Genomic DNA, 90196 nt, shown 5'->3' with positions numbered 1-90196 from the left:
GGTTTTTAGGGATACTTACAAACCTTATCCACTTATTACTATACTTCTATAATTGGGCATTTTAAGATACAATTTAAAAAGATAAATAAAGGTTATCTTGATTATTATAGACTATATAGCTATAATGGCCGTATCAATAAATCTAATATATTATTTGCTTCTTTAATTCCTAAAAATCTTGTTACAGAGGGGAAAAAACAGCAAGGAATATTGGATATTTGGCAGGGAATTAACATTATGAATACTTTACGATTTGAAAAGTATATTATTATATACTCAATCCAGATTTATAATAAGTATTTTCTTATTGAAGTTGGGACAAACCTGACACACAGACTAAAATATCTTATTTTTATAATACAATATCCATTTATCCTTTAAGTAGTTCATATTCAATATAAACAATATTTTAATTACAGCTTTTTTCCTTTTGATTTAACTGAGGTTTGACTATTGTTTTGTTGCTTTTGTTTATTAGGATTTTTAAACGAGAACTCGAACTTTCCAGTACTCTTATCATAGCTGATATAGCCTTGGTATTGATTTCCTTTTTTATTGATAAGACCATTGATATAGACTGTTTCTCCTGTTTTTAGTTTTTCGTATTGCCAGTTTTCAAGAAGCTTTCCTCTAAAGGTTTTGGGGACATCGAAGGGTGGTTTTAATGTTGTATTCTTTTGAAATAAATTGTTGAGTTTGGATTCTTTAAGTTCCTTATTGAACAGAAACTCAACATAACCTTTTTCAGCATTGAACTGAAGACTGGCGTTGAAAAGATTGCCTCTTCTGGAGAGTATATTTTCCAGAAATAAAACCCTTCCGGATTTTAGTATCTCTTCCTGCTCTTTGGAAAGCTGAATTCCACCTATAGTTTGGGGTATTCGGATATTCTCTGTTCCGTAAGAGAAGAATTCACGGGTTAACCTGTCTATACTGATAAGAGAAGGGATGACTTCATTTGTTACAGGATAGGATGGATTAGATCCACTACCCTTCCCATATTCCCAGTGGTGGTGAGATGACGCTGATCCTCTTTTGTGAAATAATGGCCAAAGAAACTTTCTTTGAAATTAGGCGCTTTTCTGACAGGATAAATAATAGGCTCCAGTAATCCGGAAGTATTAGCCCGAAGAGCTATTCTGGCATCAGTTCTGATATGGGTATCTCCCATTCTTATACTGATGGGAATTAATACAGAGGTTTTAAGACCTTTTAGTAAAGGGACTAAAACACCTCTATTCTCTAGTAATTGTTGATTAAGCCCAAGCTTTTCCATCGTATACCAGTCAATGTCTTTAATATTATATAGATAACGTTCCTTTGTTGATTTTTTATGGGTATCAGTGCTAATCAGGTTCTTTATATTCTGTACTGTATTGATATTAATCTCATACTGCAATAAATCTTTATAACCTTCAGGCCTAGCATGATCGATATACTGTTGTAAATCCTTTCCTGTTTGAACAGCTTCATATTCACTAACCTTGAAAAATGAGAATTCTTCCGGATGTTTTAACTGGGAATAAAAATCACAGTAGAAGTTGACAAAATCGTGATTTTCCTCATCTATAAGAATAGGCACTTCACTAGGGTTGTGATTAAGTGGAATATCTTTAAGATTTCCATTGTGATCAATTCCTTGAACAAGTTTAATCGTATCAGTATCATGGTGTAATACGAGTAAAGTATCACCAGTTTTATTTATACTGGTTTGTTTGCGTAATTCTTTTTCTTCTGTAACCTTTTTATTCTCCATAGCATATCATAATAGCTACAGTAAAGTAATACAGAGATCGGAGTTAAAGAATGCTTTGGAAGTTTTATAGTATATTTTGGCATGAATTGTCTATAATAGAAAAGACCCCGGAGTTCGGGGTCTGATAGGTAGTTTTTAATAGTTTATATTTGATAATATCAATGTTCGTTTCAAATTAAAAAAAAAAATAAAACCCCGGAATAATTCCGGGGCAAATACTATAAATAATTAAACATTGGACTTAAACTAATTGACAAATGAGCTACAAAATAAACATAAAAACTATGACCTTAAACAACCTGAATGTTAATTATTTATAGTACAATGAAGTAATGATTTTAATTGGTTGGAACAAAAATAAAAAGGCAGAAAAAAAATTGCAAGATTCGATATGTTAAAAAATGTGAAATTTATTTTAATAATATATTAAAAGTAAAATTTAGATGATAAGCGATATATGATATCGCAAATAAGGTATAGTGAAAATACATCTTAATTTTAAGTTTTTCCAGAAACTATAAGCTAACTTTGAACAGCACAATTGAAGTTAAGCCAAAATAAAGTTAAATATTCACCCTCCTGAAATGTCAGAAGTAAATCGATCTGTAAGCGCTACAAAAAAAATATTACCGGTTATTCTTGCAACTGCAATCTTTATGCAAATGCTGGACTCCACCATACTAAACACATCACTTCCCTCTATAGCAAAAGATCTGCAGGAATCTCCCCTTAACATGCAGAATGCCATTATCAGCTATGTTCTAACACTAGCTGTTTTTATGCCAGTCAGTGGTTTTCTTGCAGATAAGTTCGGAACTAAAAAAGTATTTATCTCTTCACTTATACTCTTTAGTATAGGATCTTTGTTTTGTGCCTTATCTCAAAATCTTACTCAATTAGTCATCTCTCGGGTAATTCAGGGGATTGGTGGAAGCTTAATGACTCCTGTAGGAAAATTAGCATTAATTAAAACATTTGATAAAAATGAATTATTAAAAGCAATGAATTTTGCTATTATACCAGCTCTAATAGGTCCGGTTTTAGGGCCTTTGGTGGGTGGATATCTGGTAGATTACTTTTCCTGGCATTGGATATTCTTAATTAATATTCCTATCGGAATCATCGGTATTATTCTGGGGTCAAAGTTTATGCCCGATTATAAAGCAGAGAGTCTGGATTTTGATTTAAAGGGATTTTTGATTTTTGCTTCTGCATCTCTTTTGCTTTCTGTTTCACTGGAACTTTTTGGAGATCTTCAGAACATCACTCCGGTTTTATTTATTTTTATTTTAGGCTTTCTTTTTCTGTATTATTACTATTGGCATGCAAAACGGGATGAAAATCCTATATTTCCTTTAAACCTCTTCAAGGTAAGAACATTCCGTGTTGGAATCATAGGTAATATGGCCACAAGACTAGGAATAAGCTCTGTTCCCTTGTTACTTCCCTTAATGATTCAGATCGCCTATAAACAATCGGCAGTTACTTCAGGATGGATTATTACCCCAATGGCTATTACGGCAATTTTTGCTAAATCTTATGTGATAAAGATCTTAGATACCTTTGGTTACCGTAAAACATTAATGGCCAATACATTTATTATAGGAACCTTGATATGCGTTTTGGCAATTCCCGGTATCCATACTTCCATATACTGGTTTATTCCTATTATCGCAGTTTTAGGATTCTTCAATTCCATACAGTTTACCTCCATGAACACCATTTCGATTGCTGATCTCAGAAACTTTCAGACCAGTAGCGGAAATTCTTTACTATCTGTAAACCAGCAGCTGGCAATAGGATTCGGAATTACATTTGGTTTGATTGTATTAAAACTATTTGAAAACTCTGCTTTAATTAAAGGAGATGTACATAATGCATTTAGGTATACATTTTTAACGATTGGTATCCTTACTATTATTTCGGGATTTGTTTTCCGCAGGCTTCATATCACAGACGGAAAAAACATGAAATCTAAACAAAATTAATAAAAGTAAAGCCTTAGAATTCTAAGGCTTTACTTTGTTATCAGAATGAGTTCTGACTAAATTAAAATAATCTACTTCGATTTAATTTACTTTCTTATAGCTCTATAGATGACTAAACATAATAGTGCTCCTCCGATTGCCACTAAAAAACTTGAAATATTAAAACCGGTAACATCTACGCCAAAAATCATAGAACCCAGCCAGCCTCCTACGACTGCACCAATAATACCGATAATAATTGTTGCAATCCAGCCTCCCGGATCAGATCCTGGATGAATAGCTTTTGCAATTGCTCCTGCAATTAGTCCGAATATAATCCATGTTAAAATACCCATAATTGTAATTTTTAAGTGTTAATAAATTGGTGTTTGTTATAACTAAAATTACAAACATGATGCCATTGCACCTAATTTCTTGACTTATTTACAAACAATAAACTTATTTTAATAATTTATTAACGTAAAATTCAGATTATTTTTAGACCAATATCTTTTTAAATTCTAATTTATTATTATAGATTAGTTCTGTAGGCTTGTTCATATTTGCATCTAAGAACTTCTATCATCATCTTTTTTAATCCTCCTGATAATAATTTACATATTTATGGTATGAATTAACGAAACTCACTCGCATAGAATACTTGATTTTAATATTTATTATTTATTAACTTACATTAAGTCTCTTCCTGGTGAATTTGTATTATATTTACACTTCAACCAAATAAATATTAGTACAATGAAAAAATTAACAAGAAAGGAGCTTAAAGAGATGGTAGGCGGACTTATTAAACTAACCAATTATGACGATGCAGCTGGTGGCGGTAGTCAAGGTTATATGTGTTGTAATAAAGCCGGTTGCAGCGCTTGTGTAACACCTGCTGAACCAAGATGTGTTGCAGGTGCATGGGCAGTTCCTTGCTAATTAAAACTACAGGAGATAGGGTTTCTATCTCCTTTTTTATTTATTCCCAATAATAGATTCTCAATGTATTTAAGTTAGTGACTTTTTGATATTAAATTCCGGGTGTCGTTATTAATCATCACTTCTTTTTCAATTATTCAATTTCAATATTTTGCTTGAGAGGAAGATTTTTCGATGAATTTCCAACCATAATTCTGTAGGTTCCTTTTTCTACTACCCAGTTCATATTTTCATCTAAGAATTTGAGCTCTTTTATAGGAACTTCTATCATAATCTTTTTTGATTCTCCAGGTTCTAAGTTTACCTTTTGAAATCCTTTTAACTCAATAATTGGTCTTGATACCGAGGCTAATAAATCTTTGATATACAGCTGAACGACTTCACTTCCTGCTTTAGCTCCGATATTCTTAATACTCAGCTCAGCTTTTATAATATCATTTTCAGAATATTTACGCTTATCCAGATGCAAATCTGATATTTCAAAAGAAGTATAACTGAGTCCATAACCAAATGGATATAAAGGTTCACCACTTAAATCATGGTAGTCATTTCCCCTACCAGTGGGATGATGATTATAACTTAACGGAAGCTGTCCTTCTTCAATTGGAAATGTAATAGGTAATTTTCCGGATGGATTCTCTTTTCCAAACAAAACCTTAGCTACAGCACTTCCGCCTTCTTCTCCCGGATACCATATATCCATAATAGCACCGACTTTGTCTTTCCAGTCTGTAGTTTTTATAGCGGAACCTCCGATTAAGATGACACTAATAGGCTTGTTTAGCTTTGCTGCTTCGTGAATAAATGCTTGCTGATTTCCCGGAAGGCTTAAGGAAGATCTGTCCTGAAATTCACCTTCATGAATTCCGGCAGTTACAATAATATAATCAGAATTCTGCGACAGTTTTAAAGCCTCATTAAAATCCTTCTCATAATTATTGAGTCCATAATTCCAGATCAGTTCAATATTGGCCTCCCCTCTATTTTCACGGAATTCTACTGCAATATCATATTTCTGTCCTTTTACAAAATCTATATCTGTTGTTTTGGTTGAATAACTTAGCTTTTCCCATTGGTCAACAACTAGTTTTCCATTTAAATAGAGCCTGAATCCATTATTTCCTCTTAAGCCCAATTTATACTTTCCGGAAGCTGGGGCTTCTAATTTACCTTCCCATTTTACACTGTAATTATCCGGTTGTAATTTTTCCGGATCAGGAGAGTATAATGTCCATTTAAAGTCTAATTCTTTATCCTGTTTTTCAATAACAGGCTTCCCGGTTAAGCTACTGTTTGGAAAATATAAACCTCTTAATCCTTTCTCACCATTAAAGGATAAATACTCAGAAGGAACTTTGTTGAATGTTTTCAGATTCCAGTCAATCCCTTTTGCATAGGATATTTCTACGTTTTTATCTTTAACAAAATTCTTGATACCATCCAAAATACTAATCTTTTTATTACCTGGACCTGAATAGCCGCCTAATCTGGCATCTGCAGCATCTGTACCTACAATCAGAATCTTTTTATAATGCTCCGCAACGGGAAGTGTATTATTTCTGTTCTGAAGTAAAACAAATGATTCTATAGCCGCTTTTTCCGCTAGTAGTTTATGATTGATTTTCCGGAGTTCCTGAATCTCTTTTTCGGAAGTATAAGGTTTTTCGAAAAGTCCCAATTCAAATTTTGCTCTTAAAACTCTTGACACCGCATCATCAATTCTCTGTTTGGATATTCGTCCATCTAAAAATGGAGGGATAAATAATTTATAGTGATTATACTCGGTTTGGAAAATCACATCTAATCCTGCATTAATGGCCTGTACAGATGCATCACTGTAGTCTGTTGCGGTAAAATGCAAAACATTTGCCCCACCAACTGCACTCGCATCACTAATTACAAAACCTTTGAAATCCCATTCTTTTTTTAACTTATCTGTTAATAACCAGTGGTTGGAAGTAGAAGGTCTTCCGTCTAATAAGTTATAGGAAGTCATTACAGATCTGCTTTTCCCCTTAGTAAATGCTTTATAAAAAGGAATTAAATGCGTTTCTTCCAAATATCGTTTACTCCAATGAATCGGATAAGAATCTCTGCCACCTTCTCCAACATTGGCTAAAAAATGTTTTGGAGTCGTAATAATTCCCTCATTTTCGAATGAGCTCACAAAACTAACTCCCATAACAGACGTTAAAAACGGATCTTCTCCATAGGTTTCTTCGGTTCTTCCCCATCTGACATCACTGGCTAAATTGACCACTGGTGTCAGAATCTGACGAATTCCTCTGAGTTTAGCTTCTTTGGCAATAGCAGATGAGACTTCCTTCATCAAATCAGGATTAAAAGTGGCTGATAATCCAATAGACTGTGAAAAAGCCGTTGCTCCTTCCCGCATTAATCCATGTAATGCCTCATCAAAAGGAATTATCGGAATGCCAAGTCTGGATTCCTGAATAAAATATTTTTGGATTGCATTGATTTTTCTGGCCAGTTTTTCTGCATCTTCATTGGCATTGTATTTTAGCATTTGTCCAGCGGCGGCTCCGTCCTGGCTCCCTGCACTCACCTGTAAACCAAAAATACCGTGGTGGTATTGATTTTTAGAAGCATTATCCAAATCTCCGGGGATCATAAAACACTGCCAGAATTTTTCTTCAGGAGTCATTCTTCTCAATAAATCCTGAACCCTTACCTCAACAGGCTGTTTCGGATCTTTATAGAGTGGATTCTGGGCTTTTACAAGAGGAAATGAAAAGGTAGCCAATAAGCCTAACCTAAAACAACTTGTTTTTATTAGTCTTTTAACAAGAGTATTAGTTTCTATGATTACATTCGGAAAAATAAAAAATGTATGTAAGGATTGGGATTTAGTTTTTAGTTTAGTAATCATGGTATAGTTTTATGCTAATTTAACCATGATTTCGTAATATTTAACTATTAAATTTTATATTATAAAAAAGAACTAAAGACTTTCTCTTCACAAAAGAAAAAGTATTATTTTCGATGGAATGATATTTTATGTAGTGAGGCTGTTTAGAAAAATCCTGATACAAATAAGAGAAGACTATACTATTGAATGAAAATCAATCCAATCTTTATTTTTAACATTTTAATTACCTTATTCCTTGTAATTGGAGTATCAGTTACTGTTCTTGTGATAAGAAACGGAATGAATCTCTATTATATCACAGCATCTCTATTCTCAAATCTTCTGTTACTTTTCATCTTATATTCTATCAATAAAGGCATCCCATCTTCCCATAAAGTGATGACTAACATAGAGAAAAATAAAGACAGACTAGAATTTAATGAGAGTGCGCTCATTATAAACTCACCAATAATGCAACATAGGCAGGTAATAGAATGGCATATGATAGAAGCTATTTATTGTCTGAATACAATACCTTTAGACGGCATCTACCATAATTTTGAATATTCCATATTTTTAAATCAGCCTGCAAAAACTGTGAAATACTCCCATTTATCATGGTACAATAAGCTATTTGCAACGGGGAGTAATTCTTTAGAAATAAAGATTAATGATTATCGTAATATTGATTTTAATAAGTTACATCCGGCAATAGAAAAATATCTCCTTAAAGAAAAAATAGCACCGGAGTACTTGCAAAAGAAGTTTGGAAATGATTCTTTACCAAAAGGTTTGGAAAAGAAATCTGTAAAGACATTCGGACTTTATAAAGTTTATGATAGAGGCAAGAATACGAATAATGAAAAGTTGAAAGAATACAGAGTTAATACAACAAAAGCATAAACGATGGAATCACAATTTATTTGTATCCATGGATATAAGTAAATTGATATAAGCTTTTTTCCTTAAGCTCATATTCTTACATATTTTTCATTTGTGATATTTAGCTTGCTTAATCAAATTTATTAGAGAGCTAAATAAAGATGACTAATCATTTTCTTTCTTTTTCTCTTCTAAAGATCTGCCGAATGCACTGTCTGAAGAAGTAAGATGTTTTATAGGAGCCTTTAATGCTTTTGCTTTTTCCAGGACTATTTTAGCTCTTTCTAAATCAGTTTTCTTACTGTTGTTACCTAAATTATCTGGAATATCACCTGTTTTGCTTTTTCTCTTAGACATATTTTATATTTGTCTACAAGTTAATCATTTAATAATTAAGATACTATAATTTAAGATTATATTTATGCTCCCTTGATGTCCTCCCATTGAGTTAGACATTTTTAATTAGAGTTTTGGGAAGAGGTCACTATTGAAAATTCCTCAGAAGAAAACCGTGATATAGAGAGTTTTGAGAATAGAGACAGTCGGAAACAGCTGTTAGCAAGAAGCAGATATTTACTTTATAAAAGTAGTGAGAAATGGACGTTTTCCCAAAAACATAGAGCTCATATCCTGTTTACAGAATATTCTGATTTGAAAAACGCTTATCAGTTAACAGATGACCTTAGAAAGATATATAATCAAAACCTGGTGAGGCCTGGCTATCATCGGATTATTGAGCGTGTTCTACCATTTCCTGGTGTGCTCTATACATATTCCAGCTTCGCACTGAATGAAGATATGCCTATGCCCAAAATAAAATGCAATCTGCGTATTACCTGGACGTATGCCAGGTCCTATTGAAAAGACAGCTTATTTAGCCGGAGCATTCTGACAAACATATATGCTTGTTCCAGCACAGCTAAGATGAATGGCAGCCGGCCAACAGCCCTTTAATTTCGAGAATACCCAATTACAAAAAAGAGAAAGAAGGGCAACAGAATTTCCTTCAATGATAGAATACTTTATATCTCGAATTTGATATTGAATAAAACACGAAAATTAGTGCCCTAAATCTTTTGATAAATCAGGTAATTTTAAAGGGCTATGTGTAAATTCTGAATAGAAATTGGCAATTTCATAAGGAATGAAGACTGCATTATCCCAATTTGGGTGCAAGGATTTGAACTTTTGAGTCAGTGTGCGAATAATACTATCTTGTTTCAATCCCTTTTTTACCAAATCCAATACATCACTTTGAACGGTGACAAGGTAGGTTTTTACAGCTTGTATGAGACGATCATCTCCGATTTCTCCATGTCCTGGCACAACTACTTTTGGTTTCATGTTAAGCATTTGCTCCATTACAGTTATCCAATCCGAACCTTTCGTGTCGGCATCAGGCATAATTGGGAAAAAACGATTTTCGACCAAATCTCCAGTAAAAAGAACTTTTGAATTCTCTGTAAATACTATCTGATCACCACGCGTATGAGCGGGCGTTTCCTTTAATATAACAATATTATCACCCAAGTCTAACGTCAAAGAGTCGCTATAGATAATACCCGGCATAATTAACTTTACTCCCTCAAGCGCTTTTCTTTCTATTACTCCAAAACTTCTAAACAGTTGAATATAATCGGAGCCTTTCTCGGCCAGCTCTTCTGCTTGTGCTTTGTTCATTATAACAGAAGCAGTGCCAAAAACGGATGCACCGAAGTTATGTTCAGGATGGAAATGAGTGCTTGTAAAATAGATGCGACGGTTGCCTGCTATCTTTTGAACATATTGTAACAGGAGTTCACCATTGTGCGGTCCCATACCTGAATCTACCACCAGTACTGCATACTTGCCTTCAATCACCCCGATATTGGGAATATAATTGATACGCGGGTCAGGAATAACCCAAACGTCATTAGCAACTTTTATAGCCGTTTCCGGCCTTATGTTTGGAGCTGCGATTAGATTCGTCGGTTCGGGCGTATTAATATTTTGGGACTGCCCTGAGAGGGGGAATAAAAGTCCCCCAAAGAGTAATAAGTTAAAAAGAAATTTACTCATGATTAAATTATTTTAAAAAAAACTGTTATTGTTCTTTGATTTTAATTGACACAGCAACCAGAAGCCACAAAAAATTAATTCAATTCCGTCTTCACTATCGAATGAAAAATCTTATAGTTTCAATATTTCCTTCCATCTGACTTTTTAACGCACCAACGTTATGATCTAATAAGCCGTTTATATTATTGCCCGCAATATCTTCTATCCTGGCATTGATATATAGGATATACTCCCCCTTTTTCCACTTCTTTGTTGGTACAAAGACAACAGATGTTTCTCCTCTTTGTAAATACATTTTCCCTTTTATCCGAGTTTGTGCAGCATCCGTGATGGCTATATACTGTTCGATACCTGTATGGTCCATCTTATCATTAAATAGTATTTGCAAAAAGTCCTTTCTGTCCTTAGGGAATTTAATATTCCAACTGTTAATGTCAGGATGGACTATGTCTTCCTGAACAACTGAGAATGTTTTGATATAAGATGACTGAAGCTCAAACCCCTCGATATCTTTCCAGCCTTTGTCAATAACCAAGCGATATACTTGTTTCGGTTTGAAAACCCTCCCCATTATACGGTTAACCTCCAGCCCGGACTTAATTCTGCCAGGATCAAGCAAAATAGTCAGGCGCGTGAAGTCTTTATTCCATAACTCTCTTTGATCATCAAAAAAAGCATGTCGTAAATCGTCATTTGCTTCATTATATAAATGAATATGCCTTGGAAAATTACCCTGCTGCATAGGAGCATTAAAATAAACATAAAAACGGAGTAAATTTTCTGGGATGCTGTCTGTAAGCGGATAAATTCTGGTAACAAACGAAGTTTTATTCTTTTTTTCCGGTAAACGCATCAATGTATCTCTACCACCGGTTTTAACACAATACCAAACACGTTCTTCAAATGGATAATCGGGCACAAAAATAATCTTTTTCTTTCTTTTGATCCATTTTCCACTTATGCTGATGTCTGAATTTTGTACAGAAATTTTAGTGGTACGAACCTCTATACTCAAATCCTCAAACTCCAGCCCGTAAATATCAGAGGCTTTCTGTTTTACAAACGATATTTGTTGTGCCAAGACACCAAGTGTTGGCCAAAATAAAAAAAGAATAACAAAGCCCCTATGGATCATCAATTATATTTTTTCGCCATCTGCAACAGGCAGTCATAGCATCTTTGTGAACTCAATATATTTATTCTAAAACATGAGTAGTAAGGAATAAGCGCAGAACACTTGAAATTAAAGCTGCGCTGATCTAAGCTAAAAGATTTCTGAAAAGATTACTTGATTACTTCACAGTTCTGTTTGGGTATCCTTCTTCCTTCAAAAGCATATTTTGTAATTCTTTGAACATTTGCTGGTTGGAGCCAGATCTGTAATCAGGAAATGCATACTCACCTTCTGCATCGGTTAAACGCAGGTATAAATTTTTTCTGATGGATACCAGTTCCAGTCGCCCGGTCTCTACATTGCGACGGGCACACACCAGCCGTTGATCATCCTGTTCAGCGATCTGTAATACTCCGGTAATAGGTATTTCCATAGCGGGTACTCCTTTCTTCTGGTAGTTGGCAAAACTGTTCAACCCGTCTTTTGCATTGCCTTGCTCAATGTCTGATAACCGTAATATTTGTGCACTTTGACTATTATTAGCCAGAAATACCACTGGAAAAGTGTCTGTAGGTGAACTACCTTGGGCCATGTAGCTTATAAAATCGATTGGCGTATTCCCATAACCTAATTCAGCGATTGTTTTGCCGCTTACATGTGCTCCGTCCCTAATACTGTCGAGCGGAATAGTTACCAAGGGAGTGCATGTATAAGCAGCCAGAATATACTCTCGCCCACCAAGTGTTACAATTTCCATTGTGCGTATTGGCGCACGGGTTTCTTTTTGATCATGTGTAGTGTGATAAATTTCTATACTTGCACTATTCTGAACACCGTTAAACGGGAAATCTACTACCTTGAGTGTGGAGGCAAAATCAGTATTAGAGATACCGCTGATATATAATTTCCCCTTATGAAAATCGATGTCAGTAAAAGTGCGTTCAATTGCAGAAACATTATCGAAAAATAGAAAATCCTTTGAGGGTGTATTGTCTATTTTTATAAAAGACGACCTTGCTTTTGCGTCGTCAAACCTTCGTACAGCACCGGTATGGTTCATAATAACGATAGCCGGGGTATAGGTTTTTCCAGAAACACGGTCCACTCCAATATAGACCTCTCGGCTAACAGGGTTCACGGCGATGTCTTTTACCAATATCTTATCTGGTGTTGTTGCTAGTAAAGCAGCAATTTTAGTATCAGCATCTTTGACATTATAGATTACTTCTGCAGAGGTATTGTGAGTTTTGTCTATAGAGAAAGCAAAAATTTTCCCTGCTCTGGAATCTCCGACAAATAAGGTATTTTCAGGTCCAAATTTCAATACCGAAACAGATTGCAATTTACTTTGGGCCTTAACCTCAGCAAAAAATATGAGCAATACAAAAAGAGAGATTGTTAATTGGTTTGTATTCATACAGTTGATTTTTTAATGAGTAGTTTCTTTTGGAAGAGGGTTAGCATTTTTAGCCAGTTCAAAAAGCCCCGGTTCGATATGACAGTAACCACTAGGATTTTTATCCAGGTAATCCTGATGGTAATCTTCGGCTTTATAGAAATTTTTCAAAGGAAGTATTTCTACAAGTACTGCCCTATTATATCCTTTGGCTAATTCCTGAACTTTATATTTTACAAAAGATTCATCAGCGTCATCTGTATAATATATCCCGGTTCTGTACTGATCGCCTCTGTCATTTCCTTGTTTGTTCAAACTTGTAGGATCAATAGTTTTAAAATACAAATCAATTAACAATTTAAGATCAATCTGATTTGAATCATATTTCACTTTCACAGTTTCTGCAAACCCAGTTGTATGGCTTACGACTTCTTTATAGGTCGGATTTTCTGTATTTCCGTTAGCATATCCTACTTCAGTTTCTATAACACCGCGAATCTGTTGAAAAAAATGCTCTGTTCCCCAAAAACAGCCACCTGCAAAATAAATTTCTCTTATATTTTCATTATCCATAATTTCTCATTTTTATATATTTATTTCAATAGGATTCATTTAAACCCGTTTATTATTATAAAACACTTATAAAGAGTATATCAATAACCATAATTAATAGGTGATTCCTATCTAAATTTTTATTGCATGAAAGAATGACACCCGGCAATATCTTTTACTAATCAGATAGTCTTTTGTTAGAGATAACCATAAATCCAAATCCTAAAAACATCAAATCTTTTAAAATAAAAAAGTCTGTAACCGGAATTCCATCAACTATTTTCCACGTTCCAGGAGTAGTGAATAAATAACTTAATGTTACCATAAAAGTAACAATTACCCCTATTCCTGCATACTTTCTTAGTACAGTAAATTTTATGCTAAATATCAATGATAAGGCAATAATAATTTCTACCGTTCCAAAAAAGTTTGAAACTGCCTGCACACTCATTATCTTGTAAATGAAGAAGGTCAGAAAATGATTTTCCACTAAGGGTTTTATTGCTGCAGCTTCAGTTGGAGTAAACTTAAATATTCCAATCCAAAGTAAAATAAGGGCAGTTCCAAAAAGGGAAATATAATAGCCCAAACTATATATAGATTGACTTTGATTAGGTGTATGTAATGTTTCTTTCATTTTTAGAAATTTTAAATTAATATTTTATTGTGATTGTTTCTATAATCTTGAGAACCATTTCAGTTCAAGGCTTTCTCTCAATTGCATCCGACTGCGTTGAAGGATTTTCCAGAGATTAGTCGTAGAAATATTCAATTCCTGACATACCTCTGTTGCTTTTTGCTCTTCAAAATAATACATTTTGAATAAGACCCTCCATCTGTAAGGCAATTCCTCAATACATTCTTCAAGAGCTTTCTTAAAATCAGGATTATCCAAAAGATCTGGTTCTGTTGAAACATTCCAACTGTTCCAAACATCATTATTTTTCCACGATTCTACCTCATCAAAAAAATGATTCGGCATTGCATTAATTATTAATTTATATTTTTTCCGATAAAAATCTGCAATTTTTGTTCGGAGAATAGTCATTAACCAAGTCAATGGTTGACTTTTTCCTTCAAAAGACTCATAATTGGAAAAAGCTGCTGTAAATACATCCTGAACAATATCCTGAGCATCTTCTTTATTAGAAAGCATATAAAGAGCTTTCTTTAAAAGCAATCCGAAATATTGATCTATCCAGCTTTCAAAAACTTCATTTTTCATTATTTGAGATATGCTTTTTTCTTGTTTCGGCTCATAAGGAGAGTAGTAAGTTAAATTAAAAATCATATGAAATATTATAAGTTTAAGTCGCCCTTAGCTTTTTAAAATCGGATGATTTTTTATACACTCTTTCCTTTTGTAATTTTCCAATTTTAAATTATTAGAATCTATAAATTGCTTCTCAAATATTATATTTTTGTATGTTTAAGTTATAAATGAGATTTCATATTGTTCAGAAATTCGCCACTAAAGGAAGGCTATTCTCTTCTATAGCAATAACAGTAATTATCTTTTGAGCATCCATTAATTCTCCGGTAAAAAGCAAAATAAAACAAAGGATATGTTTTTCATGATAGTATTATTATATAATTAATTTAATAGTTATAGTTACTGCTGACGTTAGCCATAATGAGTTTTTATTAAATGAATAAAAAAATAATATGCTCGAAGTCTCCGGGTATATTTTCTTTTTAACAATCTGTTAGGAAAATTATAAATAAATCTTATTATTAAGGCAAATAGCTCGATAATAGATATGTTACATGTATCCTACATTAATATTTCATAATGTTCTTGAGGGTTATTAATTACTTACAAGGAAATAAAAGTGTTTTGAGAAATCAATACTGTATGATATATGTAGGGTATAATTCTTGGCGTTACCTAAATATTACATGCTATTATTTTCTTCGGATAAAGATATTAAGGGAGGAGAGTGAAATAAATATATTTTTGAGCTTTTAGAATTTTAATAAATCCGTTTTTTTTATTTTACTGTAAATAACCACATTATTTCACTAAGAGCATTTAGAATTACCAAACAGAGAATCATTTATTCTTTATGTGGAGACAGTACTATTGACAATAATCATATGCCTTTATCTCCCAGTAACTATTTAATAAGTTTTTAAAGGTATCCCAAAAAGAAAATAGTATTATTACATATAATATTTATTTTATGCATAAGTTTATAATTTACTATTTGCACTTAAAAGCTTTTCAAGATTATTGATACTGAGCTGAGCTTGATTCACCAAACTTTTAAGAGTATTATAATCCTGATAATCGGGTTTATAATCCTGGGGTAAAATACCTCTGACATAACGCCATACCTGAACAAGGTCTTTTAAAGGAATATCATAAGGATCATAAAAATTATTATCAGCAGCGACAGTGAGTGTGCTGGTATTTAACTTAATAAATGTTTTAAAGGTATAGCCTTCACGGGTAATGAATATATACTCCTTACCTGCTTTAAGATCTTTTAATTCTTCAATATATTCCCCGATAACACAGGTACCATCAGCAAAAGGAGGCATAGAATCTCCCTCTGCCATAAATCCTCTGAACACACCGTGGCCTAAGAAAGGAAGCTGTATTCTGGGGAGACTTTCTATATACTCCGGATCGCTGAAACCTTTTAGATATCCCATGGAAGCTTTCTGAGGAACGATTTCTATATACTTATTGCCCTCGGGATCAACGACAACAGGAAGTAAAATTTTATTATCAGGGAGATTGACCATCTGATCCAAAGGATATTTTCTGATATCTACAGTTACAAGAAGATCAATACTGATATGATAATACTTGGAGATTCTGATTAAAACCTCGATAGGAGGCTCTGATCTTCCATATTCATATGAAATATACCTGGAGCGGGTAAGAATCAAAAGGTCAGCAAGCTCCTGCTGCGTCATATTATTCTTTCTTCTTAGAAACACGATATTATCTGAAAAAACTGACATTGTTACAATTTGTAACAACAAAAATAAATAATTTGTTTTAAAACGTAACTAATTTTGCAAAATGGAACGTGCAATTGTACATATGGATCTGGATACTTTTTTTGTATCCTGTGAGCGTCTGAAAAATGCAGAGCTTATAGGAAAGCCTGTGATTATCGGAGGTGGAGACCGCGGTGTTGTGGCATCATGCTCTTATGAAACCAGGTATTTCGGGGTGAGGAGCGCCATGCCTATTAAAATGGCATTAAGATTATGCCCCGAAGCGCGCGTTATTAAAGGTGACATGGAGCATTATTCCAATATGTCACATACAGTAACACAGATTATTCAGGAAAAGGTACCTGTTTTGGAAAAGGTCAGCATTGATGAATTTTATCTGGACCTTTCAGGAATGGATAAATTTTTTGGATGTTTTAAATGGACGAATGAGATTGCACAGTCTGTTACAGATCATACAGGACTTCCCATTAGCTTTGCCTTATCCACAAATAAAACAGTTTCTAAAATAGGAACCGGAGAATCCAAGCCTACCGGAAGATTTGAGATTCAACAGCAAAATATACAGCCTTTTTTAAACCCCTTATCGGTTAAAAAGATTCCGATGATTGGACCTGAAACCTTTCAGTTGTTTTCCAGATTGGGTATAAGAACAATAGAAACTTTATCTAAAATGCCTGTTGATGTTTTGCAGCAGCTTGTCGGAAAAAACGGTTCAGTACTCTGGAATAAAGCCCATGGAATTGATGAGACACCTGTTGTTCCTTATTCTGAAAGAAAATCAATATCAACTGAGAATACTTTTAATGCTGATACTATCGATATTCAGGGAATTCAGAATATTCTTACAGCCATGGTGGAAAAACTATGTTACCAGCTTAGAACTGAAAAATGGCTGGTATCTGTAGTAGTCGTAAAAATACGCTATTCTAACTTTGATACGGAAACCAAACAGTGCAGGGTTCCCTACACCTCTGTAGACCATAGTCTGATGAAATATGTTCTGGAGTTATTTAAAAAAGTCTATACCCGAAGAATGAGAATTCGTCTCATTGGTATTAAGTTCACCGGACTGGTACACGGATCACATCAAATGAATCTTTTTGAAGATACAGAAGAGCTTATATCACTTTACCAAACCATGGATAAAATTAAAAACAGATTCGGCGCTTTAAGCATTGGAAGAGCTTCAGGTTTACTGCACTAATAGTTTAATGGAAGAATAAAATACTTATGTTTTTGAATTGCCATTCTTATCACAGTCTTAGATACGGAACCATCTCTATTGAGGATTTGGTACAACAGGCTGCTCATATGAAATTAAAAACACTGGCCTTAACCGATATTAATACAGTGACAGGCATCTATGATTTTTACAGGTTATGTCAGGAAAATTCTATTAAACCTATAATAGGGATGGACATCAGGGTTAATAATGATCTCAGGTATATTTGTCTGGCAAAGAATTTCAAAGGCTTAGGAGAAGTCAACAGGCTTTTAACCGCATATAATTGTGAGGGAAAGGAAATACCACAGGTAAATCCTGATCTGAAATATAATTTTGTAATCTATCCTTTAAGCAATATACCTGAGTATTTACAAGATCATGAATTTATCGGGATCAGAGCAGATGAATTAAACTTTCTGATAAAACCTGAACTGAGGAAAAGGATTGATAAAATGATCATCCTGCATCCTGTTACCTTTACAACAGCAAAAGAATATGAACTTCATAAGCTTTTAAGGGCCATAGATGCCAATATACTGATCAGTAAATTAACAACTGAGAATTACTGCCAGCCAAATGAAACCTTTATGGATAAAAAAATGCTTTTAGAAAAGTATAAACCTTATCCCCGGATTATTGAAAACACTAAATATATTGTTGACAGCTGTGATTTTAAGTTTGACTTTAAAACCCCGAAAAACAAGAAATATTTTACCCGGAGTAATGAAGAAGATTTTGAGCTTTTAAAACAGCTTTCCTATAAAGGATTTGAGAGAAGATATTCACCTGATAATACTCATGCTAAAGTCAGGGTTGAGAAAGAACTCTCTGTTATCCTTCAGCTTGATTTCTGTGCTTATTTTCTTATTACATGGGATATAGTACAGTACAGTAAAAAGATGGGATTTATGCATGTGGGAAGAGGAAGCGGTGCCAATAGTATTATTGCTTACTGTCTGGGAATTACCGATATCTGTCCACTAGAGCTGGATTTATATTTTGAGCGCTTTTTAAACCTCAACAGAAAAACGCCACCGGATTTTGATCTGGATTGGAGTTGGAAAAACAGAGATACTATTCTGGAGTATATTTTTGAAAAATATGGTAAAGATCATGTTGCTTTCTGCGGCACTAATGTCGCATTTAAAAGCCGCTCAAGATTCAGAGAACTCGGAAAGGCATTCGGACTTCCCAAAGAGGAATTGGATGAACTTTCCAAAAAGCCAAGAGAAGAACATGATCAGAACTCTCTCGTTCGCAGAATTTATAGCTATGAAGAACTTATGAGAAACTTTCCTAATCAAAGAAGTATGCATGCCTGCGGAATTTTGATTTCTGAAGAGCCTATTACAGTCTATTCGGCTCTGGAAATGCCTCCTAAGGGATTTCCCATTGTACAGTTTGATATGCATACTGCAGAAGAGATTGGTCTGGAAAAGTTTGATATACTCTCACAAAGAGGACTTGGAACGATAAAAGATACCATTAAACTGATAGAGGAAAAAAGAGGAATCTTTGTTGATATTGAAAATACAGCGCTTTCAAAAAATGAAACCAAATGCAATGAATTTTTAAGTATCGGAAAAACAATAGGCTGCTTTTATATTGAATCACCTGCCATGCGGGGGCTTCTCAGAAGACTTAAATGTGATAATTATAAAGTTCTGGTAGCAGCTTCTTCTATTATACGGCCGGGAGTAGCAAAAAGCGGAATGATGCGCGAGTATATATTCAGGCATAACAATCCTGATAAGTTTGAATATTTTCATCAGGTCTTTGAAAAAGAACTTGGAGAAACCTATGGCATTATGGTATATCAGGAAGATGTAATTAAAATAGCTCTTCATTTTGGTGGCCTTTCAGCCTCTGATGGAGATATCCTCAGAAGAGCTATGAGTGGAAAAGGAAGATCACTTTCAGCGCTTCAGAAAGTAAAACAGCATTTTTTTGAGTCTTGTAAACAGTTGGGGCATTCTGAGCAGCTTTCTAAAGAAGTCTACAGACAGATTGAATCTTTTGCCGGATATTCTTTCTGTAAGGCACACTCAGCCTCTTATGCAGTAGAAAGCTATCAGAGTCTTTATCTTAAAGTCTACTACCCTGTTGAATTTATGGTCTCCGCAATTAATAACGGCGGTGGATTTTACCGTACGGAAGTATATATCCATGAAGCTAAAATGTCAGGAGCCCATATTCATAACCCCTGTGTAAACAGAAGTAAGTTTAATACAACACTTTATGGAAATGATGTTTATTTAGGACTAATGCATATTGAAAAACTGGAAACTTCAGTTAAAACTTTTATTCCTGAGGAGAGAGAGCAAAATGGCGATTACACATCATTGGAAGATTTTGTTAAGAGAGTTCCCACAGGTATTGAAACATTACAGATTCTTATTTTTATTGGGGCATTCCGATTTACCGGTAAACAAAAACATGAACTCCTGATAGAAGCCCGGTTTTTATTTTCTAAAAATCAGTACAAAACCAAAGCTTTAACCTTATTTCAGGAGCCTCAAAAGGATTATGATTTACCTCCTATTCAAAGAAATCCTTATGAGGATGCTTTTGATGAAATAGAAATACTGGGATTTACAGTCTCATGCTCCATATTTGACTTGCTTCAAACGAAATACAGAGGACATGTTTTAGTGAAAGATCTTTTTAAATACCATAAGAAGACTGTCAAAATGCTCGCCTATCTTATTTCCAGAAAACATGTACCGATAGAAAACGGTAGCATGTATTTTGGAACCTGGATTGATGTCGAAGGGCAATATTTTGACACAGCACATTTTCCGGACAGCCTTCTAAGGTTTCCGTTTAAAGAAGGTGGTATTTATCTTCTTTTGGGTACGGTTGAAATAGATTATCATTTTCCGACGATCACCATATCAAAGATGGCAAAAATGCCTCTGATTCCTGATCCCAGGTATTCTATGGACCCTCAGAAATCATTTGAAGTCTATAAAAACATACAGGAGGATATCAGTATGACATCCCGTAAACCTTACCCAAGGGAACATGAAATAGGACTGCCCAGACTAAAAATGAACTGACAAAGTTATCATGCTTAATTTGACAGCTAATAACCTGTAAACTATTATGTACTAACCGGTAAGAGGTTACCTGACTGTAATTCGTTCCTTATCTTGACAAAAACTAGTTTCTAATACTTTAAGCTTAAGCGAGTATAATACACAGCATAGAAATAATAATAGCCAGGAAAGTTGCCAGCATATTCTTTTTCCATTTAGGATATCCCTGCTTTTTAAGTTCCCATGAAACACCTAAAAACAGTACTGAATAGAATAATGATATTATGCCTGTAGTCATAAAAAGGGAATCTTTCGAAGAAATAAATATCCAGATATCGATAGTCAGAATCACGATCAGAATCAAATAAATACTCCATTCCCTGATTACATACCTCTGTTTAATGAGAGTGAAAATATTTATGACGGCATATACACTGAATATAGTTTTTAAAATATTTGCCCCCTTTTCATTATTCCAGGCAGTAATAGCAAAAATATTTACCAGTAATATAAACAATAAAAGAAGGGTCGATATAAAAAGAAAACGTCCTTTTGTATCAATTATGTATTTAGTCTCTATCATATACAAATGATTATTCTTATGAATAAAAAAACGGGCAGCTTACTATAACTGCCCGATAAACTATTGGCTACAAAATATGATGATGATTAAATAATCCAACAGCTTTTTACAAACAAAATGATTTTATTTTTTGAGTAAGAAATAAATAAGCAAATAGAAGCTATTCATCTCTCACTTTTTATCCGGCTCTTTTTATTCTGATTTTATTAGTCTTTTATACAACGAATAGCCAGACCAAGAGCGTTATCATTGGTACCGGAATAAGTATTGAGACTTTGAGTTGATTGTGAAAACTGTAAAATATCAATGCCTCCGGTAACCGAACGATATCTTCCACTAAAACCACGCTCGGATAACGAACTGGGACTAGTACTCCAGCGGAAGCCCATAGCAGGCAAAAACAAACTTGTTCCAAACTTAATACCAGATGCATAATTAGTAGAAGAATTTGCCCAACTCATCCCCGGATAATCGGTAGCATCTGTACGGGGGTTATTAGATAAAACGCCTTGCCATTCCGCACGGGTGGGTACACGCCAACCAGTACCTAACTCTTTAAAACAAGGATCGTTAGTACCGCTCCATGAATTAGCAGGTTTTCCACTAAGAGACCATGGGGTATAATTTACTATAGTCTGATCATCAGCCATAGAAATATAACGCCCTGCTTCTCCTTTAGCTGCTCCCCACTGATATTTATCACCATGTAAGCCTGCGGCAGGAGTAAATGGATCTAATGTGGTATCAGCTCCCAGATTGTGGCAGGCAAACTGCTTCCATACGCCTGGTGCAGTATATGCACCACATTTTTGGATGTTAATAGTCAGCTTGTGCTTATATTCCGGGCGAAGTCTGAACTTGGCCGTGATAGGTCTTGTTGATGTAAGACCTGTTATTGCATCCGCTATACCAATATCCATGCTGAGCATTTGTACCTTACCATTGGCATCACCTGCAGGAAAACCGTTAGTAGTGTCAGTGTTTACCAACAAGTTATCGACATCAAAAACCATATCATGATCAGTTTTGCTTTTTATCCCTGAAAGCATCATGTTATTATCATAAGGGAGTATATCCACTCTGTTGGTTCTTCCTGCAATATTACCGGCACCGCTAAAAGCTATGCTTCCATCGGTATAATGCGGGATACTCAAAAATGTTTCAGAAACACTATAACCTTTTATAGTCAATGGATTAAAAGCATTGAGTTTTACGCTTTCTATCAATGCCGTCTTATGACGCAGTGTAAAATTGAAAGGATTATTACCTTTAATGGTGAATTTCTGACCTGTCACCTTCGTATACATCATATCACTGTTATTGATGTAAGCTGCACTTGCACTGCTGATATTATTGGTTTCACCAGGCGTAATTGCAGGGAGCGCTGTACCTCCGTAGGAATATACCACCATATCATAGGTTTTCGTCTGATCCAGATACAACGCGCCACCACTCATAGGCGTAGCAGTACCGCTCGCAATCTGATAATCCTTATGAGCTGCATAGGCACCTCCTGCGCTTTCATAAGCAATCACACGAAATTGCATGCCATTACTAAGAGGATTTCCTGCTATAGCTGCCTGAGCCCCCTTCAGTGAGGCCTGTTTGGTTAAAACAGATGCTACAGGAGTTGCCTCCGTAGAGATAAAAGTGCCGGGATCCAGCATGATAATCTGTGGTCTGTCGACAGAAGTTCGTGTGGCAGTAATACCTTCCAGAGAAGCTGTAAGCTCTGGCTTGTCGGGATCAGCGAAATCAGTACCCATGAAGTTTACCTCAATAGCGGCAGAACGGCTTTCAGGGTTTAGTGTATTGTCTGTATCATTACTGCGGCATGAAGAGAACAATAGAAATGCTGTTGCTATATTTAAAATTGTAAAGTATATTTTTTTCATCTTGCTTTATGCTATATTTTTTGTTAAACCTAATTCTAACGGTAATTAAAATTCAATATTCATTTCAATTTAATCCCAAATAATAGTTTCCGTTTGATCATCCTGTCCTGCCCAGTCTGTTGCAGGAGGAGATGATGGGCTTACCAATGCTGATGAAGCAGAAATTCCGTTTTCCATTTCTACCATAGTAATTTCCAATCTTGGAGGAATGTAATTTTTCCCTCTTTTTTCTTTGTGTCCTTTTTCTTTCATTATTTTAATATGTGTATTTTTTTAGCAAAATCTTAAGCATGTGTTTTAAGAATCTTAAAGCTTGCACAATTTTACACAAAGAACAGGAAGGTTTATAGCATTATATTTAATGATGGAGGAATAAATGAATAATCTTCTGTTTTTATTTTTTTCACCTGAACTTGAAATAGCAAAATTTGCGATTTACAAATAAACAATACTGACAATCAGTTATTTATTTTTTTAAATAGTTAATTTTATAAGAATACATGAATGAAATTTGAATGAATACATGAATGCTTTTAACAAGGAAAGTTATCTTTGCCCAACAAATACAACAAACACAAACTAATCAATGAGAATAATATTATCCTTTTTTCTGTTATTACTATATAATACAGGTAAATCTCAATCTATTAATTTATCAGAAACTGAAGTTGCCAACAGATTTGATGAGATTGCCCTGTATACTCCAAATGACAAATATCTTAATGAAGTAAAAACACTTTACCAATATTCAGAAAGGAAGAATTATACTTTGGGAATATTGAAAGGCCTTGTCTTTATGGAGCGTTATTATTCAACTGTAAGTAATTATAAACAATGTTTAGATTATGCTAAAAAAGCGGAAGTGCTGGCAGAGAAGTTAAAAGATTATAAATCATTGTGTTTAATTAATGTATATAGAGCACAGGTTTTAATGAGGTTAGGAATATTTAAAGATTCTAAAAAATCATTAGATATAGCCATGGATTATGGTAATAAAATTGAAAATATCATAGACCGAAACATACAGTTATATCATGCATATGCCAGTCTTGCCGGACTATGTGAATGGAAAAAGCTCAATGACTCTGTTAACTATTATTCCAAAAAGGGATTTGACCTCATTGAAGCTACTCCTACAACATTTAAAAGCAAATTGCAAAAGGCGCAATATATCCGTGTACGTCTATTTGCAATTCAAAATATGGGTGTCATGTATACGTATATGCCTCATCCACAATTTGATAAAGCAGAAAGTTATTATTTTAAATCATTGAATATGGTTGAAAATAATCCTAAAGAATCTGAATCTGTTATTTTATATGCTTATGAAAATGTATCCCGTTTCTATTTTGTTAAAAAAGATTATGATAAGTCTATAAAATATGGTGAGAAAACATTAGAAATAGAAAAAAGATTTAAAGAGCCTGAATATAGGTTGCGTACTTATGAAATAATTAGAAATTCTTATGATTCTCTTGGAAATACAGTTCAACAAAATAAATATCTAAAATTATACAGTCATCTTTCAGATAGCATTAATAAAGCTAAGAATAATACTATAGTTCTGAAATTAGATGAAGAAAGACTAGAGGCTAAACAGGAGATTAGTAACCTTAGGAAGTATTGGGTTTGGTCTGGTCTAATAGGATTACTACTATTATTGGTAGCAGGTGGCTACTGGTACAGGAGAAGCAAACTATTGAAAAAAAATTATAACCAGCTTATTACTAAATTAGAGCATAATGTTACTAATGACGAAGCTCCTTTACCGATGAATGCTGGACAGAATTCTGATTCTATAAAAAATACAATATCCCCAGAAAAAGAAACGGAACTGATAAAAAAATTAAAAGCTTTTGAAACTTCGGGGAAATTCTTGAGAAAAGGGATAAGCCTTTCTTATCTTGCACATTCCTTTAGTACCAATCCCAGACAGCTGTCACTGGTGATTAATAAAAATAAGAACAAAACCTTTAATGATTATATTAATGAACTACGAATTAAATACATAACAGATCAACTCTATAATAATCCTGTATATAGAGGTTATAAAATCAGTTACCTTGCCGAGGAGTGTGGCTATGCTTCTCATCAGGTATTTATCAACGCATTCCGGAAAGAAACCGGAATGACCCCCTCCTACTTTATTGCGCAGCTTTCAAAGCAATAATACAATTGATAAATACGAGCAATCAATGAAATTATAAAATATTTATAAATAAACTTGTTTAAACTTTTTTAGCAGGACATTAAAAGTATAAATAATTCTGCTTAAAACTCATTTTAAGCCTAGCCACAAAAGAAACAAAAGCTACATGCACAGATTTTAGATATGATAAAAGTTCTCAAAAAGAATAAAAATCAAAGATTTTTAAAGGTTTATATGAACTTCTATGCGCAAAGTATTTAAATTTAAAAAAATCACTAAAGTATTTAAAATAAAGCTTTTATGACTTTTGTGGTTTAATAAAAAAGGTTAAACAGCTTTAATGATAGAAAAACCGTATTTTGATGATCACTAAAACTAAATTTATTATAAACTGCTAAATATTCATATCCAATTAGGGACAAGGAACAACCTTCCTCCCCTCTCCATAACCAACTAGCTGAGTTAATCTGGTTACTTTCATTGTTGCTACAACATCATTGGTTGTATCGGATTTCCAGGTAATTCTATTGAACTGCGCTCCGCCAAATAATTCTAATAACTCTAGCGGGCTGGACAGATTTCTTCTCCCCATCATAGAGACAGATCCATCTGGTCCTATTTTTATTCTGACAACTGCGGTTTTAGGATTTGTAGTAGATCCGTTTATATTATAGATTTGTGAATTTCCAGACGCTCCCCATAAAGTTTTATCTGATTTAAATCTAATATTCTGAGGCAAACCACTGATTCCCGATTCAAACTGAATCTCCTGGTTAGCCAAATCAACACCATTAATTTTTAAATTGAATGAATTATCAAGCTCATAAACTTCAAAAGTAAAGCCTGCATTGGCAGCAGGGAAGGTAAAGCCCTGTGAAATTCTGTCTTTAACAGAAGTCGCAGGTTCATACATATTGAAATCATACGAAGGTGTAGAAATAGCTGTACAAGCAAATTTCAGATTAAGATTATATCTGACTTCCGGGCTTATGACAAGATTAGGAACAGATATATTGGTTTTTACTTTTGTACCAACTGTCATGGAATTAAAAGTTAAAGTAGCCATATCACTTGCTGCAACTCCCGGATTTGCAATAAGTAGCGGTTTACTTATCCATATGGGATTTGTAGTAGAATTTCCTGTAAAGTCCAGTGACTTGGAACTTCCTGTTGTCCCGTAAGTAACAACACCATTGGATAGCTTTATACTATTCCCGGTAGCACGTTGATTACTTATAACTGGTGTATCAATTAATTTAATTCCATTGCCGGAAGATACTGCAGTTGCATCAACAATGGTGGTGATCTGACTGAACTTATGTTTTAGAACAACGCTTAGAAGATTGTCACCTTTTGATACCCTCACATTGTCAGCCCTGAAATACATTAAATCATCATTACCAGAGACGGGTGTTAAAACAGCTGTGGACAGACTACCCGCAACATCAGCAGGAGCTGTGGAAGAGTTATAGGATAGTACTACAAAATTATATTTATTAACGGCCTCGGTATCTCCATCTAAGGTCATAGCAATACCATCATCCGGAGTAGAGTTTCCGGCAGCATCTATTGTATAGACTTTAGTAGCAGCTTTACTACCATCGCTTACTCTGTATGCTGTCACTCTGTATTTTACATTTGGTCCCTTTAGCGGATTTGTATCAGCCATTGTATTTTTAACACCAGCTTGTTTCGCTATCGAAGCAACAGGTGTAAGAGTCGCAATAAAAGGTTGATCGTCACTTACAAATCTCACCTCTTGTTCCTTCAATACTGAACGAGAAGCTTTGGGCTGAAGAGAAGCTGTAGGATCAATTGTCTCTGTTGTAAAGTCGCTTTCGGAAAGATTAAACTTTAGAGATGCAGAACCATTTGTAATTAAATTATCTCCGGGACTATCTGTTACATTATCTGTACTTCTGCAAGAAGTAATCAAAAATAAATACGATAAGCCTATAATTGTGGAAGTTTTACTGAAATTTTTCATTTGTTTGTGAATTAATAGATTTACATCATACATCAAAAAAATTTAATTACCACTCAATTGTTCGATTATCGTCCGGATCACTGGTCCATTCTTCCTGAACCTGTCCACCCGAATTTGGAGGTAGTACTCTCGCAGATCCTGCGGCTATTCCCTGTTCCATTTCTATTAAAGACACAGCAATTTTAGGAGTAAAATACTCCTGTTTTTTTAAATAATTCATTTATATACATTTTAATCTTTCTTTGTTTTTTTTAATGATAACAAACAAATTCGTTTGTAACATTAAACATTTTAAATTAATTAAAGATATCTGCATGCATTACAAAACACATAAGTATTTAATAATCAATAATATTTTTAATTTTAAAAACGATTGCAAATTTACGGATATTATTGTATGTATTTAAAAATAAATACATTATGGTTAAAATAACTATGAAATTGAAGTTCCGTAAATTATTTTACATAAACATTATTCCAAAATCTGAATATAAACTATAAATAAGAGTATATTCAAATACATAAAAAAAAGAAAAGGCCATATCATTATATAATACAGCCTCTGTAATTTTGTAAAATGTTTATTTCTTTCAATAGGGTTTTCAATTATTTAAGCAGAACCCTCAGTATATAATTTTGTTCCAGTTTCATTTAATCATACCAACAAATCCTTTTGGAGTTTTACTACAAATATTCGCATAGAAACTATTCTGCAACGCAGCGAACCGCATATCCATATGTACGAAGTACATTTCCTATTGATCCAACAAAACCAGAAGAAATATATCCTCCACCCACATTTCCAGTACCGCCACTACTAGTAGTTCCTGCATAATATGAAATAAGACCTCTGCTAACAAGAGCTCCATTTGTTTGGTTACGATAACCGGCAGCAGGCAAGAATAAAAATTTTCCAAACATAACACCAGTACTATAGTTTGCAGGTGAAGATGTCCAGGTACCAATATGAGTTATTGTATTATAAGTACCTAAACCTTGAAAATCATACATAGTAGGAATCCTGTAACCAGCAGGACACGGATCATTAACAGTTTTAGCAGCGTCATCCCAGGAACCATTTGCTTTAGGGGTAGTATTCCACCCGGCTATAGCCCCGGAAGTAGATTGATCAGTTGCCTGGGATATATATCGTCCTGCTTCGCCCGTCTGCGCACCCCATTGATACTTTGCTCCATGAATCGAAGCACTTGGAGTAAATGGATCCGCATTAGTATCTGCTCCCAGGTTGTGACACATAAAATCCTTCCAATTCTCAACAAAGTTACTGGGACCTACATAAGCCCCGCATTTTCGGAAATTAAAAGACATCTTGGTATCATTTCCCGGTGTAATAATAAATCCATTAGTAGAAAAACCAAATGTTTTGGTAGTACCATTTATATTAATATCCAAAGCAAAATTGCCTATTGAATTGACTCCATCTGCATTAATAAATAAAGGTTTAGCAATTGCAGTTTGTAAAGGGAAACTATTTCCCGAAAAATCAACTGTTTCCTGAGCTATACTCTGTGTAAGATTTCCCATACTTCCCCCCGATAAACTGATAACACCATCGCTATAATTCCCTAAGTATATCTTGGCATTAGCTATAGAATTAACTACACCCACCATTGGAGATACATTCACGAATGTTGTCACACGGGCTACTAAATGATTTAAAGTAATATTTAAAGTATTCGTGCTCTCAGATGGTGTATAACTGATATTCTGATACATAAAATCACGATTTATATTATCATAATTTACAACGGCACTGCCAAGGTTATTTTTCTCACCTGCAGTTAGTACAGGTAGTGTATTTACTCCATAAGAATAGCATATTATGTTATATGCTGTTCCCTGCTCCAACGCCAAAGAACCTCCTGCCTGACCTATGATATAATCCTGTGAGCTTACATAGCTTCCATCACTGGCTTTATACGCCAGCACTCGAAACTTTATTCCCATTCCCAAAGGATTACCTGCATCAGCAACCAATTTTTTTTCCAACGACGCCTGTGACTTTACAGCATCTTCTCTTACAGGAGATAATTCTGCAGCAAGGTAAGTGCTCGGAGTAATTAATACACCTGTATGGTGTATGCCTGTTGAATTTAATCCTGATAGGTCTCTTCCCAAAGATGCCTGAGCTGAGCCTTTAATTTCATTGGAATAAGCTGCACCCAATAAATGTATACTAACTGCCGCCTTCCCTCCACTTAGTACGTTCTCAGTTTCAGCAGTGCGACAGGAAACCAAGCCCAATATAAAAGATGTAAGTCCAGTAAAACTCAATATCCAGTTTGTTTTATTTTTCATAATATTATTTTAGAATATAAATAACCCGCGATACATCCAAGCAATACGAGTTTTAAGTTGTTGATATAAATAAATTATTTCGAAATGTAAATGGTGAAAAACAGTATTCTATTACTTTTTCAAATAAGTCTGTAGCTCCTTTAATGAAGCTCCACGATATATTATAGTACCTGTATTATCCATTAAAACAAGAGTTGGTGTTGCTGTTATTCCATAATTCTTATAATTCGCACCAGTTACCCCTTTATAATCACAATACAGATCTTTCCAACCAAGTGCATTTTGTCTTTTGCTAAAAATCTCTTTATCTCTATCGGAGGAAATACCAATAATCCGGATTTTCTTTGAATTGGAATTTTTACTTCTGGCTGATAATTCCCGTAATAATTCATCACAATGCCCACAATCGGATTTATAAAAAAGTAACAATATCTGATTGTAATTACTACCAGCCAGATCAGATATCTTCACGGTTCTGTCTTTCTGATTTCTATATGCGGAAAAGTCTTCATTTTTAGAACTCTCCTTATATGTTTCCAATACAAGATCTGATCCCTTTAATCCTACCGTACCACGGATATAAGATGACAATGAGCCTTCGTAATGGATTATTTTTCCGGAAGATATTACCACTGGCGCTATAAGACTTATATAATCATCTTTACCAAATTGTCCCAAATAATAAGATACTCTGCCACAAAAATCCGTATAAAGTTCAGCTGATGAAATCCTATTCGTTATAGCCTTAAACTGCTTTGTAAAATTTACAGGATCTTTTAATATATCAGAATGAATACTAATCCATGATCCTATAATTGTTGACCAATGCCCTGATGTATAAAGAGTTTTCCAATCCAGATTCTGAGAAATATAATCTGCAGCATCTCTGCCCCTTTCTTCTTCTTGTTCCGACAAGGTTCCACCTATACCCCTTGTAAGATTTGCAATGGATAAAAAACGACTTATATAATCTGATTTTTCTCTTAAATCTCTCTGAAAAGAAACATATTCATTTTTTTGTTTTTCTAATTCCGTCTTAAAAATTGAATAATAAGCAAAAGAAGAATCATAAGAACGGGACGCTAACAACATAGACTGATAACGCGACAATATTTCTTGCTGATATTTGAATAGTCTATTAAGCTCCTGATCTCCTTCATTATTAATGTAGACGATATTCTTTTCACTCGGATTTTCTTCCGGGCAGCTTACAGAAAAATGATGTCCCGGAATAAACATATCTAAGCCTCCTCCTTCTTTTGTACCTGTGATAAGCCAACGGCTCATTCCTGTATAAGTACCATATGAATCCGGCACAGAAAGAGTAAACTTTCCATCTTTTGGAATAATTCCCTGATAAACTGTTTCCTGGTGATCTCCCTGAAACAATATAAAATCATAACTCTTTCCCGCAAATTTTGGAAAATTCATTTCCACATTCTGACTCTTGATGATGACTAAACCTGAGATTACAATAATAAATGTTAAAAACTTTCTATTCATGCTTTATACTATACAAGTTATTGTATCAATATTAATCATCACTTTTTTTCTAAAATGAATTATCAATGCTTGTATCATCATTACCACCCCAGTTTGTCTGAACCTGATCTACGTTTCCATTAGTTGAGCCCGGAGCTACAGAAACCGAAGCTGAACCCGCTGCTACTCCCTGTTCCATTTCTAACGTAAAGACCTCTATCTTAGGATTTGTATAAAAAGATTTGTTTTCTATTTCCGGTTCAATAACTTCCATTTTTCTTTGCTCTGTATCCATAGCTCTATTTATGATTTAAACTCTTCCTTTATTTTCACTTGAATTGAAAAAAGGGGAATTTTTTGAAAAAACTTTCTGTAGTATTCCCCTTAAAATGCTGCCAGTTAAACAAAAAATATGATGATGATGAGTGCATACATAATACCGTCAGCTTTTTTACAAACATGAACTAAATGATTGCATTCAAATTTGTATTTTCAATTATTTAGATGTGAAAATATTGATTGATACTCGTTCTATTCATTTTCTTTCATAAACTACTTCAGAAAACTTTTAAACAGGGCAAATATAATAGCGAAAAGAGGTACATCTAAAGCTATGGAATCTCAATATTCCAGAAAATCTAAAAACAAAATATAAATTATAAAACATTACTAACCATATACATCTGTTTGGAAAATGTATTTATATCTATATTTGGAAAAATCCTCTAAAATTACCAGCTTCAAAGCTGGTATGAGAAAGTTATGTTTAATTTTATTATGACATACATTTCCTTTTACCTCTCATATATGGAAGTTTTTCATTTATCTGATATACATTTCCATAGCTTATTATAAATAAGCCTATCTTTTGAAAATATTACCGAATAGATAAAGAAAAGGAAAAGAAAGTAAAAAGCTAAAATCACGGAAGTAAGCTTAGCTTGGTAAATCCGAATGCTGGAAAACATTCTTCTCAGGAAATATTCTGATTAAATAACAGAAAGAGAGCTAAACTGCATATCGTTTGGAATTAAATAAGTAACTATGCAATAATGACTTCTAGCTCACAAAGCTATGAATATCTCTTTTTTGTATATATTTAATAAACTCTGAAGGGGAAACTCCGGTTATTGTTTTGAAATTTGTGGTAAACATACTATGAGATGAAAAACCTGCATCTTCTGCCAGTATACTTATCTTATATTTTCTATAAGTCGGATCGTTATTGAGTTTATCTAGTATATAATTTATACGAAGTTCATTCGTATAAGTTGTGAAGTCTTTATTTCTGTATTTTTTTATAATATAAGAAAGGTATTTTGTATTGGTATCCATTGTGGATGCCATATAGGAAAGAGACATATTCCTATCTGTAAATCGATTTTGAGATTCAAAAGTTTTTAATTTTTCCAAAAGAGAATGTTCGGTTGTCACGGATATTAAAAATGTCCCCGAAGCTTCTATAGGTTTATTATATTTCTGTTTAAGCTCTTTGTTGATTCCTTCTATTACATGCTGAATTTTTTTAACTTGCTTCTTTTGTCTTTTTCGGTAGGCAATTGTAAAAAGTAAGTTTACTATAATAAAAACCAAACTAATCCCTATAAGCAAACTTTTAGTAGAGCTATTCCTTTTTTCGAGGGCATTTTGTCTTTCAAGATTCTGATATTTGTTATTAACAAATTTACTTTTCTGTGTTATTATTTTTTCAGAAAGAGAATCCTTTTTAACAGTTGCTATTGCAAAATTATTAATATCCTTTTTTATAGCATAATATTCCTGGGCCGTATTATATATTTCTTTATCAAGAGCAGCATATTGAGATTTGCTTGCATATTTTTTAGCCCGGTCCAGATATTTCTTGGCTTCATCAAGTTCACCCTTCCGAACATAAGCTAAGCATAATTCTTGGTATATAGTTCCTGACATTGCGCTCCCCGGCATAGCGACATCTGTATACACCAATGCATTTTTATAACAATTAATTGCCTGATCATATAGTTTTGCATTAAGATAACAAGATCCTAATAATTGATTATTTGAGGCTGTGAAAAACTCTTTTGAAGGGATTTTATCAAAATTTTCCTGTGCTTTTTTAAATCTATTTATTGCCTTCTGAAAATTTCCCTGCTCCATATTTATTCGTGCCAGTAATTGCAGCATCAATCCATTTACCTTATAAGATTGGACTGGATTATCAATTTTTTTTGATGCAGCTACCGCTTTCTCAATATAAAGCCTGCATTTATCATACATTTTAAGTATCCGGTACTGAGATGCAATAAATCCATATACCCGGGATAGCCAATCATAATCATTTGCTTTTTCTGCAATTTCTTCCCCTTTCTGGGCATAATTTATTGCCTTTTCCAGATCATTTTTTTGCTCATATAATGTTGCTATGAGCAATAAACTTCTGACTTTATAAGGAGGTGTTACAGTTGCTTTGTATAAAGAGTCTGCGGCGATAAGAGCCTTATTGAAATCTTTTTGTGCTGTTTCATGAAGGATTTTACGATGAACGTTGTTATAGACTTCATAATTGTCCTGAGCCCTGGTTAATATGGTAAAAAAAACAGTAAATAATAAAAAGGCTTTTTTAAACATATAGATAATTAATATTATAGAGAGGCTTCATTTATAATTTCATTTTTCCCAAGTTTCATTTTTCAATTTATAAAGCTTTAGAATTTTCATGTAAATTCAATATATACATATTCAATTCTCTAAAATTAAAAATTAAAAAACCATAATATATTTATTATATACAATAATTATAGTATTATGCAAAAATATATAAATATTCTACCTGTAACAATTAATTATTTACAAAATTACATTCATTTATATTTAAACTTATGCTGTTGAATACTACCTCTGATGTTTTATTACTTTTTTATAATACATAATGACAGCTATTTGCATGAAGGAAAATCACATATTATAAAAATCGGATTTTTAGATTTTCCGGAATTCCGGAAGTATAAAAATAGGACAGCAAATTTTCTTCAAATATCTTTGTTTGGCTTAATTTAAAATATACTACATCGGAATTAAATAAGAAAAAATATTTGTGTTTGGGGAAAGGTAGTCTGTGACGAACTTATAAATCATTATATTTTTTGGCCGACAACTTTCTTTTAGGGAATCCATTTTCAGGATTCCCTTTTTGATCATTAAACAGATAGGGAATGTAATGTCATTTCAATTTAGTGTAATACATTTAAAGCAGATTTCCTTCTTTAGTTAAACTCTTTTTTAATAGATAAAAGAAGTAAATATTCAATAAAAACTGACTATAACCGTATACAGCATCTTCAACAGGAATAGTAAACATTCTAATGCCTAAAAACTCGTTCGGATTGTAATTGACTACAGGAGATTCAATTACAGATCCGGTTAATACCCCGTTAACAGCAAAAAAACCAGGCATTAAAATTAAATAGGTTAGGCTAGCCTGACCTATCCATTCACTTTTGGCAATAAAATGAAGGTAAAAAAGTGTTGCTATTGTAATAAGAATTGTTACTAATGTGTAAGTCCGCTCATAATATAAGAGACCTGTAACAACAAGCAAAATGAAAGACATAAAAACAATAATATTATTTAGAGATTCAGCCCAACTAAAATTGAAAAATTTATCCAGGCAGAAATACGTAAAAACACAGGAAAATGGAATAAAATAAAAAAATAACCATTCCTCAAGAGGAAGCCCGGCTATAATAATTCCTAAAGTATATTGAGTATCGAACCACCATATCCCCATCCTGGTAAACCAAATATCCCAAAGAATAAAAGGAATTGCTACAATAGTTGATGACAAAAGGAAAATACCAAAGAACCGCTTAAATTTTATTCTTTTGTCAAAGGAAGCGATGAAACAAATAATAACTGTTAAAAAGTTAATGAGTAAATAAGTATAGGCTTGCATTATTTCTTATTAAAATACATTTTAAAATATTTAACGGGTACCCATAAAAAGCCAAAACATTCACCTTCTTCTTTACCCAAATGTTTATGGTGCTGCTTATGCGCGCGGCGTATGGCCAATAAATAAGGATTTTTGGTATTGGAGAATATTTTACTTCTTTGATGTATAAATATATCGTGGACCAAAAAGTAAGCGATACCATAAATAGTTATACCAAGTCCTGTATAAAATAAATAATTAAGGTTTTGGTTAACTCCTCTGTAAAGCAGAAAAATGGCCGGCACAGCGAAGATCACAAAGAAAAGATCATTTCTTTCTAAAGGGCCTTCATTGGTATGGTCATGGTGATCCCGGTGTAATATCCATAAAAATCCATGCATTATATATTTATGAATAAGCCATGTAGCCCCTTCCATTAAAATAAAAACGCCTAAAACGATTAGAAAATTCATAATACCTGATCTCTTTTATTAAAATAACTTTCTAAAAATTTATACCGAAAATCAAAGATGCCACTAAGCCTTTTACGCACAAATAAAGCGTGGGCTATTTTCCCCAAAAAACCTAATGGCAGCTCATAATCAACGCTATCTTTCATTAAAACACCATTATCATTCTTTATAAATTCGTGATAATGATTCCAGTATTTATATGGCCCCTTTGCCTGTAAATCCGTAAAGCTATTTTGAAAGCTCACCTGCGTTATCTTTGTTTTCCATTTTAAAGGAATTCCCAGCATGGGTGAAACAAGATAATCTATTTCCATTCCTTCATAGATAGGTATATCTTTCAAATTGGAAAGCACCGTAAATCTCATATCCTTCGGTGTTATCCTTGAGAGATTCATCGGAGAAGAAAAAAAATCCCACACCTCTTCAATATTGCAATTCAGCTGTTGCTCTCTGTACAAATGGTATCTCATTTTGAATGTTTTAAAAGTTTATCCACGTTATCCAATAAAATCTGCTTTTTTATTTCTTTCCTGTGGGTCTCGATAAAAACCAAATCCTCTTTTATATTTTTATTATAACCCAGAAATGAAGGAGCATTTTTTTGTACCGATAACCTTATAAACCTAATTTCTATGTTCTCCGGCTCTTTTTGTATGGCAAGTTCAATTTTTCTCTTTCCTTTATTAAATGTCTTGAGCTTAGAAATGGGATTTATTATATGTTTAGCCCAAACAGTTTCTAAGCCACCTAAATAAGCAAAAAGTACAGTATCATGATCTGCCTGCTGTAAATCTTTTATCATTGAATCACAGAGGCTTTTGTCTATGACAGCTTTGTTATAGTTACTGCGTACAAACTCCAAATCAACTTTATGTTTTTGGTTGCTAAAAAACATAAAAATTGGGAATAGATATATAAATATCTGCTTAATCACAAGTAAGCTACTTTATAACGTATATAACTTTTAAATGCTACCAAAAGCTTTTGGGAGTTTGCAATTCTTACTCTGTCATTCATAATCCGCTGAGAGCTTATTTTTCTTATTTTCTCAAATAATGAAAAATAATATCTGTAGGCTAGATAAACGCCGAACATCGAAGATCCTGGTAATTTTTTAATACCCACCAAAGCTTCTTTAAATTCTGCTTCAATTTCATTTTCAATCTTAAACTTAACAGAATTATCGAAAACAGACATGTTAATGCCGGGAAAATAAGTTCTGCCTAAAATCTGATAATCATCTTTTAGATCTCTTAAAAAATTAATTTTCTGAAATGCAGAACCTAACTTCATTGCGTAAGGTTTTAATTCTTCAAACTTTTCTTTATTGCCTTCTGTAAATACCTGCAGACACATTAGTCCGACAACCTCAGCAGAGCCGTATATATACTCATTGTATAAGCCGGAATCATAGTCAATTTTTTGTAAATCCATTTCCATACTGTGCAGAAATGCATCGATTAGTTTTGTATCGATACTGTAATCATGAACCGTTTGCTGGAAAGCCTGTAAGATAGGGTTTAAAGCAATACCTTCTTCGATGGCGTTATAGGTTTCTGTTTTTAATCTTGAAAGCAGTTTTTCTTTATCGTAATCATGAAAACTATCAACAATTTCGTCCGCTAAACGTACATAGCCGTAAATTGCATAAATTGCTGAACGTATAGAGGGCTTTAATGCCAATATTCCCAGAGAAAAACTTGTACTGTATTTTTTCGTGGTACGCTTGCTGACATCATAAGACAATTCATCAAACAACTTTTTCATATCTTTTATTTTTAAGATTTTCTAACTGATTTGCAACAATTTTTCCAGAAATAACCGAAGGCGGAACACCAGGACCAGGAACAGTTAACTGTCCGGTATAATAAAGATTCTTGATCTTATTATTTTTAATTTTGGGTTTTAAAACTGCCGTCTGAGACAGTGTATTTGCCAATCCGTAAGCATTCCCACCGTAGGCATTGTAATCCGAAACGAAATCACTTACGCAGTAGCTTCTTTTATATTCTAATTTAGAATACAAATCTTTCACCCCTGTATGCTTCTCCAATCTTGAAATCATTTTCTTTAAATAATCTTCTCTTATATCCTCCGTATCATTTAAGCCAGAAGCCAGCGGCATTAATAAAAATAAATTTTCACAATTCTTTGGTGCTACATCAGGATCTGTTTTGGAGGGACAACAACAGTAAAAAAGAGGTTGCTCCGGCCACTTTTTATCACCATATATCGCATCTATATGCTGATCTAAATCATTTTCAAAAAATAATGTATGATGTTTCAGGTTGGGAATTACATCTTTAACGCCCAGATAAAAAATCAAACATGACGGTGCAAAAGTCTTGCTTTCCCAATATTTTTCAGAATAATTACGAAATTCAGGCGCTAAAAGTGTTTCGGTATGATGGTAATCCGATGAAGCGATTACAGCATCAAAGAAATAGTTTTGATTATTTATCGTAAGAGATTTTATATCAAGATTCTCAACATTAATACTTTGAACATTTTGATTGAAATGAAAACTCACACCTTGGTTTTCAGCTATCTTTTTCATCGCCAGTACCAACTGGTAAAATCCACCCAGAGGATACTTTGTTCCCAAAGCATATCCTCCATAATTCATTAAACTATAGAGTGCCGGAATATTCTTTGGTGAAGCTCCAAGAAAAATAACAGGAAATTCCATTAAAGTTCTAAGCTTTGGATTAGAAAAATACCTGGAAACATAGCTCCTGAAATTAGAAAGTAAATCGAGTTTAAAAGCGCTTTTGGCAATTTTAAAAGAAATAAATTCTCCCCAGTTATAGCAGGGTTTATTCACAAACTCCTGCATACCCACTTCATACTTAAACTTTGCAGATTCCATAAACCTGTCATACTGTAGTGAGGCTCCATTCTCATATTTTTCAAATAAGTCTCGGATATCAGCATTGTTCCCCGGAACCATAATCTTGTCATTTGAAAATATAATTTCAAATTGTGGGTCTAATGAAACAAGATCAAAAAAATCAGAAGAACTGCAATTAAAATCGTTAAAGAAATTTTCTATGATATCGGGCATCCAGTACCAGCTTGGCCCCATGTCAAAAACATAACCTTGTTCCGTACGAAATTGCCTTGCCCGACCTCCGGGTTGGGAATGTTTTTCGAAAACATGTACCTCATGTCCTGATTTTGCAGCATAAGCAGCTGCAGAAATCCCGGAAAAGCCTGAACCTATAATTGCTATCTTTTTTCTTTTCATAAATTTTTATTTTAATTGCCTATATAGGTTGAATAGCTAAAGAGGCAGGTTATACTGAGTCAATTTTTTATTTGAAATATTTACGGTGCTTACTTTTAAACTTTTATTAAAAATCAATTCTTAAGTAATTCCTGTTAGCTTTACTTATTAAAAGCTTCCCGGATAATCCTTCAGAGTCTCTTTACGATTCATTTATATTATTATGATCCATTTGCTTCATTTGACAATTCAAATTTTTCTGCCCAGTCGGATAAATCTTGTATGAATTGATCATTCATAATAATAATTAGTACACAAATATACTAATTAAAAATATTTAAAGTATATAAATATACTATTTGTAGTGATTTTATATTTCCTTTGCTTTTGAGTTGAAACAATAGACCCATAATGAGATACCTCATCATGGGTTTAGCATATTCATGCGATAAACTTACACCTAGCTACATGGCTATTATAAATATCAGTTGTTAATTTCTATAAGACACATAATGCACGAATCAAAAAAAAACTTATATTTGCCCACAGAAAAAATAAGAAATGATATTGTCTAACTTAAAAAAGGGAAAGAAACAGAACTTGCGTAGAACTTCGTGAGTCATTTTCCTTTGGTTAGAATCGAAATATACAAGGAGCTTGTCATCACGACAAGCTCTTTTTTTTGCTTATAATCTAATCATTAACAATTTAAATATATTTATGAAAGTATTGAAATTTGGAGGGACATCAGTAGGAAGCCCTGAAAGAATTGAACAATTATTACCAATTATCAGATCTCAGGCTGCAGATAAACATCTGGTTGTATTATCTGCTGTTTCCGGAACTACAAACGATCTCGTTACATTATCCGAGCTATATGCCAAAAAAGAAGACAAAGCCGCTCAAAAACACATTGATATACTTTATGATAAATATAAACAGTTTGTAAAAGAACTATTCAGAACAGAATCCGGGACTTTAGAAGCATTAGCTTTTATCGGGGAGGTGTTTCAGTTATTGTATAAGTTTGACAGTGCAAATTTCACTGCTAAAGAAGAACGCATTATCCTAGCTCAGGGTGAGATTATTTCCACAACTTTATTTCATCTGCATCTAAAAGAAAAAGGTATTTCTTCAGTATTATTATCGGCATTGGACTTTATGCTTACTGATAAAGAAGGTGAACCTGATGTAGAGTACATAAGAGAACATGCCACTACTGAAATGGCGAAATTTCCTGATGAAAAATTATTGATAACCCAGGGATATATTTGCCGTAATGCACAAGGCGAAATTGATAATTTGAGAAGAGGAGGCTCAGACTATACAGCGTCTTTATTAGGAGCTGCATTACAGGTGGAAGAAATTCAGATCTGGACGGATATTGACGGGTTTCACAATAATGATCCTCGCTATGTACCAAACACAAAACCTATTGCACACCTAAATTTTGATGAAGCAGCCGAACTATCCTATTTCGGAGCAAAGATTCTGCATCCCCAAAGTGTCTTTCCTGCAAGAAAATATAATGTACCTGTTCGACTATTGGATACCATGAACCTTAGTGCATCAGGAACTTTGATTTCGGGAGACACCAAAAATCTAAATCAAATTGTAGCTATTGCTGCCAAAGATAATATTACTGCAATTCGTATTCAGTCTTCCAGAATGTTAATGGCATATGGATTTTTGAGGAAAATTTTTGAAGTTTTTGAAACTCATAAAACTCCAATTGATATGATTACGACCTCCGAAGTAGCAGTTTCTCTGACGATTGACCAAACAGAATTTCTTTCAGATATAATAAAAAAATTAGAATCTTTCGGAACTGTAGACATTGATTATGATCAATCTATCATTTGTATTGTCGGTGATTTCAAAAAAAACAATCATGGTCTGGCAACTATCGTTTCCGAAGCTGTAAAGCATATTCCGGTAAGAATGATTTCTTATGGTGGAAGTGAAAATAATATTTCATTATTAGTTCCATCAAGTTATAAAATTGAAGCACTAAGATCACTGCACAACAGATTGTTTTAAAAATAAATAGACAACAATAAAGCCTGCGATTAAATATTTCATCGCAGGCTTTTATTATAAACAGATCAACAGGTCAGAGAATCTCCACTTCTTCAGGAACTATAAACATAATTGTACAGCCATGCTCTGATTTTACAGAATGTTTGAAATTAGGTGGTGTATATAAATAATCACCTTTCTCCAGCTCTGCTCCTGCAATAATGGCTTTACCTTCCATTATAAAGAGCTCTTCACCTGCAGGATGATTATGATAGGGATAACTTGCTCCCGGCCCAAACTTTAGAAGAATTGTTGTAGAGCGATTTTTATCAGGATCAAATTTTAAAGATTTTACAAAAATACCTTCATAATGAATTCCTTTCTCTATTAAAGGTTGCCAGTCTTTCTGCTCTGTCTTTACAATGTAGTCATAGATGTTTGTGTTCATGATATTGAATGTTAAATTGTTATTGATGTAAAAGCTGATCCAAAGACCATAAATAATGAGAAAAAGTACTCAACAAGAATGCCCCGGCGCTAAATGCAAAAACAGAATAATCCAAAGGCTCCTTACAGCCAAAGGAAATACTCATAGCAATGCCAAATAAAACAGTGAGAACAGCAGCAAATAAAGCCGTTTTATGTACCCGATAACCTATAAGAAGTAAGAACCCAATGGAAGATTCTGCAAATGTAGATAATACCGCAAGGGATGGAATCCATGAATGAGGTAAAAAAGAATTTACTTCAGCCGTATATTGCACAAATTTGCTCCAACCCGAAGACTGTGCTCCCCAAAGGTTTAACCTGCTGGACACAGCAGATAAAAATCCTGCTGCCAATGCTATTCTTAACAGAAAAACTGCGATATCTTGTCTCACTTTCATAAAAATAATTTTTAGTTCTTAATGACAGGTACAAAGTTCAGGGAAAGTGTACCCCAAAAGAATAGACAATTCTGAGAAAAGCATATAATATTTGAAGATCAAGCTGGTTTTCTTGATAAGAATATAACCACAAAAGCTTTATAAACAATGGAAAGAAGTAGATATAAAATTAGCTACATCTATTTTATAGGCTAATTCCGGACTGTTTTTTGATAGTCTTTTGGAGAAAGGGAAGTATGCTTCTTAAAGAAATTGGAAAAATAAAAAGGATCGTTGAAGCCAAGCTGATAAGCAATTTCCTTTACACTCAGTTTTTCATACAGTAATAATCTTTTTGCTTCAGAAATAATGAGACTGTATATTACATTTTGCGCTGTTTTATTGGTATGAAGCTTTGAAACTTCATTCAATTTAGCTTCGGTAGTACCTAAAAGATCTGCAAATCGGGAAACGGAATAGTCTTCAGAAAAATGATTTCGGACACTTTCCAGAAAGTTCAAGAACAAAGCGTCAGGCTTCCAGATTTCATCTCCATTGGCAATTTTACTCCGGTTAGTTTCCACCAGTAAAAGTTCAACCATGGAATGAGTGGAAATAAGATACTGATAAGGTTTCTCCACTATTTCCTTTTCAATCAGGCTAAGTGTTTCAGTGAAAAATACAGGCTGATGAATGCTGATGACTTCATTCATTCCGAAATGACAGAAAAGCCCGTTATGGAAAATCAGTTCTACATCACTATCGTTTTTACAGAAAAAATCCAGAGTAAATTCAAGAGCAATAAGCTCGCCTTCTACAGAAATTAACTGATGAAATTGTCCCGAGGTTATGGTAACCAACTGTGAAGCTTTAAGTATAAAGATATTCTCATCGATCAGAATTTTTGCACTTCCCTCTTTACACCAGAACAAAGTGTACTTCACAACCCTCCTTGGCTCAGGATGTCCTGCCTGATGAAAATATCTTATTATGTCAATCATTTATCAGTCTTATTAAAATTAGAGTTTCTGATATTATTTAAGCCTTAATTCACTAAAACTAAATTACAAAAAATGAAAGTTTAAAATATATATTTTGTAATGAATAGAAAAATTGTTCTTGTCGTTTTATATTAAGCATTTGTCAGCTCTTTTCTTATACCAAGTCACTATCTTTGTTCTAGCTGTTATGACTTTATTTGCTGTAATAATTTATTAGAAAGATTCTCTGTAATGAACAAATACAATACTTATATTTTTGATTTCGATTATACTCTGGCCGATTCTTCAAAAGGAATTATAATGTGCTTTCGCTATGTTTTGGAAAACCACGGATATCATGATATAAGTGATCTTCAAATAAAACTCACTATCGGAAAGACACTGGAGGAATCTTTTAGCATACTGACAGGCATTACAGATAAAGAAACACTTAATTCCTACGCAAAAGAATATGTAAAAAAGGCCGATGACTGGATGACAGCCAATACTATCCTTTTTCCGGAAACCGCTTTAGTTTTGAGTACATTAAAGGAACGTGGTGCCAAAATAGGTATTGTATCTACGAAGTACCGATATCGTATAATGGAATTTATAGATAAGGAATTCCCAAAGGGTTTCTTTGACATTGTTGTAGGTGCTGAAGATGTAACTGCACATAAACCGGATCCGGCTGGCTTAATCTTAGCCATCAATAACCTGCAGTCAGATTTGGAAAAGTGTTTATACATCGGCGACAGCATCATCGATGCAAAAACAGCACAGGCAATTGGTGCTGATTTTTACGGAGCTCTAAACGGCATTACCACAAGAGAGGAACTGCTTGTATATCCACATATTAAAATTGGCAATAATCTCAATGACTTAATTTAAGTGGTTGAATAAGCCTATCTAAATCCTATCTGCTAATTAAAGGATTTCTTACTGAAAGTATTCCAGCAGTGCCCTTCGATAAGTATTACCGATCGGCAACACAAGTCCTGTATCCAGTTCTACCTGGCCACCTGAAATTTTACTGATGCGCTTCAATGCTATGATATATGATTTATGAATTCTCATAAACAGTTTTTTGTCCAGCTTCTGTTCTATTTCTGTGGTGGTGGTAAGACTTAAGTAATGTCCCTTCGCAGTAAATACTTTCACATAATTACCCCAGCTTTGGATATGTGTAATCTCGTTATAACTGACTTTAATTACATGACCGTCAACTTTCAGGATAATAAAAGGTTCTTGCAAAAACAAGTCGCTTTCCAAGGTTTTTGCTGTCTCGTTCTGTGGAAGTCTCGAAAAAACATTTTCTATCGCTGCCATAAATCTGGCAAGGTCAAATGGTTTTACCAGATAATCAACAACTCTGTATTCATAGCTTTCCAAGGCATATTCTTTGTAAGCCGTGGTCAGAATAACAAGTGGCGGATTACGCAATGCTTTGAGCATCTGCAGCCCGCTCATTCCCGGCATATTAATATCTAAAAAGACCAAATCGACAGGGTTAGCATACATATAATCCATAGCTTCAACAGGATTATAAAAAGAGTCCTTTAGCTGAAGCTGCTTCAGATCTTTGATATAATGACGAAGTACCAGATGAGCTCCTTCCTCATCATCTATAATAATGCATTTAAGAATTTTACTCATAATTGTAATGCTTTAAACTTAAAACCAAGTTCGTCTGATATTCCTCCCCTTCCTCGATAATATCAAGCATATAATGTCCACTATAAAGAAGTTCCAGACGTTTGCGAATGTTGAGCAAACCAATGCCTGTAGAACTCGTTTTAAGGCTTTGATCCTGCATAGAATTATGCACACTCATTCTAAGAACTCCATTTTCAAACTGAATCACTATTTTAACAAACCATTCCCGCTCGGTGGTAAGACTATGCTTAAAAGCATTTTCTACCAAAGTAATAAGCACTAGAGGAGCGATCTGATAATTGTGGGCTTCCATTTTTTTATCTTCAAAGTTATACTCTATAAGGCAGCGTTTACCTACCCGCTCCTTTTCCATGGCAATATAATTTCGGATAAAAGAAAGCTCTTCTTTTAGATTTACAATATTCTTATTCACATTTTCCAGCTGATACCGCATTAAATCAGAAAGCTTCAGGATGAGTTCCGGAGTTCTGGATGGCTCTGCGAGGCTAACGCCATAAAGATTATTGAGCATATTAAAGAAAAAATGTGGATTAAGCTGAGCATGAAGATATTTGATATTCATCTCACTTAACATCAGCTGAGCTTTATTTTTCTTTTCAAGTTCTTTGGAATAATTACGTATCAGAAATAAGGAGAGGAATGCAGCTATGCTAATTGAACACAGGACAACATTATACAAAAAATCCTTAAAAAGTATTACATCTGCAGCTCTGTAATAGTCAGGATCTACCCAGTAATAATCAACAGCTAATAATAATCCCGCTCCCAGAACAATAAACAATATACCACTAACGAAATAGCGTAAGTACTGTCTGTTCATCAGAAAAGGAAATATAAAATAACGATGTAAGATAGCCTGACCATAAAGCAGCACAAGGAAAACAAGATTTTTAACAAGATACATCATAGAGACGGGCTTGATAAAATCCGGAAGCATCGTCAATATAAATATTGCGCTAAAGAAAATTATTTCGTCAAAATACCGCTTTTTATACCATTTTTCTGCCTTAGCCATCAACCTTTTATTATAAAGCAAAGTAGATTCATTTTCACGGAATATGCAAATACAAAATGACAAACACATTACGACACGTTTATCAGACTGTTCATCATTTAAATTTCAGTTTTTAAGGGCTTTATGATTGCTTTGCAGTTCTAAAACAAGGCATTATGAAAACGATAAAGATGTTTTGGTGGTACTGTCTGATATTAGGCTTTTTAGTATCTCCCGGCAAACTATTCTCACAAACAACTCCGGAGAAAATTGTAAAAATAAAAGGTATTGTAGTTAGCAGTATAGATAATAAAGCACTTCCAGGTTCTGTTATTGTTTTAAAATCTGAAACCGGAAAAGTATTGCACACCATTACCTCATCTGCAGATGGTTCATTTTCAGCTTCGATTCCCAAACACTTGAAAACAAATATTAAAATCAGTTTTCTAGGCTATAATGACTATATTTCTGAAATCACAAGGCTGGAAAATGAAGACCTTGATCTAGGCAGAATCTCTTTAGAAGAAAAGAGCAGCAACATTAAAGGAGTTGTCATTGCGGGAAGCAGGAAGAAACCTCTTATCCAAAATGGAAAAGACAAAATAGTCTACAATGCGGATTCCGATATTAGTAACAAATCGGGAAATGCAACGGATGTTCTTCGTAAAGCACCAATGCTTACTGTAGGAGCGAACGGAGAGCTTAAGCTGAGAGGAAATTCCAATATTAAAGTTCTGATGAATGGTATTCCTTCAGGAATAATGGCCAAAAATCTAAAAGAAGCGCTGAAAATGATTCCTGCCAGCTCTATTGTTTCCGTGGAAGTAATTACAAATCCATCAGCAAAATACGAAGCCGAGGGCGCCGGTGGTGTCATTAATATTATCACAAAGAAAAAGCTGAAAGGAACCAGTGGATCGCTCGATTTATCCGGAGGAAATCTGGAGCAATCCAGTAATCTGGCTTTAAATATAGCTGCAGGAAAATTTAATATTTCGGCTACGGGCAGCTATAGTGAAGAACGCGAAGAATTAACTGTACAGACAGAACGTACATCTTTGTCCGGGCAACAGCAAATTGGCCATCTTTTCCAGAGAAAAAATTCCCTTCAGACGGAGAAAGGAGGTTCAGCCGGACTTAATATTAAGTATCAGATAGATTCCCTTCAGACTTTGGAAACCAGCTTCTCTTACTGGAAAGGATCCTGGCCACAAAAAGGCAATTTGTACAGCCGTTACAGCAATAATTCTGCTACAGATGAATACCATCAGAAGATAAAACAAACCGGAAGATTCGATTACAAGGAATGGGTTTTAAATTACCAGAAAAAATTTCGCCGTGAAGGACAAGAATTGCAATTAGTAGCACAAACATCCTACTCTACTGATTTTTCAGACTATCTGACGGAGCAATATAAAATGGACGGTACACTCGCTTTTCGTGAAAGAGGTCCCAACAAAGGATCCGAGAGAGACTGGAGTATACAGGCAGATTACGCGCAGCCACTAAGTGCTTCCGGAAAAATTCTGTTAGAGACAGGTTTGCGTTATTATAAAAACACATCCAAAAGCTCTTACGAAATTATAAACAGCCATATCCCTGTAGATCCCGCACGTTTAGGAAATATAAAGTATATACAGGATGTATTTTCTGCTTATATGACACTGAATTTCGAAACGGATAGCGATTGGACTATCCGTCCGGGAATACGGCTTGAAAAAACATTTGTAAATGCCAGCTTCCAGTCCGGAGCTCCTTTTAAAAGGAATTTTACAAACTGGATTCCAAATTTGCTGATTGTAAAAAAGCTTAATGAAAACCACGAACTTAAATTCAATTATACAGAGAGGATACGTCGCCCGTGGATTATGGATCTCAATCCGTATAGCAATGCCAGTGACCCCTTGAATATTACTACCGGAAATCCTTATCTGGAGCCTGAACAAACCAGAAACATAGAGTTTTCTCATGTATTTACAACGGCTAAAAAAGCATCATTAACCAGCAGCGTATATTACAATTTTAACAAAAACTCTATTGAACCGGTTACCGTAGTTAATAAAGACGGAATATCTTATACCACACCTTCAAACATTGGAGAGAATAACCGTTTGGGAGCTAATATCAGTACAATTTTTAGTCCTGTGAAAAAATGGACTGTAAATGCCAATGCCGAAGTGTTTTATCTTCAGTTCCGTAGTAAATTTTTAGGACTGAACAATACCGGAACTTTTTTCACCACGAGTTTGAGCAATACCCTATCACTACCGGATAATTTAAGTCTAAGCATATCGGGAGATTATGGAAACGGATTTATTACACTTCAGGGAAAAAATTCAGCTAATTATTCTTACCGCCTTGCCATAAGCAAACAACTTCTGGACAATAAAGCGAGCCTTACACTTGCTATTATCAATCCTTTTCAGAAAGCATTTAGAGAAAATGTGTATGCATTTGCACCCACTTTCCAGAGCACAGGTATAAACAGATATTATAACAGGGCTGCTACGCTTACTTTCAGCTGGCAATTTGGAGGCTTGAAGCCTGCTCATGACAGGGAAAGTCGTTTTTCGGATGAAGGAAATGACAAGCACATGAGAGGAAAAAAGCTAAAGTAAGAACAGACAGATTTCATGTTGTCAGAAAAGTACATATATATCATTTTTTCACTTCTTTAAAGAAGATTTTTGTTTCATTAGTCACAGATCTCTTACTTTAAAGACACAGATCCTGCAAACAGTCATTTGCAGGATCTTCTTTATCTCAATAGAACATTTTATATCCGGACTTATATACTCTTAGAAACTAAGCAACAAAAAAGACTTAAACATTGTTTAAGCCTTTTCTGGTATATAAAATTTTAAATATAATAACTTATTTTTTAGCTTTTACATCAATTGCGATTTCGATGTCTTTGCTAATCATCCATTCAGCTGGATCTGATTCAGTAGTACCGAATTTAATTCCCCAGTCGGCTCTGTTTACAGTAAATTTAGCCTGAATAGCTGCTGTATCACCAGCAACATCTACTTTAGCAGGGAAAGTAACGTTCATAGTTTTTCCTAACAAAGTAAGATTTCCGCTTATTGTTTTATTAGCTCCTGCAACAGCATCTTTTGGAGTTTCTTTCAAATCTGCTACACTTGTAATCTTAAAATCAGAAACAGGATTTTTTTCTACATTAAAGAAGTCAGCACTTTTCAAGTGAACCTCAAGTTCTGCAGGTTTTTTATCTGCTTCTGTTACTGAAGCCGGATCAACTTTAATAGAAGTCATATCAATAATAAAGTTACCTGCTGTTACCTGTCCACCTTCAATACTCAAATCTCCTGATTTTACATTAAGAGTTCCCCAACGAGGTGCGAATCCTCCTTTGTGGAAAGCTTTCCAGTTTACTACAGAAGCTACTGAATCTACTTTTAGCATTTCTCCTTTGCTTTCTGCAACAGTCTGCTCAGTTCCTACTGATGTATCAGTTTTTGCTTTATTACATGATGCTGCAAGCAATCCTACTCCTACTAGTGCTATTAAACTAATTTTTTTCATATTGTTATATTGTTTATAAATTCTGTTTATTTTCGGAGACAAAAATAGAAAAAACCTGATTGCGGTTTCATTAACATAGATCAAGAAACACTGATTTTTATTTTCAGTTCCTAATAAATCTATTGCTTTTTACAGGCTGAAGTTTTTCAAAAAGCTTTCCAACTCATCGATCGGAACTTTGTTAGCAGATGACACAACGCCATATCTGTTTCCTTCCAGATATTGGATACTGGTAAGTCCGTCGCCTTCAAACATACTCCAGTCAAAGGAAACTAACCAACCTTTGAAATTCTTAACCTTTGATTTATCTGTTGGCTGCTCATATTTTTGCAATTCCAGATAGTTTAACAGACTCGATTTTACTTGTTCTGCTCCGGTACCTGCTCCATCTGTTACCATTAAATAGATATTCTGAGAACCTTTCTTATAATTTGCTGTAGCGGAAGAACCTGTTTCCGGATCTTCATAAGCTTGTACTTCTGTAAGCTTAAATCCATTAATCTCTTTTTTAAACTTAGATTTAAAATCATTACTGCTTATCGGCTTTAGTTTCTTTAATTCTTTAGCCAGATTTTCAACTTTAACAGAATCTGAATTAACTTGTATTTTTTCAGAAGTATTAACTAATGGCTCATGAGCAGAAACAGTAGAAAAATTTCCTGAGAATAATAAGGCTGCACTAAAAATGCCTATTGCTAAATAAGAACGCTTCATATAGTTTTATTTTTTTAATCGTTTTTTCCTTTCAAAAAATATACCATAGGTCTCTTTATAATTATTAAGGTTATTTAATCTATAAACATTAACAAAATATATCTAGTAGTGTATGATTATAATTTTTAATTTTAATAGGTAAACTATTATAATCTGACAACCTGAATAATGGGTATATTATAACTATTATCTCGCCAGAATTTAGCTAATTTGGTATTTATTTTGTTTACACCCGATACACATTTATCTTTATGATCACAACCAAATACATTAATTACAGGCAAATTCTGAATCTATCAGGCCTCCATGTTATTATACTTACATTATGGTGTACATTGGTAGCTGCACTTTTTTATTTTTTCAAATGGCAATGGATGGTTATTCCATGGGTACCTGTAGCATTAATTGGTACTGCTGAAGCTTTCTATGTAGGCTTTAAAAATAATCAGGCATATGACAGACTATGGGAGGCCCGTAAAATATGGGGTGGTATCGTGAACTCCAGCCGGTCGCTTACATCTATGCTTTATGCCTTTAATACAGCCGAAGAAAGTGATCTTGAACTGGAAAAGAAAAGAAAGAAAATAGCTTACCGCCATATTGCATGGTTATATGCATTCCGGGAGCAACTTCTGGTTCCTACTGAATGGGAACATATCAGTATTGAGAAACATGGAATAAATGTAGACCAAAGACGTAACAGACTTATTAAAGCGGGATTTCCGGACTATGGAAGAACGCCTATTTTTTTAAATAAATATCTTTCTGAGGAGGAAGCAGCATTACAGTCGGAGTATAAAAACTTTGCCACTTTTCTGATATCACAACAGGCTAAGGATGTTAATGAACTAAAAAATAGTAAGGATATTTCTGATTTTAATCAAATGCAGCTTCAGGAATGCCTGAACCTGTTTTATGATTATCAGGGACAAGCTGAAAGAATTAAAAAGTTTCCTTCACCACGGCAATTTGCAAGTACTGCTTTTATCTTCAACATTATTTTTATGATGTTGTTGCCACTGGGACTTGTAAATGAGTTTGCCAAGCTTGGAAACTGGGGTATACTGCTAAGCGTTCCGTTTTGTGTGGTAATAGGATGGATTTATATTGTAATGGAATTAGTAGGTGATTATTCCGAGAATCCTTTTGCCGGACTAATGTTTGACATTCCGATGCTTTCCATCTGCAGAACGATTGAAATAGATATGCTTCAGATAATTGGAGAAAATAAAGATGATCTTCCTGAGGGTATCACTTCTAAAAATGGAGTCCTGGTATAATATAAAACTTCAATTCTATTTATAAAAAAAAGCCCTTCATAGGGCTTTTTTTCATAAATCTCTGAATGAATTAAATAATTAAATCCACTCTTCAATAAGATGCAGCCATAATGCTTTATCTTCTTCTAAAAGGAAAACTGCAGATGCCCTTCTCTGATTATTTATATCTCCGGTAATCTGTATTTCGGTATAGGTTGCTATACCATGTCTGTCGGAATACTGAACATCTATATTTTCCAGTGCAACACTGCGTGTCGGGAACCTCCCGTATACAGTAGGCAACCAATCGGAAAACATATGAAATGACACAGCATTACCATCACCATTAACCATCCTGAAATCTGGAGAAAACCCTGAAAGAATCTTATTATAAAGTGCTTCCTGATTTTCTTCTCCTCTGAACCATTTTTCGATATTTTCGCAGAACCCATTTAACTCCGCAACGATTTTTTCTTTGTTGTTCATCTTTATTGTAATATTTAGTTATTATTTCTTGATATATTTTTTCAGCTTAGCATTAATATAGAGTCCGGTAACCTGAAATAAAGCAATCATTAAAATGGCCAATGCAAAAGCTTTTGGAAAACTCAGGATATTTATTGTACTAAAAAATATGGTTCCGATAATAGCCCCACCTGTTACCCCACCAATCTGCATGCTAATACTTACCAAAGCAGAGGCCTGCCCTGCTCTTTCTTTATTCACCAATGCGATAGCAGTTCGCATCATAACCGGCATAATAACACCATGTCCAAGTCCTGCCAGAAACAATGTAATATCAGTCGCCAATGAAGGCTTCTGCCATAGGTAAAAGAGCATTGAACTCGTTGAAAAACCTACTATAAGTATTCCCAAACCTATGTAAATTAAAGTATTGACAGGAAATTTTACTCTTTGAGAAATTAAAGGCCCAAAGAAAAATGCTAATCCATAAGGAACAATAGCTAACCCCGTATCCATTGGCGAATAATGCAGAAATTGTTGTAAATAGTATGGATAGCAAATAAATAAACCGGCTGTAAAGTTGTAAAAAAATATTACCGGAAGACTTAATGAAAATTGTTTATCCAGTAACAAGCCTGGATCTATAAGAACTGCTCTATTCTGCTGATGCCGTTTTACTTCGTATCTAAAAAATACTATAAGAAGGCTCAATCCTGCTATCATGGTGCAAAAGATCCACCATGCCCAATGGTATTCTCTTCCAAAAATAAGTGAGCAAATAAAGAGTAACAAGGCAAGAATAAGCAGGAACGCTCCTTTATAATCAATCCCGGATAATTTTGGATCTTTATTATTATCCATGGTAAAATGAATACCTGTAATGCAAACAATGGTAACCGGAACGTTTACCAGAAATACCATTTCCCATGAGAACCCTGCCCAGTGAAGATTGAGCAGCAGTCCACCCAATAACTGTCCTGCAACAGAAGCCAAGCCAAATACAGCACTAAAAATACTTACTGCCTTTGGCTGCTCACTACTGCTGAATAATACCCGAACAGACGCCAATACTTGCGGAGCCAAAAGGGAAGCTCCCACTCCCTGAAAAAGTCTGGCGGTAATAAGCGTGGAAATATCAGGAGAAAAAGCACAAGCTATGGAGGAAAACAGGAAAATGTACAATCCAAGAGTAAATATTTTCTTTCTTCCGTAGATATCCCCCAGCCTTCCGCCACACACAACCAACGCAGCATAGGTGAGACCATAAATAGCAACAACCAACTGCAATTGCTGGTCGCTTGCATTAAAAGCCTTTTGTATAGCAGGCAAAGCCATATTAACAATAAAATAATCCAATGGCGACAGAAAAGCTCCTGCAACCAAAAAACCTAGTGCCTGCCATCTTTTCGAATAAGTATTCATTTTTTTTATGCAAAAATACCCGCTTTTAATACGGTTAAAATTGTACTTTTGGAGGAATATATAGTGTCCGGATATGAAAAACCTGCATATAGAAAATATTACAGTAAAGGAATTAAAGCTAGCTAATGAATCTGTTCAGTTTCGGACCCAGGCTTTTCTTAGTTTCGTTTATATTGTGAAGGGCGAAGGAGAACTTTCTTATGAAGACCATCAGATAAATTTCACAAAAGGAAAACTCATTATAATTCCACAGCATCAGGCTTATTATTTTAAAAGTACAGATGCAGAACTAATAGCCATTCAGTGTCCTGTTGAGTTTATTGACAAAATACGTCTCGAAGCTGACCGTATAGAAAGTTGTGAAAATCTGTATAAGCTACAGTATATTAGCAACAATCACCACTCGCGTGCAGGATGTGTATTCCGGAATAAAAATGATGAATCTTTTGCGGAAACTCTTATTCTGCAAATAGCCCGGGAGTACAAAAACAAAACGGAGGACTACCTCATCATCAGAAACAGTATTTCTATTCTATTGAATCTTATTACCCGAAACATTATTAAAAGTGAAACGTCTGATATAGAAAAAAACCGAAAAGCATTTTCTATTATGAAAATCATCACCTATATCCAGCAGCACATAAAAGACAAAGAAAAACTACGTATTCCAATAATTGCTGAACATTTCCGAATTTCCGAAAATTATTTTGGTGAGTATTTCAAACAGCAGACTGGTATCTCTTATCAAGACTATTTACTGGATTATCGTTTGAAGCTTGTAGAAAACTATCTGCGACACAGCAGTATCCGCCTGAGCGAAATTGCTTATGAATTGCAGTTTAGTGATGAAAGCCATCTTTCAAAACTTTTTAAAAAGCACAGAGGTCTAACACCGGGAGAATACAGAAAGCAGAAATAAAGAATAATGCCTTAATCAAAAATCGGGTAATCTTTTAGGACTACCCGATAAAACTTGTTAACAAACAAAAATGTGATGATAATATTGTTATTTAACTACCATTTAAAAATCAGTTAACAGTTTTACAAACAAATGAATGATGATTTTTTAATTATACTTTTATTATTCATCTAAGGAGTTGGAGGAGCTGCATATTTCCATGGTTTAAAGCCATTAAATTCAGATGTTCTTGCTGCCCACACCATAATATTCCCCATTACAACACTATTATATGCACTCTTACTCCGCGCAGTATAGCCATTTCCTGCATCTCCGTATGGTTTTGGTAATGGTCTTTTAGTTGTAGCATCATAGTTAAAAGGACATATAATGGCCGAAGTAAGATCACCGTTAGAAACAAAACCTCCGTCGCCTACATAGAAAAAGTTCTTAGTATTGTGCTTGAACATAGTAATTCCGGAATTAGCCCCCGTTCTGTTAATTGCCTGCCCGTAGGAATATACCGTAACCTGACTCAACGGAACATTTACAATTCCAAGAGTTGTACCGGCATCCTCTCCCCAATATTGTCCACGTGCATCTCCTACCTGGCCATTCAGTATTTTATCATTAGGATCTGTTCCAACTAAAGGATACATTGCACCAGCACTTCCATTGGAGTCCAGAGTAATATTTGATACGCCAAACAAGCTGTTAAAGAAGCTTCTGTTTTCAGCACCTACACTATCCTGGAGCAGCATTATTACAATTCCATTATTATTAATATAGTCTAGTAAAGCTGTGGCCACAGCCGGTCTTATATAAAGAACATCATATCCAAGAATTATAATATCCGGTTTTTTGGATGTATCTGCAGGATTAATCTTATTGATAATATTATTATCACCGGTAGTACTGGCACTATAGTTTACCCAGTTTTCTGTTTTATCATCTGTAGCATTACCTCCAATCCAGGCGCCTCCGCCAGGTGTCCACGGTGCCATTTTCACTAAGCTTGTAGACAGATTTCCAAAATTCTCCTTAGCATTCAGAAAAGCCCAGGAGCGTCCTTGCTCTAAAGCATAACCATAGCTAGTGTTATTCGAAATATGCAGAATTCTTTTTGAAGTAAGCATATACCATAGATTAGCCACTCCCAGTAATCGTTGCCCGGAAGTCGGAGAGGTAAAATTGTAAGTAAATGAAGGCTTATTTGCAGCTCCATTGTAAGTTGCAAGGTTTCTGTCGGCAACAGCAGGTGCAGCATCAGTGAAGTGAACCTGAAGATCATCTATATTCACTTTATATGAGGTTAGCGCTGCAGGATCCGCAGTGTAATAATTGGCTTCCCATACATTTGCAGGTGATAATGTTGTAAAAATCTCCGTTGTCGGAATTACCTGTAAATTACTTATGCTACCTCCCTTAATATCAAAAGTCCCTTTTTTCAGATAATTATTCTGTGCAAAGCTTGCCTTGAAACTATTAATAGTTGCATATTCTGCTAATACTGAAGCATCCACTTTCACACTTACCTGCGCTACTTTGTGTTGAAATGTAATGGCTATATTATAGGTGTCCTGCTGGTTCTGAGGAGTCTTAGCAACTACCACCTCTCCTGTCGCGTAGAGTAAATCTTTATCTATTGCTGTATCTATAGCAGGATTTGCTGTATTAGATGGCTCTGGTATAGCTTCGTTATTATTATAAGAGTATGCATACCACGTATAAGTACCTCCTTTTACTGCATCCAGAGATACTGCTGTTCCGGAAGTAGCTTGCAGCGTTTTCCATAATAATCCTGTAGTTTTATCATAAATTAATATACGGTATGTATAACCTACCGGCATTGGCTGTGTTGCCGCTATAAGATTGTTATTCAAATTACCTGTGCTTGCGATTGCAGATCTCAGCATCTGGTTTCCTGTTGTGTTCATAGGTATCTGTTCCGCTTTGGCATCTGCAATAAAGCCGCTGGCTGTAGTGAGTCCGGAAGTATTTCCTGTAAGGGGCATGGTACTATTTACTGATGCTACCGCCATTTTACTAACTGGCTGAATAACCTCAGTACCTATTACTCCGTCTATTTTTATCACCATTTTCATCCCCTCTCCTCCAACAGATGAAGCATCGTTATTATCCGGAGAACAACTTGCTACTGAGAATATTAAAAGTAAAGCTGAGAATAATGCTGAAAATATTCTGCTACAGCTTCTATATGTAGTTATACTATTCATAATCGATCGTGTTTGTTGTATTTTTAAAATTCCCAGTTTTGTTCATCCTTCTTTTCGTCCCAATCTGTAGTAGTTGGCGTATTGGTGGAACCACCAGGAACAATCTGTGCCGAAGAACTTGCAATCCCCTGCTCCATTGTTACATATAAAACTCCTATAACGGGAGGTTTATAATCTTTTTTTTCAGTCTGGTTCATCAATTGTTTGTCATTTTTTCTCATTGTATTTATATTCTTTAAAGGTTTTTCAGCAAACTGTCAGCATATTATCGGTACCATACAGTACAGAGAATTACTATTATAAGAAGAGAAGTTTATTGTGTTTTTAAATTTTTCAGAACAGGCGCATAACTTCCTGTATAGTATTGCTGTACAAAGTTATATCCATTAATCAGCTATACATTATTCAGGCACCCTTATATTCACTCACGAGTGAAAAAAAGGTTTATTTCTAAAAAAAAATATTATTATAAAGAAGAATAGTTTACACAAATAATTTAAGAGTCACAGCTGGCTTAAAAAACAATCAATATTTACATCACCTGGTATATTGAGTTTTTTCTTTACCCTGTATTTTCTGCTCTCTACTGATTTTACGCTAGAATCAGTACAAACTGCTATATCTTTTGTTCTGAATTCCAATTTTATCAATGCACACATTTGCAGCTCGGAAGAAACGAGATTCGGATTAATTTTAAGAAGTGCGGGTATAAAATCAGGAAAGAATAATTGAAATTTCTCCAGAAAAAGAGGTGATTTTTGTTCAGCGAGATCAATAATTTCCTTAACCTTATTTTGAACAAGATCCTGAATAATCACAATCTTTTTGCTCAGTTCTTTATTGGCTGCTGTTAAGTCTGCAATCCGCAATTTTTTTGAGTTAATATTTTTTATCAGAAACTTTATTTTATGGTCTTTATCAGCAATAAAACCAATATGAAAAAGTAGTATAGTTACCGACATTAGAATGTTGACAAGCTTCAGAACCCTATACTCGCTATTCGTTACAAAACTGTTTCTTGGAATAAAATTCAAATCAAAAGATTCGACCACAACAAAATTCAATAAAACAACCAATAACAAAGCATAAACAATATTTCTTTGGGTTTTATAATCAAAGAAAAAAGGAATGGCAAAAAGCAGAGAAAAATAAAAATATTCATCACCCACCTCTTTGGAATTATACACGTGAAAAAAACTAATATGAAATGCAAGAGCAATAATAATAGTACCCACAAGAATATTCAGGACTTTTTTAGAGCAATCTGATTTCTTAATCTTTCTAATTAAAAGAAAACTGAATGAAATAAAAATAAGAAATAAAGATACAGGGATATCATTTAGAAATAATCCGGTAAACAAAGAGAAAGTAAGAAATATACAAAACAGAAAATACAGATATTTGTTGATCAAACTTATATAAAGATTATGAATACTTTCTTCTTCATTAATAATTCTGTTTTGCATATTTTTTAGGGGCAATGATTAAAACGGAAATGAAAGTAATAATATAAATACTATACATAATTAAATATGAAAGTATATTCTGAAATATTGCGATGATAATTTTTGTCTAAAAATTAAATTTTAATTTGGAGTGTATATTCTTATACAGATGTAATCCAAATCGTGAAATCCTGATCAGCAGGAATTTCGATTTTTTTCCTTAATCTGTATTTTTTGCTTTCCACCGATTTAACTGTAGAGTTACTATATAATGCAATCTGCTTGTTACTAAAATTAAGCTTTAACATTGCACATAAATAGAGATCTGACATTGTAAGGGATGTATTTGAGGCATTTCTTATAGTATTAAAGAAATTAGGAAAATACAAATCAAAACGTTCTATAAAAATCGAATCATTGGTCTGCGCCAGTCTGATCATTTCACGGATATCTGATTCTGATAATTTTTCTTTCTTGTGCTGTTCTTCCAACATTTCAATCTTAACCTGCAAATCCCTAATATACTGATCTTTAGTCACATTGAAATCTACTAACATATAATCTTCTCTCTTTTTCTCTCCGACAAAATAGTAAGTAATCCTGAAAATCAGCAAACTAAAGGTAATATTCATGATCAGCAACTTATTCTGATAATGATATTTTAAAACTAAATCCGACTGTGGTATAAGACTGAAATTATATATAGCAGATATATATAAACTCCCTAGTACAATAATGGAAATGATAAAAATTTCCACCCTATTTTTGGGATAGTTTAAAAAAAAAGGAATAGCCAGAAGCAACGGGAAATAAAATAAAAAAACGCAGCTCTCTACACCACAAAAAGAGGAATAATAGGTTATAATAAAATTCAGCAAAACAAAGGTAATGAGAATAACATATTTGTTCTTCCTGTATTCTTTTATAATATAAGAAAGTGCGAATAACAAGGATATTGAAAGTAAAAAAAGACTATCAACAGTAAATGCTATAAAGGTATAAATCGCAATCCCTTGCGAAAAGAAAATAAGCGTTAATAAAGCAAGATATTGATTAATTAAAATTGTAAAATCTTTTTCAATTTCACTTGCGTTATGATCAATTCCCCAGAAAGAAATCTTCTCATATATATCTTTTACAGTTCTTGAAAAATAGCTTGTGCTCATTTTCATTTTTTAATCTTCTTCTATGATAATTAACTGAAAGTATCCCTCAAAAATTTACACAAACCTATTTATTACTCATGAAAATCCAGCAATAAAGCTGCACTCATTTGCACTCGCGAGTGATTTAAAGTACCTGATGCAAGTGATTCTTTCAAAATAGATTTTGATTTACACTTAGATAAATATTTACCATCATACTATCTTATAATTAAATCTTATCTATTTATTATTTCAAAAAAATGTGATTTAATCTGTTTTTCTTTATTGACAATTATTATTTTTACCAGAAAATTAATATCCATGAAGTATTTATCTCTTATTTTATCATCTATTTTTGTGATCTCTTGCAGCACTTCCATTAATCCTTATAAAGATTCCCGGGTTATTATTTTAGGAACCATACATTATGGTGCTGAGAATATTAATACTGAATCTGTTTATAAAATTTTATCAAATTTCAAGCCCGACATTATACTACTGGAAGCGGAATCCAATATTTTTGAAAAAGAAAATATGCTAAAAACTGACTTCGATGGCATCAGTAATAATGAATTTCAGGCTACATTAAGATACCAGAAGGAAAACCCTGGCGTTCAAATTAAACCTGCCGAATTAGAAGGCAGAAACAATTACAGAAAAGAATTGGGGATTTATCCGGAAGCAGGTTTTGTTTTTAATAAAATCGAAGAATTGGATAAAAAAGGAGAAATAAAACTTTCTGAGCAGGAAAAAAAACATTTATCACAACTAGATACTTATTGGAATTCTGTTGAAAACATTGCTAAACAGGATTTGAAAACAGTTAATTCAAAACAGTCAGACGCCCTTGTCGACAGTCTGATGAAATACCAGTATAACCGGACAAGAGACATTGTGAATAATCATAATGAATTTACTAAACTTAGATTACTGAGCAGCAAAAACAAGAAAGACACTATTACATATAAAGAATACTTCAATAACTGGTCAAATTTTGAAGGAAACATCAGAAATGAAGGTATCGCAAAAAATGTTATCAAATACTATAAAGAGAATCCCGGAAAAAAAATTATTCTGCTTACAGGATTTAAGCACCGATTTTTTATAAAAAAATATTTAGAAAGCCAGAATATTAAAACAATCGAATTCTATTAGTAATAAAAGATTTAGTCCTATCTTCTTTACTTACAATTATTATTTTTATCAGATACAACAGGTCGAAAATTGATACCCCATGAAAAAACTATTATTACTCCCGATAATCCTGCAAGCTCTTTCAAGCTGTAACAATATTCCATCAGCCGAACCTACAAAAACGGAGCACACAACACTGATCGTAGCAACAGAGGGCTCTATTTATAATTTTGATCTTGACGAAAATAAAATAACATGGCAATATAACAGTCCAATGGATTCCACAGGTAACAGAAATCTCTTTACGCTGGACGGACAAAATATTTTTATGCCTTTTGAAAGTGGAAAGCTAATTAATTTTGATGTTAACACAGGTAAAGTAATATGGAAGCAACAGATCGATGGCAACGAAGATCTATCAATGGACATGAGTGACGACACTAATCAGCAAAATCAAAAGCTACAGTCAATCATGCCTTTATTTATGTCTCAACCACTTGTGGATGGCCAAAATATAATAATGGCTTCCACAGGACAACCAGAGACTACGAATGCATGGCTGTATAACTTCAACAGAATTACTGGTAAAAAAACATGGACCAGCTCCTTACCTACTGTGTTCAATTTATATGCACCTGTAAAATACCGCAACAATTATTTTGTAAACTCAGCTGTCTATCTGGAAATGTATACTTCTCAAACAGGCACCCCTACTTCTTACGGAATGTTCGATGGTGATGTGGAAGTTGCAGGTCAGCCTCTTCAACATCATGATGTAAGCCAGTTTGAATATCCTATTTACAACCAGATGCAGACGGATGGCAAAAACCTTTATATAGGTGATGAAAAAGGCAAATTTTATTGCCTTAATCTTGATAAAGATGCGAACCTTCCAAATTCAGATATTTCTGATCCTAATAATACATTTATTAAAAATCCAAAAGTTTTTAAATGGATATTTAAAGATGAACATTATAGCTTTGCCGGGGATGCTAAAAGTTTTCTGGAAGATGAAACTCTATATACTGTTCTGAGGGACGGCATTCGTACTGAATCTTGTATTTTCGCAATTGATACAGACAATGGTAAAACAAAGTGGAAACAAGTAATAAAGGCTGATATCATAAACTGGTCGACTGTTAAAGACAAAATTATCGGTAATACAGAAAACACAATTTTTTATATGGATGCTAATGGCAAAAACTTTACTGAAGTTAAAATTCAGAATAAGCCATTATCCAATATAGAGCCTATCGACAAAACTCATTTTATATATGCTACCCAAAAGGGAATTGAAATATTCGACACCAATACAAAAACATCAAAACTTGTTATAGCAAAATCTTTTAAAGACAACCAGCACAACAATTTACAGATTAAATATATTTCTAAATAAGTTTAGTGATAAAGTATTAATATGTTTATAATTGAAAACAGGCAGGTTATTGTCCTGCCTGTTGCAATAATTATTTTAGTTGTTTGTTAAAATCTTCGCTATTGTATATAGCGACCATGTCTGTGATTTTCCCTTTTTCGTCAAACTGAAAATGGATGCTTTGTTTTACGTTTTGCAAACTTTTTCGGTTCGCATCACTTTTATCGGAATTGGGCAATGTCCCGTTCACCTCATAGGCGATTGCTCCTCTGTCACCTTCCACTATATTTCTGATCAGATGATATGTAACATCAGGCACCTTCTGAATTATTGATTTTAGCTCATTAATAAATGCCGAGGTATTTTTATAAGACATACCGCTAATTTTAAACGCTGCATTATCAGCAAACATTGCTGCCAGAGCATTCCAGTCGCGGGTATTGAAATTCTGAACGTATGCATCTAGTTTATCTTTCAACAGACGTTTATATGCCATATTTGTTTTTTTTACAGGCAGCAACTTTACGTCTTCTTGCCTTTCTATTTTTTCTTCTCCAGTAATCTGACGTACCAACTGATCGTACTGAGAAATGGTCAAAAGCTCTTTCATGAGCACATTATTGTCCATTGTAAAAAACTCCGCAGCATACACATTAATCTTGTTTCCGGAAGCAGGAATTGATCCGTAAGGGCCTGTTTGAGTTCCCTGCATAATATAAAGCAAGGCTGCTTGGTTCTCATCAACAATTATTATTCTGTCCCGAAGAGCCAAATCGGGAAAAGAACTATGAAAGCTTGAAATATCCTTTACAAAGTTATCACGCCCAATGACAATTGTATTGTCTGAATCATAATAAATTTTCTCGTTTACCATGGGTGCGTTTTTTACAAAATCCCCTGTTGTAAAATTCATATGAAATTTTGAGGCATTTTTTCTTACTCTTTCAGAATAGTCTGTATTTGTATTTTGAGCAAAAGTCTGCAATTGAAAACTCAGTAATACAATGGCTGAAATTAGAATTCGGTTTGTCATAATAGAAATTGTAATTTGGTATAATATGTGAATTTGCGATTCAGCAAGGAGAGCCTATTTTTGCTCTTTTTTCGTTTTTGAGATTATACCTTTGCGGGTATTAAGATTTTCAGGATTTCCTTTACCAAAACCTTTTGCATCCCGCATAGGTAAATAAAGTTCAGTAAATGCGCCATAACCTGCAGCAGCTTTGGAATGGCAACTAATACAAGAACCGCCCACTGCAGGCGAAGCTTCAGCTAAGAGTCCATTATCTGTATCATACTCGAAATACTGCCACCCACCCGGTGCATCAGGAAAACGAATGCTGTCTTTAATCGTAGCAGACACCGAATAAGCATCACCCTGAAAAAAGCCTTTTCCTATAGGGGAAATTGTATCACCTTTTCGGATAAGTTCTTTTACAAAAATGGTTCCATCACGGTAATAACCATTTTCTTTCCAAAAACGATAACTTTCTGGATCAATATAAATATTCTGAAAATCAGGAAAAAGAGCAGCACGATCATGAGATTTAGGTGTCGTTCCTGTTCCCGCAAATACCCATGTCCGATAGTCTTTTGGACGTACCAATTCATTTTTTTCGTTAAAGGTATAATAGCTTTTTTCTTTTGCATCTCCTTTGTTACAAGCATATATGCACGCAAGAACCCCTGCCATTATAAATGCAGGGAAACTTTTTTTATAGTTTATTTTCATTTTTTAGGTTTTATTGACAGACTATCAGCTAAACTGTCTCTTATAAAAGACTTTATCTCTATAGCTGTTCTGGTAAGAGAAAATTTCTGTTTCTGTATTTACATTTTATAGAAAAGCAACACAGGTACCCAATAATATGTTTTGTGAAGAATTTCTGTATTATGAGAAGAAGAAAAAATGTATGCATATTTTAAATCAGTGTATGTATAATTAACCAGTCATAACTGATAACATAATATTCAATTTCTTCACGGTACCTGGTTGCAAGTGTGTATTTTAAGAGACTACAATCTGTACAAATTATTTCTAAATAAAATATTACAGATTTCTATTCAGAAAACAACTGATTACTTAGAAGACAAATACTTTACAGCTTCCTGCATTACTCTGTCTACAAAAGTGGATGGTGAGTTTTTCATTGTAGTTAGCTCTGCATCTGTAGGGGGAGTTACATAGATATCAGGCTTTATCCCGATTCCTTCTATAACTTGACCATTCATATCCTTTGTTGCCATTACCGGCACATAAAATCTCATTAAACCAGCAACAGAAGTAAAGCCTCCACTTAAGTTGTTAATACCTCCATTAAATTGATCTAAGTCCGTTGTTAACCCGGCTGTTCCTCCTGCAGTATAATCTCCTATTGAAATCACCTGAGACCCTTGACTTTTTAACATTAATGTTGAAAGTTCAGACATACTGACACTACCTTTGTCTGTTAAAATTGTAATCGGAATATTGGATGACATTGCATATTGGTGTCTTTTTGCCTCTACAGGTATCCATGGGGTATAGTTAAATCGACCAGTTCCTTCTTTTGTTCTTTGATAAGCATATATTGCATTCTTAGTAACAAAACGTTCTACAAAATACTTAAAATCTACTACTGCACCCCCACCATTATCTCTTAGATCGATTATCAGTTTCTTGATTTCACCTCGCTGCAATGGATTAAAAAGCTTTTGATAAAACTTCATTCTGTATAAAATACCAGGTATATCACTTTTAAATTTTGGATAATTATAGGCATTCTCTGTGTGGGCCTTTATACGCCCCATAAACCAGGTAATATAAGCCTGAGTTGCTGTATTACGCACGGAAGAATAAGTTGAAGAACTAGCATAATTAGGAAGTGTTGCAGATTTGATGGATACACTATTTGCTGCGGTAATAAAAGCATCTGATACTATCTCAGTACTATTAAATACCTTTACTCCTTCATTAAAGTTTCTGACATCTGCAGAAGTAAAGAAAGAATTCCATTGATTAAGAATATTTAGTGTAAAATCCCGCACCTTGTTTCTTTGTGAAACATCTTTAATCGCATTTAGCTCTGCATTACTTTCTATTGCCGCCAGTGTCAATATGTTTGTATTATCAGATCCAGGGACAAGGTATTGATCAGCTGGTTGCATAATGAGATTATAGAAAGAAAAACCATCTGAAGTTAAGTAATAAATATCCGGATTGGATTTCAAATTTCCAGCAAGGAATCTAAATGTTACATTTCCTAAAGCATCAGTAAAATTTCCCGCTATGCTACTATCAGATGTTAATTGATTAATCATATAAGTTCTTTTACCTGTAAAATCATATATATTATTTTTTTTGCTTTTTGAATCTCCTCTAAATACTTTTAAATTACCGCCTGTAGGAAGCTGTATACCTATAACAAAGTGTCTGTCGATAATTGGTTCTATAATAGCTGCGAAGTATTCTTCTGCCTTTTTAGCATCGCTCTCTTTCTCCTGAGATGTAAAACCTTCCTGTTTATACGATTTTAAAGCAGCGAATTTAGGATAATACTCTTTATAAATAGCATCCCAATCCATTCCGTCTTTTCTTTTTTGCTCATAAAAATAATTATACCGCTCGTCCATTACAGTCCAAAACAACTTAAAAAGATCACCATAGGATTTTACATCATCTTCAGTATATCGCGTGGGTTCCGTTATAGATACTTCATCTTCCTTTACACATGAATTAAGTGATAATGCTGATATAGTAAGACCAATAGCTAAAATTGGTATTTTAATAAAATTTCTTTTCATAATAATATAGATGTTAAATAAAGTGTTAGTCAAATTTATAGGTAGCTCCAACGGAGAGCATATAAGAACGGGTACTCATTTTTTGGTTTTTATCACTATTAGCCTTAGTAATATCTGAGAGGCCATATTGATAATTAAAAGCTCCATACACATCGAATTTATTAAAAGAATAGCCTAATTGAGCTTGTCCCTGAAGACCATAACCTATCCGGCTAAATTGATTTTCATTAGCCTTGAAATCATAGGTACCGGAAACTTTAGTATAAGGATTGGATCCATCTAAATTTAATTCTCCAAAAACAGGATATTGTCCATCAAATTTTCTTTTCAGCCAATACTCCGTATACATACCACCTGCTAATTTTCCCCATACACCTTTGGTTTCATGCGGATCATTGAATACATAAGTCCCTATTAGCAAAGGAAAAGCTAGAAAATCATTAGTATATTTACTGTACCATCCACTATATGCACCCGTTCTCTCAAATTCATAATTTTTCTGCAGATACGAAACTCCTGATGAGACAAATAATGTTTTCCATACTCTGTATTCTCCTGACAAATTGACCCCGTAGCCATAACGCCCAGTATATTTTGAATCCTTAAGGCTGGAGAGATTGGCATGCATAATCGTATATGTATATCCGGCATCCAGGCCAATTTTGAATTTGTGTTGTGCAGATACCCCTACCCCAACAGGTAAGAGACAAAGGCAGAAAATTTTAATTAATCTTTTTTTCATAAAATTTTATATTAGTGTTAGTTGTTTACAGTATAGAACAGCAGAATAAGAACCTTTTCAGATCATAAGGTCTGTTTTTGCAGATAATATATCGTGGTATCACTATTTACCAACATGACGAAATTATAAAAACAGGAAACATCGAACTATTGTAAATCAGCCAGCACAGGCACTTGACAGGTCTATGTAGGATATAGAATTTAATATATCGTTTTCCAAAATAACATGTAGGATGAAAGTAGCATTAACTATAAGTCTATGCTATAATAAAAACGATATCTCTTTTTATTGAAGAATTAGTATAGCAACTCGTAACGCTGCTATCTAAAGCATTATTATTGATTTTTACAGAAAGTATAGATTATGTATTAAAATAAGCAGGGAAATAGTTTATCCTCCAAATTCACAGAGATAAACAAAGAAGTATTAATGATATAATGAATACTTCAAAATATTTGAAAAAGAACTATCTTAATTCGCTGAAAAATTTATAAAGATCTATCTCACTGGAGAGATAAAGGCGCTTACGCAATCGTCTCTTACGCTGTTGTACAGAAGAATGCTGGATAGAGAGACTCGATGCTATTTCTTTAGCTGAGAAATTCAGTCTGATAAGCGCTGCAAATATGAGCTCTGAATTTTCCAGACCCGGATTTATCTGTTGTAATTTTGAAATAAAATCGGGGTACACTTCTTTAAATAGACTAATAAAATTAGGATCATTTTTTCTGGACAAACCAATCATTTCATTATACTTCTTATTCTCAGAATTTTCTTCCAGAAAAGCTATTTCATTTACAAGCTTCTTTTTCTTTAACCAAACCAATCGACCCTTTTTATAAGCGTAGGCTAGAGCAAGAATACTTGTGAACACTATTAAAAGAACAATAAACCACAAATATTTCCGATCTTTAGTTCGGTCATTTTTTATATTTTCCAAAATCTTGTTAACCGTAGGCTCAAGTACTTTTTTGTTATTTTCTTCAATCTGAAGATTCATCTGGTTAAATTTATTCTCATACAAGCGAGCCTGCTCTATATTTCCTGTTTCTTTATAATAGAGTTGAAGTGCTTCATAAACCTCAGTGGGCTGATAAGTTCTTATTTTTGTATCATAAAATTTTAAAGCTTTTAAATAGGAGATTTCTGCCTGATTATACTGCTTTAGGCTCATAAGATAATCTCCTTCAGTAACATAAATAGAGGAAACCAGTGCCGCAGGCACTTTTTTTTCACCGGAAAGCATTATCATTTTTTTTGCCCGATCAAGACATACCTTTGTTGAATCTAACCGATCCAGACCAAGATGAAATCCGCAGATCACCGATTGAATTGCAATTCCCTTTTCCAGTTCTCTTGACTTATACAAATATGAAAATGCCGAATCATATTTTTCTTTGCTATATAAATAACTGCCCCTTCTCATGTATAATATTGACAGCATATACTTTTTAGCATTCTCACTGTCTGTCTTGTTTATTTCGTCAAGTGCTTTATTATTATAATACAACGCATTTTTATAAATATTTACTTTGGAACTGACAGAAGCATAGGCATCGTATAAAAAAGCTTTGTGAAAATGATCCTTGGAAGTGGCAATGATCTCTTCGGCTTTTTGCAGGAAAAACAACCGGTTTGTTTTATCTTTTGAAGAAGTATTCAGACGTGAAAGATTAATATAACAAATTGCTTTACCATCTTTATAACCTTCCCTATCCGCAATTTTCATATATTTTTTCTGAAGCGCAATATAGCCATCATAATCGCCTGAAAAATAAAGATTACGACTTTCTCTTATCAATGGAAGATCGAAACTGTTATAATAATTTTCCCTTTTCGTTTTGGAGTTGCATGAGGTTAATAGGAGTAATAACAGTGCCAATACGTAGTACCTTTTTTCATTTATATGCATGGCTAATTGTCGTTTTTATAAATTTAGTTGATTTTGCTTATTATAATTCGCTGAAAAATTTATACAGGTCTATATCGCTTGTAAGATCAAAGCGCTTTCGCAACCGTCTTTTACGCTGCTGTACAGAAGCATGCTGAATAAAGAGACTCGATGCTATTTCTTTAGCAGAAAAATTCAGTCTGATAAGTGCTGCAAATACCAGTTCTGTGTTTTCCAGATCAGGATTAATCTGTTGCAATTTCGAAATAAAATCAGGATATATTTCCGTAAATACATTAAGAAAACCAGGGTCATTTTTCCTGGCCAAGGCAATCATTTCATTATACTTCAGATTTCCCGAATCTTCTTTCAGAAAAGCTATTTCATTTATAAGCTTCTTTTTCTTTTTAGAAATCAGCCGAACCTTTTTATAGGTATAGGCTAAAGCAAAAATACTGGTAAATACTATCAATACAATAATCAACCATAAGTATCTCCGGTCTTCTTTTTGTTCATTTTTTATGTCTTCCAGAATTTTGTTAATCGTAGGTTCCAATATCTTCTTGTTATTCTCTTCAATCTGGAGTTTCATCTGATTAAATTTATTCTCATAAAAACGGGAAAGCCTCCTATTTCCCGCTTTATCATAATACTCTCCTAGTAAATCATAAACATTATTTGGTTGATAAGTCCTTATCTTATTATCATATAAATTTAAAACTTTCAGGTAGGATGCTTCTGCCTGTTTAGGCTGCTTTAAGAGTAAATGGTAAGTCCCCTCAGTAACGTAAATATTTGCAACCAGAGCAGCAGGAGTGTTTTTTTCTCCGGAAAGCATCATTATTTTTTTTGCCCGGTCAAGGGATGCTTTTGTTGAATCTAAAGGATATATACCAAGATAGAAAGAACCAATCAATGTTTCAACTGCAATTCCATTTTCCAGTTTTCTTGATTTGTACAAATAAGAAAATGCTGAATCATATTGATTTTTATTGGCTAAATAAACACCTTTTCTCATGTACATTAATGATAATAAATACTTTTTAGCATTTCCATCACTAGTTTTACTTATTTCTTCAAAGGCTTTATTATTATAGTACAAAGCATTGTTATAAATCTTAAGCTTGGAATTATGAGTAGAATAGCCATCATATAGAATAGCCTTGTGAAAATGATCTTTAGAGGGTTCAATAATCTCTTCAGCTTTTTGCAGGAAAAACAATCTATTTTGAATATCTTTTGAATAATTATCCAGCAGAGAAAGGTGAATATAACAAATTGCCTTACCTGCTTTATAACTATTCTGATCTGCAATCTTCATATATTTTTTCTGAAGTGCAATATAACCATCATAATCTCCGTTTAATTTAAGTATACGGCTTTCCCTTATCAATGGAAGATCAAAATTATTGTAGTAATATTCCCTTTTAGCTTTAGAGTCACATGAGGTAAGTATAAATAATAATAGTATAATTATACAATATCTCTTTTTATCTGTGTGCATTGTCAGTTATAGTTTTATAAATTTGGTTAATCTTATGTATTATAATTCCTGAAAAAACTCATACATATCCATGTCACTTGGTATATTTAATCGCTTGCGCAGTCTTCGTTTACGCTGCTGTACAGAGGTATGCTGAACAAAAGTATAGGTTGAAATTTCTTTTGAAGTAAAGTTAAGACTGATTAAAGCTGCAAATGTAATCTCCGAAACTTCAAGATCCGGATTTATAGCCTGTAGCTTTGTAACAAACTCAGGATAAACTTCCTGAAACTTCACTAAAAATGTCGAATCATTTTTTTTGGCCAGTTTTATTACTTCTTCTTGTTTTTTAGATTGAGACTCCAACTGTAATTCTTCAACCTTACTTTTTAATGCTTTCCGCTTCAGATGCAAAACTTTTATCCGTTTATATATATAAAACCCGACGCCCCCTACCGCTATAATCAACAAAGAAATAGCACTCCACATATTTCTTTTATAACGTTGCTCCTCACGCTCTATATTTCCAACAAAAGTATCTATGGTTGCATCAATAATTTCCTGCTGATTATTGGCAAGCTCAGCCTTTCCTTTTATATATAAAGTATTATAATAGTCCGCTTTAGTGTGGTCTCCTGTTTTTTTATAATAATCCGATTGTGGTTTATATAACTTTGTCGTAAAATAGCTGCCATATACCTGCCGGATATTTTCCATCGCTTTATTTGCCTCGGTATAAGCCACTTCTGCATCTGCATAATGCTGTTCTTTAGTATAATAATTGCCTGAAGTCAGATAAAAATTAAAAAGATCATAAGGCGGCACCTTTAATGCACTGCTGTTAATTATATCCTGAGCCTGACGCATATAAATTCCTGCCGAGTCCAGATTGTTCCTCTCTGCATGAAATTCTGAAAGTTTACATGCTATACCAATATCCTTCATCAGGTTTCTGTATTTATGAAAATAAATCAGAGACGAATCGAACCTGCTTTTTTGGAATAAATAATCTCCTCTTTTTGAATATGCATTTGCCAATAAATAATCTTTACCAGTTACATTATCCATATCCTTAAATATACCGAGTGCTTTTGCATTATAATACAATGCCTTATCAAACAATTCAAGATGCCTGTTGAGTGTAGCATAACTTTCAAATAATATGGCTTTATGAAATTTATTTTCTGAGTGTTCCAGAATTTTTTCTGCCTTTTTCAGCAGAGGTAAAGCATCTTTAAAATTACCAGAAGCCAGGGATAAGTTTGCGAGATTAATATAGCATAGTGCTTTTCCCTCTTCATATTTATTCTGATTAGCAATTTTCAGGTACTGATCATTAAGCATTATTACAGCTTTGCGATTTCCTTGCTTTCTAAGGTCCTGATTCTTTTTCAGCAATGGCAAATCAAAACGCGTATAATAATCCTTTTTTGAGGAAGAGGTACAGGAAATCACAAAAACCAATAGAAAAATCAAAATTATTTTTCTATTAACAATCATATTCATCATATCATAAAATACATTATGCATATTTACATTATTACTATAAATATAATAATACTTTAGTATTTATATTGAATGCAAAAAAAATTAATAGTAATTTAATTTCTCCTCCTACTTACACCTTATACATCCTAAAAAACAGGCTACAGGCTGAATGCCAGTAAAGAAAAGAACACTATGGTTTACAAATATTGACAAATTTGGTCGAATATTACAGAAACAACACATCATACACAGATCATACATATTGATAGAAAACTGATATACAATACATTAAAGTATTATTTATTACATACTACCTATCGCTCATTTGCAATCACTAACCATTTCTTCGGAAACTACTACAGGCTATTCCTCCCTTAGCAACGACATTTTCTTTATCATCAAAAGAAATAAATCTTAAATATTTCACTATGAGCTGGTAAAATATTATGTAAGTCAATACGACAGATAAAAAAAACAAAACAACCTGAAAATCAAAAACATAAATACATATAGGGTCGGTGTAGGGTCACGATTTTATATACATAGATTATACATTTATAATATTTGTACCAGAAAAACACAACACTATAACTCTAATTACATTTTATGAAAAAAGTTTCTATAACCTATTAACAATATCATTAATTCATTTGTTTGTGAGAACCAGTCAGGATGTGTTTTAATATCATCATTTATTTGTTTGTTACCTGACCGGTCTAGGGGGGCACACTATATAAGCCCCCTTTTCTCAAATAAAATCATTCAAATTATTAATCGGTTTCTGAATCTGTAATTAAAAGCAAGAATTAACAAATACAATACTGAATATAAGGAGTTAAAATTTAAAAATGACAAGCATGAAAAATCAACAAAAAACACAAGGAGAATTTTTTAAACAAAATAAGGAAAAGAAAAACTATTCAACTCCGATACTGGATGTCATGACTATAGAAATGGAATGTGGAATAGCGGCAAATTCAGCTGCCGTTTCGCCTGTAACAGTTAATGGAAATACGGATCAGGTTCAGACGAACTGGAACGGGAATGATGACACCACTATTGAAGCACCTTTTTAAATAATAAAATAAAAAAAACAAAAAATGAAAAAAGAATTATACTTAATAAGAAACATTATAGGGCTTTCGTCCTTGTTTTTGATAGGTTCATGCCGTAGCACAGATACAGAAAATACTTTGTCGGGCAGCGGAAGTTCGGCTGTTAGTTTTAATCTGTTGGGTACTGAATTTGCGGAATCGGGCAACTTATCCGGCCAGGCCTCTTCAGGTAAAGCAGATATTTTAAATTCTGCTGACAAAATACAGCGTCATAGCATCCTTGTAACTCCCAGCAGTGTCGTTACCGCAGAGTTATCACCTTCAGCAGATGCATCTAAGGTTCCGACTCAGGCTTCTTTGGGTTTAAATCCTGTAACTGCTGCTCCCGGAAATCCTATTACATCCGGAACGAAGTTTCGTGTAATTGCCTATAGAAGCAATGGCAGCTATCATACCCATCAGGACTATACCGTTGGACAAACAGCCACTCCAATGATGCTGGACGGCGGAGCTGCCTATAATATTGTTATCTATTCCTATGGTATAGCAAGTCTTCCTGCGATTAGTTCGGGCGAACAGAATAACATCAGCAGTGCTACTGTAAATTATGATAATACCAACAGGGACTTTATGTACCAAAAGATCCCATTTACACCTAACGCTACCAATAGCACCTTAAATATAACTTTAAGACATAAAGTAGCCCAGATCACCACGATTATCAACTCAACGGGTGTAGGGAGTATGAGCTCTATCACTGGCGCAGTTTTAACACCGCATTACAGTAATGGCAGTTTTTCTTTAAATACAGGGACTATGTCAGGAAGAAGTACTACAACTTCCGGCGCTACACTGAATTTCCCTTCTTCAGGATTTCCAGGAACCATCCAAACTGCCAGTCCCGTATTTGTGAATGCAGATACTGCTGGAAATGCTACTGGAAATTTTTCTGCACAAATTACATTAGCAGGTGTTACTAAAAACATTAGCTTTCCTAATTCCTTTAAGATTACGCCAGAAAACAAAAGTAATCTGACAATCAGTTTAAAAAAATGTGGGGCTTATATTGGTGCCAATACAAATCCTGCAAATTATAAAGAATTTATGTGTCATAATCTGGGGGCGGACACCAGCGCTGATGCTTTTACACCAGCAGCAACAATTCATGGTGCCAAGTACCAGTGGGGAGCTCAGACCAATGAAACCGGAAGGTATATTTCACAGGCAAATGATCAGAGCAATAGTGGGATAATATTCGGATGGAATGGTGTAGCAAAAGCAAACGGAAGCTGGAGCGATACTTCTAAAACAGCCAATGATCCATGCCCAGCAGGTTACCGCGTACCCACAACATCTCAGTTGCAGGCCGTAATTAATAATAACAATATCGAAAGAGTAGGTACCTGGATTGATGGGAATTACACTTCCGCAATTTACTTTAGAAATCCTTCGAATATACGTACATTAATGCTGCCTGCTGCTGGTAACCGAGATATTGCAGGAGGCGTGTTAAACGGTAGAGGCTTTAGTAACAACTACTGGACTAGTAGTGAAGCTGGAATAACTGCTAGCTACCTATACTTTGGTGGAACTAGCATTTTCATGAGTAGCGGCAATCGCACATATGGCTTTTCTGTTCGTTGTATTTCACAATAAAATTTATCAATTAACATTTTTTGAACTGTTTGGGCGGGTTTTTCCGCCCAAACAATTAAATAAAATATATAATATGATCTAATACATTTTTATGACTGTCTCTATACTGTAAAAAGATGAAAAAAATAATTAAAAGAAATTATTCTCCACCTGTAATACAAATGATAAAAGTAGAGATGGAAGCCGGTTTTTCTTCAGCATCCGCTTTTATGGATAATAATACAATCAATCGCCGTTGGGGAAGTATGGGAAAATATACCGAAAGTATAAACAATAACCAGAAATGATCAGATTACTTACATATTTATTATTAGGAATAGCAGCATTGAAGCTGCAAGCTCAGCAGATCAGTATGGACTTTCCGAAGTTTAGCGGGAAGAGTTATGATTTTATAATTTTTCAGGGTTCCGGACAAAAAACTGTTTTTCAGGGTATTATTCCGGAAAAAGGTCAGTTTACCTTATCTGTTCCCAAAGAGTATAGCCCTTACAAAGGAATGGGACGCTGGCTGATTACAGGGACAAAAGAAGGTGGTGGTCTGGACATGTATATTCCCGGTCATGATTTCTCTGTCAGTTGCGATTCCGGAATGCCTAATAATACCAATATTATTTACAAAGACAATTCCGGTAACGCAGAACTAAACGAGCTATCTAAAATGCAGGAGAGAATACTGACCCGCTATCAGGTTATGTTGCTGGCAGTAAATATCTTCACGGCAACGGAAGCTAATTATTCTGCTTTTCAGAGTGAATATGAAAAACAGAAAAGGGATTATGAAAAGTTTCAGGAGCTTTTAACCAAAAAAGCTGATTATATCGGTGAAATGATCAGAATCATCAATATTACAAACGGAATTGGGACTAAGCTATATGATAAAGAGGCTCAAAAAGCAGAGAATATCTCCCTGTACATCTCTCATCAGCTAAACTGGAATATGCTATATACCTCCGGACATTGGTGGAGTGTTCTACACGGCTGGGTCAATATGCATACTCAGGTTTTGAAAGATAAAAACAGATTTGTAAAGGAATTTGAAATGATAGGCTCAAAACTTAAAGATGATAATCAGTATACAGATTTTGCTTCCAGGGTGGCTTACTTTTTAAAACAAGGAAATAATGAGGATTATCTGAAAGCTATAGCTCCAATCCTTAAAGATCCGACTATCGTTACAAAATAGAGATGTAAATTTTTCGGTAGAGCCTTATTCTATTTTCTGCAATGAAAATATTCTAAAACAAATCAATATTATTTATAAAATGACATAGACTGACTACATTAAAAAAAACATAAAACACACTTAATATGATTAAAATTGAAAAAAAAGAGTACGTACCTCCTTCTGTGGAGGTTACGAAAGTTGAAATGGAAAACAGTATTTCTTCTTCATCTGCTACCATAAATACAGGAAATCCTGCCAGCCCCAATACCCCACAAAGTGAAATCTGGAATGACGGTGGAAGTTTGGGGGATAAAAACTATGATCTGTAAAGTTGTAATTATTTAACCTGATAAATATAATCTGATGAATACAATTACAACTTTGAAAAGAATACAAGCTTTAATACTTGTACTTTTAGTGCTGACAAGCTTTATAAACTGTTCCTCCAGAGAGAATGAAACTGTAACTACAAGTAAAGAAAACTCGGTTACTGATGGTACTGTACTAACTTTTAATATTTCCGGAATCGAAGAGCCTGCTCCACCGATAATGCTCAATGCATCTCTCAATCAGGCTAAAGAAAAAAAACTGAATACAGAAACGAATTTTGTAACTGAAAAAATGGTCAACACATCTGATTTTGATGTACTCACCAGCGCCGGAAAACAGTCAGTGATAACTCATAGTTCTGAGGAAATCGCCTCCATAAATCAGACAAAAGCTACAGGATCTGTCGCTGCTGTAACGCCTTTATCACAAGGTATTCAGTACCGTATACTGATCTATGATGCTACTGGTAGCCAGCTTATATCAAATACTTTAGCTACTTCCGGAACCAATCCCAATATAAAAATAGATGCAGGGAAAATATACAAATGGTATGCTTTTTCAACAAATGAAAATTCGGTCCCGGATATCAATTCTGCCGGTATAATTCCCGGCAGTACACTTATAAACAAAGATGTTCTTTACACTCAGGGAACCATAAATGCTCAGTATGGACAGAATTTTCTGGATGTTGTTTTTAAACATGCAACAACTTCTATAGATGTTACTGTAGATACAAGAGGTCTGTTTGGCTCTATAACCAATAGTTCTGTAGAAGTAGGATCCGGTGCGGGTTTTACTCCAATTATACAAACTGGTGATTTAAATATTTCAACAGGACAATTTTCAAATCTTCAGAATACACCTGCTGTTACAAATTTGAAATATTCAACAACGGCCGGTGGAAGATTTGGTGCAACAAAAATTGCTTCTTTCTATACTGTAAGGACAGCTCCTATTCCTGCGAATACGCTGAGAGTAAGATTGAATCAACTCGATATTCAGATGGATGATACTGTTACCAATACCAAAACCCGTAGTTTTGGAAGTAATACTATTCCCTATAATAATATTGCTGTAACTCCTGCCCCGGGAGACCGTTATACCATCGCTGCAAGACTGGTAGAATCCGCTATTAATGTAAAAGGTATGCTATGGGCACGGACCAATCTTTACTATACCTATGGATCGGACTCTTATCAGTTCCATTCGGATAATGTATACAACAGTACATTATATCCCACTACAGACTATTGGAACTGGAAAGCCTCAGCTCCTACGGGTTCTTACGATAATACAGACCAATGTCAAAAAGTTTACCCACAGGGAACCTGGCGTCTGCCTACCAGTAGTGAATTTCAAAATTTAGGAAAACCTGATACTCAGAATAGTAGTATAGGATTTTTCTTTGGAGCATCTGTTGGTTCGGCATGGGTTGCAACAGATAATAGTAACGCATATCCGGATACTTCAAAAAATCTTTTTATTATATTTAACGGATATCGTTCCACCTCCGGATCTATTTCTGATTCAGCTTCGGGATTCGCTTTAGGATTTGTAGCATCCGGATCTTTCTATTTCTGGACATCTAATGAAACATCAACTACAACAGCCAATTATTTTACTCAGAATTATAGTAAATTATTTTGGCTTTTAGGAGGCTTTGGAGACCCTCAAATCCAGTCAGGAGATAAAAAAGAAGGACGCAATATTCGCTGTATAAGAGCTTCTTCTCTACCAAACACATAAAAAATATTATTGATTTAGCTACTCCCACTTCTTATACTTAGTTTACATACAGGTTATTTAAAATTAAAAAACACACCGATGGAATAAAGGGAGTAGCTGTTTTAATTTGATCCTTTAACAGAGTTCGAGTGTTATTTAAAATAAAATTCCGTTCCGGATTTTAATTGCAAGTCATTTTTTAAGTATTATAAATCCGATATGAACAGACAATATCTAATAAATATTCCGCTATAACATTTGTTTGTAGCGGAATATTTGTCTGTCAAATTCATAAAGCTTTTCAATCAGAGAAATTGGCAATAAGAAATTTATTTCCATTTTCACTCGTATCACTCGTCTTTTTGGGTTTAAACAACTATTTTTATATCAAAAGAAAGTGATTTATTGTATTTTCTTTCCATACAATTATTATTTTTACCAGATATAAAGATTGAAATCACCATCTCAACAAATACGATGAAAATAAAAGTTTTTTTCCTCTATATCTTCATTCTGATTACATGCGTAAGCTGTAAACAGATGCCTGCACAGTCTGCCACTGTATCACCTCCACCCAACTGGCTGGCAAAATCGTATAAAAATGTGATTATGATAGAAGGTGAGGATATGGTAAAGCTTGGAGAAAACTATCTGGTAGATATTCCGGTACAGGAAAAACCTGATTCAGTATATGTTTTTTTCTTAAATGCTGACATCCCCGTTGAGCGATTAAAAAAGCCTAATAGCTTCTACCCTTTTATTAATGAGTTTATATTAATTGTTCCGGATCGGAAATACTACAAGATAATTGCAGAAGAGGCTTATAAACAAGGAATCATAATAGAACCATTGGTTACAAACAACTATTATCATATTACACGGAATGGCGGAGAGGTAAAAACGGACAGTACGCATATATCTGGTAACGGGCAACCACAGATCAGTTATGCCGAACCTGAAGTCCCAAAAGACATGCTACAAGTTTATTATACAGATAGCTACGGCTCTGTATGCTGTCCACGGGATCCGAAATGGGATAGTAAGCAGGACGATGCATCTTTTATAAAAGAATATGAGCAGAATAAAAAAGTAAAAATAAGGGATACATACAGCCAGAATAATGGTAAAGAAGGTGAACATGCTGTATATTATACACTATCGGGATTAACATCTTTACAACGCCTGGGTTTTATACTGGAAAAAGAATCTCAAAGGATTAAAAACAGGGAAACAAAAGATATTCAATTTTCCGCACAGCTATTCACACCACATCTTGTGAAAATTGAAAAAGAAGGGTTTAGGAAAATGACAAAACTGAATTGATAAAATGCGTATTAATCTAAATATCATATCGATTTTTCTCCTTCTGGCTATTGGGAGTATAGTTGTAAAAGCACAAACTACTACAAACGCTAGTCAGGATAAGGCCTATGAGCTTCATGAAAATAAAAAGTTTGCTGAGGCCGCCGAAATGTATGAGGAATTATTAAAAACGGACTACAAAAACGCTTACCTGCTCGGCATGTGCGGTTCTTCATATTTCGCTCAGGAAAAATATGAAAAAGCCAAAGAGAAATACAGTCTGGCCATTTTGTATACATCACCGGATGACAAAAAGAATAAAGCATTGTTCTACTCTAATCTGTCTGCCTGTTATTCAAACCTGGATAATAATGATAAGGCCTATGAAAATGCCATGCGGGCCTATCGTATGGACAATAACCAATTGTGGAACGCTGCTTCCATGGCACAAAATTCCAGAAAATATGAAGAGTGTCTGGCACTCATGAATAAAGCATCAGAAAGCACAGCACTTAATATTGCTTACAAATCACTCTATGGCAGATGCTATTATAATACCGGACAATATAGAAAGGCTGTAGATAATTTCCGGGATTTTTTTGATCACTATAATCCCGAAAGTTTTTTCGCTAATTTTAATATGAAGGAAGAACGTCGTGTTTTTATACAGGCATATATCAATCTTATTGCATCTGAAAAGGATCCGAGTAAGATAAATACAAATGTCGCTGATCTTCAGAACACATTAAAATCTTTGGATGACAGTTATTTCCGGGATGTTATTGTATGGAGCTTTACCGATAACAACAATATCTGCAGCAAATATAAATTGTCCACCGACACATGTACAAAAATCTTCAGTAAACTGGTTAGTAATCCCACTCTAAAAGAGGAATTCTGGTTCAGTTATTACGCATTAAAGGATTATCAAAGATCTTTTCAGCTTTCTGAAAAAATCCTTGCTTCAGGTAATGATCGTGAAGTAAAACTATACCAGTATATGTCCTCTTTACATCTCTTTATTGCAGATTACTTTCAGCACAATCAAAAAGCAGATGAGAAAAAGCTGGATAATCTTATTGTACTATTCAAAGATCTTTTCGAAAAGAATAAAATCTATTCTGACAAAGAATTTACAGACTCTTCTGATACGTATGCTCCGGTCATGAAAACCTTCAATGTATTCAACCTGTATTTCAAAAATAAAGAACAGGTAAAAGCAGTACCCTATGTAAGAAAAATTATGGAAAATGTGCCTAATGAAAAGGCAAAATCCATAATAATGAAAGTATTAAATGCTGGTTATATCGACAATTAAATATCTACTCTAATGGAAGAAAAACAACCTCAACGTCTCAATAAAAATAAGATATTTCTAATCTCAGGTGTAGCGGCAGCTATACTGATCGTTTGTGCATTTATTTTTCTTAGAAAATCAGACCCAACAGCTCCCGGAAGTCAAAAGCCCCGGATTAAAGACAGTACACTGGTAAAGAAAAATGATTCTTTAGTGAAGCCTAAAGATTCTATAGATAATAATGGCGCTGAAGGCGAAGAAGAATCTCCCTATACCGAATATCAGGTCATTGCCAATACAGTGCCTCTTTCATCCGGTAAACTCAATTTCGGTGATAAGGTATTTGTAGATGAAAGCAAATCCGATGCTGATTACAAAACAGTAATTCTACAGAATCCTTTTCAGTTTCCCAATGCAGCTAAATATCGTGTAAATACCAACTTTTTTATTGAAAGCTATCGCTTCGATGAATATAAAACCAATTTTTCATTACCTCCGTTTTCATCTCTTTATACGGGTGTAAAAAAACTTCTCCTGAATGAAAACTACAGCGATGGTAACAAATACAGTATTACACAGAATAAAGAAAGGGCCAAATCCTGTGTTGCATTTGGTGATTTCGATGGCGACGGTATTCGTGATGTAGCAATACTGATGGATAATAACGAAAAACAGATCAGCAGATTGCTTATTATCTGCTCCAACGAGGTAACCAAGCAGCCTTATATTGCATTCGCAGAAAATTATTCTGACAAAGTAAAGATCCGTACAGATATGACGGAATATGCTCCTCCAAGACCAAACGCCGTAATTGTAACCAGCGATGATATTTCCTTATCTGTTGCCTACGATAAAGAATCTCAGAAATTTAAAATATCTACTTCGGAATAATGACTCGGCAATACATCCATATTTTTATCAAAAAACTGCGACAAAGAAAGAAAATCATTATCTCTTTGGCATCTGTAAGCTTTGCAATTCTGCCATTGATATTCTATGTATACGCTTATATAGAAACCGAAAATCTGGGTAAAGACCTATTAGGTGAATCCCGATATAATGAAAGAATGTTAGATGCCGGGAAATATGCTTTAGCAATGGCTGGAATATTCAGTATATTTTTAGCAGCTGTATTATTTATAGTCAACCGATTTATAAATAATTATATTTCTGTACTAAATTCTCTTGATGAAGGTGATATACTCAAGCTAAAAGATTACAATGATGTACAGCTATCTCTGAGTAAATATACAGTTCCGTTTATCTTTCAGAAAAATACCCTGCATATTTTTAATATGGGAAAAGTAACCTCAATAAAAGGCAGTCATATCATTAACTACGAAATACAAAAAATACACAGCCGGGGCAGGAATTTTTATAGACTGAACATCAATACCAGAAATGGAAAATATCATTATACGATGTACAATATAGACAAGCAGGCCGCAATGCTGCAAAAGGATATTGCCAGCATTATGTATAAATCCAATTATTAAAATATTTATGGGTAAACTTGTAAGCATATTACTTTTTATTTCTGGTTTTAGCTTTGGACAAAAGACCGAATACTTTTCTGATTCAAAGACACTAATAAAGCCCGGTAAATACAAGATAAATATTACCCAAAAGAATAATAAAAACAAGTCCGTTGTCAGTTTTGACCTGTATCGAAAATCCGGAAACAAATGGTCTAAAATCCAAAACGGAAGCTTTGAAAAACAGGCTGGTTTTTCGCTGTCCGTAACGACAGATGAAGATTTGAATAACGATGGTTATAATGATTTAAAAATATCTTACGCACAGGCAGCAAGAGGCGCTAACGAAATTGAAAAGCTATTGATTTTTAGTCCAAAAACACAAAAATTAACCGAGATTATTAATTCACAGCAGTATCCAAATCTGCATTATAATGCTAAAAGAAACTGTATTACATCTTATATGTTTTATGGTGGCAATGCTACTTACTTTCTGCATCTTAAACAAAACAAACTGGAAGGTTTTGGTAAAGTTGAATTTTCTAATGATAGTATTTACAGTTACAAAATCAGAAACAAACAGGAATTTTTATTGAAAAAACAGGCTTACAAATCCAATGATGGAGCCGTTTTCTTCTCCAATTTTGATCCTGTTGAAGAATAAAACCATTATCACCATCTACAAAACAGATATATGACACAAAAGACATTTATAATTATAGCTATAATTCTTGGTACCGTACTGTATAGTGCTCAGTCCAAAATCAATATGGAGGGAAAGTCCTTCACCGGTTTTATTACAAGCTTGTGTGTGGAGACTACGCTGCCAGATCCATGTGCAGGACACACCGATGAAATGGAACTTCATTTTAAGAAGAATATAGTTGAAATTGTTTCAGTCAGATACAAATGCAACAAAACACATAGAAAATCTGTATTTTCTAAATGGAGATGGCTATCAGGAAATCAGATTAAAGTTGAAAAACTTAATTATGAGAATCAGCCTTTTATTTCCGGGAATATATTGTTTCTAAAAAACAATCAGCTGATTGGTAAGCATGGTACAGGTTATACCCAGGACTTTACATTTGAGCCCCTCCATAAAAAACACAGGTAATATGAAAAAGATATTATTTTCAGTTTTATTATTTATGATCAGCGTACTAAACGCCCAAACCATATATACAGGATTTATTGGTGAATATCCCGTTGAAATGGTCATAGATTATGATTCCGAAGATGCTGTATATTCCTATACAAACTATGATGAACCTATCCGGTTAAATAATGGTACCAAGAAAAACGGAAATTTAATTTTCAATGAAAAAGAAGGAGGACAGATAAAGGCAATTCTGACATTGGATAATTATACAACTGAAAAAAATAATATAACAGGCATCTGGAAAAATACAAAAACAAAAAACGAGTTAAAAATTACCCTGACAAAAAATTATTCTGTAGATAATGGTGAAAATATACAGTGGGCAGACAGAGAATTATTACAACCAGAATCTGCCGGAAACAAATATTTCAAAGTTGTCCTTTCAAAAGAAAAGAATAGATATTACCCTTTTATTTCAGCTATAAAAATATATGAAAAGCGGACGGACAGGTTACTGCAAAAACTTGATGTGAATTGCTCTTTTTCAGGATTAGACAATATTAGTACCGATGATTATAATTTTGACGGTATCAAAGACTTTTCTGTATTTGAAGCAAGTTATGCAGGACCAAATACTTCCAGAATCTATTACCTGTACAACAAAGCTACACGGCAATATTATGAAAGTGGTTTTAGTGGAATTTCTTTGGAGTTCGACCAGAAGAAAAAAAGAATATATGAAAGGAATCAGTGTTGTGCAGGAACTATCGTAACAACTGCTGAATATAAAGTTATTAAAGACAACATGGTATTACTCAATCAGCACTGCTACCGATGGGATGACAGAAAGCAAAAACTGGTAGAAAAATCGATGAAAGCTTGTGAGTAAAAACACTTAATTAACCTAAAAATTATAAAAATCAATTCAATTTTCTCCGAAATCACCACGAATAAAATAATTATATTTATCCGTAAATAAAAAATAAACAAATGAAAACAGGATTATTCACCCTATGCATATTGTCAGCCAATATTGCTTTTGCTCAACAGAAGCTGGAAGACATCAAAATAGACCTTCCAACTTCTGGTGATACCGGAAATGTATTTATAAATACTGTGACTTTTAAAAATTCTGACAAGAAGACAATAACTTTAACGGATGGAAATTACAGTATTGACAACAGCAAACAAAAGGCTAATATTAACATCAAAAAAGGTCTGATCAATGGTACTGTAACAGAAACTGAAGAACAAGTGAAATTTAATTTTACTATTGAAAATTCACATATTACTGCTTACAATATGTATAACGGTTCCGACTTAGCACTCGATGCCCGAAGAGATAAAGAAAAAGCATATTTCAAAGGTTATCACCCTAATAAAGTTCTGAAATATGAAGGCTGGGTATCTTTGGATAAAAACAAACATTTCGGCCGTGGTATTTCAAAACAATATTCTGAAAATGGAACATTAACCGGTATTGAAAATGATGTTACTGTAAGCTATACCTCTTTTTATCCCAATGGAAATAAAAAGGAAGTTACCGGAGTAAATCTTTTCGAAAGTTATAACGAAGACGGAACCCTTGAAAACAAGCAGTATACAAAGAATAATGTCCGCTATGACGACCTTTACTACAAAGGAAAGCTTAATACCAGTTCCTATAAAAACAAAGAAGGAAACGAAGTAAAAGACTATTATGAAAATGGCCAACTCCAGAAAAAAGAAGTCATAACAAGTGTTAGCGGAAAGTTATGGGTATCTACCTATGACAAATCCGGAAAACAAATAAGTAAAAAACCTTTGTCCGAAACGGGTGCAGAAAAGGTAAACTCCGCCGAATAAACAAAAGCCAATATTTATAGTATAACAAATCTTTATGAAAAAAACGCTGAAAATTATTGTTTCTGTAGTTCTTATGTCTGTAATATTCTTAGTGGCAGCCAACTTTATAAAAGTTTCTTCTAACGAAAGTTTGCTGTACAAAATTCAGCAGTATGTTACCTATTCTAAAGCCGACTGGGAGAATTACGAAAGAAATCAAAAATTATTAGCCGAAAATCCTGTCCCAGCCAGTTATGTAACTGAAGCAGTACAAACTGCACAACAAGAAGATATCTATCCTGTCGACACTAATTTTGCTACTCCAGCTGTAAAGTCCCTGGAGATGGAAAGAATAAAAAAGGCTAAGTTCGAAAATCTGGTTGTTGCTAAAATTAAACCGGATGATGAAGATGCACAGGCAGCATTAATAAGATTTACCAAGGATCGTTTAACAGACATTATTATCCGCCAGAAACTCAATATAAAAGTGGGTAAATGTTATGTAAATTCTAATACTGAAGGAAACTTCAATTGTGTAAGCTGTATGATACTTCTTTATAACCGTGATAAAAAAAACTGGCAGGAAGCTCCGGATGGAGAAAATTTCCTTAGGAATTCTTACGATTTTTATCAGACTTCAGAAGGCTCCAGATGGGAGGCAAAAGATCTTTCTATGCAAATTCCTTTTGACTATGCATTGCGTGAGAAATACAGTGCCAAGTAATATATAGAAAATATACTATACTGATCGATGATTAATTTGCTTACAATACTTATCCATTATCTGGCAACAGATTTCTATCTGATTGATTCTTTTAGAAACGATGATGACTTTTTAGTCGTCATGCTTTTAATGGGCGCATTAGTATTTCTGATTTTAGGTGTAATCGGTATTGTTCTGGGACTGTTGCTTATTTTTATTATAATTCTTTTAATTAGTGGTGGCATTATTTCCGCTTCTGTATTGGTTGGATTACAGCAAAAATCTTTAAGTAAAGGATTTAAAACCTTTTTCCTGTCTGTTTCCGTACTGGGCAGTACAATAGCCTCTGTTATTCTATTTTTATTCATAAATGCAGTAAAGAAATGGTGGCAAACAGATACTGCAATAATTGCAGGTATTATTTCCGGAATAATTTCTGGTTGGATTTTAGGCCTGATTATGTTTGTAGCAGCAAAAAAATTGGTGTTATTTCTAAAAAATAAATACACTGACAGAATATCGCGCTCATGAAAGTGCTTAAAATTCTTAGAAATATACTTTTTATAATAGGAGTAATATTACTGGCTTTTGACTTTTTACTGGTTTTACCAGAATACTATGCGTGTAAAAATGCTTATGAGGGACAGGAAGCTACCACAATATGGGGCTATAAAGTAGACTGTATTGGTGATACAGCGGAATTTTCACTGACATTTTTTCAATTAGTGGGATGCTGGATTTTAGGTATAATCATCATTATTGTTATATTGCATTTGGTCTACAAAAAGCAGAAAAATAAAGCCTGATGATCTTATGAAAAATAAGCTATTGATTATTTATTTTATTCTTTCTTTCCTTCTGGTAACGGACATTATGATGTATGCTCTTTACAGAATAAGCTTAAGGGGTTATTATGCAGATATTATTCTTTTCTGGCTATGGTTTCTGGGAAGTATCACAGTTATTATAGTTTTTTGGAAAAAGATACTGGCCAAATTGTTTTTAGGAGCTATAATACTTGCTCTTATCCTGAGTATGGCTCCAATGGGGTTACTTTTCTATGCATTTATCCTTTCCTCTACTCCTTTTGGATTATGGATGGAAAAAGACCTTAACAAAGATTACAGAGCACAGATTGTTTCCTACAGTGTAATGACACCGCCATGGTTACAGATTATAGAAAAAAAAGGATTGATTGAAAAACAAATCATCCAGTGCACTGATTCCGAATTACGGGATAAAAACCTTGACGTAAGTATCCGAAATTCTAAAGACCTGATTTTAGAGAAAGAAACTGACAGTACCATTACACTAACCCTGTTTTATGGTGGCCCAAATACAACGCTCACTTTTGACAAGGCTACCGGAAAGCTTATTAGGTGTGATAAATAATCCTTAAAATAGAATTAGTGTAAGGTTTGTATCAATAACTTTTACTTTCCGCCAGCATTGAAACTATCAAATAGTTGCTTCATCTCTTTTGCTTTTTCAGGAAGTTTAGCTACCAGATTTACACTTTCTTTAGGATCTTCATCCAGATTAAAAAGCTCGATAGTAGCCGGAACTACCTCCCCTGTTCGGGGATGTTTAAAGTCCGGAACTTCTTTGTATTTCCAGTTGCCATATTTTACAGCTTCTGGTTTTGTACTGCCATTTACAATAAAGATCGGGCGATGGTTATATTCAGATTCTTTTACTTTATTTTCCAAAAGCTGACTAATATCCTGTCCATCCAATTCTCTGTTCTTTGGTAAAGGACTGTTGGTCCACTTGGCAATTGTCGGAAGTAAATCCAGATTGCTTATTGCACTCGTTAAAACAGTCCCGGGTTTAATCTTATTTTTCCAATATGCAATAAACGGAACACGGGCTCCGCCTTCATACGACCAGGCTTTAGAACCTCTGAAAATTCCGGCACTCCCGACATGAGAAGCTATAGTTACACCATCTCCCTCCATTCTTTCGGGGAAATTTGTCCACGGTCCATTATCACTTGAGAAAACAAAAATGGTATTGTCTGCCAGTCCTTTTTCTTCCAATACTTTCCATATAGAAGCTAATCCCTCATCCATTTCTGTAATTACAGCTCCAAGCGCTCCACCTTGTTTATTCTTCAAGGCAGAAGACTGTGCAGCATAGTATACGGGAAGATGCGGCATATTATGTGCTAAATACAGGAAAAATGGTTTATCTTTTTTCTGCTGTCGGATATAATTAATTGATTCTTTGGTATACAAACGGGTTAGTAATGAATCTGCAGGCTTTTCTATTTCTGCCTTTGTATTTCTGAACATTCTAATCGGAATGTCTGTATTTACGTAAGGAGCCTTATAATCATGACTGTATAATATTCCATAATAGAAATCGAATCCCTGCCCGTTAGGCTTATTTTCATCTTTCTGATCTCCAAGATGCCATTTACCAACCATTCCGGTGTTATAACCGTTCGATTTTAGCATTTCAGCAATTGTTACTTCTTCATCTGGCAATCCCTGTTTAGATCCCGGCGCTATAGGCCATGGCAAATCGTAGCGCGATGCATAACGTCCTGTAAGTAAAGAAGCTCTGGAAGGTGTACAGGTAGGACTGCTGACAATATAATTAGTTGCCATTAATCCATTTCTTGACATCTGATCCAAAAAGGGTGTTTTAATAACAGGATTTCCATATGCCCCGATATCTGCATAACCCATATCATCTGTCAGTACAACAATAATGTTAGGCTGCTTCTGTGCTTTGAAATTGGTAAATGAGACCGTAAAAAGAAAGATTAAGGCACAACGTACAGTATTCTTCATGATTAAATATTTGTTTTCTGGTGGTTATTGGTGATTTTAAAACAAATATATAACATAACTTCTTGATACAAAATGACAATTTGTTTATAATACAACATTGTTTTATGGGAGAAAATATGGTGCTTGTTACCTCATAAATATCACATCAATATTAAGATATACAAAATATAGTTCACTCTATAATTTCAAAAAATACAAATTACGACCCTAGCTCTAACTGATTTTTCACCAAATTAAAATAATCTGCTTTATTATCAACTAATTGCTTATGATTACCTTGCTCAACAATTTCACCATTTCTAAGAACTATTATCTGATCCGCATTTTTCACGGTAGAAAGCCTGTGTGCAACAATAATAACGGTTTTTCCTTTAAAAAAAGACTGAAGATTTTTGTGAATGATTTTTTCATTTTCAGCATCCAATGCAGATGTTGCTTCATCAAATAATATAAAATGAGGGTTTTTATAAACAGCTCTGGCAATCAAAATACGTTGTTTCTGTCCACCAGAAATACCATTACCAGAAGCTCCTATTTTAGTATTCAGCCCTAAAGGTAATTCTTCTATAAAACTTTTGATATTAGCAGTTTGTAAAGATTTATCAAGTTTTTCATAATCAATATTTTCGTCACCAGTGACAATATTTCTTTCTATCGTATCCGAAAATATAAATCCGTCCTGCATAACTACGCCACAATTCTTACGCAGATCTTTTGGAGAAATATCTTTTATATTAAGATGATTAAAGTGGATATCTCCCTGAACTGGTTCATAAAATTTTAACAGTATTTTCATTAGAGTGGTTTTACCACTTCCACTAGCACCAACAATAGCGGTAATTTTGCCTTCCGGAATAGAAAGATTTATATTCTTTAAAACAAATGGAGATTGTGGCCCTTCATATTGAAAAGATACATTTTTAAAATAAATACCTTTTTCAATACCATTTTGTTCTGTATATTTTGGACTTAATAACAAGACATGGTCTCCTTGTTCTTCTTCAGAATGATTTTGCACTTCATTAAGGCGAGCTAAACTAAGCCGAGCATCCTGCAATGAACGAAAAAAATTAATGAGCTGGCTTACCGGAGAATTCATCTGTCCAATAATATAAGAAACGCTTAATAAAGCACCTAATGTCATATGCCCCTTCACTACAAAAGAAGCTGCAAGAAAAGTGACAATAATATTTTTAAACTGATTAATAAACTCAAAACCAGCAAGCTGAATTTGGTCCAATTTTAATATACGGATGTTGATTTTAAATAATTTTTGTTGTATTAATTCCCACTCTCGTCGTTTAAAATCTTCAAATTGATTAAGCTTCATTTCCGAAACACCATTGATCATTTCGTAAATAGATTCCTGATTGTCGCTCCGTTGCTGAAAACGAAAATAATCTAATATTTTTCTTTTCTTCATCCAAAACAAAGACCATACAACTGAAATAGTCGTTAAAGAAATATAGGTTAATAATATGCGAAAATCATAATACCATAATACTCCAAAAAAAACAGAAAATGTAATTACAGAAAATAATGTGAGTAGACTTTGTGAAGTAAGAAAATTCTCAATACGTTCATGATCCTGAATGCGTTGATTAAAGTCACCCATTAGTTTTGTATCAAAAAATCTTATCGGTAATTTCAAGAGCTTTTTAAAAAAATCTGAAATGATTTGGATATTAATTTTAGTCCCAACCACCAGCATAATCCAATTTCGGAAAACCCCAAATATAATATTACCAAAAAAGAAAGCCAACTGTGCTAGTAGAATATAAATGATAGTAGAAATATTCTTTTTAGTAACTCCATCATCGATAAGTTTTTGAGTTAGTATAGGAAAAATCAAAGTAGTGATCGTTCCCAATAATAAAAGGAAGAACAACTTCAACATTTGTTTTTTATAAGGCTTTAGATATTCTAATAAATATTTTGCAGATAATATTTGCTCTTTGGGTGGTTTTTGTTCATAAAATGCTTCCGTTGGTTCCAGAAAAAGTGCAACTCCTTTATCCTCATTTGAAATCCATGATCTTGTAAACTTTTCTTCGGATAAAGAAATAAAACCATGTCCTGGATCTGCAATTTTGAAAATTAATTTATCTGTAAAAAAATTCCTGGAAATTTTATAAAGAACAACAAAATGATTTTGATTCCAATGAAGTATACACGGTAGAAGTTCTTTATCAAAATCTTCCGTTTGTAATTTAGCAGCGGTGGTTCTAAAACCTATTTTTTCTGCTGCCGCACTTATCCCCAACAATGAAACTCCCTCCCGAGTGATAAAGCTTTTATCACGTAAATATTGTAACCCGAAATCCTTCCCATAGTGCGAAGCAACCATGGCAAGACAAGCCGGTCCACAATCCATTTGATCGTGTTGGGGATAAAATTTAATCATTGTAACACACTTTCAAGATATTCTAATACAAATTGCTTTTTATTTTCCTCATTAAAATCATGCACACAATATTCCTTATTCCTAAGTCCATGTTCTAATGCATGTTGAGAACATCCTCCGGCACACATTGGTAATAAAAAACATTCCTTACAAGGTTTATTTAATAAACGAGTCTCGTTTCTATAATCATTCCGGCTATTCCATATAATATTACCTAAATCATCAATCGTTCCTTCTACATTATCCTTATTAAAATCTCTTGCTGTACACTTATATACATCCCCATTATAATTTATTGTTGCGTGATTTTTTTTGTCAGCATAACACGAATATTTTACAGCATCTACCATTAAAGAATTTGGCATTTTAAAACCTAGAACATTTATTCTATTTTTAATTTTTTCATATTCATTTTCATTAGCTTCAAATTCTTCTTGCCATACTTTATGAAGAGAAATAGTAATATTATCCTTAATACTTTGAGATATATCCTCAAAATCTTTAAGAATATTCATAATACTGCCAAAATTTGATTTTGTATAATTAATTCTTAATGTCACTATATTATTATTTCCAGCAACAATCTTTATATTATTTACTATTTCACGGTAAGATCCTTTATTTTTAGAAACAAACCTTACTTTATCATGTTCATACTCATCTCCATCCAATGTAATTTGATAGTTGATGATAGAAGCATATTCTTTAATTTGATTTACTATTTCTGTAGTGAGTAAATAACTATTTGTTGTAAAAGAAACAGAGAAATCAATGTTTTTTTCTTTACATATTTTACTGGTAGTATCTAATATTGGTAATATCACTTTTTTATAATACAAAAAAGGCTCTCCTCCAAAAAATGATAATTCAAAACTTCTAATCTCATTATCCACTAAAATATTAGAAACTAATTTTGAAATTTTCTCAATTATATTATTATCCATTTTTGAATCCTTTATATGAGTCTCATAACAGTACCAGTGTAAGTATCCCTAAAAACC

General features: G+C 33.9%; 81 protein-coding genes and 2 pseudogenes. 32 read left to right on the top strand and 51 right to left on the bottom strand.

The window, feature by feature from the left end; translation table 11 throughout:
- Nucleotides 1-413 precede the first annotated feature (413 nt).
- Together BAZ10_RS19465 and BAZ10_RS02190 are read right to left on the bottom strand one after the other, a co-directional pair.
- Nucleotides 414-932: a DUF3945 domain-containing protein gene (locus BAZ10_RS19465; protein WP_394363733.1), complete on the bottom strand. Its 519-nt coding sequence runs from the start codon at nt 930-932 to the stop codon at nt 414-416.
- Nucleotides 933-961: 29 nt separating this feature from the next.
- Nucleotides 962-1756, bottom strand: a complete 795-nt coding sequence (locus BAZ10_RS02190) for a DUF4099 domain-containing protein (RefSeq protein WP_078770648.1) — start codon at nt 1754-1756, stop codon at nt 962-964.
- 584 nt (nt 1757-2340) lie between these two features.
- Between BAZ10_RS02190 and BAZ10_RS02185 the strand changes: the two genes are divergently transcribed.
- A complete protein-coding gene (locus BAZ10_RS02185; RefSeq protein ID WP_078770647.1) occupies nt 2341-3744 on the top strand; it encodes an MFS transporter in 1404 nt (467 codons plus the stop codon).
- Nucleotides 3745-3830: 86 nt separating this feature from the next.
- On the opposite strand, the gene BAZ10_RS02180 is transcribed toward BAZ10_RS02185, so the two are convergent.
- The gene (locus BAZ10_RS02180) at nt 3831-4079 is read right to left on the bottom strand and encodes a GlsB/YeaQ/YmgE family stress response membrane protein (RefSeq protein ID WP_078770646.1); all 249 of its coding nucleotides are present in this window, start codon (nt 4077-4079) and stop codon (nt 3831-3833) included.
- Nucleotides 4080-4479: 400 nt separating this feature from the next.
- Here BAZ10_RS02180 and BAZ10_RS02175 point away from each other — a divergent pair, with 400 nt between their 5' ends.
- Nucleotides 4480-4665: a hypothetical protein gene (locus tag BAZ10_RS02175; RefSeq protein ID WP_078770645.1), complete on the top strand. Its 186-nt coding sequence runs from the start codon at nt 4480-4482 to the stop codon at nt 4663-4665.
- A 133-nt stretch (nt 4666-4798) separates the two neighbouring features.
- Here BAZ10_RS02175 and BAZ10_RS02170 read toward each other — a convergent pair whose 3' ends face one another.
- Complete coding sequence (locus BAZ10_RS02170; protein WP_078770644.1) at nt 4799-7555, bottom strand: glycoside hydrolase family 3 N-terminal domain-containing protein; 2757 nt, start codon at nt 7553-7555, stop codon at nt 4799-4801.
- Between the two features lie 186 nt (nt 7556-7741).
- On the opposite strand from BAZ10_RS02170, the gene BAZ10_RS02165 reads away from it, so the two are divergent.
- The gene (locus BAZ10_RS02165) at nt 7742-8437 is read left to right on the top strand and encodes a hypothetical protein (protein ID WP_078770643.1); all 696 of its coding nucleotides are present in this window, start codon (nt 7742-7744) and stop codon (nt 8435-8437) included.
- Between the two features lie 144 nt (nt 8438-8581).
- On the opposite strand, the gene BAZ10_RS02160 is transcribed toward BAZ10_RS02165, so the two are convergent.
- Entirely contained in the window at nt 8582-8773 is a 192-nt protein-coding gene (locus BAZ10_RS02160; protein WP_078770642.1) for a hypothetical protein, read from the bottom strand.
- Nucleotides 8774-8902: 129 nt separating this feature from the next.
- Here BAZ10_RS02160 and BAZ10_RS02155 point away from each other — a divergent pair, with 129 nt between their 5' ends.
- Nucleotides 8903-9277, top strand: coding sequence for a transposase (locus tag BAZ10_RS02155; protein ID WP_078770641.1), 375 nt, complete (start codon nt 8903-8905; stop codon nt 9275-9277).
- 198 nt (nt 9278-9475) lie between these two features.
- Here BAZ10_RS02155 and BAZ10_RS02150 read toward each other — a convergent pair whose 3' ends face one another.
- The 7 genes and pseudogenes from BAZ10_RS02150 to BAZ10_RS02120 form a co-directional block, all read right to left on the bottom strand.
- The gene (locus BAZ10_RS02150; RefSeq protein ID WP_078770640.1) at nt 9476-10474 is read right to left on the bottom strand and encodes an MBL fold metallo-hydrolase; all 999 of its coding nucleotides are present in this window, start codon (nt 10472-10474) and stop codon (nt 9476-9478) included.
- A 94-nt stretch (nt 10475-10568) separates the two neighbouring features.
- Nucleotides 10569-11555, bottom strand: coding sequence for a hypothetical protein (locus BAZ10_RS02145; protein ID WP_131828783.1), 987 nt, complete (start codon nt 11553-11555; stop codon nt 10569-10571).
- Nucleotides 11556-11766: 211 nt separating this feature from the next.
- Nucleotides 11767-12930 carry a hypothetical protein gene (locus BAZ10_RS02140; protein ID WP_131828782.1) on the bottom strand — a complete coding sequence of 388 codons (1164 nt, stop codon included), beginning with the start codon at nt 12928-12930 and terminating at the stop codon, nt 11767-11769.
- 102 nt (nt 12931-13032) lie between these two features.
- A pseudogene (msrA, locus tag BAZ10_RS02135) lies at nt 13033-13557 on the bottom strand (peptide-methionine (S)-S-oxide reductase MsrA); the annotation flags it as partial.
- A 157-nt stretch (nt 13558-13714) separates the two neighbouring features.
- On the bottom strand, nt 13715-14173 hold the full coding sequence (locus BAZ10_RS02130; protein WP_078770637.1) for a DUF417 family protein: 459 nt from the start codon (nt 14171-14173) through the stop codon (nt 13715-13717).
- Nucleotides 14174-14212: 39 nt separating this feature from the next.
- Nucleotides 14213-14761: an RNA polymerase sigma factor gene (locus tag BAZ10_RS02125; protein WP_078770654.1), complete on the bottom strand. Its 549-nt coding sequence runs from the start codon at nt 14759-14761 to the stop codon at nt 14213-14215.
- 968 nt (nt 14762-15729) lie between these two features.
- Complete coding sequence (locus BAZ10_RS02120) at nt 15730-16509, bottom strand: XRE family transcriptional regulator (protein ID WP_078770636.1); 780 nt, start codon at nt 16507-16509, stop codon at nt 15730-15732.
- Nucleotides 16510-16570: 61 nt separating this feature from the next.
- Between BAZ10_RS02120 and dinB the strand changes: the two genes are divergently transcribed.
- Both dinB and BAZ10_RS02110 read left to right on the top strand, forming a co-directional pair.
- Complete coding sequence (gene dinB / locus BAZ10_RS02115; protein WP_078770635.1) at nt 16571-17713, top strand: DNA polymerase IV; 1143 nt, start codon at nt 16571-16573, stop codon at nt 17711-17713.
- Between the two features lie 26 nt (nt 17714-17739).
- Complete coding sequence (locus BAZ10_RS02110) at nt 17740-20793, top strand: DNA polymerase III subunit alpha (RefSeq protein WP_078770634.1); 3054 nt, start codon at nt 17740-17742, stop codon at nt 20791-20793.
- A gap of 124 nt (nt 20794-20917) precedes the next feature.
- On the opposite strand, the gene BAZ10_RS02105 is transcribed toward BAZ10_RS02110, so the two are convergent.
- The 3 genes from BAZ10_RS02105 to BAZ10_RS02095 form a co-directional block, all read right to left on the bottom strand.
- The gene (locus BAZ10_RS02105) at nt 20918-21355 is read right to left on the bottom strand and encodes a hypothetical protein (protein WP_078770633.1); all 438 of its coding nucleotides are present in this window, start codon (nt 21353-21355) and stop codon (nt 20918-20920) included.
- A 206-nt stretch (nt 21356-21561) separates the two neighbouring features.
- A complete protein-coding gene (locus BAZ10_RS02100; protein ID WP_078770632.1) occupies nt 21562-23250 on the bottom strand; it encodes a fimbrillin family protein in 1689 nt (562 codons plus the stop codon).
- A gap of 69 nt (nt 23251-23319) precedes the next feature.
- The gene (locus BAZ10_RS02095) at nt 23320-23502 is read right to left on the bottom strand and encodes a hypothetical protein (protein WP_078770631.1); all 183 of its coding nucleotides are present in this window, start codon (nt 23500-23502) and stop codon (nt 23320-23322) included.
- 334 nt (nt 23503-23836) lie between these two features.
- Here BAZ10_RS02095 and BAZ10_RS19185 point away from each other — a divergent pair, with 334 nt between their 5' ends.
- Nucleotides 23837-25420 carry a helix-turn-helix domain-containing protein gene (locus BAZ10_RS19185; RefSeq protein ID WP_245803721.1) on the top strand — a complete coding sequence of 528 codons (1584 nt, stop codon included), beginning with the start codon at nt 23837-23839 and terminating at the stop codon, nt 25418-25420.
- Nucleotides 25421-25811: 391 nt separating this feature from the next.
- Here the strand turns inward: BAZ10_RS19185 and BAZ10_RS02085 are convergent, their stop codons facing one another.
- From BAZ10_RS02085 to BAZ10_RS02035, 12 genes are all read right to left on the bottom strand, one after another.
- Complete coding sequence (locus tag BAZ10_RS02085) at nt 25812-27386, bottom strand: hypothetical protein (RefSeq protein ID WP_078770653.1); 1575 nt, start codon at nt 27384-27386, stop codon at nt 25812-25814.
- 46 nt (nt 27387-27432) lie between these two features.
- Nucleotides 27433-27606 (bottom strand): hypothetical protein, encoded by a 174-nt coding sequence (locus BAZ10_RS18935; protein WP_165690085.1) that lies wholly within the window; start codon nt 27604-27606, stop codon nt 27433-27435.
- A 485-nt stretch (nt 27607-28091) separates the two neighbouring features.
- Nucleotides 28092-29705: a hypothetical protein gene (locus BAZ10_RS02080; protein ID WP_078770630.1), complete on the bottom strand. Its 1614-nt coding sequence runs from the start codon at nt 29703-29705 to the stop codon at nt 28092-28094.
- 111 nt (nt 29706-29816) lie between these two features.
- On the bottom strand, nt 29817-31208 hold the full coding sequence (locus tag BAZ10_RS18930; protein ID WP_165690084.1) for a peroxiredoxin family protein: 1392 nt from the start codon (nt 31206-31208) through the stop codon (nt 29817-29819).
- 49 nt (nt 31209-31257) lie between these two features.
- Nucleotides 31258-31482 carry a hypothetical protein gene (locus BAZ10_RS02070; RefSeq protein WP_108721207.1) on the bottom strand — a complete coding sequence of 75 codons (225 nt, stop codon included), beginning with the start codon at nt 31480-31482 and terminating at the stop codon, nt 31258-31260.
- A gap of 764 nt (nt 31483-32246) precedes the next feature.
- Nucleotides 32247-33794: a helix-turn-helix domain-containing protein gene (locus BAZ10_RS02065; protein WP_078770629.1), complete on the bottom strand. Its 1548-nt coding sequence runs from the start codon at nt 33792-33794 to the stop codon at nt 32247-32249.
- Nucleotides 33795-34410: 616 nt separating this feature from the next.
- Entirely contained in the window at nt 34411-35118 is a 708-nt protein-coding gene (locus BAZ10_RS02060; protein ID WP_078770628.1) for a lycopene cyclase domain-containing protein, read from the bottom strand.
- Nucleotides 35118-35570: a sterol desaturase family protein gene (locus BAZ10_RS02055; RefSeq protein WP_078770627.1), complete on the bottom strand. Its 453-nt coding sequence runs from the start codon at nt 35568-35570 to the stop codon at nt 35118-35120. The genes BAZ10_RS02060 and BAZ10_RS02055 overlap by 1 nt, the downstream gene beginning before the upstream one ends.
- On the bottom strand, nt 35567-36040 hold the full coding sequence (locus BAZ10_RS02050) for an SRPBCC family protein (RefSeq protein ID WP_078770626.1): 474 nt from the start codon (nt 36038-36040) through the stop codon (nt 35567-35569). Before BAZ10_RS02050 ends, BAZ10_RS02055 begins: the two co-directional genes overlap by 4 nt.
- A complete protein-coding gene (locus BAZ10_RS02045; protein ID WP_245803720.1) occupies nt 36037-36372 on the bottom strand; it encodes a hypothetical protein in 336 nt (111 codons plus the stop codon). The genes BAZ10_RS02050 and BAZ10_RS02045 overlap by 4 nt, the downstream gene beginning before the upstream one ends.
- A 128-nt stretch (nt 36373-36500) precedes the next feature.
- Nucleotides 36501-37337 carry a phytoene/squalene synthase family protein gene (locus BAZ10_RS02040; RefSeq protein WP_078770624.1) on the bottom strand — a complete coding sequence of 279 codons (837 nt, stop codon included), beginning with the start codon at nt 37335-37337 and terminating at the stop codon, nt 36501-36503.
- A complete protein-coding gene (locus tag BAZ10_RS02035; protein ID WP_078770623.1) occupies nt 37321-38817 on the bottom strand; it encodes a phytoene desaturase family protein in 1497 nt (498 codons plus the stop codon). The genes BAZ10_RS02040 and BAZ10_RS02035 overlap by 17 nt, the downstream gene beginning before the upstream one ends.
- A gap of 699 nt (nt 38818-39516) precedes the next feature.
- On the opposite strand from BAZ10_RS02035, the gene BAZ10_RS02030 reads away from it, so the two are divergent.
- Entirely contained in the window at nt 39517-40836 is a 1320-nt protein-coding gene (locus BAZ10_RS02030) for an aspartate kinase (protein WP_078770622.1), read from the top strand.
- A 73-nt stretch (nt 40837-40909) separates the two neighbouring features.
- On the opposite strand, the gene BAZ10_RS02025 is transcribed toward BAZ10_RS02030, so the two are convergent.
- From BAZ10_RS02025 to BAZ10_RS02015, 3 genes are all read right to left on the bottom strand, one after another.
- Nucleotides 40910-41263 carry a cupin domain-containing protein gene (locus tag BAZ10_RS02025; RefSeq protein ID WP_078770621.1) on the bottom strand — a complete coding sequence of 118 codons (354 nt, stop codon included), beginning with the start codon at nt 41261-41263 and terminating at the stop codon, nt 40910-40912.
- Nucleotides 41264-41282: 19 nt separating this feature from the next.
- Nucleotides 41283-41702 (bottom strand): DoxX protein, encoded by a 420-nt coding sequence (locus BAZ10_RS02020; protein ID WP_078770620.1) that lies wholly within the window; start codon nt 41700-41702, stop codon nt 41283-41285.
- 191 nt (nt 41703-41893) lie between these two features.
- The gene (locus BAZ10_RS02015; RefSeq protein ID WP_078770619.1) at nt 41894-42682 is read right to left on the bottom strand and encodes a helix-turn-helix domain-containing protein; all 789 of its coding nucleotides are present in this window, start codon (nt 42680-42682) and stop codon (nt 41894-41896) included.
- Nucleotides 42683-42913: 231 nt separating this feature from the next.
- Here BAZ10_RS02015 and BAZ10_RS02010 point away from each other — a divergent pair, with 231 nt between their 5' ends.
- Entirely contained in the window at nt 42914-43552 is a 639-nt protein-coding gene (locus BAZ10_RS02010) for an HAD-IA family hydrolase (RefSeq protein WP_078770618.1), read from the top strand.
- A 48-nt stretch (nt 43553-43600) separates the two neighbouring features.
- On the opposite strand, the gene BAZ10_RS02005 is transcribed toward BAZ10_RS02010, so the two are convergent.
- The gene (locus BAZ10_RS02005) at nt 43601-44317 is read right to left on the bottom strand and encodes a LytR/AlgR family response regulator transcription factor (RefSeq protein WP_078770617.1); all 717 of its coding nucleotides are present in this window, start codon (nt 44315-44317) and stop codon (nt 43601-43603) included.
- On the bottom strand, nt 44310-45353 hold the full coding sequence (locus BAZ10_RS02000) for a sensor histidine kinase (protein WP_078770616.1): 1044 nt from the start codon (nt 45351-45353) through the stop codon (nt 44310-44312). The genes BAZ10_RS02005 and BAZ10_RS02000 overlap by 8 nt, the downstream gene beginning before the upstream one ends.
- A gap of 155 nt (nt 45354-45508) precedes the next feature.
- Between BAZ10_RS02000 and BAZ10_RS01995 the strand changes: the two genes are divergently transcribed.
- A complete protein-coding gene (locus BAZ10_RS01995; RefSeq protein ID WP_078770615.1) occupies nt 45509-47950 on the top strand; it encodes an outer membrane beta-barrel family protein in 2442 nt (813 codons plus the stop codon).
- Between the two features lie 256 nt (nt 47951-48206).
- On the opposite strand, the gene BAZ10_RS01990 is transcribed toward BAZ10_RS01995, so the two are convergent.
- Nucleotides 48207-48878: a YceI family protein gene (locus tag BAZ10_RS01990; protein ID WP_078770614.1), complete on the bottom strand. Its 672-nt coding sequence runs from the start codon at nt 48876-48878 to the stop codon at nt 48207-48209.
- Nucleotides 48879-49007: 129 nt separating this feature from the next.
- The gene (locus BAZ10_RS01985) at nt 49008-49592 is read right to left on the bottom strand and encodes a hypothetical protein (protein ID WP_078770613.1); all 585 of its coding nucleotides are present in this window, start codon (nt 49590-49592) and stop codon (nt 49008-49010) included.
- A gap of 251 nt (nt 49593-49843) precedes the next feature.
- On the opposite strand from BAZ10_RS01985, the gene BAZ10_RS01980 reads away from it, so the two are divergent.
- The gene (locus BAZ10_RS01980) at nt 49844-50872 is read left to right on the top strand and encodes a bestrophin family protein (protein WP_078770612.1); all 1029 of its coding nucleotides are present in this window, start codon (nt 49844-49846) and stop codon (nt 50870-50872) included.
- Nucleotides 50873-50950: 78 nt separating this feature from the next.
- Here BAZ10_RS01980 and BAZ10_RS01975 read toward each other — a convergent pair whose 3' ends face one another.
- Complete coding sequence (locus BAZ10_RS01975; RefSeq protein ID WP_078770611.1) at nt 50951-51337, bottom strand: hypothetical protein; 387 nt, start codon at nt 51335-51337, stop codon at nt 50951-50953.
- A gap of 21 nt (nt 51338-51358) precedes the next feature.
- Nucleotides 51359-52738: an MFS transporter gene (locus tag BAZ10_RS01970; RefSeq protein WP_078770610.1), complete on the bottom strand. Its 1380-nt coding sequence runs from the start codon at nt 52736-52738 to the stop codon at nt 51359-51361.
- 73 nt (nt 52739-52811) lie between these two features.
- Between BAZ10_RS01970 and BAZ10_RS01965 the strand changes: the two genes are divergently transcribed.
- On the top strand, nt 52812-53657 hold the full coding sequence (locus BAZ10_RS01965) for an AraC family transcriptional regulator (protein ID WP_078770609.1): 846 nt from the start codon (nt 52812-52814) through the stop codon (nt 53655-53657).
- 170 nt (nt 53658-53827) lie between these two features.
- Here the strand turns inward: BAZ10_RS01965 and BAZ10_RS01960 are convergent, their stop codons facing one another.
- From BAZ10_RS01960 to BAZ10_RS01945, 4 genes are all read right to left on the bottom strand, one after another.
- Nucleotides 53828-55873, bottom strand: a complete 2046-nt coding sequence (locus BAZ10_RS01960; RefSeq protein WP_078770608.1) for a fimbrillin family protein — start codon at nt 55871-55873, stop codon at nt 53828-53830.
- 23 nt (nt 55874-55896) lie between these two features.
- Entirely contained in the window at nt 55897-56094 is a 198-nt protein-coding gene (locus BAZ10_RS01955; RefSeq protein ID WP_078770607.1) for a hypothetical protein, read from the bottom strand.
- A gap of 282 nt (nt 56095-56376) precedes the next feature.
- Complete coding sequence (locus BAZ10_RS01950) at nt 56377-57339, bottom strand: helix-turn-helix transcriptional regulator (RefSeq protein WP_078770606.1); 963 nt, start codon at nt 57337-57339, stop codon at nt 56377-56379.
- Nucleotides 57340-57479: 140 nt separating this feature from the next.
- The gene (locus tag BAZ10_RS01945; protein WP_245803719.1) at nt 57480-58484 is read right to left on the bottom strand and encodes a helix-turn-helix transcriptional regulator; all 1005 of its coding nucleotides are present in this window, start codon (nt 58482-58484) and stop codon (nt 57480-57482) included.
- Between the two features lie 300 nt (nt 58485-58784).
- On the opposite strand from BAZ10_RS01945, the gene BAZ10_RS01940 reads away from it, so the two are divergent.
- Nucleotides 58785-59618, top strand: a complete 834-nt coding sequence (locus BAZ10_RS01940; protein ID WP_078770604.1) for a hypothetical protein — start codon at nt 58785-58787, stop codon at nt 59616-59618.
- 79 nt (nt 59619-59697) lie between these two features.
- A complete protein-coding gene (locus tag BAZ10_RS01935; RefSeq protein WP_078770603.1) occupies nt 59698-60993 on the top strand; it encodes an outer membrane protein assembly factor BamB family protein in 1296 nt (431 codons plus the stop codon).
- A gap of 70 nt (nt 60994-61063) precedes the next feature.
- Here the strand turns inward: BAZ10_RS01935 and BAZ10_RS01930 are convergent, their stop codons facing one another.
- The 7 genes from BAZ10_RS01930 to BAZ10_RS18800 all read right to left on the bottom strand — a co-directional run bounded on the left by BAZ10_RS01930 (nt 61064) and on the right by BAZ10_RS18800 (nt 70401).
- The gene (locus tag BAZ10_RS01930; protein WP_078770602.1) at nt 61064-62005 is read right to left on the bottom strand and encodes a nuclear transport factor 2 family protein; all 942 of its coding nucleotides are present in this window, start codon (nt 62003-62005) and stop codon (nt 61064-61066) included.
- Nucleotides 62006-62059: 54 nt separating this feature from the next.
- Entirely contained in the window at nt 62060-62704 is a 645-nt protein-coding gene (locus tag BAZ10_RS01925) for a cytochrome P460 family protein (protein WP_078770601.1), read from the bottom strand.
- Nucleotides 62705-63051: 347 nt separating this feature from the next.
- A complete protein-coding gene (locus tag BAZ10_RS01920) occupies nt 63052-64755 on the bottom strand; it encodes a S41 family peptidase (protein ID WP_078770600.1) in 1704 nt (567 codons plus the stop codon).
- A gap of 25 nt (nt 64756-64780) precedes the next feature.
- The gene (locus BAZ10_RS01915) at nt 64781-65497 is read right to left on the bottom strand and encodes an outer membrane beta-barrel protein (RefSeq protein ID WP_078770599.1); all 717 of its coding nucleotides are present in this window, start codon (nt 65495-65497) and stop codon (nt 64781-64783) included.
- A 466-nt stretch (nt 65498-65963) separates the two neighbouring features.
- Nucleotides 65964-67409 (bottom strand): hypothetical protein, encoded by a 1446-nt coding sequence (locus tag BAZ10_RS18805; RefSeq protein ID WP_108721268.1) that lies wholly within the window; start codon nt 67407-67409, stop codon nt 65964-65966.
- Between the two features lie 40 nt (nt 67410-67449).
- Nucleotides 67450-68892 carry a hypothetical protein gene (locus BAZ10_RS01905; protein ID WP_078770598.1) on the bottom strand — a complete coding sequence of 481 codons (1443 nt, stop codon included), beginning with the start codon at nt 68890-68892 and terminating at the stop codon, nt 67450-67452.
- A 39-nt stretch (nt 68893-68931) separates the two neighbouring features.
- Entirely contained in the window at nt 68932-70401 is a 1470-nt protein-coding gene (locus BAZ10_RS18800; protein ID WP_108721267.1) for a tetratricopeptide repeat protein, read from the bottom strand.
- 815 nt (nt 70402-71216) lie between these two features.
- Between BAZ10_RS18800 and BAZ10_RS01895 the strand changes: the two genes are divergently transcribed.
- The 18 genes from BAZ10_RS01895 (at nt 71217) to BAZ10_RS01815 (ending at nt 85385) form a co-directional block, all read left to right on the top strand.
- Nucleotides 71217-71435 carry a hypothetical protein gene (locus BAZ10_RS01895; RefSeq protein ID WP_078770597.1) on the top strand — a complete coding sequence of 73 codons (219 nt, stop codon included), beginning with the start codon at nt 71217-71219 and terminating at the stop codon, nt 71433-71435.
- A gap of 24 nt (nt 71436-71459) precedes the next feature.
- Nucleotides 71460-73070 (top strand): fibrobacter succinogenes major paralogous domain-containing protein, encoded by a 1611-nt coding sequence (locus BAZ10_RS01890; protein ID WP_078770596.1) that lies wholly within the window; start codon nt 71460-71462, stop codon nt 73068-73070.
- A 116-nt stretch (nt 73071-73186) separates the two neighbouring features.
- The gene (locus tag BAZ10_RS18925; RefSeq protein WP_165689667.1) at nt 73187-73357 is read left to right on the top strand and encodes a hypothetical protein; all 171 of its coding nucleotides are present in this window, start codon (nt 73187-73189) and stop codon (nt 73355-73357) included.
- Nucleotides 73354-74253, top strand: a complete 900-nt coding sequence (locus BAZ10_RS01885) for an alkyl hydroperoxide reductase (protein ID WP_245803718.1) — start codon at nt 73354-73356, stop codon at nt 74251-74253. Before BAZ10_RS18925 ends, BAZ10_RS01885 begins: the two co-directional genes overlap by 4 nt.
- Nucleotides 74254-74378: 125 nt before the next feature.
- Nucleotides 74379-74564, top strand: a complete 186-nt coding sequence (locus BAZ10_RS01880; RefSeq protein ID WP_078770595.1) for a hypothetical protein — start codon at nt 74379-74381, stop codon at nt 74562-74564.
- Nucleotides 74565-74598: 34 nt separating this feature from the next.
- A complete protein-coding gene (locus BAZ10_RS01875; protein WP_078770594.1) occupies nt 74599-76311 on the top strand; it encodes a fibrobacter succinogenes major paralogous domain-containing protein in 1713 nt (570 codons plus the stop codon).
- 456 nt (nt 76312-76767) lie between these two features.
- Entirely contained in the window at nt 76768-77613 is an 846-nt protein-coding gene (locus BAZ10_RS01870) for a hypothetical protein (RefSeq protein ID WP_078770593.1), read from the top strand.
- A gap of 4 nt (nt 77614-77617) precedes the next feature.
- Nucleotides 77618-78910 carry a tetratricopeptide repeat protein gene (locus BAZ10_RS01865; RefSeq protein WP_078770592.1) on the top strand — a complete coding sequence of 431 codons (1293 nt, stop codon included), beginning with the start codon at nt 77618-77620 and terminating at the stop codon, nt 78908-78910.
- Nucleotides 78911-78922: 12 nt separating this feature from the next.
- Nucleotides 78923-79780 carry a hypothetical protein gene (locus tag BAZ10_RS01860; protein ID WP_078770591.1) on the top strand — a complete coding sequence of 286 codons (858 nt, stop codon included), beginning with the start codon at nt 78923-78925 and terminating at the stop codon, nt 79778-79780.
- The gene (locus BAZ10_RS01855) at nt 79780-80385 is read left to right on the top strand and encodes a hypothetical protein (protein WP_078770590.1); all 606 of its coding nucleotides are present in this window, start codon (nt 79780-79782) and stop codon (nt 80383-80385) included. Before BAZ10_RS01860 ends, BAZ10_RS01855 begins: the two co-directional genes overlap by 1 nt.
- A 7-nt stretch (nt 80386-80392) precedes the next feature.
- A complete protein-coding gene (locus tag BAZ10_RS01850; RefSeq protein ID WP_078770589.1) occupies nt 80393-81028 on the top strand; it encodes an XAC2610-related protein in 636 nt (211 codons plus the stop codon).
- Between the two features lie 30 nt (nt 81029-81058).
- Nucleotides 81059-81481 carry a hypothetical protein gene (locus BAZ10_RS01845; RefSeq protein WP_078770588.1) on the top strand — a complete coding sequence of 141 codons (423 nt, stop codon included), beginning with the start codon at nt 81059-81061 and terminating at the stop codon, nt 81479-81481.
- Nucleotide 81482: 1 nt separating this feature from the next.
- A complete protein-coding gene (locus BAZ10_RS01840; RefSeq protein WP_078770587.1) occupies nt 81483-82355 on the top strand; it encodes an XAC2610-related protein in 873 nt (290 codons plus the stop codon).
- A gap of 101 nt (nt 82356-82456) precedes the next feature.
- Complete coding sequence (locus BAZ10_RS01835) at nt 82457-83311, top strand: hypothetical protein (RefSeq protein WP_078770586.1); 855 nt, start codon at nt 82457-82459, stop codon at nt 83309-83311.
- 34 nt (nt 83312-83345) lie between these two features.
- Nucleotides 83346-84014: a hypothetical protein gene (locus BAZ10_RS01830; RefSeq protein ID WP_078770585.1), complete on the top strand. Its 669-nt coding sequence runs from the start codon at nt 83346-83348 to the stop codon at nt 84012-84014.
- Between the two features lie 27 nt (nt 84015-84041).
- Complete coding sequence (locus BAZ10_RS01825) at nt 84042-84524, top strand: hypothetical protein (RefSeq protein WP_078796685.1); 483 nt, start codon at nt 84042-84044, stop codon at nt 84522-84524.
- Nucleotides 84521-84799 (top strand): hypothetical protein, encoded by a 279-nt coding sequence (locus tag BAZ10_RS01820; protein WP_078770583.1) that lies wholly within the window; start codon nt 84521-84523, stop codon nt 84797-84799. Before BAZ10_RS01825 ends, BAZ10_RS01820 begins: the two co-directional genes overlap by 4 nt.
- A gap of 7 nt (nt 84800-84806) precedes the next feature.
- A complete protein-coding gene (locus BAZ10_RS01815) occupies nt 84807-85385 on the top strand; it encodes a hypothetical protein (RefSeq protein ID WP_078770582.1) in 579 nt (192 codons plus the stop codon).
- Nucleotides 85386-85426: 41 nt separating this feature from the next.
- On the opposite strand, the gene BAZ10_RS01810 is transcribed toward BAZ10_RS01815, so the two are convergent.
- The 4 genes and pseudogenes from BAZ10_RS01810 to BAZ10_RS19330 form a co-directional block, all read right to left on the bottom strand.
- A complete protein-coding gene (locus tag BAZ10_RS01810) occupies nt 85427-86791 on the bottom strand; it encodes a sulfatase-like hydrolase/transferase (RefSeq protein ID WP_078770581.1) in 1365 nt (454 codons plus the stop codon).
- Between the two features lie 199 nt (nt 86792-86990).
- Nucleotides 86991-89195: a peptidase domain-containing ABC transporter gene (locus BAZ10_RS01805; protein ID WP_078770580.1), complete on the bottom strand. Its 2205-nt coding sequence runs from the start codon at nt 89193-89195 to the stop codon at nt 86991-86993.
- A complete protein-coding gene (locus BAZ10_RS19335; protein ID WP_262488183.1) occupies nt 89192-89545 on the bottom strand; it encodes an SPASM domain-containing protein in 354 nt (117 codons plus the stop codon). The genes BAZ10_RS01805 and BAZ10_RS19335 overlap by 4 nt, the downstream gene beginning before the upstream one ends.
- Before the next feature lie 207 nt (nt 89546-89752).
- Nucleotides 89753-90163: pseudogene (locus tag BAZ10_RS19330) on the bottom strand (radical SAM protein); the annotation flags it as partial.
- Nucleotides 90164-90196: the final 33 nt, after the last annotated feature.

The sequence above is a fragment of the Elizabethkingia occulta genome (assembly GCF_002023715.1).
Classification (GTDB): Bacteria; Bacteroidota; Bacteroidia; order Flavobacteriales; family Weeksellaceae; genus Elizabethkingia; species Elizabethkingia occulta.
The sequence above is the reverse complement of the archived record's forward strand: the minus strand, read 5'-3'. Positions and strand labels throughout refer to the sequence as shown.

Bases quoted from the DNA above. Each gene is read 5' to 3' on its own strand.
- BAZ10_RS02005 (WP_078770617.1), bottom strand. From the start codon at position 44,317: ATGAGTAAAATTCTTAAATGCATTATTATAGATGATGAGGAAGGAGCT.
- BAZ10_RS02085 (WP_078770653.1), bottom strand. From the start codon at position 27,386: ATGAAAAATTTCAGTAAAACTTCCACAATTATAGGCTTATCGTATTTA.
- BAZ10_RS02070 (WP_108721207.1), bottom strand. From the start codon at position 31,482: ATGGATACAGAGCAAAGAAAAATGGAAGTTATTGAACCGGAAATAGAA.
- BAZ10_RS01835 (WP_078770586.1), top strand. From the start codon at position 82,457: ATGAAAACAGGATTATTCACCCTATGCATATTGTCAGCCAATATTGCT.
- BAZ10_RS02125 (WP_078770654.1), bottom strand. From the start codon at position 14,761: ATGAAAAATGAAGTTTTTGAAAGCTGGATAGATCAATATTTCGGATTG.
- BAZ10_RS02065 (WP_078770629.1), bottom strand. From the start codon at position 33,794: ATGTTTAAAAAAGCCTTTTTATTATTTACTGTTTTTTTTACCATATTA.
- BAZ10_RS19185 (WP_245803721.1), top strand. From the start codon at position 23,837: ATGAGAATAATATTATCCTTTTTTCTGTTATTACTATATAATACAGGT.
- BAZ10_RS02035 (WP_078770623.1), bottom strand. From the start codon at position 38,817: ATGAAAAGAAAAAAGATAGCAATTATAGGTTCAGGCTTTTCCGGGATT.
- BAZ10_RS18805 (WP_108721268.1), bottom strand. From the start codon at position 67,409: ATGCATATAAATGAAAAAAGGTACTACGTATTGGCACTGTTATTACTC.
- BAZ10_RS02180 (WP_078770646.1), bottom strand. From the start codon at position 4,079: ATGGGTATTTTAACATGGATTATATTCGGACTAATTGCAGGAGCAATT.
- BAZ10_RS01915 (WP_078770599.1), bottom strand. From the start codon at position 65,497: ATGAAAAAAAGATTAATTAAAATTTTCTGCCTTTGTCTCTTACCTGTT.
- BAZ10_RS01890 (WP_078770596.1), top strand. From the start codon at position 71,460: ATGAAAAAAGAATTATACTTAATAAGAAACATTATAGGGCTTTCGTCC.
- BAZ10_RS02100 (WP_078770632.1), bottom strand. From the start codon at position 23,250: ATGAAAAAAATATACTTTACAATTTTAAATATAGCAACAGCATTTCTA.
- BAZ10_RS01920 (WP_078770600.1), bottom strand. From the start codon at position 64,755: ATGAAAAGAAATTTTATTAAAATACCAATTTTAGCTATTGGTCTTACT.
- BAZ10_RS02095 (WP_078770631.1), bottom strand. From the start codon at position 23,502: ATGAAAGAAAAAGGACACAAAGAAAAAAGAGGGAAAAATTACATTCCT.
- BAZ10_RS02055 (WP_078770627.1), bottom strand. From the start codon at position 35,570: ATGAATTTTCTAATCGTTTTAGGCGTTTTTATTTTAATGGAAGGGGCT.
- BAZ10_RS02170 (WP_078770644.1), bottom strand. From the start codon at position 7,555: ATGATTACTAAACTAAAAACTAAATCCCAATCCTTACATACATTTTTT.
- BAZ10_RS02120 (WP_078770636.1), bottom strand. From the start codon at position 16,509: ATGTCAGTTTTTTCAGATAATATCGTGTTTCTAAGAAGAAAGAATAAT.
- BAZ10_RS01820 (WP_078770583.1), top strand. From the start codon at position 84,521: ATGAAAGTGCTTAAAATTCTTAGAAATATACTTTTTATAATAGGAGTA.
- BAZ10_RS02190 (WP_078770648.1), bottom strand. From the start codon at position 1,756: ATGGAGAATAAAAAGGTTACAGAAGAAAAAGAATTACGCAAACAAACC.
- BAZ10_RS02045 (WP_245803720.1), bottom strand. From the start codon at position 36,372: ATGATAAAAGATTTACAGCAGGCAGATCATGATACTGTACTTTTTGCT.
- BAZ10_RS01805 (WP_078770580.1), bottom strand. From the start codon at position 89,195: ATGATTAAATTTTATCCCCAACACGATCAAATGGATTGTGGACCGGCT.
- BAZ10_RS02160 (WP_078770642.1), bottom strand. From the start codon at position 8,773: ATGTCTAAGAGAAAAAGCAAAACAGGTGATATTCCAGATAATTTAGGT.
- BAZ10_RS02040 (WP_078770624.1), bottom strand. From the start codon at position 37,337: ATGAAAAAGTTGTTTGATGAATTGTCTTATGATGTCAGCAAGCGTACC.
- BAZ10_RS02020 (WP_078770620.1), bottom strand. From the start codon at position 41,702: ATGAAAGTGAGACAAGATATCGCAGTTTTTCTGTTAAGAATAGCATTG.
- BAZ10_RS01925 (WP_078770601.1), bottom strand. From the start codon at position 62,704: ATGAAAATAAACTATAAAAAAAGTTTCCCTGCATTTATAATGGCAGGG.
- BAZ10_RS02150 (WP_078770640.1), bottom strand. From the start codon at position 10,474: ATGAGTAAATTTCTTTTTAACTTATTACTCTTTGGGGGACTTTTATTC.
- BAZ10_RS02015 (WP_078770619.1), bottom strand. From the start codon at position 42,682: ATGATTGACATAATAAGATATTTTCATCAGGCAGGACATCCTGAGCCA.
- BAZ10_RS02000 (WP_078770616.1), bottom strand. From the start codon at position 45,353: ATGGCTAAGGCAGAAAAATGGTATAAAAAGCGGTATTTTGACGAAATA.
- BAZ10_RS02185 (WP_078770647.1), top strand. From the start codon at position 2,341: ATGTCAGAAGTAAATCGATCTGTAAGCGCTACAAAAAAAATATTACCG.
- BAZ10_RS02105 (WP_078770633.1), bottom strand. From the start codon at position 21,355: ATGATAGAGACTAAATACATAATTGATACAAAAGGACGTTTTCTTTTT.
- BAZ10_RS01830 (WP_078770585.1), top strand. From the start codon at position 83,346: ATGAAAAAAACGCTGAAAATTATTGTTTCTGTAGTTCTTATGTCTGTA.
- BAZ10_RS18935 (WP_165690085.1), bottom strand. From the start codon at position 27,606: ATGAATTATTTAAAAAAACAGGAGTATTTTACTCCTAAAATTGCTGTG.
- BAZ10_RS01985 (WP_078770613.1), bottom strand. From the start codon at position 49,592: ATGAAGCGTTCTTATTTAGCAATAGGCATTTTTAGTGCAGCCTTATTA.
- BAZ10_RS02010 (WP_078770618.1), top strand. From the start codon at position 42,914: ATGAACAAATACAATACTTATATTTTTGATTTCGATTATACTCTGGCC.
- BAZ10_RS02165 (WP_078770643.1), top strand. From the start codon at position 7,742: ATGAAAATCAATCCAATCTTTATTTTTAACATTTTAATTACCTTATTC.
- BAZ10_RS18800 (WP_108721267.1), bottom strand. From the start codon at position 70,401: ATGCATAATGTATTTTATGATATGATGAATATGATTGTTAATAGAAAA.
- BAZ10_RS01940 (WP_078770604.1), top strand. From the start codon at position 58,785: ATGAAGTATTTATCTCTTATTTTATCATCTATTTTTGTGATCTCTTGC.
- BAZ10_RS02030 (WP_078770622.1), top strand. From the start codon at position 39,517: ATGAAAGTATTGAAATTTGGAGGGACATCAGTAGGAAGCCCTGAAAGA.
- BAZ10_RS18925 (WP_165689667.1), top strand. From the start codon at position 73,187: ATGAAAAAAATAATTAAAAGAAATTATTCTCCACCTGTAATACAAATG.
- BAZ10_RS01895 (WP_078770597.1), top strand. From the start codon at position 71,217: ATGAAAAATCAACAAAAAACACAAGGAGAATTTTTTAAACAAAATAAG.
- BAZ10_RS01995 (WP_078770615.1), top strand. From the start codon at position 45,509: ATGAAAACGATAAAGATGTTTTGGTGGTACTGTCTGATATTAGGCTTT.
- BAZ10_RS01850 (WP_078770589.1), top strand. From the start codon at position 80,393: ATGGGTAAACTTGTAAGCATATTACTTTTTATTTCTGGTTTTAGCTTT.
- BAZ10_RS01950 (WP_078770606.1), bottom strand. From the start codon at position 57,339: ATGCAAAACAGAATTATTAATGAAGAAGAAAGTATTCATAATCTTTAT.
- BAZ10_RS02060 (WP_078770628.1), bottom strand. From the start codon at position 35,118: ATGCAAGCCTATACTTATTTACTCATTAACTTTTTAACAGTTATTATT.
- BAZ10_RS01980 (WP_078770612.1), top strand. From the start codon at position 49,844: ATGATCACAACCAAATACATTAATTACAGGCAAATTCTGAATCTATCA.
- BAZ10_RS01845 (WP_078770588.1), top strand. From the start codon at position 81,059: ATGACACAAAAGACATTTATAATTATAGCTATAATTCTTGGTACCGTA.
- BAZ10_RS01880 (WP_078770595.1), top strand. From the start codon at position 74,379: ATGATTAAAATTGAAAAAAAAGAGTACGTACCTCCTTCTGTGGAGGTT.
- BAZ10_RS01885 (WP_245803718.1), top strand. From the start codon at position 73,354: ATGATCAGATTACTTACATATTTATTATTAGGAATAGCAGCATTGAAG.
- BAZ10_RS02080 (WP_078770630.1), bottom strand. From the start codon at position 29,705: ATGAAAAATAAAACAAACTGGATATTGAGTTTTACTGGACTTACATCT.
- BAZ10_RS01855 (WP_078770590.1), top strand. From the start codon at position 79,780: ATGACTCGGCAATACATCCATATTTTTATCAAAAAACTGCGACAAAGA.
- BAZ10_RS01960 (WP_078770608.1), bottom strand. From the start codon at position 55,873: ATGAATAGTATAACTACATATAGAAGCTGTAGCAGAATATTTTCAGCA.
- BAZ10_RS01865 (WP_078770592.1), top strand. From the start codon at position 77,618: ATGCGTATTAATCTAAATATCATATCGATTTTTCTCCTTCTGGCTATT.
- BAZ10_RS18930 (WP_165690084.1), bottom strand. From the start codon at position 31,208: ATGAATAGAAAGTTTTTAACATTTATTATTGTAATCTCAGGTTTAGTC.
- BAZ10_RS01935 (WP_078770603.1), top strand. From the start codon at position 59,698: ATGAAAAAACTATTATTACTCCCGATAATCCTGCAAGCTCTTTCAAGC.
- BAZ10_RS02050 (WP_078770626.1), bottom strand. From the start codon at position 36,040: ATGAGATACCATTTGTACAGAGAGCAACAGCTGAATTGCAATATTGAA.
- BAZ10_RS02110 (WP_078770634.1), top strand. From the start codon at position 17,740: ATGTTTTTGAATTGCCATTCTTATCACAGTCTTAGATACGGAACCATC.
- BAZ10_RS02025 (WP_078770621.1), bottom strand. From the start codon at position 41,263: ATGAACACAAACATCTATGACTACATTGTAAAGACAGAGCAGAAAGAC.
- dinB (WP_078770635.1), top strand. From the start codon at position 16,571: ATGGAACGTGCAATTGTACATATGGATCTGGATACTTTTTTTGTATCC.
- BAZ10_RS01875 (WP_078770594.1), top strand. From the start codon at position 74,599: ATGAATACAATTACAACTTTGAAAAGAATACAAGCTTTAATACTTGTA.
- BAZ10_RS01905 (WP_078770598.1), bottom strand. From the start codon at position 68,892: ATGCACACAGATAAAAAGAGATATTGTATAATTATACTATTATTATTT.
- BAZ10_RS01945 (WP_245803719.1), bottom strand. From the start codon at position 58,484: ATGAGCACAAGCTATTTTTCAAGAACTGTAAAAGATATATATGAGAAG.
- BAZ10_RS02130 (WP_078770637.1), bottom strand. From the start codon at position 14,173: ATGAAAGAAACATTACATACACCTAATCAAAGTCAATCTATATATAGT.
- BAZ10_RS01810 (WP_078770581.1), bottom strand. From the start codon at position 86,791: ATGAAGAATACTGTACGTTGTGCCTTAATCTTTCTTTTTACGGTCTCA.
- BAZ10_RS02175 (WP_078770645.1), top strand. From the start codon at position 4,480: ATGAAAAAATTAACAAGAAAGGAGCTTAAAGAGATGGTAGGCGGACTT.
- BAZ10_RS01930 (WP_078770602.1), bottom strand. From the start codon at position 62,005: ATGACAAACCGAATTCTAATTTCAGCCATTGTATTACTGAGTTTTCAA.
- BAZ10_RS01825 (WP_078796685.1), top strand. From the start codon at position 84,042: ATGATTAATTTGCTTACAATACTTATCCATTATCTGGCAACAGATTTC.
- BAZ10_RS01815 (WP_078770582.1), top strand. From the start codon at position 84,807: ATGAAAAATAAGCTATTGATTATTTATTTTATTCTTTCTTTCCTTCTG.
- BAZ10_RS01965 (WP_078770609.1), top strand. From the start codon at position 52,812: ATGAAAAACCTGCATATAGAAAATATTACAGTAAAGGAATTAAAGCTA.
- BAZ10_RS01870 (WP_078770593.1), top strand. From the start codon at position 76,768: ATGAAAATAAAAGTTTTTTTCCTCTATATCTTCATTCTGATTACATGC.
- BAZ10_RS01955 (WP_078770607.1), bottom strand. From the start codon at position 56,094: ATGAGAAAAAATGACAAACAATTGATGAACCAGACTGAAAAAAAAGAT.
- BAZ10_RS01990 (WP_078770614.1), bottom strand. From the start codon at position 48,878: ATGAAAAAAATTAGTTTAATAGCACTAGTAGGAGTAGGATTGCTTGCA.
- BAZ10_RS19335 (WP_262488183.1), bottom strand. From the start codon at position 89,545: ATGGTAGATGCTGTAAAATATTCGTGTTATGCTGACAAAAAAAATCAC.
- BAZ10_RS01970 (WP_078770610.1), bottom strand. From the start codon at position 52,738: ATGAATACTTATTCGAAAAGATGGCAGGCACTAGGTTTTTTGGTTGCA.
- BAZ10_RS01840 (WP_078770587.1), top strand. From the start codon at position 81,483: ATGAAAAAGATATTATTTTCAGTTTTATTATTTATGATCAGCGTACTA.
- BAZ10_RS01860 (WP_078770591.1), top strand. From the start codon at position 78,923: ATGGAAGAAAAACAACCTCAACGTCTCAATAAAAATAAGATATTTCTA.
- BAZ10_RS01975 (WP_078770611.1), bottom strand. From the start codon at position 51,337: ATGAACAACAAAGAAAAAATCGTTGCGGAGTTAAATGGGTTCTGCGAA.